Here is an 89,770-nt window from a genome sequence, read left to right as displayed (position 1 = left end):
GAGGATCCTGGCCACGTGCTGACCTTCGTGAACGGACACGCCTGGATCGGTCGCCCCAACTGAAATACGAGCGCCCCCTCGTCGGTCTACGAGGAGGTGGTGGGAGGTGAGCCATGGTGAACCCCCAGATGGAGCGCATTCAGAGCCACCTGAGCCGGATGAAGCTGACGACGACCCGGGACCGCCTGGATGGCCTGCTTCAGGAGGCTGCACGAAAGGAACTGAGCTTCCTGGACTTCCTGGATCTGGTGCTCTCGGAGGAGGCAGCGGCCAAGGACTCAAAGCGAACCCGGATGGGCATCCAGATCGCCCACTTCCCGATCCGGCGGAGCCTGGATGACTACGACTTCGACCTTCAGCCGAGCCTGGATCGCCGCCTGATCCGGGAGCTGGAGACGGGGACCTTCATCGCTCATGCGGAGAACATCCTGCTCCTTGGGCCACCAGGGGTGGGTAAGACCCACTTGGCCATCGGGTTGGGCGGAAGTCCATCGAACGGGGCGCGAGCTGCCTGTTCGTGAGCGCCACGGCCCTGGTGGGTCAACTGGTGCGGGCCGAGGCAGAGGGTCGCCTGGAGGAGCGTCTCCTGCATTTTCTCGAAGCCCAAACTACTGATTGTGGATGAGCTAGGATATCTACCCTTCGAGCGGCGGGCGGCCCACCTCATGTTCCAGCTCGTGAACCGGAGATATGAGCGGGGCAGCCTCATGATCACCAGCAACCAGCCAGTGGGTGCGTGGGGCGAGGTGTTCGGGGATACCATCCTGGCAACCGCCATCCTGGACCGACTGCTGCACCACAGCCACATCATCACCATCAAAGGCGAGAGTTACCGCCTGCGGGAGAAGCGCCGAGCCGGGATCGTCCGGCCCCGTGCCAGCGGCCACCACCTCGAGCCGCACCCACGTGGGGTGTCCTCCGCTTCGGCCTACGGCCTACGCTCCAGACACCCCACGGGCTCATACAACAAGGGGGTCAATATTCGTGTCGCCGGGTGGGTTAATTTTCATGTCGCTTGACAGTCGTCTGGCGATGCGTCAACATCGCGATGACCAAGGAGCCTTCATTTACATGGAATTGCTAGCTTTCTTACTGCGCGGGCCCGCCACACGGCGCCACCCCCGCCGCGGAGCGGCTTCGTTCAACATGCCGTAGCCACCTGCCCCTCCCGGAACCAGGCCTGAGTGTCCTGGTCGACGCATCATGCTTTTCTTGGTGATGCTTGGTGCCCTTGGAGCCTTGGTGGTGGAATTTATTCTTCTGTTTGCGAATGCGTATAAATCGTTATATGGCAGTTGTTTTGTTGATGTGAATTAATTGTTTTATTTCTTATTTTATCCTGCCCATCCTGGCTATCCTGTTTAAAGGCTTTTAACAGGATATGCAGGATGAGCAGGATAAAAGCAGTAGGATAATGAGTTGTCATGGAAATTTCTTCAATATTGCTCTTTGTGCCTGTCATTTCCCTACCGTGAGGTGTTCGCGTGATGCCCTCTTCTACTCCTCGTGTGCGTGGCGGGCCTCGAGGCGCAGGGCCTCGATGTCCTGGATCAGTTCCTCGGGATCGTTGCGCTCATTGAGGCGGTGGCGGAACTTGGCGCCCCCTGGCAGGCCCTTGGTGAACCAGGCGCCGATTTTCTTGATCTTGTGCAGGGCCGCCCGCTCATCCCCCGCTTCCAGGGTGAGTCGGAAGAAGCGCAGGGTGGCGTCGATGCGCATGTCCGGGCTGACCTCCAGATCCGGATCCAGGATCTGCTTGAACAGGAAGGGGTTGTACATGGCGCCCCGACCGATCATCACACCGGCGCAGCCGGTCTCCCGCACCATCTGATGGGCCTCCTCTGGGCGGTTCACGTCGCCGTTGCCGATGATCGGGAAGCTGAGACCCATTTCCACGGCCCGGGCAATGAGGCTCCAGTCGGAGTGCCCGAGGTACTGCTGGACTCGGGTCCTGGGGTGGATGGTGACGGCTTGGACCCCGCAGGCCTCGAACATCCGCAGGAAATCCTGGTATTCCCCGCGCTCTTTCTGGGCGGCATCCCAGCCCACCCGCATCTTGACCGTGACAGGGATCTTCACGGCCTTGACCATGGCCTGGACGCAGCGCTCCGCCAGACGGAAGTCCCGCAGGAGGGCCGAGCCAGCCCCGCCGCTGGTCACATTGCTGGCGGGGCAGCCCATGTTCAGGTCCACGAGGTCCGCTCCAGCCTCCTCGCACATCCGGGTGCACTCCGCCAGGTGTTCGGGGATGTATCCCGCGAGCTGCATGGCGAAGGGACGCTCCCCTTCCGAAGCCATCATCTCCTTGGCCTTACGGGCTTGCCGCCAGAGGGCCTCGGCGCTGATCATCTCGGAAACCGTGAGCCCTAGGCCGCCGATCTCGCGGATCATCCGCCGGAAGGGGAGATCCGTGATTTCATGCAGGGGCGCCAACACCAGCGCAGGCTTGACCTCCACGGGGCCAATGAAGAAGGAATCGAAGGGGAAAGCCAAACCGGAACCTCAAGCAAACCCCTATTCTAAGCCCTCTCTGCGTCCTCCGCCCCTCCGGGTGAGGCCATCTTTCAGTGCCGCTGCTCCCCTTCCACCCAGGACTCGCCGCCCTCGGTGTATCGCTCCCGCTTCCAGATGGGCACCCGCTCCTTGATGATGTCCATGATCCAGACCACGGCTTCGAAGGATTCCTTGCGATGGGCGGAGGCGGTGACCACCACGACGGCAGCCTCACAAAGGGGCACAACCCCGATGCGGTGGTGGATGATGCACTGGGTCAGGCCGAAGCGCTCCATGGCCTCGGTCCGGAGCTTTTCCAGTTCTGTCACTGCCATGGACTCGAAGGCCTCGTAGGCCAGGAGCTCCACATCCTTGTCATCGTGGTGATTCCGGGCACATCCTTCGAAGACGACGACGGAGCCCGCTCTTGGATCATGGGCCTCCGCACGCAGGGCGACGGGATCAAGGGGGCTGTTCATAACGGCGACATAGGGGATCATCATGTATAGACCTCGTTGCATCCAAGAATACAGTGCTGCGGGGATGGAAGGATCGGTATGTCGGATGCATTCGTCGAACACGCGCGCCCCCAGGACGTCTTCGGGATTCTGGGACAGCACATGCTGATGGATGGATTCCATCTGGTCATGGACCTGGACAAGTCCCAAGGCTCCTGGATCGTGGATGCCCGGGATGGCCGACGGATCCTGGATTTCTACTCCTTCTTCGCCACAGCGCCCCTGGGGCACAACCACCCTCGCCTCCGGGAACCCGAGTTCCAGGCCCATCTGGGCCGGATCGCCGTGAACAAGCCCGCCAACAGCGATGTCTACACCACGGCCTACGCGGATTGGGTGGAGACCTTCAGCCGCCACGCTCTCCCCCCCTACCTGAAGTATCTCTTCTGGATTGATGGCGGGGCGCTGGGGGTGGAGAACGCCCTGAAGGCCGCCTTCGACTGGAAGGTCCGCAAGAACCTAGCCCGGGGACGGGGCGAGAAGGGCTCCCAGGTGCTCCACTTCAAGGACGCCTTCCATGGCCGCAGTGGCTATACCCTGAGCCTCACCAACACCGCAGATCCCAGGAAATACCAGTATTTCCCCAAGTTTGACTGGCCCAGGATCCTGAACCCCAGGATCACCTTCCCCCTGGTGGGGGAGAACCTGGCCCGGGTGGAGGCGGCCGAGGCCGAGGCGGTCCGCCAGATCCGGGAGGCCGTCGAGCGGGATCCGGACGATATCGCCTGCCTCATCATCGAGCCCATTCAGGGGGAGGGGGGCGATCATCACTTCCGGGGCGAGTTCCTCCGGAAACTGAGCGAACTTTCCAAGGAGTATGATTTTTTATGCATTTTCGATGAGGTTCAGACCGGTTTTGGCGGCACCGGGCTGTGGTGGGCCCACCAGCACTTCGGCGTGGAACCCGATATCATCGCCTTCGGTAAGAAGACCCAGGTCTGCGGCATGGCGGCGGGCGCCCGGCTCGACGAAGTGGAGAATGTCTTCAAGGTGCCCAGCCGCATCAACAGTACCTGGGGGGGCAACCTGGTGGACATGGTGCGGGCTCAGCGCATCGTGGAAGTGATCGTGGAGGAGGATCTGCTGGCCTTCAGCACCCGGCAGGGCGAACGGCTATTACAGGGGCTGCAGGAGATCCATCAGGATTTTCCGGAGGTGACTTCCAACCCCAGGGGGCGGGGCCTCTTCTGTGCCATCGATCTGCTTACCCCCGAGTTTCGGGCCAAGGTCATCGCGGAAACCCAGCGGATGGGCATGGTCATCATGCCCACGGGGTGCTCTGGGCTGCGCTTCCGGCCTGCTCTGAACCTTCGCACCGAAGACCTGGATCTGGGGGTGGACATGCTCCGGGAAGCCATTCGAAGGGTAGCTGAGCAGAAGGCTTGAAAAATATATTCATGCCGATAAGAAAACTCATGGGGGCATGAATAACTTTGTTGTTATTCGTGGATATGCTTTGCGTTAGCCTTGTTTAAGCTCTTTCATGCTGATGTTTTCGGGGGTGATTCCGCTCATCCACCGACTCAGACTGCCACTCCTCTGCCCCAAGCCGCAGGCGCATTCCGATACTTGGCTCTTCCCTGTTTATGGGGGGGGGCTCTGCCCGGCATTTCCCCTTCTTTCTATTGAAAGGCATCGATATGAGCCAGAACCTCGTCAACGCCATGGCCGATCTCGAAGAGACAGCCCTGGTCAAGGAAGTGAAAGCCCTCCAGGCGCAGGGCACTCCCGCTCTGGAAATCATCCAGAAGCTCCAGGAAGGCATGAACATCGTGGGCAAGCGGTACGAAGAGAAGGAATACTACCTCTCCGAGCTGATCATGTCCGCCGAGATCTTCAAGGAGGCCGCCACTCTTCTGGGCGGGGATCTTTCCGCCGCGGACTCGCATAGCCATGGGACCTTCGTCATGGGAACGATCTACGGAGATATCCACGATATCGGCAAGAATATCGTCACTACCGTGATGAGCTGCAACGGATTCAAGGTCATCGACCTGGGGGTGGATGTCGCCACGGCGGACTACCTCAAGGCCATCCAGGAGCACAAGCCCCAGGTGGTGGGCATCTCCTGTCTGCTGACTACGGCCTTCGATGGCATGAAGGAGTGCATCTCCGCCATCGAGGCCGCCGGGCTGCGCAAGGACCTCAAGATCCTCATCGGGGGCGGTCCCTGTGACCAGACCACGGCGGACTACGTGGGTGCAGATGCCTACTGCAAGACCGCCCAGGATGCGGTCGAGTATTCCAAGAAGCTGCTTGGCATCCAGTGAGGAGTCGTCATGAATCCCGTTGAACTGCGCGCCGCCCGCCTGGGCCGCATGACCCGGGCCGTGGCTCTGGAGCCCACGGACCGGACCCCCGTCATGGCCTGGATCGACGCCTGGGCCGCCACCTACCGCCAGGGCTCCATGGCCCGCCTGTCCACCGACCCGCTCTACGCTAACCAGCTCATCCTGGAGACTGTGGCCGACTTCCCGGAGTTCGACATGATCGAGGTAGCTGCGGCGCTGCCCCGGAGCGTCGCCGCCGCGACCTTGTCCAGGGTCAAGGTGGCCGGGAAGGAGCTGCCCGAGGGCTCCCTCTGGCAGGTGGACGAGCAGGAGCACATCACGGACGAGGACTACGACCGCATCCTCCAGATGGGCTGGACGGCCTGGAAGTTCGAGTATTACGGCCGTGTGCTGGGCTTCACCCCCCAGGATTTCGAGGAGCTGGGCAAGCTCGGGGCCATCATCGGACAGCGCACCTTCGAGGCCGGTATCCCCACCCTCTCCGATGTCTTCCCCAACATCCCCCTGGATCCTCTGGCTGGCGGGCGGAGCATGGCCAAGTTCATGACCGACCTCTACCGGATGCCCGACAAGCTCAAAGAGGTCATGGATGTCATGATCACGGACACCATCGAGGAGATGCGGGGCATGATCCGTATGATCAAGCCCTTCTCCGTGATGATGGCCGTGGCCCGGGGCTCCAGCGCCTTCCTCTCCCCACGGCTATGGAACAAGTTCGTCTGGCCCTACCTGCTCCAGCTGTCCCATGCTGCCGCCGAGGAGGGGGTCTTCGTGAACCTCCACCTGGACGGGGACTGGAACCGGGATATGGAGCGCTTCAGGGAGATGCCCAAGGGCAAGTGCATCTGGGCCTGCGACAACGGCAGCGACATCTTCAAGCTGAAGACGGCCCTGGACGGGCACATGGCCATCAAGGGCGATGTGCCCCCGGCCCTCCTGGCCCTGGGCACGCCGGACGATGTCCACGCCTACTGCACGCGGCTGATCCGGGAGATCGGCCCCACTGGCTTCATCCTGGCCCCGGGCTGCACCATGCCCCAGAACGCCAAGGTGGAGAACGTCCGGGCCATGGTTCAAGCGGCGACTGGCTGCTGAAGAATCGGTTGTTGTTCTGCTTCAACAGGAGCCAAGCCTTTCGGCTTGGCTCCTGTTGGTAATCTTTGATGGATTGTTGAGTTATTTTCATGTGTGTCAATGAATATAAATGTACTTGTGACCCCATTGATTAATTTGATGCATTAATGGCAGGTTGCATACGATAAAGTGTCGTCAACCCACCTTAATATTCTGGCGCCTCGCAAGAGCTAAGGTGTGCTCTCGCTGTGTCTGCGTCTAACTCGTCTGAAAGGATCGGATCCATGAAATCCAACCAGGAGCTCTATCAGGAACGCCTCAACCGCATGACCCAGGCTGTCACCCTGGGCAGGCCGGATCGGGTTCCGGTCATGGCATGGATCGACGCCTGGGCGGCCACTTACCGTAAGGGCTCCATGGCCAAGCTTTCCCAGAGCGCCCTCTATTCCAACAAGCTCATTCTGGAGACCGCCAAGGACTTCCCGCAACTGGACATGATCGAGGTGGGGGCCGCCCTCCCGAGAGCCGTGGCCGCAGCCACCCTTTCCACGGTCAAGGTGGCGGGCAAGGAGTTGCCGGAGGGCTCCCTCTGGCAGGTGGAGGAGCTGGATCACCTCCAGGAAGCCGACTACGACCGCATCCTCAAGATCGGCTGGAAGGCCTACAAGAAGGAATACTACAAGAAGGTCCTGGGCTGGGGGGGCTACGATACCTTCAAGCTCATCCTGGGGGGCATCATCGCTGGCAGGCGCTGCAAGAAGGCTGGCTTCCCAGAACTCTCCGGCGCCTTCCCCAACATTCCCCTGGACCCCCTGGCCGGGGGGCGGGGCATGGCCAAGTTCATGACCGACCTCTACCGGATGCCCGACAAGCTCAAGGAAGTCATGGACATCATGGTCATAGACATCATTGAGGAGAACAAGGGCATCATCAAGCAGGCAAAGCCCTTCTCCGCCTTCCTGGGGGTGGCGCGTGGATCCAGCAACTTCCTTTCGCCCAAGCTCTGGAACAAGTTCGTGTGGCCCTATGTGGTGCAGATCGTGAACGCCATGGTGGAGTCCGGGACCTTCGTGAACCTCCACTTCGATGGCGAGTGGAACCGGGATATCGAGCGCTTCAAGGAACTTCCCAAGGGCAAGTGCATCTGGGCCTCCGACAGCGTGACCTCCGTATACAAGCTCAAGGAAGTCCTGGGCGACCACATGTGCATCAAGGGCGACGTCCCGCCAGCCCTTCTGGCCCTGGGCAAGCCTGAGGATGTCTACAGCTATTGCTCCAAGCTGATCAAGGACATCGGCCCCACGGGCTTCATCCTGGCCCCGGGCTGCACCACGCCCTACAACACCAAGGTCGAGAACTTCAAGGCCATGATCGCCGCTGCCACCGGGCAGTAAACGCTCTTGAACCGAGGCACCCCTCCAAGGGTGCCTCGCCCATCCGTATGCGCTGGTTGAGGGCTATCTCTCGAAAAGGTAGCCTCTATAAATGTACTCATATGCCCATGAGTACATTTGTTGGGCTGTGCCTTGGGGACCTGCGGTAGGCTCTTGGCAACTTCCCCAACCTATCGGCACGACGCAGGGCTGTGATTTCACTGCCCTGCTTTGCGGCCCAGCGCGAAAGGATCGGATCCATGAAGTCCTCGCAGGAGCTCTATCAGGAACGTCTGAACCGCATTACGCAGGCCGTCACCCTGGGCACCCCTGACCGGGTGCCGGTGATGGCCTGGATCGATGCCTGGGCCGCCACCTATACCCAGGGCTCCATGGCCAAGTTCTCCCACAGCGGGCTTCATTCCAACAAGTTGATCCTGCAGACGGTGAAGGACTTCCCTGAGCTGGACATGATCGAGGTCGGGGCCATTGTGCCCAACTGGGTGGCGGCTTCCACCCTTTCCAAGGTCAAGCTGGCCGGGGATGAGTTGCCGGAGGGTTCCCTCTGGCAGGTGGTGGAGGAGGAGAACCTCACGGAAGCCGACTACGATCGCATCCTGAAGGTCGGCTGGAAGCGATTCAAGCAGGACTACTACAAGCAGCGCCTCGGGCTCGGGGGCTACCAGAAGCTCCAGCTCATCCTGGCGGGCATCATCGCAGGCAAGCGCTGCCGGAAGGCGGGCATCCCTGAATACTCAGGGGTATTCCCCAATATTCCCCTCGATCCCCTTGCCGGGGGCCGGGGCATGGCGAAGTTCATGACCGACCTCTACCGGATGCCGGACAAGGTGAAGGAAGTCATGGATGTGATGGTGGCGGACACCATCGAGGAAACCCTGGGGATCATCAAGCAGGCCAAACCCTTCAGCGCCTTCCTGGGGGTGGCGCGGGGCTCCAGCAACTTCCTTTCTCCCAAGCTCTGGAACAAGTTCGTCTGGCCCTATGTGCTCCAGACCGTGAACGCCATCGCTGCCACCGGAACCTTCGTCAATCTTCACTTCGATGGGGACTGGAACCGCGACATCGAGCGATTCAAGGAACTGCCCAGGGGCAGGTGCGTCTTCGCCTCCGATAGCGTGACGGATGTCCGCCTACTCAAGCAGCACCTGGACGGCCACATGTGCATCAAGGGGGATGTGCCGCCAGCGCTCCTGGCCCTGGGCAGGCCCGAGGATGTCTACAACCACTGCACGAAGCTGATCCGGGATATGGGCTCCAGGGGCTTCATCTTGGCGCCGGGCTGCACGACGCCCTACAACACGAAGATCGAGAACTTCAAGGCCATGCTGTCGGCCGTGACCGGGAAGTAGGGCTCCGGTCCGGAAGTCTGGGGAACCGATCGGATGTCCAGGCTGACCGTTCGTGAACGGTGCTTACACGAGCTGCCCCCGGACCCCGATAGTGGATTCCGGAGGCAGCACCCATGTTCAAGCAGTTCATTCTTCCCCTTCTCACCCTTTCCCTTTCCGCCGCCCAGCCCACCACCTGGAACTTCGAGCAGGAGGCCCCCACCCTGGAGCAGGGTTGGGTCGCCATTTCGGATCGCGAGCAGCTGCTCGGCTCCTCCTTCGTCTCCGTGGCGGCCGAGGCGGACGGAGGCAACAACGCCCTGCGCATCATCGGTTCCGTCCAGAGCAACACCCGGGATCCCTTCCGGCAGATCGACCCCTTCGCCGGTGCCATGCACTACTTCAGTGCCACCCCCTTCCGGGCTGCGGACCTGTCCCAGGCCAAGACCCTCAGCTTCCGGGCCAAGGGCAATGGCGCCGTCGAGGTTGCCCTGTTCCAGAATGCCACAGGTGTGCGTCCCTACAGCAAGACCGTCCAGGTGGGCTCCGAGTGGAAGGAATACACCTTTGAACTGGCTTCCTTCGGTGTGGACACCGCCCAGTTGACCGCTGTGGCCTTCGGGCGCAACACCCCCGGAAGCCTGGATGCCATGGTGGACGACATCCGCATCCAGTAGCCCCCCCGGCTTCCTGCCCAGGCCCCGCTTCCGCGGGGCCTTTGCCGTCCGGTAATGTGGGCCCGGACGGCAGTAGAATGGGAACTCCACACAGGAGTTTCCGATGATCCAGGCTTGCTTCCTCAATGCCGAAAAGCTGGACTTCCACCAGGACCTGGATTTCTCGGCCCTCGCCAGCCTCGTGGATTACACCTCCTTCTCCAGCAGCCGTCCGGACCAGATCCTGGAGAGGGCTGCCGGGCAGGAGGTGCTCATCTGCAAGGAGCTTCCCCTGGGCAAAGCCCTGATCGAGGGCCTGTCTGATTCGGTCAAGCTGATCTGCGAAGCGGGCACCGGCTACAACAACATTGATATCGCCGCCGCCCGCCAGAGGGGCATCCTGGTCTGCAATGTGCCGGAATACAGCACGGAGGCGGTGGCCCAGCTGGCCATCACCTTCATCCTCAACCTGAGCATCTCGCTGCCCCGGCAGTTGCAGATGTTGCATGGCCAGAACTTCGATAACTTCACGAAGGCGGTCCAGGTTCCCCTGGCGGAACTCCGGGGCAAGACCTTGGGAGTAATCGGCTTCGGGGCCATCGCCCAGCAGACCGCCAGAATCGCCCAGGTCCTGGGCATGGAGATCCTGGTCCACACGCGCACGCCGAGGCCTGAAGCCCACCCGGGGATAGGCTTCGAGAGCCTGGATAACGTGCTCAGGACCAGCGATTACCTGACCCTGCACTGCCCTCTGAATGGAGACACCAGGCACCTGATCAACCGGGAACGCCTGTTGATGATGAAGCCCACGGCCTTCCTCATCAACACCTCCCGGGGGGGGCTGGTCCTGGAGGCTGACCTGATCGAGGCCCTGCAGAACTGTGTCATCGCCGGGGCAGGGCTGGATGTGCAGGATCCCGAGCCCCCGGAGCCGGACAATCCCCTTTTCCGGATGGAGAATGTCCTTCTCACCCCCCACATCGGCTGGCGCAGGCGCGAAACCCGGCAGCGGTTGGTAGGCAAAGTGGTGGAGACGATCGCGGCCTACCTGCAGGGCGACCCGATCCATGGGGTCAATTGACCGTCCGGGGGGGAGAAGCGCCCAGGCTGATTAGAATGGAGATGGACGGCCCTGGCCGTCGGCAAGAAAGGAACCCGTTTTGAGCACCAAATACAGCGACTTCCGCGTGGCCACCTCCAGTGTGGGACCCAGAAACCTTTCCGTGGCCCAGGGAAAGGGTGCGGTCGCTTCCGTCTCCAAGGATGCTTCGGCTCTGGCCATCGCAGTCCTGGAAGACGGTGGCAACGCCTTTGACGCGGCCTTCGCCATGGCCTTCTCCCTGGCGGTCTTCCATCCCCAGGCCGGCAACATCGGCGGCGGCGGGTACCTCGTCTACAAGGAGAAGGGGAATGCCCCCCGGGTCTACAACTACCGCGAACAGGCTCCCAGGGGAGCCAAGCGGGAGGACTACCTCCAGGCCGATGGCAATCCGGACCCCGATCGCACCGCCTTCGGTCCCGCCTCGGTCTGCGCCCCCGGCACGGTCAAGGCCTTCTTCATGCTCCAGCAGCGCCACGGGCGCCTGAAGGCCTCGGACCTGCTCCTGGCCATCGCCAGGCAGGCCAGGGAAGGGGCCGTGGTCACCCAGTACGAGTGTGAGTGTCTGAACCGCCTGGCTCCCAAGCTGGCGGTATCCCCCGAATCCAAGCGGAACTACGTGAAGGCCGAGCCCTGGAAGGCCGGAGAGCTCATCTACAATCCCAACCTGGCCCAGACCCTGGAGACCCTGGCCCGGGAGGGGGCGGACGCCTTCTATCGGGGGCGCATCGCCGAGCAGATCCTGGAGGATCTCTCCCGCAACGGCGGCCTGCTGGCCTGGGAGGATCTGGCGGGCTACGAGGTCCGGGAGCAGGCCCCCATCAGCCTCGAGGTGGGCGGCCGACAGGTCTGGACCGTGCCCCCTGAGGGCGGCGGTGCCATGGTGCTGGAGATCCTGAACATCCTCGATCAGCCCGGATTCCGGGCCCTGCCCTGGGGCAGCCCCGCCTACCACCATCACGTGGTCCAGGCATGGAAGATGGCCTTCCTCCACCGGGGGGACTACCTGGGGGACATCCCCCTAGCGGACAATGCCGTATACCGCGGCCTTCTGGAACGGGAATCCGGTCATCGCCTCTTCTCCCTCATCAACCCCCGTCGGGACACCCCCAGCGGTGAACTGGCGGCCCTTATGGGGGACGGGACTTCACAGGAGGGCCCCAACGGCAAGAACACCACCCACTTCGCGGTGGTGGATGCCGAAGGGAACGCCGTTTCCAACTCCTACACCATGAACCTGCGCTACGGCTCCAAGTGGAGCGTCGAAGGAGCGGGCTTCCTCCTGAACGGCAGCATCGACTCCTTCTCCTTCGCCGAAGGAAAGGAGAACTACTTCGGTGTCGTGGGCAGCCGTCCCAATCTCTTCGCCCCCGGCAAGCGCCCAGCGAGCAACATGGCCCCCCTCATGGTCACGGTGGGGGATGCCGTGGAGTCGGTCCTGGGCACGCCCGGTGGGCCCACCATCCCCACCACCATGGGGGAGGTCCTGGCGGCCACCCTCCTCCACGGCGTGGATCCTCGGGAGGTCCTGGGCCTGAGCCGCATGCATCACCAGGCCTGGCCGGACAAGCTGTCCCACGAGCCCAACTTCGACCGTCCTGACCTATTGAAGGCCCTGGAAGACCTGGGCTACACCGTGAAGGACAAGAACGAGCTCATCTCCGATGTCCACGGTGTCTACTTGGCTTCCGACGGCTATCTCGCCATCAGCGATTACCGGCGTGAAGGGGTGGCGCTGGCATACTGACGTTCTGGTCTGAGCGCTACTCCAACCACCTTCTGACCACGAACAGCGGAAGTCCTTCTTCCCCGGCGGGCCAAGCATCCGCCGGGCTGCGCTGCGCCATGACCTCGTCCAGGCGCTGTCGTAGGGGTGCCGTCATGACGCCCCCATGGCGGCCGGGAGCCTGACAGGGGAGCCGACTTTCGATCACGGTTTCCCGGTCCAGCACGATGATGACGTGGCCCTTCCAGGCGATCAGGTCGAGCGGTTCCAGGCGGGCGATGATCTGGTCCCGGCCCAGGCCTTGGATGGGTACGGCGCTCCCATAGTGGACGAGTTCGCCCGTGTTCCGGGGCGTGAATCCCCCTGTGGCCTCGTAGAGCAATCCTGAGCAGTCCAGGCCTGCGTAGGCCCCGAGCGTATCACCCAGAGGCACCCCTTGACGCAGGTTTCCTCCCCAGACATAGGGGGTTTGCTGCGCCGTGCAAAGGCTTTGCAGCACCACCTCCCGCCTGGGGCGGGTGCGTGCGCGCTGAGGGGGCTGGGCCGGGATGGGCCGCAAGGCGTCCCGGGACACGTAGAGCCTGAGTTCCGGTGGTGTGGGATAGTCGCTGGTCGTGACCTCCAGCACCTCTGGGGGGTCGGCCTGTCCGACGATAATGAAGGCCGTATCGGGCAGCGCCAGAAACTCCAGGGAGCGAACCTGGCCGCAGGCGTCGGGCTTGAGGGGCACTCTGCTGGCGGCGGCAGCCATGCTGTTGAAGACCGGCAACGCCCGCTTGGCAGTGGCAAAGGTGGGCTGGGCCGCCATGCAGGCTGCCGATACCAAGGGCAGCAGGATGCCTCTCACGGCCTTCCTGTTAGTCCAATTCCAGGTTGTCGTCGGCCAGGGCCTTCTGCTTCTGGGACTCGCGGAAGGTGAGGAGGCGCTCCCGGGTGGCGGGATCGGAGAGGGCGATGATCTGGGTGGCCAGGATGGCTGCGTTGATGGCACCGGCCTTGCCGATGGCCAGGGTGGCGACGGGGATGCCCGCGGGCATCTGGGCCGTGGACAGGAGGGCATCCATGCCTTCGGTGGCCCAGCCCTTCATGGGAACCCCCAGGATGGGCAGGTGGGTCTTGCTGGCGCAGACGCCGGCGAGATGGGCTGCGCCACCGGCGGCGGCGATAATGACCTTGAGGCCCCGGTCCTCGGCACTCTTGCAGTAGTCCAGGACCTTCTCCGGGGTCCGGTGGGCCGATGCCACGTGGGCTTCGAAGGGGATTTCGAGCTGGCGCAGGGTCTTCGCGCACTCCTGCATCGTGGACCAGTCCGATTTGGATCCCATCAGAATGCCGACGAGGGGGTGTTCCGCCATAATATCTCCGTGTCGTGGCTGTGTTGCCAAGGCTATAGCTTAGCTGAATCGGGCTTCTTCCAATCGGGGGCGACGTGGATGTGATCGTGGTGGGGGGAGGGGCTTCCGGCCTGGTGGCCGCCTGGAGGGGCGCCTGCCGGGGGCACAAGGTGCGCCTCCTGGAGGGGAATCCCCGCCTTGGGGTCAAGCTTCTCCTGAGCGGGGGCGGCAAGTGCAACCTGACCCACGAGGGGAGTGTGAGGGAACTCCTGTCCGCCTTCCCACCGGATCAGGCCCGCTTCCTTCGTCCGGCCCTGCACGCTTTCGGCAGCGGGGATGTGCGGGAACTCTTCCGGCGTCAGGGGGTTGAGACCTATGTGCGGGAGAATGGGCGGGTCTTTCCAAAGGACCCGGGCTCGGCGCTCCAGGTGCTGGAAGCCCTGGAGAGCCTGGTCCGGCATTCGGGTGCGGAGATTCGCACCGGGGCTCGGGTGGCCGCCCTGGAGGGGCAGGCCCCGACCCTGAAGCAGGTGGTCCTGGCCTCGGGTGAACTGCTGCGAGCTGACCTTTTCATCCTGGCTACCGGCGGGGCCAGCTACCCCGAAACCGGTACCCGTGGGGAGGCCTTGGGCTGGCTGAAGAGCCTTGGGGTCGGGGGGCGATCCTGGTTCCCGGCCCTGGCCCCCATCCCCCTGATGGTGGCCCGGCCCGAATGGGAAGGCGTGCCTCTCCGTGAGGGGAGTCTGGTTCTCCGGGAGGGAGACGGTGGAAAACGCCTTGCCACTTTCGCCGGAGACGTCCTCTTCACCCGGAAGGGCATCACGGGCCCCGCCGCCCTCGAACTGAGCGAGGCCGTGGAGACGGCTCGCCGCCGGGGGCGCCCCTGGCTGGGATACCTCCTGGGGCGGGGCGATGAAGCGGCTCTGGAGGCTGAGCTCCTTGAACTCCAGCGGGTCAATCCCCACCTGAGCCTGGGGAACTGGGTCAAGCGCCGCCTGCCGGAGCGTCTGGTGGCAAAGGTCTGCGGGCAGGCCGGGGTGGATCCGGACACCCGATTCAAGGGCCTGACGCGACCGGAGCGACGTGCCCTGGTTTCTCTCCTCTGCGAATTCCCCCTCGGGGAGCCGGGTCCCGTGGCCCTGGAGCGCGGCGAAGTCTGTGCCGGCGGGGTGGGGCTTGAAAGGATCGACCCCCGGAACCTGCTGGTCCGGGGGTGGGATAACCTCAAGGTCTGTGGGGAACTGCTGGACCTGAACGGTCCCGTGGGGGGCTACAATCTGCAGGCGGCCTTCAGTACCGGGTACCTGGCAGGAGACATTTCATAGCTGGCGTCGTCGGTTGTTCTTTCTCCGCGCACCCCGCGTCTCCACGTGAACCCTTCAGCCCTGGGCCTTCTTGAACTGGGCGATGATGTCATCCACGGACTCCTTCTTCCCATCGGCCTCAATGGAGGTATCGAAGATCTTGTCCTGGGTGGCGACGGCCCGGTGCTCGAAGACTTCGGGGGACTTCCCCTCTTCGGGCTCATCGATCTTGAAGATGATCAGGAGGCGGTTGAGGCCTTCCCGGAACTGCTTGAGGAGCAGGACCACCTTCTCCACCTTCTGGCGGGTGATGTCCTGGAACTGCAGGGTGTTCAGGATCTCGAAGGATTCGTCGGAGATGATCTGGAGCTGGCCCATCCCCGCCTGGAGATCCACCGGAGGCAGCTTGGTGGTGGTCTGGTGCTCAAAGAGGAAGTCCAGCACCTCCTGGGCCACGACGGTGGGGTTTTCGCCCTGGCTGGCCCGGGTCAGGAACCCGTCGATCTGCTCCTGGAAGCGCTGCTGAGTGTTCTGGGTCTGCTCCAGAGCCTTGGCTGCCTCCCGGAAATCCCGGCTGGCGTCATCGGCGGCGGCCATCAGGGTGTCCAGGCGATTCATGACCTCCTGGGTGGCCGTTTCGGTATCGGCTGTGATGGCGTCGAGCTGAGCGGCCAGCTCCGGCACCTGGGTGCTCTGATGTTTCACCGAGGCGTCGAGCTGCTGGAGGTTGGCCATGGTCTGGTTCAGGCTGGCCACCAGGGTGCCGACTTCGCCCTTGGCCTGGAGATCGATCTGCTGGTAGACCCGGCCGTTGATCATGTCCTGTGCGGCCTGGGCCAGGCGCACCAAGTTGTTCTGGGCGGAGTTCTGAAGCTCCCCGCGGATGGACTGGATGGTTTCCAGGAGGGCATCCAGGCGGCTGTCCAGGGCCTCGCTATGCTCCCGGAACTCCTTGAGGAGGGAATCGGGCTCGATTTCGCTCGAGGGGGCGGGGTTCACGGCTTCCACTGGTTCCAGGTTCTCCATGGTGCTCTCCCAGACGGGCTCAAGGCGCGGGACTGATTTTGACGGAACTGCCTTCGGATATCCCCCAGGCTTGCATGAGATCCTTGGGCACTGCAACTGTCTTGTAGTTGTCGTGGCCGACGAATTGCACAGTCTGGACGGATTCGCCCCCGGGCCAGGCGATCCTTACCCGGTGGATCGGGTTGTGGCGACTTGGTCCCATGGTGGACCAGAAGATCTCCAGATCCGCCGAGAGCTCGACATGGCCAGCTTTCCGGAAGAGGCCGGTCTTGAGAAGGGCAACCCTGAATTCCCGCTCCGGTTCGAATACCTCCAGGCGTCCCGCGTCCCGGAGGGTCATGCAGGTCTGGCAGACAGTCACTTCGTTCTCGCCACTTGTGGCGATGACCTCGCTGAAGCAGCTGTATCCGTCCAGGTACGGGATGACGCGGTGATCCTCCGGGAAGAGTTTGATGCCCTGCGCCAGTTTTGGGCCCTGGAGATGGGCCCAGGGCACTGCCCGCAGGTTGGGGAAGATGCTGCGGAATCGCCGACGTGTATCGCAGGTGCGCGCCCCTTCCATCAGCAGATCCGGAAGGGAGCGGTTGATGGTGGTGGGGCAGTTGAAGGCAGGGGTGGCGAATTCGAAGAGCCCCTTCTCCCATTCCAGGACACCGAAGGCCGCCGCATCCCCGGTGAGTGCCCCCATCTCTGCGTGGATGACCTCTCCGTTGCGCACGAAGAGGATGCCCTTGTCCTGATCCTGGGTGACGAAGAGCTTCCCGGTCTTCCGGTTGACGTGCAGAAGCTGCAGCACATCGGAAAGCGCAATGCTCTGCAGGCTTCCCCGGAGATGGGACATCTATCGCCCCTCCCTCATCACGAGCGCGCCTCGGCAATCGCGTTGATCATCTCCCGGACGGCGGTATCGATTCCGACGAGCACAGCCCTTCCTATGATGCTGTGGCCGATGTTCAATTCCTCGATCTCGGGGATGGCGGCGATGAGGCGCACATTCTGGAGGTTGAGGCCATGTCCTGCCAGGGCCCTCAATCCCAGCTTGCCGGCAAGACGGGAGGCCTTGGCGATCCGCTCCAGTTCGACCTTGGGGTCCGCAGAGCGGGGAAGATCCGAATAGACCCCCGTATTGAACTCCACGGCATCGGCCTCGAGGCGGTTGGCCATGGTGACCTGATCGGCGATGGGGTCGATGAAGAGGCTGACCCGGATATCCGAGGTGCGGAGCTCCCGGATGATGGGCTTCAGGTGGGCCTGGAGGAAAATCGCGTCCAGGCCTCCCTGGGTGGTAAGTTCCTCACGGGTCTCGGGCACCAGGGTCACCCAGTCAGGGCGCATGGGGATGAGGGTCTCCAGCATCTCGGAGGAGGCGGCGCACTCGACGTTGAGGGGGACGGAGAGCACCTCCTTGAGGAGGCGCACATCCCGGTCCTGGATGTGACGGCGGTCACCGCGCAGGTGGACCGTGATGCCATGGGCACCGGCATTCTGGGCCATGAGCGCGGCCGTGACCGGCTCTGGATCCCGGGTGGCCCGTGCCTGACGCACCGTGGCCACATGATCGATGTTCACACCTAGACGGACGCTCAACTGGGATTCTCCGTTGTATTCCTGATTCCATTCAAGGTTAGCAGGCTTTGCCGAGGGTTGGTCCTTTCAGATACCCAGATCCGCGCGAGCTGCTTCTTCCAACCTGTGAATGGCTGATTCCATGCGGGTCGTCTCCCGGGCTTCCACCATCAGGCGCAGCTTGGGTTCGGTGCCGGACCAGCGGACGACGATCCGCAGGGCGTCCCCATGCAGGGTCTCCAGGCTCTTCATCGAATCCATCAAGTGTGGACAGGCTTCCACTGGGCGCCGGGCCTTGGCGGTGAGGTTGACCAGCTTGAGGGGCCAGGGCTGGAAGCGCCAGGACCAGCGCTCGTTCTCGGGGCGGGTCAGGAGGGCGTGGAGGACCGCCAGGGCCGTGGCGAGACCATCTCCAGAGGGGCCAAGGTGCTTCTGGATGATGTGCCCCGATGCCTCGGCGGCCAGATCCCATCCGCATCGCGCCAGTTCTCGAAGCATGTGCTTGTCCCCTACCGGGGTGCGGGTGAAGGGGATCCTGGTTCGACGCAGAGCCTCTTCCAGGCCTCCGTTGCTCATCAGGGTGCCAACCACTCCTGGGATGCGGTGGCCCTGGGCCTGAAGATCCTGGACCAGGAGCCAGAGGATCTGATCCCCATCGACAAGGTGACCCGCTCCATCCAGCAAGAGGCAGCGGTCTCCGTCGCCGTCGAAGGCGATGCCGGCCATGGCGCCCGTCTCCAAGACCTTGGCCCTGAGGGCGTCCAGATGGGTGCTGCCGACGCCCACATTGATCCGATCCCCGTCTTCGGGGGTCCCAATCCAGGTGATGCCTTCTCCCCGGAGCAGGGCCGGGGCCCAGGGGGCAGTGGCACCGTGGGCGCAGTCCACCACCAGGCGGATTTCCCTGGGCAGTGTGAGGGGGCCCAGGTGGGCCAGATACTCCTGAACGGGTTCAGGATCCGGGATCAGGGGGGCAGGCCGGAGAGCTTCGGTGGCCAGGGCCCCGAAAGCGCGCTCCACGGCTTCCTCGTCCTCTTCGGAGAGCTTTTCTCCCTGGTGATCGAAGCCCTTGAGACCGTTGTCCTCCGGGGGGTTGTGGCTGGCGCTGATCATCAGGCCCCACGCAGCAGGGCGACGGGCCGTGATCCAGGCCACTGCGGGGGTGGGCACCATGCCCAGCACCAGGATTTCCAACTGGTCCCCCAGCCCCTGGACGAATGCCTCGGCGAGGGGGGCGGAGCTGTTGCGGGGGTCCCAGCCCAGGACCATCTCGCGGATGCCCCGGCTTCGAGCCACTTCTCCCCAGGCCTTGCCCCATCGGACCACCTCTTCGAGGGAGAGGGGGGAAACCAGGGCCTGCCCCCGGATGCCGTCCGTTCCGAAATAGTGCAATGCCATACGCCAGGGTCTCCTTGCTGAGTCCATTCTTGGGATTGAGTGGAAGTCTATATGATTTCCTAATAACTAGGCGGATGGCAAGGCGTGAGTTCGGAAGACCCGGTAGCCCAGACTCATGGCCGAGCGATGGGCTTGGGCGGTGAGGCCGTCCCGCTGGTTAGGCGGAAGTTCTGGGGTTCCGGCCATCCGGGAAAGGAACCGCTTCCGGGAGATGGCGATGCAGAAAGCCTCCGCAGGCCAATCCAGGCGATCTGGAAGGGTTGGCAGACACTCCCACATGGCAAGGTCCTCCAGATACGAAGTGCCGAAACCGAAGCCCAGGTCCAAGAGGATCCGCTCCCGGGGGATCCCTGCCGCGAGCAGGCGGTCCCGCACTTCCCGGAGCTCTCCGATGGCCGTCTCCGCAGTGCAGGGGCTCGGGTCATCATAGGAGGGCATGACAAATGTCTTGCCCTCCATGCGGTTCCGCATGGCGATCACATCACAGCCGCTCTCCACGGCCAGGGCCAGCATGGCCGGATCCCTGAGGCCGGCAACGTCGTTCATGATGGATACGCCGTTTGCGAGGGCCAGTCTCGCTGTGGAGGCGTGGCGGGTGTCCAGGCTGAGGGGGATCCCGGGAAGCTCTGTCCTGAGACGGGCGAGCACCGGGGCGATGCGCTGCCACTCCGCTTCGGGAGAGACGTAGGCTGCCCCGGGGCGGGTACTTTCCGCTCCCAGGTCCAGGATCGAGGCCCCCGCCTCGACGAGGCGCCTGGCCTGAACCAGCGCGTCCTCCAGGGCAAAGTAACGCCCCCCATCACTGAAGGAATCCGGGGTGAGGTTCAGGATTCCCAGGTAGCGGGGGGCGGGACCGGCATTCCAGACCATGTCAAGCGTTGCCTTCGGCAGCGGGCTCCTCAGGGGAGATGCTCTTGGGGGGCAGGATGCCGCCATCCATGAGGATCGCCACGTCGCCACCGTCCAGGGTCTCCCGCTCAAGCAGGGCCTCGGCGATGCGCACCAGGGCATCCCGGCGTTCCAAAAGGATCCTCTTGGCCCGTTCGTAGTTGCTCATGACGATGTTGTGGACTTCCGAATCGATGAGGCGGGCGGTCTCTTCGCTGAGGTCGCTGCGCTGGGTGAAGTCACGGCCCAGGAAGATCTCCTGACCGCCCCCGCCGTACTTGAGGGGGCCCACCTTGGAGCTCATGCCGTATTCGGTGACCATGGCCTTGGCCATGTCGGTGGCCTGCTGGATATCATTGCTGGCGCCGGTGGAGAGCTGGTTGAAGATGATCTCTTCGGCGATTCGGCCACCCATGCATACGGAGATGCGGCTCTCCATGTAGTCCTTGGTGGTGTTGTAGCGGTCGCGCTCCGGGAGCTGCCAGGTGACGCCCAGGGCCCGGCCCCGGGGGATGATGGTGACCTTGTGGACAGGGTCGCTGTGGGGCACGGCGGCGGCCACGACGGTATGACCCGCTTCGTGGTAGGCCGTGACCTTCTTGTCCTCTTCGGTCATCACGAGGCTGCGACGCTCGCTGCCCATGTAGACCTTGTCCTTGGCGTTCTCGAAGTCGATCATCTCGACCCACTTCTTGTTGCTGCGGGCCGCGTTGAGGGCGGCTTCGTTGCAGAGATTGGCCAGATCGGCGCCAGCGAATCCGGGGGTTCCCCGGGCGATGACTTCCAGTTCGACATCGGGAGCGAGGGGGATCTTCTCGGCGGTGTGGACCTTGAGGATCTCGGTGCGGCCCTTGAGGTCGGGGCGGTCCACCACCACGCGGCGGTCGAAGCGCCCGGGGCGTAGGAGGGCGGGATCCAGGACATCGGGGCGGTTGGTGGCGGCGATGAGGATGACGCCCTCGTTGCCTTCGAATCCATCCATCTCCACCAGGAGCTGGTTGAGGGTCTGTTCGCGCTCGTCGTGGCCTCCGCCAAGACCTGCGCCGCGATGACGGCCCACGGCGTCGATTTCATCGATGAAGATGATGCAGGGGGCGCTCTTCTTGCCTTGCTCGAAGAGGTCGCGCACGCGGCTGGCGCCCACGCCCACGAACATCTCCACGAAGTCAGAACCCGATATGCTGAAGAACTGAACCTTCGCCTCGCCCGCGATGGCCTTGGCCAGGAGGGTCTTGCCAGTGCCCGGAGGGCCCATCAGCAGCAGACCGCGGGGAATCTTGCCACCCAGCTTCACGAACTTGGCGGGATCCTTGAGGAATTCCACGACCTCCTGAAGCTCGGCCTTGGCCTCGTCGCAACCGGCCACATCCGCGAAGGTGATGCGCTTGGCGTTGGTATTGAGTCCCTTGGCCCGGGCCTTCCCGAAGGAGAGGGCCTTGTTGCCGCCCATCTGGGCCTGGCGCATGAAGACGAACCAGAGGATGACGAAGACCAGGAGGGGACCCCAGAACATCAGGATGTAGACGAAGTTGTTCTCGCTGGGCTTGGCGGCCTTGAACTCGCCGAGCTTGCCTTCGGTCTTCCAGTCCAGGATCGCCTGCCCCAGGTTCTGGAGGGGAGGGGCGATGGTCTTGAACTTCTCGATGGTTTCACCGTTGGCCCCCTTCCTGGGGGTCTTGTAGGTGCCTTCGAGGTCCTGGCCCGTCAGGGTGATGCTCTGGTATTGGCCTTCCGTGCCTTCGGCATAGAAGGTGGAGAAGGGAATCTCCACGGTGCGGCCATTCTGGGGGATCTGTTTCAGGGCCAGCAGGACCAGGAGGATGATTCCGATCCAGACCAGCGCACTCTTCATCATGGAATTCAAATGGACCTCCAGCGCAATGGGCCGAAATGACAGTCTATCCTAGCCCGGTTGTCCTGGGATGCAGTATCCACCCAGTCATTTCAGGGGTCAGATTCCAGGAACCCCAGGTTTTGGGCTTGCCGGGACGACGGTTGAGGTGAGGAAGCAGCCAGTCCGCCAGATCCCGCAGGTGGCGGGCTTCCCGGGGCCAACCCAGGTCCCGGAAGGCTGCCTCCAGGACCCAGTGCAGTTCCGAGATGGACCAGGAGCCATTCCAGCGGATGGCGGGCAGGGGGGCCTTCACCAGGGACCAGCGGGGGCCGTGCCAGGAGGCCACCTGGGCGTTCCTGTAGGCCAGGAGTTCCCGGATCTGGGTGTGGGTCTCCCAGAGGTGATGGTCCAATGCCGGGGCTTCCTTCCGGATCTCAGGCAAGAGGGTCCGCCAGCGGTTCCTGGGGGTGAACGGTTCCTGGTTGGATGCGTCCTCCCGCCAGGGGATGTCTTTGAGACGAAGATAGGCTCTCAGATCCTCCCGCCTCACCTCGATGAGGGGTGACCAGCGGAGGTCCTGGCGGGGGGGCAGGGGGGTCAGGGAGCCGAGGCCTCCGCCCCGGGCCAGGCGGATGAGGATGGTCTCGGTGTGGTCGTCCAGGGTGTGGCCCGTGGCAACGATGGAGGCACCGCAGGATTGCGCCTCGGACCTCAGCCAATCCCATCGGAGTTCCCGGGCCGCCATTTCCAGGCCCAGACCCTCCTGGGCAGCGTGCTCCTTCACGTTCAGCTGGACTTCCGCCAGGTCCAGGTCCAGATCGCGGCAGAGCTGACGCACGAGGATGGCGTCCCCTTCGGCTTCCTCGCGAAGGCCGTGATTGGCGTGGGCGACGGCCAGTTCGAGTCCGAGATTGCGCCGGATGCTCCACAGGAAGGTCAGCAGGGCCACGGAGTCGCCGCCCCCCGAGCAGGCCACCAATACGCGGCCATCGGGCAGTTCGTCGCGGCGGGATTGGATCTGTCGGAGCCAGGTGGCTTCTTGGCGGTTCAAGGGAAGTCCGGGAGCAAGGGAATGCAAGTGTGAATGGTGGGGGGTGTCGGATGCAAGCGGGGCTTGGAGAATCCTGGCGCTCACGCTATGCTGGCTGCTCTGCCGGCGTGGCGAAATTGGTAGACGCGCTAGACTCAAAATCTTGTTAGGTAACCCCTAGTGCCGGTTCGAGTCCGGCCGTCGGCACCAGATACTGTCCGGGGGGCGCAAGTCGCAAGGCGACTGGCGCCCCCCCGGAGCCCCCCTGGCTGAGGAACCCGGCGGAGCCGTGCTCCTCAGCCTCGCTACGTTTGGGGTCGCGGAGCCGTGTGCCTCGGACTCAGCACTCTGGGGTGACTGGGCGGAGTGCGATGCATTTCCTCGGGTTCGGGTGGGTGCTCATCGTTATGATGGGAGCGATACCTCTTGTCACGAGTCCGTCTGGGTTCCTGGAACGCGCAGGGGCTTGACTGGTCGAAGGTCCATCCAAACTCCTTTCTGAAAGGCTCTTATGCTGCGCCGAACCATTCAGGTCGACGAACGACTGTCCCTGCCCCAGACCCTGCCCTTGAGTCTCCAGCACCTTTTCGCCATGTTCGGCGCGACGGTGCTGGTGCCCTTCCTCTTCAAGGTCAATCCCGCCACCTGTCTGCTGATGAATGGTGTGGGCACCCTGATCTACCTCTTCATAGCCAAGGGGCGGATTCCTGCCTACCTGGGCTCAAGCTTCGCCTTCATCGCACCGGTCTTCGCCGTGATGGCCAAGCCCGAGTTCGGCGGCTATGCGGCCGCCCAGGGCGGCTTCATCGCCTTCGGCCTCTTCTTTGTGATCGTGAGCCAGGTCGTGCGGGTGGCTGGGACCAAATGGATCGATGTCATCTTCCCTCCGGCTGCGATGGGTGCCATTGTGGCCATCATCGGGCTGGAACTGGCTCCGGTGGCGGCCGATATGGCCGGGCTCACCGGCAAGGTCAGTGGAAGCTTCACGATCAGCTCGGCCATCACCGTCTCCATCGTCACGCTGTTGCTGACCATCCTGTGCTCTGTGCTCCTGCGGGGATTCCTGGCAGTCATCCCGGTGCTGCTCGGCGTGGTGGGCGGCACTGTGCTTGCGCTCATCATGGGCAAGGTTGATCTGGCGGCCATCGCCGCCGCTCCCTGGTTCCAGGTGCCCACCTTCTACAAGCCCACCTTCCATCCCCAGGCCATCATGATGATCATGCCCGCCGCCCTCGTGGTGCTGGCGGAGCACATCGGGCACCTGATGGTGACCGGCAACATCGTGGACCGCGATCTGATGAAGGACCCCGGTCTTCACCGCTCCCTCCTGGGGGATGGCATCTCGAATATCGTCTCGGGCTTCACTGGCGCCACCCCCAACACGACCTACGGCGAGAACATCGGCGTCATGGCCATCACCAAGGTCTACAGCGTGTGGGTCATCAGGGGCGCCGCCATCATCGCCATCGTGGTGAGCTTCTCCGGCAAAATCGCTGCCACCATCCGGGCCATCCCTGTGCCCGTCATGGGGGGCGTCTGCCTCCTGCTCTTCGGCGTCATCGCCGTGGCCGGTATCCGGATGCTGGTGGAAAAGAAGGTCGACTACACCAAGCCCCGGAACATGGTGCTGACCAGCGTGGTCCTGGTCAGCGGCATCAGCGGCGCCGCTATCAAGCTCGGCACCGTGGAACTCAAGGGCATGGCCCTCGGGACGGTTGTCGCCATCATCCTGAGTCTGGCCTTCTGGATCTTCGACAAGGCCGGGATCAGCAACGAGGGGCCCGAGATCGAGGCTGACGTCTAGGAAAAGAAGGACCCACGCGGAGGCGCGGAGAGCGCGGAGAAAGAAAAGTGATCCTGCTTTTCCTCCGCTTCTCCGCGCCTCCGCGTGAGATTGATCTTCAGCCCCCGCAGCCCTCGATGAAGCGCTTCGACTGGGCCAGGGCCTGGAGCTCGAAGAGACGGCTGCCCTCCACCAGGCGGAGGCGTCCCTGGCGCACCCAGGCGCAGAATACGGTCTCCTCCTTGTAGATCCACTCCATCCCCCAGCGGAGGGTTGGCAGGGCCGCTTCAAGGTGTTCGGGGAAGGGGAGGGGATCCTCTGGGTTCATGCCCAGGCTGGTGGCCTGGATGACACCCACGGGTTGGAAGTCCGCCACCTCCTGGGGGGGGATGGGGTTCCGGCGGGAGAGGGTCAGGCAGGGACGGCCCATGGCTTCCACGACCGTCCTTGAGGATCCGGCAACCCCCCCGCTGCCCAGGACCAGTACTGGCCCCTTGGGCAGTTCAAGGAGGCTGTACTCCAGGGCCTCGGAATCGGTGTTGGCGACGGAGAATGGGAAGCCTGGAAAGCGGCGCCAGAGGGTGTTCAGGGGGCCAGGCACTCCCATGAGTGTCGGCAGGCTGTCCTTGAGGGGCATGGTGAGACTGGCTCCCAGGATCTCAAGGGACTCCAGTGCCTCCATGGCCTCTTCTGCCCCATCGCACTCCAGGGGAAGGTAGAGCAGGTCCTTGAATGCCTTCTGGAATCGATCGTTGTGGAAAGCGGGCCCACGGGAGTGGAGGACGGGGGACCCGAAGACGCCGCAGAGTCCAAAGGCCGGGGACAAGCGGTGGCAGCGCCAGCTCCGCATGGTGCCCAGGGGCAGCTGGCCGGGGGCGGCGGGGGGGACATCATCCGGGGCGGCATAGGTGAAGGAACCTCCCCAGGCCCCCTGCATGCAGCGACTGGCAATGCCTTTGGCACCCATGAGGAAGGCGGAAAGGGGAATTTGCCGATCCCGGGCCCAGGCGAGGATGGGTTTGATGCGTGCGTTGTCGGAAAGATGGCCAGCGTGGCCGACCCACTTGAAGGCATCTCCCGTTGGGAGTTGGCCCAGGCGCTCCTCCAGATCGAAGACTCCCGGGCTCACATGGACGCTTCTCAGGATCCGCAGATGGGTTCTGTGCTCCTGGAGCCAATCCGGAACCGCCAGATCCCACTCCCAGTCCATCCAGATCGGTTTGCATTCCGCGGCCGCCTGCATCAGGGCCTGGCGTCCGCTTTCATCCTCGTCGGGCCAGCGTCCCCCGTCCGAAACCCGGCGGCAGGTTACAAGACACCGACGGCGAAGGGTCCGGATGGCCTCTTCCAGGTCCAGGCCAGGGAAGAGATCCAGGCGCAATTCCGGCATGGCTTCCGGTGGCAGGATCCGGGCACAGGCCAGGGCCTCGTCCCAGGACGGGTGACAGAGGGTGACGAGGTAGAAGGGCAGTGCGCTCACAGGGATTCACTCCGTTTGGCGGCCTGCCAGGAAGCCTCCATGCTCTCCAGGTTCTGCGCCTCCCAGCCACCATGGGTCATGGCCATGTCTTCGACCGACTTGAAGCGATTCTTGAAACGTTGCAATTGACGACGCAGGGCCCGGTCCGGGTCCAGCCCCTTCTTTCGGCCCCACTGCACCAAGCTGAAGAGCACGTCTCCGAACTCCTCTTCTACCCGGTTCATCTCACTCTCGGCCTGCAGTTCCCCGATTTCCTCCCGCACCTTGTCCAGGGCGCCATCCAGGTCGGGCCACTCGAAACCTACCTTGGCGCAGCGGTGTCCGATCTCGAAGGCTTCGTCCAGTGGGGAGAGGCTCCGGGCGATTCCATCCAGCAGGCGTTTCTGGGGGGCCTGACCCAGGGCCGCCTTCTCCTCCTGCTTGATGGCTGCCCAGTTGACCAGCACCTCCTCGGCACCGGTTACATCCACGTCCGCGAAGACGTGGGGATGACGCCTCACCAGTTTCTCAACGGCCATGCGCTCCACATCGTGGAGATCCCAGGCGCCCCGCTCCTGGGCCAGCTGGGCGTGGAAGGCAATCTGGAGCCAGACATCCCCCAGCTCTTCGCATAGGTGCCGCTCCCTTTCCGGGTTGCCGATCTCATGGGCCGCCAGGGCATCCAGGGTCTCCGCAACTTCTTCCCTAAGGTGCTCCGCAAGGGTCTGGTGGTCCTGCTTGGCGTCCCAGGGACACCCGGTGATCGGATCCCTCAGGGCAGTCATGATGGAGCGAAGAGTGGTCGGCTTCATAGGCTCCAGTGTACCGGCCGGATCCGGATCCAGTCACCCCCCAAGGGACGTGTCCATGCAGGTTATTCGGCTACGAACCGCAGGGACACGCTCCTTGGGGCGGAGTGCAGGGAAGAATCCCCCAACAACCCAACCTAGATACCTCTCCACACCCCGCCTGCCAATAAGATGCCGACCAAAGGGGAAAAGATTCCCTTCAGCGGCGTTGGATGATGATGACTTCCACCTGGTGAGCCCCGAACACGACGTTGATGCAGTGCTCCTCCGGATGGGGTACAACGTAGCCTCCCGCATCCTGGGCAACCTGGCTGAACATGGCCATGAGCTGGGCGGGAATCGACGGGTCGTTCGGCGCTGTTGGATTGACGAGTCTTCGGGCTTCGCACATGGTGTCTGACCTTTCTGGGGACTCGGGAGTTCCTGTTTCCCTCCCAATGTGGTGCTGTTCCAGCACTCAGGCAAGGCACCGCGGAATGGTTTTCCTTGATGAAGCCGGAAGCTCTCCGGTCTGCATGCGTTCGGGTAGGAGTGGCAGGGCCTCTGTACCTTCTGGACGAGTTCTTCCCGTTCATGAATTAGGTGGGAACCCGCGCTTGCCCCGGGTGGGAATGCACCTACATTACGCGTGAGGACACACCTCACAGCGTATTCTTCCGGCAGCGAGGCGCACCATGTCTAAGAGCATATCCGTAAATAACGCTCCCATTCGAGGCCGCCCAATGCGATCATTTCCCAGGGAGGATGCATGGGAAAGATCAAGGCTTGGGAGGTCTCCGATGCGTTCTGGGAAAAGGCTGCAACCTTGATTCCATCCCCCCAAAGAGACCCAGGGAAAACCTATCAACGGAAAGCTGGAGCTGGGCGCCCCCCGATGGACCCCCGCAAGGTCTTCGAGGCAATCGTCTATGTGCTCCGGACCGGCATCCAGTGGAAGGCCTTGCCAAAAGACATCTATGGAAGCCCAAGCGCCATCCATACCTACTTCCAGAAGTGGCACAGGGCTGGTTTCTTTACCGAGCTTTGGCGAGCAGGGCTGGCTGAATATGACGAGATGGAAGGGATCGCTTGGGAGTGGCTGAGTATTGATGGGAGCCAAGGAAAGGCTCCGCTCGCCCAGGAAGCCGTGGGGCCGAACCCAACGGATCGGGGGAAAAAATGGAAGCAAGGTCAGCCTGCTGGTGGACGGGCGTGGGGCCCCGCTGTCTCTCGTCGTGTGCGGCGCCAACCGGCATGATGTGACCCAGCTTGAGCCCCTTTTGGATGCTCTGGTGGTGCCGGAAATGCGACCCGACCAGGTGATTCACCTCTGTGCTGACAAGGGGTATCGCGGCATGCCGGCCAACGAAGCCATGTGGGATCGGAACTATGCGCCGCACGTGCCGGTGGCCGAGGAAGAGCGGACGATCATCCTGAACGATCCTGACCACCGCCCCCGGCGCTGGGTGGTTGAAGTCGCCCACTCCTGGTTCAAGCGGTTCCGAAAGCTGTTGGTCAGGTTTGAGAAGACCGTTGCCAGCTTTGTCGCCCTCCTGCACTTGGCGGCAGCCGTAATCTGCTGGAGAAAGGCTGGAGTAATTTAAGGATAAGTTCTAAGCCCCTCTCATCCCTTCCCCCGAGCGTCGAGATCCGGTTGGCCGGATGGGCCAGGATCCAAGAGGGCGCTCGGCATCTGCACGAGAAGAGGTTCCGCCCCACCATTACTCTCTCCCGGGAATTCGGGTGCGAGGGCTTTCCTCTGGCCGAGCGCCTCAAGGATCTGCTCGAAAATGCGTCCGGGGAGCCCTGGAACATCCTGGACAAGGCTCTGCTGGAAAGGGTGGCCCAGGATGAAGGGATTTCTCTGCGGCTTCTCCGGAATCTCGGTGACACAACCCGGCTCCTGGAATCCCTGGGGCTGAACGCTGCGGATCACGTCACTCATGACAAGGCCTTCGAAAAGGTCGCCAAGCATCTCGTGGAGATAGCGGCCGTGGGGAACGCCGTCATCGTGGGGCGCGGCGGATCGATCCTCTGCCACTCACTGAAGAACTGCTACCACTTCCGCCTGGAAGCCAGCCTGCAGTGGCGGATCCATTCCATCGCGGCCAGGCTGTGTCTTCCTGAGGAGGAAGCCTGTGAACTGGTGCGAACCAACTCCCGTAACAGGGAGAAATTCATCAGCGAGTCCCTGGGCGCTAATGTGGCGGACCTCACGTACTACGATGGGGTATTCAATAACGAACGCCACACTGTGGAGGCCATTGCGGAAGCCATCCTGGCTTATGTGAAGCAAGCCTGGGCTGATAAATCCTATTTCAAATGAGGGTGCAGAATCCCTAAGATGGATTCATGGCGATGCTCGCTGGTGGATCTGTCTCATGTTTTATTCTTGCCGTATTCCCGCTCTCCTTCTCGTGGCTGTCCTGACTGGTTGCGGGGGAAACAGTGCCCCGGAGGGGTTCTCATCGAACGAGTGGCGGAATGAACAGGGCGGATTGCCGGGCTTGGCCCAGGCCCATCGCTGGATCGGTCAGGATACGGTTCGCCGCAAGCAGCGGGGGTTGGCGGTGGAGGCCTGCTACCGGGCCTTCGCCTTTTCCCATCAGGGTGCCGAGGACATCCTGGAGGATTTTCCCCGACGCAAGCGCTACTACCACCAGATCAATACGACTTGGCTGCCGGAACTGGCCCTGAAGGCTCAGCGGGGCGAGGGAGGCTTCGGGTCCCTCCTGGCTCAGGAACTGGAAAACGAGGCTCAGCGGTGCTGGAATCCGAAATCCGTGGATGCATTGCGGACCGCCGCTCAGCGGATACGGACGCTATAGCACCTTGGGCACCTGGAAATGGCCGTGCTCCTGGGCAGGGGCATTTTCGAGGGCCTCGGTCTGACTGAGCCCCTCTCTGGGTTCATCCCCCCGGCGGGGTAGGGGCAGGTCCTGACCATGGGTGGTGGCCTCAATCCCTTCCAGGTCGAGAGCGTCGAGGCTCTTGGCGTGGCTGAGAAGCTGGGTCATCGCACGGCGCATGGGCTCGATCTCTTCCTCTCCCAGGCTGAGGTGGGTAAGAAGGGCGCAGCGCTGTACATCCTCGCGGGTGACTTCCATGGTCAAACTCCTAGAGCTTCAGGTCCGAATCCGCGTTCGTGGACCAGGGGGATTCGGGCAGCGGGAGAAGGGCACCAGCGGAGGCGATCATGGCACCATTGTCCGTGCAGAGCCGCGGTTCGGGGATGGCCAGGCGCAGGCCCAGACGCTTGGCCACTTTCGCGGCCTGGCTCCGCAATTCCGAGTTGCAGGCGACGCCACCCGAAATGACCAAGCTTCTGGCCCGGTGGGCCTGGGCATAGTCCGGCAAGGGTTTCAGGAGCCAGGATGCCACGGTTTCGTTGAGGCTGCGGCAGAGGCTCTGGACCCGCGGATCCTCCGGCCCTGCCACATCCAACCCGGGATCGCTGGCGATGCGGAGTTTCATGGCTGTCTTCAGCCCGGAAAAGCTCCAGGAGGGCTTCCCGTCCCGGAACTTGGGGGGGGTGAAGAGCTTGGCCGCCGTCTCGGCCCGCTGGGCGCAGCGGTCCACGATGGGGCCGCCGGGATATCCCAGGTTCAGCATGCGGGCGGTCTTGTCGAAGGCCTCCCCGGCTGCATCGTCCCGGGTCTTCTGGAGGAGCTCGAGGTGGGTCCAGCTCTCGGCCCGGTAGAGGTGGGTGTGTCCTCCAGAAACCAGGATCACCAGGGCCGGGAATTCCAGATCTGGTGCGCCGAAGCGGGCGGCGTTGAGGTGTCCCAGGAGGTGGTGGACTCCCACCCATGGAAGGCCCGCTCGCCAGGCCAGGGCCTTGGAGGCACTGAAGGTGGTCAGCAGGGAGCCCACAAGTCCCGGGCCCTGGGTGACCGCCACGCGGTCCAGGTCCTTGAGTTGGACCCCGGCCTGGGCCAGGGCCTCGGCGGTTACGCCCCCCAGGTTCAGGAGGTGGTCCCGGGCGGCGAGTTCCGGTACGACCCCGCCGTAAGGGCCATGAAGTTCATCCTGGCTCCTGCGGATCATGGAACGGAGGAGGGGGCCCGCAGGGGTCTCCTCGACGACTGCGGCGGAGCAGTCGTCACAGGATGATTCAAGACCAAGAAGGAGCATTCAGGCACCTATTGCATTCCGCCCGGGCGGGCCTTCCAGTCTAGCCTCCCGGAGCGGCATTGGCCTCATTCGCAAAGGTGTCGCCAAGGCCATCGATTCCATCGATGGCGGCAATGAGAACATATGATAATGCCAATGTCTTTTTTTGATGACCGGATGTGATAACCTTAGTATCGTGATTTTTATCACGTTTACAAGTGGTTTTTGTTAGCCGCTTTTGCATGGTTTGGGCATCTTGTGGGCGATCTATGGAGATTTAGTCCTCTTTTGGGTTGTTGGGGCTAAGCCGTTTGTCCACTTCGCTATAGGCAAGGATGACCGTGTGTCGCCTTTGTTATTAAATAAATAGATATCAACCAATTGTTCTGGCGATCGCTTGGCTTGGACATGCAAAGGGGTTTGTATGAAAAAAGTGATGACTGCTAAACAGGCTGCAAGGCTCATCCCCGACGGGGCTACCGTCGGTGTGAGCGCCATGGGGCTGGCTGGCTGGGCTGAGGAGGTCGCCCAGGCCATCGAACAGCGCTACCTGGGTGAATCCCATCCCAGGGGGATCACGTTGATCCATGGGTCCGGGGTGGGCGACTGGAAGGCGCGGGGCATCACCCGCTTCGGGAGAGAAGGCCTGGTCAAGCGATGGATAGGGGGCTTTCTCGGGTCCGCGGCCGGGCTCTCCCGCCTGCTGATGGAGAACAAGCTGGAGAGCTACTGTCTGCCCCAGGGAGTGATCATCCAGCTTTGGCGCGAGATTGCCGCCAAGCGCCCCGGCCTCATCACCAAGGTGGGGCTCGGAACCTTTGTGGACCCCAGGGTGGAGGGCGGCAAGATGAACGCCGCCGCTGTCGAGGATCTGGTCAAGGTGGTCCAGTTTGAGGGCGAGGAATACCTCTTCTACAAGTCCTCTCCGGTGAACGTGGCCCTGATCCGGGGCACCTGTGCTGACGAGAACGGCAACATCACCATGGACAAGGAGGGGATGCTGCTGGAGGCCCTGCCTCTGGCCCAGGCGGCCAAGAACTCCGGGGGTATTGTCATCGCCCAGGTCGAGCACCTGGTCAAGAACGGGACCCTCAACCCCAAGGATGTCCGGGTTCCCGGCATCCTTGTGGACCACATTGTCGTGGCCGATTCCCAGGACAACTGCTGGCAGACCGAGGGGCTGTACTACAACCCGGCCTTTGCGGGAGACATCAAGGTCCCCTTGGGGACCCTGCCGGAACTTCCCCTGGACGAGCGCAAGATCATTTCGCGCCGCGCCGCCATGGAACTCTCCGAGGGGGATGTGGTCAACCTCGGGATCGGCATGCCCACGGATATTGCTTCGGTCGCTGCCGAGGAGGGCGTCAGCGACCTGATGACCCTCACCACGGAAGGGGGGGGCATCGGCGGAGTGCCCGCAAGCCAACCCAACTTCGGCCATGCCTACAACGCCGAGGCCATCGTTGAGCACCACGCCCAGTTCGACTTCTACGATGGCGGTGGCCTGGATGTGGCATTCCTGGGCTTTGCCCAGGCAGATCAGGTCGGCAATGTGAACGTCAGCAAGTTCAAGGGGCGTCCCAACGGGTGTGGCGGCTTCATCAACATCACTCAGAATTCCAAGAAGATCGTCTACTGCGGTTCCTTCACGGCTGGTGGGCTCGAGATCGAGGCCAAGAACGGCAGACTCTCCATCCTCCAGGAAGGGAAGAACACCAAGTTCTTCAAGGAGGTGGAGCAGATCACCTTCAGCGGAAGATACGCCTCCCGGATCGGCCAGCCCGTGCTCTACGTGACAGAACGGGCTGTGTTCAGGCTCGAGAAGGGCGAACTGGTCCTCATCGAGATCGCCCCGGGTGTGGATATCGAAAGGGACATTCTGCGGCTGATGGCCTTCAAGCCCCGTATCGCACCCGACCTCAAGCTCATGCCCAGTGAGATCTTTCAGCCCAAGTGGGGTGAGCTGGAGCGCCTCATCAAGAACGGCGTCGAGATGATCGCCTGACCCATTCCCAAAGGTAAACCCTGAAGGCATGTCGAGTGGACATGCTGGTATCTGCTAGGAGAATTTGCTGATGCAATTCGAATTGTCCGAAGAAAACAAGATGATCCAGAAGCTCGCGAGGCAGGTCGCCGAGACCTACATCGCACCCAGCGTCCAGGAGCGGGACGAGGAGGAACGCTTCGATCGCGCCCTCTTCGACAAAGTCGCCAGCTACGGCTTTCAGGGCATCCACTACCAGGACCAGTACGGCGGATCCGGGGGCGACTACCTGAGCTACATCATCGCCACGGAGGAGATCGCCCGGGTGGATGTGTCCCTCTGCATCGCCATCGGCGGTGGCGGGCTGGGAGGCTTCCCCATCCACTCCTATGGCACTGAGGAGCAGAAGCAGAAATACCTGCGCCCCTTGGTGGAGGGCACGGCCCTCGGCGGTTTCGCCCTCACCGAGCCCGGCGCCGGCAGCGATGCCTCCGCCCAGCAGACCACTGCGGTGCTCGAAGGGGACCAGTGGGTGATCAATGGCAGCAAGTGCTTCATCAGCAACTATGCCGACATCTACCTGGTGATCGCGGTGACGGATCGCAGCAAGGGGCTCAAGGGCCTCAGCTGCTTCATCGTGGAGAAAGACACCCCCGGCTTCACCATGGGCAAGAAGGAGCACAAGATGGGCCTTCGTTCCGCCGTCACCACCGAGATCATCCTCCAGGATGTGCGGGTGCCCAAGGCCAACCTTCTGGGCAAGGAGGGAGAGGCCTTCAAATACTGCATGCAGACTCTGGATGTGGGCCGCATTGGGTGCGCTGCCCAGGCCCTGGGCATCGCCCAGGCCGCCCTGGAGCACTCCATCAAGTACGCCAAGGAGCGCTGCCAGTTCGGCAAGCCCATCGCGGCCAACCAGGGCGTCTCTTTTATGCTGGCTGACATGGCCACCAAGGTGGAGGCCGCCCGTCTCCTGACCTACCAGGCCGCCTGGCTCAAGCAGAACGGCAGGCCCTACGGCAAGCAGGCTGCCATGGCCAAGAAATTCACCACCGACATCGCCATGGAGGTCACCACCGACGCCGTGCAGATCTTCGGCGGGTACGGCTACAGTCGCGAGTACCCTGTGGAGAAGCTCATGCGGGACGCCAAGGTCCACCAGATCTTCGAAGGCACCAACCAGATCCAGCGGATCGTGATTGCCGGTAATCTGTTAAAGTAGTTCGTTTAAATACAAGCCAAGACATGCAATCTGGGAGGCATTGGATCAAATGAATATCATTGTGTGCATCAAACAGGTGCCCGACACCACCGAGGTCAAGATCGACCCCGTGACCAACACCCTGATCCGCCAGGGCGTGCCGAGCATCGTGAACCCTTTCGACAAGAACGCCCTGGAGACGGCCCTTCAGCTAAAGGAGCAGCATGGTGGCAAGGTGACGGTGCTTTCCATGGGGCCCGCCCAGGCCAAGGAAGCCCTCAAGGAGTGCCTGTCCATGGGCGCCGATGAGGCTGTCCTGGTCAGTGACCGTGCCTTCGGTGGCGCGGATACCCTGGCCACCAGCTACACCCTGGCCGCCGCCGTCCGCAAGCTCGGGCATTTCGATCTCATCATCTGCGGCAAGCAGGCCATCGACGGCGACACTGCCCAGGTGGGCCCCGAGATGGCCGAGCACCTTGGCATCGCCCAGCTCACCTATGTGTGCAAGCTGGAGGTGAACGGCAGCACCGTCCGCGCCCAACGTGAGCATGAGGAGTGCCACGAGGTCGTCGAGGGTCAGTTCCCGATGGTGGTCACGGTTGTGAAGACCATTAACGAACCCCGCTACAGCTCCTGCAAGGGGGTGCTCCGGGCCCTGCGGTCCAATATCCAGACCTTGACGGCCCAGGACCTGGCCGTGGACGAGACCAAGCTGGGGCTCAAGGGTTCCCCCACCCAGGTTCGGAAGATCTTCTCCCCCTCCAAGCGCACCGATGGCGTGAAGATCCAGAAGGCTACGGCCCGGGAATCCGTTTCCGAGCTGATGCAGAAACTCGCCGACGCGAAAATCGTGTAGAAAAGGGATCCAGATTATGGCTGTGAAGGTAATTGAAGATCAGTGTGTGGGCTGCTCCGCCTGTGTGAGCGCATGCCCTTTTGATGCCATCTCCATGAACATGGACAAGGCTGTGATCGGCGACGCTTGCACCCAGTGCGGCGCCTGCGTGGACACCTGCCCCGTGCAGGCCATCGTCCGTGAGGCCGAAGAGAAGACCGTCGCCATCGACAAGGATGCCTACAAGGATGTCTGGGTCTACCTGGAGATCGCCGAGGGGCAGCCCCGTAATGTCGGCTTGGAGCTCATCGGGGAAGGCCGCAAGCTGGCGGATGCCATGAAGCAGAAGCTGGCCGCCGTCATTATCGGCGACGGTGTGGCGGATCTGGCGAAGGAGGCCTTCGCCTACGGCGTTGATCAGGTCTACCTGGTGGAGGCCCCCGAACTGAAGCACTACAACACCGATGGCTACACCATCACCATGACGGATCTCATCAATACTTACCGTCCTTCGGTGGTCCTGATGGGTGCCACCAACGATGGTCGGGACTTCGGTGCACGGGTGGCCTGCCGCGTCCACACCGGCCTTACGGCCGATTGCACGGACCTTGGCATCGACGAGGCCACCGGCCTCGTGGCCTGGACCCGTCCCGCCTTCGGCGGCAACATCATGGCGACGATCCTCTGCCCCGAGCACCGTCCCCAGATGGGCACCGTCCGCCCCTCCGTGTTCAAGAAGCCCGTTGCGGACTACAGTCGTGCCGGCGAAGTGATCCGGGTGGCCAGCAAGGCCAAGGCTGCCGACATCCGCACTCGGCTGGTGGAAGTCATCAAGCTGGCCGGGGCCGCCTGCAACCTTGAGGAGGCAGAGATCATCGTCTCCGGCGGTCGCGGCATGAAGAAGGCCGAGAACTTCGCCCTGCTGGAGGAGCTTGCCGAGGTCCTGGGCGGTGCCGTGGGCGCCTCCCGCGCCGCCGTGGACGCCGGTTGGCTGCCCTCCATGCACCAGGTGGGCCAGACCGGCAAGACCGTCGGCCCCAAGATCTACTTCGCCGTGGGCATCTCCGGTGCCATCCAGCACGTGGCGGGCATGTCCTCCTCGGACATCATCATCGCCGTCAACAAGGATGCCCATGCGCCGATCTTCGATATCGCCACCTACGGTGTCGTGGGTGATGCCCTGGAAGTCGTGCCTGTGATGATCGAGGAGTTCAGGAAGGTCAAGGCCCAGGCCTGATCTGGACTGAGCTGCGGGAACTGACGGGGTCTTCGGACCCCGTTCTTTTTGTCAACAAACCCGCCCCGCGGCATCTCATTGCATTAGAAGGTTTCACGCCGATGGCCGGGCTGGTAGGCTTCCAGCCAAGGCAGCGCCGCTCTCAAGGGAGAAAAAGCATGGTGGCATCCAGCAAGAAGGTGTTCGTTCTGGACACGAATGTCCTGCTCCATGATCCGATGGCCATCTTCCACTTCCAGGAGCATGACATCGTGATCCCGATCGTCGTGATTGAGGAGATCGACAACTTCAAGAAGGATCAGTCTGAGATCGGTCGCAATGCCCGCTCCGTCTCGCGACAGATTGACAAGCTGCGGGCCCTGGGCACCCTGAGCAAGGGGGTCACCCTGGAGGGCGGTGGCTCTCTCAAGGTGGACGTGACCAACCACGCCCAGGACAACTCGCTCTTCGTCCTGGACAAGCACAAAGCCGACAATCAGATCCTCGGATGCGCCCTGGAGCTCTACAAGTTCCGGAAGGAGAAGGTGGTTCTGGTCACCAAGGACACCAACCTCCGCATCAAGGCGGATGCGGCCGGGATCCTGGCGGAGGACTACTTCACGGATCGGGTGGAGGTGGATGAGCTCTACCCCGGTACGGCCTCCTGGAGTGTGGATGCCTCCCTCATCGAGATGCTCTACGATGGCGGGCTGCTGCCGGAGGAAGGGGATCGCTTCCTGGCCAACCAGTTCGTGACCCTGGTGGACCAGGCCGACGAGAATCACACTGCGCCTGGGCGTTTCATGGCCAGCGATGGCCGCATCCACCCCCTGCGTCGCCTGGATGCGGTGCCCTGGGGGGTGAAGCCCCGCAACCGGGAACAGCAGTTCGCCCTGGACCTCCTCCTCGACGACTCCATCCAGGTGGTGACCCTCCTGGGGAAGGCGGGCACCGGCAAGACCCTCCTGGCCATCGCCGCAGGGCTTCAGCAGGTGGTGGACGACGAGCGCTACAACAAGCTGCTGGTGAGCCGTCCCGTCATGCCCATGGGGCGGGACCTGGGCTTCCTTCCCGGCGATGTGGAGGAGAAGCTGCGGCCCTACATGCAGCCCATCTATGACAACCTCGACTACATCGTGAGCGCCAATACCGAGATGCGCCGCCGCACCAGCATGACCGTAGCCCAGCTGGAGGAGGGGGGCTATTTGGCCGTCGAACCCCTGACCTATATCCGCGGGCGCAGTATCCCCAATCAGTACATCATCGTGGACGAGGCCCAGAACCTCACGCCCCACGAGGTCAAGACCATCCTGACCCGGGCCGGGGTGGGCACCAAGATTGTTCTCACGGGGGATCCCTACCAGATCGACAACCCCTATGTGGATTCCAACACCAATGGCCTCAGCTTCCTGGCAGAGCACTTCAAGCAGGTGGATGTGGCTGGCCACGTGACCCTGCTCAAGGGGGAGCGCAGCCATCTGGCGGAGCTGGCCAGTAACCTGCTCTAGGAGATCCCCATGGCGGATGCGAGTTGGGATAACGGGGGGGTGGTCCCCAAACCCAAGGGCTGGTCCACCTGGACCAAGGTGGGGCTGGGCTGCGGGATTGTGGTCCTGCTCTTCTTCGCCACCTGTGTTGGGGGCGGTTTCCTGATGTTCAAGGCCGGTGGACGGGCCATGGACAAGGCCTGGGTCCAGATGCGCAAGAGCGCGGAGATGGCCCGCACCAAGGAAGGGGCCAGGGCCCTCTATGAGGCCAACCCCGGGCTATCGCAGCGCTATCCCACGGTGGAGGATTTCCTGAAGGCTTCCGAGGCCTGGCGGCCTCGCCTGGGCGAGATCCCAGTGGAGCGGCCTGATCTGAAAACGCTCATGGATCCCAAGAAAGGCGGAGGGCTGAAGATCGAGAGCCAGTCGGAAGCCCACAGCGGGAAGCGCGTGCGCATCGCCTACCGCTTCTCCTCCGGGGGCAGCCTCGTGCTCGAGATGGAGGACAAAAGCCTGACAGACATCCGGGTGGAGTAACCAAGGCTGGATGAACGCCCTCATTTAAGCCAATATGCTTTCATGAGTACCGTTTCGATTCAGGCTTCCCTCGACCTTCTTCTGAAGGGCACCGTCACCTGCCATACCCGGGAGGCGCTCCAGGCCCGGCTCTCCCAGGGACGTCCCCTCCGGGTGAAAGCTGGCTTCGACCCAACGGCTCCTGACCTTCACCTCGGCCATGGCGTTCTGCTTCGCAAGATGGCCCAGTTCCAGAAGCTCGGGCATACCGTCATCTTCCTCATCGGCGACTTCACGGCCATGATCGGCGATCCCACGGGCAAGAAGGCCACCCGGCCTCCCCTTTCCCGGGAGGAGATCCTTGTCAACGCCGAGACTTACAAGGCCCAGGTCTTCAAGATTCTCGACCCCGAAAAGACCGAGGTCCGCTTCAATAGCGAGTGGTCCGACCCCCTTCACGGCCCCGACTGGATCCGTCTGGCTTCCAAGTTCACCGTGGCCCAGATGCTGGAGCGCAATGATTTCCAGAAGCGTTTGGCCGAGAACCAGCCCATCAGCTTTCATGAACTGCTCTATCCCCTGATGCAGGCCTATGACTCCGTCGCCCTTCAGTCCGACGTTGAGCTGGGCGGCAATGACCAGCTGTTCAATCTCATGCGGGGCAGGGATCTCCAGGAGTCCTTGGGTCAGCCAGCCCAGATCGTGCTGACGGTGCCCCTCCTCCTTGGCCTGGACGGTGTGGAGAAGATGTCCAAGTCCCTGGGGAACTACATCGGCTTCTTCGAGGATGCTGACACCCAGTTCGGCAAGGCCATGAGCATCTCTGACACCCTGATGTGGGACTGGTACCTGCTGCTGACGGACAAACTGCCGACTGAGATCGAGGCCATGAAGCTGGGGCATCCCATGGATGCCAAGAAGGCGCTGGCCCGGGAGATCGTGGGCCAGTTCCATGGGCACGAAGCGGCCCAGAAGGCCGAGGAGCAGTGGATTCGCCGCTTCTCTGAGCGCAAGACTGACGATGCCCCTGAGGTGACCTTGGAGCCCACGGAGGGCGAGATGGCCCTCACTCGTCTCCTGGTGGATCGGGGATTGGTGGCCAGCCGCAAGGAGGCCGAGCGGTTGATCACGCAGGGGGCCGTGAGCCTTGACGGAGAGAAGGTCTCGGATCCCCAGTTGCGTCTGGTGCTCAAGTCCGGGGATTCCCGGCTCATCAAGGCAGGCAAGCTCAAACTCGAACGGTGGGTGGTGCGATGACATTGACGGCCCTGCTGGATCTTTTCAGGCATCGGCGCGAGGGGGCGACGGGTGTGTGGAGGCTGGGGCAGGAGCCGTACCGGACCGTCTTTTTTGATGCCGGAGATATCGTCTTCGCCCAGAGCACCTTTCCGGCGGATCGCCTAACCAGTCTCCTGGTGGAGAAGGGCAAGCTCACCCAGGCTCAGCTTGATTACGCGCTTGCCAATCTCAAGCAGGGCATGAGCATCGGCAAGAACCTGATCGAAATGGGCTTCATCACCCAGCGGGATCTGCTGGATATGGCCAGGCTTCAGGTGGAGCGCGTGGTGTACGGGGCCATGGAGACTCCGGATGAGAAGCCTGAGTTCAGGGAGCGGGAACTGGAGAGTTCGGTGGTGCGTCTCCCCATGGACACTTCTCTGCTGCTCCTCAACGGCCTGCTCAACCTCAAGGACCGGGAATCGATCCTCGAGACCCTAGGGCCCCTCAACCAAGTGGTTGTCCTTCATGGACGCCAGCTGGGTCAAGTGACCCTTCCCGCTGATCTGGCCAAGCTCACCCCCTTTCTGGATGGCACCCACACCCTCTTGGAGCTTAGTCGGGAGAGCCTGACCGAGCCCATGCGCCTGGGGGCCTTCGCTCTTTTCCTGCGGGAGATGGGCTTTGCCAAGCTCCATGAGATGCCACCCATGGATAAGCTGGCCCTGGCCGAGGTCCTCTCTGGAGAGCCCGAGCCCCTGTCTGCCGCCTTGCCTCCCGCTGCTCCCTCGGAGCCGCCCATCGATACCGTTCCTTCCCTCTTCTCCACCATTGAGGATGCGGCTCGTCCCACCACCAATCTGGAGCATCTCTCCCGGGCTTTTGATTCCCTTGATGAACGTGAGGCGCTGCCTTCGCCTTCCGATTCCCCCTTGGAGGAGGTCGACGATGCCTCAGGGGATGAGCTGGATGTCGATCCTCAAACCGGATTCACGGCGGAAAGTGGTCAGGCCATTCTGCCCACCCCTCAGTTCGAGCTTCCGGTCATTCCCGAAGAAGAAGAGCCCCGGATAACCCTCGGCCCTGAGACGGTGCCCCCCGTGGAGCTGCCGGAAGCCGTGCGGGGGGAGCTGGAGGAGCCCGAGGACATGGAGACGTCCGAGGTCAAGGTTCGTGGCGGCGTCCTGAAGTGGCTTCTGCTGGCCGCTGCCATCCTCCTGCTGGCAGGAGGTGGGACCTGGGCCCTGCGACGCACCCGACGCCCCTCCTCGGATCTCCAATCCAGTAAACCCACCCCTCTGGTGACCAAGCCGGAAGCGAAGCCCGTGGAGGTTCCTCCCCAGATGGCTGTTCCTCCTCCCCCGACGGCTCCAGAGCCTCAGCCTCTGGATGCCTCCCCCGCCGGTCGTCTGGCGGCCCTCCAGCGGGGGGATATGGTCCTGGCTCTGGCTCAGGGGGCGAAGCTCCTGGAAGAGCGTCCCAAGACGTCCTGGGCTCTGCGCCTGGAACTTGCCTGTCAGCCCGAGACCGTGAAGCGGGCTGTGGAGTTGTTCAAGGGTGAGCAGGCTGATCTCTTCATTCGTCCCATGCTGCTTCGGGACGGTCGGGACTGCTATCAGATCTTCTACGGTGAGTTTCCGAGTGCAGCTGCCGCCGAAAAGCAGGCACCCAGGCTCCCTGCTGCTTTCAGAAACGACGGGAACCGTCCAAGGCCTTACAGGATGGATGCTATTCCTTCCAAGCAGTAACTCAGCCACCTTTTGCAAGCCCCCGGTCGAGACAGTTTGTCTTTTCCGGGGGCTTTTTCGTGGCTACTTGTAAGAGCTGTACCGCTTTTGCAAAATGTCGCTTTTTATGTCGACGTTTCCTTCTTCGCAAGGCTGTATGTCCACCCATTTGGGTGCAAACCTTTACAAAGCGATAAATCGGGCTAAACTGGTTGACTGGGTCTACGGACCCTTGCTGTTTCCGGGAGCCCCATGGATCTACAGACCTTTGTTGGCGAGAACGTGAGCCGTGCCTTTTCGATCTGGATCGAGGGCATTCAGGTCCAGTTCCTGCCCGCAGCGGAGCGTCGGGCGCATACCGGGGGCTTTCTGGCCAGGGTACGGAGCATCACTCGGCTGGCGGCACCTGTGGTGATTCCCTTCTTCTGTCTGCATTGTGCTCGGCCCCAGGTCTCTCTGGCTCAGAGAGAAAGGCAGATTGTTGAACGGGCCCCCTCTCTTCCCAAGCCTGCTCCCGAGTTCATCTACACAGAATCTGGTGTAGCCAGTTGGTACGGCGGGCAGGGGGATGGATTCGGCGGTCAGCGCACTGCCAGTGGGGAAGCCCTGGATCCTGCGGGACTCACCTGTGCCCATCGCACGCTCCCCTTCGATACGCTGATCGAGGTGGAGAATCTGGATTCCGGCAAGCGGGCCATCCTCCGGGTCAACGACCGGGGACCCTTCATTCGCGGGAGGGTTCTGGATGTTTCCCTCCAGGCTGCTCGGGAACTCGGCTTCCTGGCTTACGGGACGGCTCGGGTGCTGTTCCGGGAGGTCCGTGAGACATCTTTCGAGGCGTCGCTCGATTCGGTGGAACCCGATGCCCTGGTGATGCCCTCCAACCTTGGGCTCCTTCAGAAGGCTCTGGAGCTGGTCTTTGGTCCCTCGGCTTACCAGCAGGCTCAGAGCTCCAACGGCCGGGATGTGAAACGACTCAGGGCTGGGGCTTTCCTTTCGCCGGTCGAAGCTGGGAAAATGCCTGATGAGCCCATCAGTCCCTTGCCCCACGTCGATCCTTTCATCTTCCGTCGTTCCTGACGGTGTCCTGCTGCTGATCCCCGCTGGGGGGCGCGGTCTCCGGATGGGGGGCGGCGTTCCCAAGCAGTTCCGGGACTGGGGGGGGGTGCCGCTCCTGAGGGCGACCATCAAGGCCTTCCAGGGGCCGGGAATGCCTCCCCTCAGGGCTGTCTCTCTTGCGGTGCCTCCCGATCGTCTGGAGGAAGTGCAGGGGTGGGACCTCGGGGTTCCGTCCTGGGTGGTGGCGGGGGGGGCAACCCGTCAGGCTTCCGTGATGCAGGCTCTTGGCGCTGCAGCGTTAGCCGAGGATATTCCCGTGCTGATCCATGATGCCGTGCGCCCCTTTCCGCCGCCTGAGCCCATCCGTCAGGCCTTGGCTGCCCTTGACTCGTGGGATGGGGCTGTCCTAGCGGAGCCCTCCACCGACACTCTGAAGCGGGTGGATGCCGAGGGGCGTGTGTTGGCCACGGTACCCAGGGAGGAGATCTACCGGGCCCAGACCCCCCAGGTCGCCAGGCTGGGGGTCTGGAGGCGTGCTTTCGAATGGGCTGCCCAAGTGGGATACGAGGGGACGGATGATGTTTCTCTCCTGGAAGCCCTCGGGCTCCGGGTCAGGATCATTCCATCCCCCTCTTCCAACCTGAAGCTCACCACGCCGGAGGATTGGGGCAGGGCTCCGAGGGGGTGACCACAGTGTGTGGTTTCCATGCCCACAGGTCCGTCTTTCGTGTGTGGGTTTAAGTGTTGAAATAAAAGGTTTTGATATTGGGAATGAATCTTGCTCTTTCTGCGGCGAGGCTTCTATGTCCCCTTTCTTCTCCCAGACTCTCCAGCACTCCATCACCGTCGAAGGCCGCGGACTTCACAGCAACTCTTCCTGCATGGTTACGATCCATCCATCGGATCAGCCTTCCGGGTTGCGCTTCCGTCATGCGGCATCTGGTGTCGAGATCCGGGCTCTGGTTGGGCGGGTGGGGGATCTGAGTCTGGCCACGACCCTGGAGCAGGATGGTATCCGTTTTGCGACCGTGGAGCATCTGCTTTCCGCCTTGTCTGGCCTGGGTGTCGATCATGCCTTGATCGAGGTGGGCGGCGAGGAATTGCCGATTCTGGATGGCAGTGCCGCCCCTTGGGTGGAGGCCATTCTGGAAGCGGGTGTCTGTGAGCTTCCCGGTGCTGTCCGCCGATCCGTCCGGGTGCTCAAGCCTGTCGAGGTCCGGAATGGGGAGAAGTGGATCAAGGTGGAGCCCTATCCTGGGTTGCGTCTGCGCTACACCATCGATTTCGACCACCCGGCCATCGGTCGGCAGTCTCGGGAACTGACCCTCAGCCCTGAGAAATATCGTCGGGAGTTGGCTTCTGCCCGCACCTTCTGCATGGAGCAGGATATCGAGTTCATGCGTTCGCGCGGACTTGCCCTGGGGGGCAGCCTGGAGAATGCTGTGGTATTCGGACCCAAAGGGCCCCTGAACGAAAGCCTCCGCTACCAGGACGAGGCGGTTCGCCACAAGATGCTGGACCTGGTCGGTGATCTGGCCCTTCTGGGGGCGCCGCTGCAGGGTCTGGTTTCCGCCCATGCCGCAGGGCACGCCATGCATGTGGCTCTGGTCAAGGCGCTGCTTGATGACCAGAGTTCATGGACCTGGGCGGCGGTGGAGCCCCTCAAGGCCGCTCGGCACTTCCCTGTCGGGCTTGGACAAGCGATGCCTGCGTAGGCTGGCTGTAGCTGCCCGAGCATGGGCCCCGAAGGCGGTTGAATCCCGCCGCCTTCGGGGTTGGGAAAAAGAAGTCTATACCTCGCTGGTGCAGTGCTTGCACTTCCTGGCGGCCAGGGGAATCTGTTCCAGGCAGTAGGGGCATTCCTTGCTGGTCGGGGCCTCCGCGAGGGTCTCATCCTTCTTCTTGAGGCTGGCCAGGGCGCTCAGTCCCTTCACCAGTACGAGGAATACCACCAGGGCGATGATGAAGAAGTCCACCGCCGCTCCGAGCACCTTGCCGATCTCGAACTTGCCGAGGGTCCACACCTGCCAGTCGCCTTTGGGTAGCACATAGCTCACCATGGGCATGACGATGCCGCTGACAAAGGCGGTGACGATCTTGCCGAAGGCGCCGCCGATGACGACCGCGATGGCCAGATCCACGACGTTACCCTTCATGATGAACGCTTTGAAATCGTCCTTGAGTGACATGGGAACCTCCCGGGAAAATAGGGTGAGAACAGCCTTCAGGGTAATCCGTTCATGGGCTTTCGGAGGACAAAAACGACCGGTGGGCCATAGGCGCACCGGACGACCCTCGCGAGGGGACCCCGTCAGAGGCGGGAGCTCTTTTCTCTCCTTGAGTATTTTTCAAGGATGATGCTGATCTCGCCGGGGGTGACAGGTCCATAGACCTGGTCATCGACCATCACCACGGGAGCCAGCCCGCAGGTTCCGAGGCAGCGCGTGCTGTCCAGGGAGAATACGCCGTCCTTGGTGGTCTCGCCGAACTGGATCCCCAGGTCATCCATCAAGCGCTGGCTGAGTTTATCGGCGCCCTTCACGTAGCAGGCAGTGCCGAGGCAGACATTGATGATGTGCTTGCCTCGGGGCTGGAGCCGGAAGTAGTGGTAGAAGGTGGCCACACCGGTGACCTTGGCGAGGGGCACCTGGGCCAACTGGGCCACGGCATGCATCTTGTCCCGCCCCAGGAATCCGAAGTGGGCCTGGACCATGTGGAGCGTGGCGATCAGCTGGCCTTCGGAATGCTCCAGGTCCTGGTTCTGCTCGATGAAGGCCACGATGTGCTCGGGCAGTATTTCGAGACAGGCGGCCCGGACGGCATCCCAGTTGTCTGTGGTAGATGTCTGATGGTTCACCGAATCCCCCTGGGTGTGCGGGCTTGGTAGTGAGTGTGCAGTAGTTTGTGGGCCAATTCGCTGCTGGGTTCGCCCAGGAACTCCGCGTAGAGGTGCTCGATGGCGGGGTTCTCGTGAGAGCGACGCAGCTGCTTCTGGGCGTCGATGCCGTAAAGGGCCTTGGCGCGTGTTCTTGCGGTTTCAGGATCCAGCGGATCATGGTCGGCCCTGGGATAGGGCTGGCCGCCTCCCATGATGCAGCCTCCGGGGCAGGCCATGATCTCCACCAGGTGATATTCCTTTTCCCCGCTCTTGATGGCGTCCAGGACATGCTTGGCGTTGTTCAATCCATTGGAGACAGCGATGCGGATGTCCTTGTCGCCGACTCGGAGGGTGGCCTCCTTGATGCCCGTGACTCCTCTGATCTCCTCGAAGACCAGGGGACCCAATTCCTCGCCGGTCAGCTTGACTGCGGCGGTGCGCAGGGCTGCCTCCATCACGCCCCCGGTGGCTCCGAAGATATCGGCGGCCCCGGAGGAAATGCCCAGCGGACGATCGAACTCTCCGTCCGGCAGGGCATTGAAGTCGATGCCATAGGACTTGATCATCCATGCCAGTTCCCGGGTCGTCAGGACAGCGTCGGTATAGGGGGTGCCATCGGGCAGGGAGTGCTCGGGCCGGGCGGCCTCGAACTTCTTGGCCACACAGGGCATGATGGCTACGACGTAGATGTCCCTGGGGTCCATCCCCTTCTTTTCCGCGTAGTAGGACTTGATGAGGGTGCTGGTCATCTGCATCGGGGATTTGCAGGTGGAGGTGTAGCGGATCATCTCCGGATAGAACTTCTCCAGGAAGCTCACCCAGCCGGGGCTGCAGGACGTGAGGAGGGGCAGATTCTCGCCCTTGGTCACGCGGTTCAGGAATTCCGTGGCCTCTTCCACGATGGTGAGGTCGGCGCCGAAGTTGGTGTCGAAGACCGTATCGAAGCCCAGGCGGCGCAGGGCGGTGATCAGCTTGCCGGTGACGGGAGTGCCCATGGGGAGGTCGAAGGTCTCACCCAAGGTGGCCCGGATGGCGGGAGCGACCTGTACCACGACGTGCTTGACGTCCCTGGGCATGGAAAGAGCCTGCCACACGCGTTCGGTGTGGTCCTGCTCAAGGAAGGCGGCGGTGGGGCATACGGCCACGCACTGGCCGCACTGGATGCAGACGGAATCGTCCATGTTGCTGAGATTGGCGGGGCCCACCACCGTGTTGAATCCTCGACCGTGCTGGCTGAGATTGCCGACACCCTGCACCTCGGCGCAGACCCGGACGCAGCGCCCACAGAGAATGCACTTGGAGGGATTGCGGATCACGGACTTGCTGCTTTCATCTGTGGGGTATTCCTTGCGTCGGCCCTCGAAGAGGCGCTCACGGACCCCCAGGCGGTAGGCCTGCCGCTGGAGTTCGCAATTGCCGTCCCGATCGCAGGTCTGGCAGTCCTTTGGGTGGTTGTCCAGCAGCAGTTCGACGATGTCGCGCCGGGCCTGGCGGATCTCCGGACTGTTGGTCTGGACCTCCATGCCCTCCCAGACCTCCTGGCTGCAGGCCGTCAGGAAGTGGTTGAAACCCTTGACCTGGACCACGCAGACGCGGCAGGCACCTTCCAGGCTCAGGTTGGGGTGGTAGCAGAGGCGGGGGAGGTGGATGCCGAGGCGCTCGGCCGCCTTCATGACAGTGGTGCCGGCGGGAACCTGTATGGGGGTTCCGTCGATGGTCAGATTGATCATTTTCTTTGTCATCGTGTTGTTTCCTGGGTAGGTCGGCGGTGACGGGGGCTACTTGCGCTCGACGGCGTCGAAGCGGCAGACCTCGTAGCACTGGCCGCACTTCACGCAACGGTTCTGGTCGATGACATGGACCTCCTTGCGGTTTCCGGAGATGGCTTCCGTGGGGCAGTTCCGGGCGCAGACGGTACAGCCGATGCAGAGGTCCGGACTGACCTCGTAGCGGACCAGGGCCACGCACTTCTTGGCCCGACAGACCTTGTCCACGATGTGCTCGGTGTACTCGTCCCGGAAGTGCTTGAGGGAACTCAGGATCGGGTTGGGCGCCGCCCGGCCCAGACCGCAGAGGGAGGTTTGCTGGCAGAGGCGGGCCAGGCGCTCCAGCTTGTCCAGATCCTCCATGACAGCCTTGCCGCTGGTGATCCTCTCCATGATTTCCAGCATGCGGGTCGTGCCCTCGCGGCAGGGGGTGCACTTGCCGCAGCTCTCCTCCTGGGTGAAGGACAGGTAGAACTTGGAGATGTCCACCATGCAATCCTCTTCGGAGAGCACGATCATGCCGCCGGAACCCATGATGGAACCGACCTTGGCCAGGGGACCGAAATCCACGGGCAGGGTGTCCATGGAGGCGGGGATGAAACCGCCCGCTGGACCGCCGGTCTGAATGGCCTTGAGGGCCTTGTCGTCCTGGACACCGCCGCCGATGCCGAAGACCACATCTCTGAGGGGCGTGCCCAGGGGGACTTCCACCAGACCCGTGTGCTTGACCTTGCCGGCCAGGGCGAAGACCTTGGTGCCCCCGCTCTCCTCGGTGCCCACCTGGGCGAACCAGTCGCCGCCGTAGTTGATGATGGCGGTGATATTGGCGAAGGTCTCCACATTGTTGATGCAGGTGGGTTTGCCCCACAGGCCCCGGGTGGTGGGGAAGGGGGGGCGGACCTTGGGCTGCCCCCGTTCGCCCTCGATGGAGCGGATCAGGGCCGTCTCCTCGCCGCAGACGAAGGCGCCGGCACCCAGGCGGATCTCCATATCGAAGTCCCAGCCCGAACCCATGACGCTCTTGCCCAGGAGGCCAGCTGCCCGGCAGAGGTCGATGGCGTTCTGGATCCGCTTGATGGCGAGCGGGTACTCGGCCCGGATGTAGTAGAAGCCCTTGCAGGCGCCGATGGCATAGGCGCCGATGATCATGCCTTCCATGACGCTGAAGGGGTCGGACTCGAGCATGCCCCGGTCCATGAAGGCACCCGGATCTCCCTCGTCGCCGTTGCAGATGATGTAGCGCGTCTTCTCCTCGTTCTGGGTGGCCAGCTTCCACTTCTGGCCCGTCAGGAAGCCGCCGCCGCCTCTGCCCCGCAGCCGGGCCTTCAGGACCTCGTTGATGACCCATTCTGGGTCTCCCTTGGATAGGGCCGTGGCCAGGGCCTTGAAACCGCCCAGGGAGATATACTCTTCCAGGCTCTCTGGGTTGACGATGCCGCTGTTGCGCATGGCAATGCGGTTCTGGGCGCTGAAGAAGCTCACGTCCGCGTAGAGGTCGAAAAAGTCCTGGGAGATGGGTTTGCGGGTGACCCTGAGGGGCTCCACGATCCGGCCGCCCCGGATGTGCTCCCGGAGAATGAGTTCCAGATCTGTCTGATCCTTCACCCGGTATACGACCTTGGATGGGCGCACCAGGACGAAGGCTGCCTGGCCGACGCTCTCCTCGCTGCAGGTGCCAAAGCATCCGTGGGTGCTCACCCGCACTTGGTCCTCGGGGATCTTGTGCTGGCGGAGGAGCTGCTCAAAGCTCTCCTTCAAGCCGCCGAGATGATTGCAGCGGAGACCCTGGCAGAACACGAATTCGAAGGCGTATTGATGGTCCAGGGAGTTGTCCAGGGCGTGTTCTGGGAGGGGGGCGCCCTTCTGGATGTGCTGGGTGAAGATCTTGTGGACGATCTCCCGATTGACCCGTTCGTACTTGACAGGGGGGCGTCCGGGGATCGAGATCCCCACGATGGGTTCCTTGCTGCAGCGACCCGTGCATCCCGTCTTGTGGACGATCACATCATCGCGGCCCGAGGCCTGGATGTGCTTGGTGAACTCCTCCAGGACATCCTGGGAGCCCGCGGCGTGTTCACAGGTGGCAGAGCCTATCTGGATGATGGTCTTCTGGGCATCACCGCGTTCGGCAAGCCTCGTACGGGTTCGGTCTGTCAATGCTTCAAAGAAGTCTGTTACCGGGTTTGGCATATCGGCTCCATCGATTGGGGATAGTATGTCCCCTGCATGGGAAAAGTGATTTTCGGTCTTTTGTATCGATATAAAAGTGTCGATATGCTGTGTTGGCAACCAAAACATCTGTTCTGCTCGCCGAGAAGAGGGGGTTTTGAGTCATTTCGCTCTGGCCAGTCTACACGAAAGTCATTGATGCCAAAGGCTATGTTGAAGCAATGCTGCAGTAGGAGTGGTCCTATCATAAGACTGTCCGGAAGTCCCTTGAGGTCATGGCGTCGGAACCTATAGTGGTGCCATCGTGTGTTGTCTGCCGTCTTTTTTCTCGAAATTTCTGGTCTGGTTGCGGTGTCCGGGTTTCCAAGGAACTGGCTATGGATGAGGTCGTGGACGCATTTCGAAGCTCCCTGGTTGAGGAGGGGGGTCCAGGATGGGAACAGGGCTTCGCCTCCCTGCTGGGGGCTCAGGGGGAGGGGGTGGCCTATGTCAACAGGGCCCTGACGTTCCTCTTCGTGAATCCCGCCGCGGAGGCCCTTTTCGGGGTTCCTTCCGGAGAGCTCATTGGGCGGAACCTACGGGACTTCGTGTTGCCGGAACATTTGGCCGCCCTCTCCCGGCAGGAGCGGCTGCGGGCTTTGGGAGAGACTGGGGGGTTCGATCTTGAGATCCGGAGGCCGGATGGTGCTCGGCGGCATATCCTGGTCAGCGCCTCAACCCACTTCTCAGGGAATGGGGATAGCCAGGGAACGTTTGGCATCTTCCGGGATATCACTGAGTGGAAGCGGGTCGAAGCGGATCTGGGACGGCTCTCCATTGCCATCGAACAGGCCTCGGATTCCATTGTCATCGTCGACACCAAGGGCGTGATCCTGTACGCCAACCTTGCCACCTGTGAGCTGACGGGGGTCGAGGTCAAAGCGCTGGTGGGCTGCCATGTCCGCTGTCTGCGAAGTCCCCGTCATGACCAGCTCTTCTATCTGGATCTGTGGAATCACGTGCTCTCGGGAGAGGTGTGGAGGGGGCGCATCCAGAACCAGCGAGTGGACGGGGCCTTCTGTGAGGTTCTCTCAACCTTCTCTCCCGTCAGGGGCAGTGATGGAAGCATCCTCTACGTGGTCATCGACTCCAGGGATGTGACCCGGGAGGCGGAGCTGGAATCCCAGCTCCGGCATTCCCAGCGGATGGAGGCCATCGGGGTGCTGGCTGGCGGGATCGCCCACGACTTCAACAACATCCTCACCCCGATCCTGGGTTACGCAGAGATGGCCCTGACGCGGGCCTCCGCCGATGACAAGCTGAACGCCTACCTCCAGGAGATTCTCTCTGCCGGACGGAGGGCCGCCGGGCTGGTGGATCAGATCCTGACCTTCAGCCGCCAAGGGGAGCAGGTGAAAAAACCTGTGCTTCTCGGCCCCATCGTGAAGGAGACCTTGAAGCTCATCCGGGCCGCCATCCCCAAGAGCATTGCCATCCATTCGAAGCTGAAGGCACCTGATCGTCCAGTCAAGGCCGATCCCGGCCAGCTCCATCAGGTTGTGATGAATCTCTGCACCAACGCCTTCCAGGCCATGAAGGAAAGGGGGGGGAACCTGGAGGTCTGTCTGGATTCTGCGCTCTTCACGGAACCCGTCACTTTCCAGGGCGTGACCCTGGCGCCGGGTCCCTACCTCCGTCTCCAGGTGAAGGACAGCGGATGCGGTATGGACGGGGAGACCCTGAAGAAGGCCTTCCTTCCCTTTTTCACCACCAGGAAGACCGGTGAGGGGACGGGGCTCGGGCTCTCCATCGTCCACGGCATCGTCCTTGCTCTCGGAGGGGGGATCGGGGTCGAGAGCGAGGTGGGCGTGGGCTCTTCTTTCTCCATCTACCTTCCGGAGGCGGAGGAGACCGCCGTGGAGGCCTCAGCGAATACGGGCAGGCCCGCCCGGGGGCGGGGGCGGATCCTGGTGGTGGACGATGAACCTTCCGTGGGAAACCTGATGAGGGAAATCCTGGTGTCCCTGGGCTACCACGCCTCGGTCCTCGATTCGAGTCCCCTTGCCCTGGAGACGCTCAGCTTGGCTCGGGAGAGTTTCGACCTGATCATCTCCGATATGAGCATGCCCGAAATGACGGGAATGGAACTGCTGACCCGGTTAAGGGTGGGGGGAATCGTTACGCCCATCATCCTGATGACGGGGTTCAGCCAGGATATGGAGGAGCTTGCCGGCATGGAGCAGGGGCCCGTGGCTCTGCTGCACAAGCCTGTGGATATCAAGTCCCTGGCGAATCTCCTCCTGGGGATCCTACCTCAGGGTGAGTAGGGTCGCTCCGGCCCCCCCCTGAGCCTGGGGGGCATCCTCGATGCGGGCGATGGCCGGGTGTCCCTTGAGGGCCGCGCGCACGGCCGCTTTGAGCTTGCCAGTGCCGTGGCCGTGGACGATGCGGATGAACCGCGACCCTGAGGCCAGGGCTTCCTCTACGAAGCGGTGGACCTCGAAATCGATATCGTCGGAGGCTCGACCGATGAGGTTCAGTTCTCCCTCGATGGCCTGGTATTCCGCATGCACCCGCACGCGGCCCTGGCGCTGGGCCGCTTCGAATTCCGCGCGGACCAGCGCCTCCAGTTCTCCGACCCGGGCCTCAAGGCGTCTGCCCTGAGCGGTCTGAAGGGTGACACGGTCCCCCTTCAGGGCGACCACCCGGCCTTCCACCCCCAGGCCCCGGTGCCGGGCCCAGCCATCCAGCCGGAGCTCAACCTTGGGGCCGCTGGGGCGGGAGGGGGCGGGCAGGGCGCCCATCTCAGTCCGGGCGATCTGCTCGATGGTCTTCACCCGTTCCCGGGTTTCCGTTCCCAGGCGATCCGGGTTGAGGGCCGAGGCCTCGCGCTGTTTTTCCTTCAGCTCCTTCACCAGCCGCTTGGATTCGTGGTCCACGAAGTCCAGGACTCGCTGGAGCTTCTCCTTGGAATCCCGCTGGAACTTTTCCTGCTGGCGGCGCAGGGTCTCCTCCCGTTCGGCGAGGATGCGCTGGTCCTTTTCCATGGCTTCGCGCTGTCTGGCCAGGTCATCGGACTCCTCCAGGAGGCGGGTGCGCTCGGCTTCGAGCTGTCGCAGAAAGTCCCGCCAGTCCTGTTCCCGCCGTCCCAGCACCTTTTCAGCGTGGTCCAGGATGAAGCGGGGAAGGCCCAGCTTGGCGGCGATGGTCAGGGCTCGGCTCTGCCCCGGCATGCCCACCAGAAGCCGGTAGGTGGGGGCCAGGCGTTCCTCATCGAACTGCACCGAGGCGTTCTGGAATCGCTCGTGACGAAGGGCCCACTGGCTGATTTCCCCCAGGTGTGTCGAACAGAGGACCCAGCACTGGCGCCGCGAAAGGGCCTGGAGGAGGGCGATGCCCAGGGCTGCGCCCTCCTTGGGGTCTGTCCCGGTGCCCAGCTCGTCCAGTAATACCAATCCCCCGCTCTTGGCCTGACCCAGGATGCGCCGGAGGTGCAGGATGTGGCTGGAGAAGGTGCTGAGGCTGCCGATGAGGGTCTGGTGATCTCCGATATCCGCGTGGAGGGTGGCCAGGGTCGGAAGCTCCGTTCCGGGGCGGGCGGGGATGGCGCATCCGGCCTGGGCGAGGACCGCCAGCAGGCCCACGGTCTTGAGCACTACGGTCTTGCCGCCCGTATTGGAGCCGGAGATGACGAGGCCCGGACGACGCTGGTCCAGCTCCAGGCTCAGGGGAATGGCCTCGTGGCCCAGGGGTTCCAACTCCAGGGAGGCACGCACCTGGGGGAGGAGAAGGGGGTGGCGAGCTTCCAGTAGGCACATCCGGGGGGTATCCAGGGCCGGGAGGGTGCCTTCGCAAAGACGCTGCCAGCGAAGCAGGGCCAGGATCTCGTCCACTTCGCCCTGGAAGGCCAGCCAGGCCGTGAAGTCCTCCCGTCGGCTCCGGAGCCTCTCCAGGAGCTCCCGCAGGAAGGCCTGGACTGCCTGGGCGTAGTCGGCCTCGGCCTCCACGAAGTCATTGTTGGCCTGCACGGCCTCGAAGGGCTCCATGAAAACCGTGGCTCCGCTGGAGGAGCGATCGAGCACCAGGCCGGGAACCGAGCCCCGGCGCTCCGTGCGCACCGGAAGGCAGAAACGGCCGTTCCGCTCCACAATGCTGAGCTCCTGGAATGCTTCCGGGACGTCCCGAAGGATCTTCTGGAGTTTCTGCTGGACCGCCTGGTAGCAGCGTTGGCGCTCCCGGTGGAGTTCGGCCAGGGCCGGTACCCTCAGGGGATCCAGTTGCCCGTCCTCGGTGAAGCTGCGGGCCAGAAGCTCCACGATGGATTCGGGAGCAGGGAGCAGGGCGGCGGTGATCTGGAGGGGGTCGATGCCCAGGTGGGTGCCGGGCTCTGCGGGGCGATCCTCTGGCCAACTCAGGGCGGCGATGCTCCCCAGGAGGGTGGCCATGGAGCCCAGCCCTTCCCGGAGCTGGCGCCAGTGTTCCGGCTGGGGCCAGCCGACTGGATTCAGGACCTCATCGGTCGCCTCGTCGAAGGCGGCAATGGCCAGGGCGCTGGGGTCGCTCTCCCACAGGCCTTCAAGCTCGCGCTGTCGCAGGCGGCGCAGCGGGGCACGCCCGTCCCAGGGATCCATGGTTCCCAGCAGGACCCGCCCGCGCCGGGTTCGGGTTCCCTGGACCACCAAGGCTCGGAGGGTCGGGAATTCGACGGCTTCCAGTTCACTGAGAAGATTGGGATTCATGGGCTAGGTACGGTCTGAACTCAGATGGAAAGTAAATCACACGCATGATCAGCAGCGGGGGCGTGGGGCAACGTCCTGGATTTCAAGAAAAGGCCCGCCGGAAGGCGGGCCTTTTCTCAGGGCTATACGGGATGGGATCAACCCATCACGCGGCGCTCCTGGGCCAAACGCTTGAGGGTCTTCTTGCGGGCAGCCAGCATCTTCCGCTTACGCTTCGCACTGGGCTTTTCAAAGTGCTGCCGCTTCTTGAGCTCGCTCATGATTCCGGACTTTTCGCACTTGCGCTTGAAGCGCCGTAGCGCGTTTTCAAAGGTCTCGTCTTCTTTGACTTTAACCAAAGGCATGTATGTATCCCCCCCTTCATTGTGGCGTCGTCCCGTGCAGGGACCGTCGTCCAGATTAGGCCAGAACCTGGGAAATTGCGAGGAATGATTATCGAGAGACTGATATCATCGAGGTTTCCACACGAGATGCCATGCCCCGCCCCTTTTTGATGGTCCTTGACGGAGGGTTCTTGAGGACCCCGACCCTGGAGCGTGCCTTCGAGTCCGCTGGCTGGGATCTGGCGTGGGTTGACAGCCAGAGGTCCGGCCCCCTGCCTCCTGGCCCCCGGCCCGATGCCGTGCTGGCGGCCTCTCCCGCCAATCCCGCCGCCAGTGCCGTGGTGCGTGCTCTGAGGATGGGCAATCCTGGGTTGGCCTACGTGGTGGTGGGTCCCGGTCTCCTGGCTTCGGATCTGGGGAGCCCCTCCGGTCGCTTGGATCCCGCAGCAACCCCCGAACAATGGACCTCGGCTCTCGCCGGATTGAAGCGGCCCGTTGCGGCCGATGGGGGCAAGTTCACCGCTGAGGATCTCTTCGGGGACATCGTGGCGGATCTGGAGGGCACTCAGGATCCTGAATTCTTGGCGGATTCCCTTCCCGGAGTCGTTCCTGTGGCGTCGCCGACGCCCTTGCCTGGCTCGGGGCTTCCGGACCTCTTCGAGAGTCTCCTGGGGCCGGTGGATGGCACACCCCACAAGTCGGTATCCCTTTCGGATGACTTCACCCTCAGTGGTTTTTCGGGGATCAATGATCCCTTCGCCATGCCCGAGGCCGATCTGGCTGATCGGAAGCCCTCGGTGCCGGAGGCCGCTCCAGCCTCGCCGCCTTCGCTTGTCCCCGTTCCCGCGGGAGCCCCGACACCCGAGGAGTTCGGCAACTACTACCTCCTGGAGAAGATCGCCGTGGGGGGGATGGCGGAGCTCTTCAAGGCCCGGCAACGTGGGGTTCATGACTTCCAGAAGATTGTCGCCATCAAGCGGATCCTGCCCCACCTTTCGGACAACGACGAGTTCGTCCGGATGTTCATCGACGAGGCCAAGCTGGCGGCCCAGCTCACTCATCCCAATATCGTGCAGATCTTTGACTTGGGGCGAGCTGCTGGGTTCTATTACATCGCCATGGAATACGTGGACGGCAAGGATCTGCGCAGCATCCTTCGCAAAGTCCGGGAATACAAGACGCCCCTCCCCGAGTCCGTGGCCGCTTTCGTGGTCATGCGGGTGGCCAATGCCCTGGACTATGCCCATCGGAAGCGGGGCATGGACGACAAGGAACTGCGTCTGGTGCATCGGGATGTGAGCCCCCAGAACATCCTGATCTCTGTCGAAGGGGCTGTGAAACTGGTGGATTTCGGCATTGCCAAGGCCGCCACCAAGAGCACCCAGACCATGGCCGGGGCCCTCAAGGGCAAGCTCCTCTACATGAGCCCGGAGCAGGCCCTGGGGCAGGCTTTGGACAGTCGTTCGGACATCTACAGCCTCGGACTGGTGCTCTTCGAGCTTCTGACCGGAGAGCGCTGCTTCCAGGCCGATAGTGAACTGGGCGTGCTCGAGAAAGTCCGCCTGGGGAAGGTGGCCGATGTCCGGGCCTTCAACGCCTCCATCTCGCACGAAATGGTGGCGATTCTGGAAAAGGCTCTCCAGAAGAACCTCGACTACCGATACCCCACGGCCCGTTCCATGGAAAAGGATCTCAAGGCCCTGATGGTCGCGCAGGGGGGGGAACCCACCGAGCACGAGGTGGCCGAGTTCGTGAACATGCTGCTACGCGGAACTCGTGATCAGCTGGAACTCCACATGGCATCCCGCTTCAAGCGCCGCACTCCGCCGGAGCCTGTGATGATCCGGCGTTCGGATCTGCCCACGGGGAATACGGCCACCCGGATCTCTGAGCCCACGCCCCGCACGGTGCCTCCGCTTCGCCCCCGTCCCCTGCCCAGGTCCGGCGGCACCCCAAAATGGCTCATCGGATTGCTGCTCCTTGGGGGCTTGGTGGTGATTCTCCTCTTCTACTGGGTGCTGGTCTGATTCACCTGCTATCCTGCTTGTAGCCACTGAAAACTTTCATTACGGAGTTCCCCCCATGGACCTCAACAAGGAACAGCAATCGTTCTATCAGCAGGCTAGGGAGCGCTGCCGTCAGGACGTTGACCAGATGAACAATGCCCTCCGGGCCGAGTGGCAGCATCTCAACGAGGAAATCAAACGGGTTCAGGAGCTCATCCAGACCTTCGAGACTCGCAAGCAGACCATCGGGCAGATGTATGCATCCGCCAGTGAGATCCTCGGACTTGAGAACGATCTGGACATCTCTCCTGCCATCAAGGAGGGCGAGGAGAGCGCTGAAGACCTCGGAATGGGCGAAATCGATCTCTGAAAACTCGTTTTTTTCGGGATGAGCCCGGTTTTGGCCGGGCTCATCCCGTGCTAGGGTGGTCCCATGTTGACCGTGCTCTGCTTTGCCCGATACCGCGAACTCCTGGGGTTCGACCGTGCCGAGTTCCCCCTTGGTGCCGAAGGCACCCTGGGTGAGCTGCTTGCGGACCCCCGCTTTGCTTCGCTCCCAAAGGATGCTCTCCTGGCCGTGAACCGGACCTTCGTCGATCGCCAGCAACCCCTCAAGGATGGGGACGAGGTGGCCCTCATGCCCCCCGTCAGCGGTGGCTGAAGCTGGCCTTAAGGTAGGGGCACCGGCATCCGTTCCGCCTTCCAGATCTCCCGGGCATATTCCTCCACTGTCCGATCAATGGAGAACTTGCCCATGCCCGCAACGTTGAGGATGGAGCGGCGGGTCCATTCTGCGGGTTCGGCATAGGTCCGTGAGACCCGTTCCTGGGCTTCGAGGTAGGCTGCGAAATCTGCGCAGTGGAAGTAGTGGTCGGACTCCAGGAGGGCATTGGCCAGACCCGAGAAGCTGCCCCCGTCCAGGCGGTCGATGGTCTCGATGGCTCGCCTAAGGGTGGGGTTGCCCTCAGCCCAACTCCTCGGCCGGTACCCGGTGTCCCGAAGGGCTACGATCTCGTGGGCCTTGTGTCCGAAGATGAAGATGTTCTCAGCGCCCACCTCCTCCATGATCTCGACGTTGGCGCCATCCAGGGTGCCGATGGTAAGGGCGCCATTGAGGGCGGCTTTCATGTTCCCGGTACCCGAGGCCTCCATGCCCGCGGTGGAGATCTGCTCGGACAGCTCGCAGGCCGGGAAGATCCTTTCGGCCAGAGAGACGCAGTAGTTGGGAAGGAAGGTCACCTCAAGCTTTCCCTTGGCGAGGGGGTCCGTCTGAATCGCCCTAGCCAGGGCTCCGGTGAGGCGGATGATCTGCTTGGCCGTCCAGTAGGCCGGGGCGGCCTTGCCACCCAGCATGACGGATCTGGGCACCCCGATCTCTTCGCCATCCCGGAGGCGGTTCCAGAGGGCGGCCACATGCAGGAGGTTGAGGAGCTGCCGTTTGTATTCATGGATGCGCTTCACTTGGATATCGAACAGGAATCCAGCATCAAGGTTGAAGTCGCCGCTGCGCCTTCCTTTTTCCGCCAGCGCCTCCTTGTTGGCCTGTTTCACCCTGCGCCAGCGCTCCTGGAAGGCGGCATCGGTGGCGAAGGGGGCCAGCCTGTGGAGCTCCTCCAGGTGCGTGATCCAGCCCTCCCCGATCGCTTCGCTGATAAGGGCTGCGAGCTTCGGATTGCACTTGAGCAGCCAGCGCCGGGGAGTGATGCCATTGGTCTTGTTGTTGATCCTCCCCGGGAAGAGGGCATTCATCTCGGCGAAGGTGGAGGCCTTCAGGATTCTGGTGTGGAGTTCCGCGACACCATTGACGGAATGGCTGCCCACGATGGCCAGGTGGGCCATGCGAATGCTGTGGCCGTCGTCCACGATGGCTAGGCGATGGAGCTTGGCATCATCGAATGGGTAGTGCTGGCGCACCGTAAGGCGGAAGCGGCGATCGATCTCCTCGACGATTTCCGCGTGCCGGGGAAGAAGGCGTCGCCACAGCTCCATGGGCCAGACCTCAAGGGCTTCTGGGAGGACGGTGTGGTTGGTATAGGCGCAGACTCCCTGGGTAATGGACCAGGCCAGATCCCAGTCCAGCCCTTCCTGATCCACCAGGACCCGCATCAGCTCCGGCACCGCCAGGGCGGGGTGGGTGTCGTTGAGCTGGATGGCCACCTTGTCCGGGAGTTCTTCCCAGGTCCATCGGATCCGTTTCTTGAAGCGGCGGACCACATCCTGCAGCGTGGCGGATACAAAGAAATACTGCTGTTTGAGACGCAGTTCCTTTCCGGCGCTCTGGTCATCCGCCGGGTAGAGCACCTTGGAGATGTTTTCGGAACGGGTCTTGTCCTCGACGGCCCTTGCGTAGTCCCCAGCGTTGAAGTGGCCCAGGTCGAATTCGCGGCTGGATTTGGCAGACCAGAGGCGCAGGGTGTTCACGGTGCCATTGTGGAACCCTGCAATGGGGGTGTCATAGGCCATAGCCCAGACGTCCTCGGTGTCCACCCATTCCACCCGATAGCATCCGTTGCTGTCGTGGTAGCCGTGGGTACGACCGTAGAAATGCACCGGGAAAATGGCGTCCGGGCGGGGGATCTCCCAGGGGTTCCCGTAGCGGAGCCAGGGATCAGGACACTCCATCTGGGCACCGTCGACGATCTTCTGCTGGAAGATTCCGAACTCATAGCGGATGCCATAGCCATAGAAGGGCAGCTCCAGGGTTGCTGCAGCGTCCAGGATGCAGGCCGCGAGCCTGCCCAGGCCACCGTTGCCCAGGCCAGCGTCCCGTTCCTCCTTGGCCAGATCCTCCAGACGGAATCCAAGCTCTTCCATGGCCTGGGAATACGCATCCTGAGCCCCGAGGTTGAGGATGTTGTTCCGCAGGGTTCGCCCCATCAGGAACTCCAGGGACAGGTAATAGACCCGCTTCACGTTCTGGTGGTAATAGGTGTTCTGGGTCTTGAACCAGCGCTCCATGAGGCGGTCCCTCACCGCCAGGGCCAAAGCGTAGTAGGCGTCGAATGGGAGGGCCGTGTACTGGTCCTTGGCGACGGCATACATCACCTGATGGGCAAAGTCCTGGGTGATGGAAGGAACATCCATTCCCCCGGGGGAGGGCTGGGGGAACTTGATGGCGCCTACGACCATGGTGGACCTCGTCAGAAGTTGTAGCCAAGCCTCGCAAAGTACTCCCGGCCCAGATTGGGGAGGGTTTCGTTGACATTGCTGGATTGGGGCGTCGCATAGCCCGGTCGGGCATCTGTCATGTTTCGGGCACCGAAGCTCGCCTTCATGCCAAGCTTCGGCCAGTTCCCGTTGAGCACGAGATTGACCTGGGTGGCGCTGTCCCTGGGCTGGATGCCCTGCCCGCCCTCCATGGTGTAGCGCGGGCCAAGGGACGTGATGCTGGGGCAGAGGTCCCAGGTGGGCGTCAAGCGGAGGGTGGCCAGGAACGTGAGTTTCAGGTTGGCCATACCCACTAGGTAATTGGATTCGTCCGGAACCTGGAACTCCGGGATATCCCGGACGGTGGCTCGGTGGCTCTCCAGGCCCAGGCGGCAATCGCCCCAAGCCCCTTGGAAGCGAAGCTCGGCCTCCACTCCCCGGGTTCCCAAGGCTCCCCCGTTCCGGTGGGTGGCAAAGGGCGGAGTCGGTGTTGGTACGTGGAAGATGAATCCATCAATCCGTGTGTCGAAGGCATTCAGGGTCAGGTAGGCCTGCTCAGAGATCTGGAATCCGTATTCGAGTTCCAGAGTCCGGATACGCTCGGGTTTGATGGCAGGGTTGGTGTCGAGGTTCCAGAACGTGGGGGTCCGGAAGGCCCTTGCTGCGAGGAGCTTGAAGTGCTGCCCATTCCAGGCCCGGGTGACTGCCAGGCGCGGGACGAAGCACCCGCCCGCCTGACTATTGTGGTCGTACCGACCCCCCAGAGTGGCCGTCCAGGTCGATGTGGTCCAGTCCATTTGAAGAAAGATGGCTTGGTTCTGATAGGTGACCCTGGGGGCCTGGGAAAAGCTCCAGGGGCGCAGGACTGGATTGGTGATGCCCGTGTCTTCCCAGTAGTCCATCCCCGCCAGGATGTTCCATTTCTGGGAGGGGGTGTAGTTCGCCTGGAACCCACCCAGGGTGCGTCGGAAGCGCCGACCCGTATTGGGGTTGGAAGGATCGGGCATGTCCCAGGCGCTCTGTTCCTTGTAGGCAAGGCGCGGAGTGATGCCGAGGCCCTCTGTGGGATGCCATGCATAGCCAAGTTCGAGATAGGTCCCATGGGTTTCCATGGGAGACGATGTCACGAGGGTGTCGTGCTCGTAGAGATCCCGAATGAAGCGCAGGGATGCGTCCCTCCAGCGGAGTCCTACGTTGAGGAAACCCTGGTAGAGCCTGCTGTTTTCGCCCATGTTCACCACCACGGGTGTCTGTGTGAGCAGATTCGTGGCGGTCGTGAAGTCCTGCCCTCGGAGGGCCGTACCCCACGAATAGGCCAGGGAGTAGGTCAGATCGCCCCGGGTGCCGCCATAGGCCGCGGAGTAGTCTCGGGTGGTGATCTGGGAGCCGGTCTGGCCCAGGTGTGCAGATGCCGAAATCCCCTGGAGTTCCTCACCGCTCCGGGTGCTCACCTTCACCACGGCCAGTCCCGCAAACCCTCCGTAGATGGCTGATCCCGGTCCCCGGATGATCTCGATCCTGCTGATCTGGTCCACCGGGACGTGGTTGCCCAGGGCGAAGGTCCCCGTCGTGATTTCGTTCATTTCCTGGCCATCCACCAGGATGAGGAACTTGCCATCATCCGAGGCAAGGCCGCGCATCGAGGAGCCGACATGTCCGAAGTTGCTGGCCATGGCCTGGAACCCGGGCACCAATGCCAGGGCTTCCAGAAGATCCCGGGCACCGCTTCCCAGGATCTCTTCCCGGGTCAGCACGGTCACTGCGCCTGGGCTTTCCCGGAGGGATTGGGGTCGCTTGGAAGCCACGTCCACTGGGGTGTTCATCAATTCGAGGAGATCCTGGACCCCCTTGGGCGACAGCTCCCCGGTCTGGTTCGCAGCCCCCAGGCTGGTGACCAGCAGCGCCAGACACCCCAGGATGCCTTTGTGACGGCATTGAAGTAAATTCAATGAACTAATCATTGACGTCTCCGGGCTCATCCCTGGTCCTGTGGAGAAACATAGCCTTGGGGCTCAAAATGACAATGATTCTTTCTCTTTGTATGAACCATGCTTGTGGACCGCCGCCAGGACTGGCGGCAGTGTCGCGGCTCGGCTAGGCTGAATCCGTGCCCCCATGGCGGAATGGCAGACGCCCGCGACTTAAAATCGCTTGCCGGTAACGGCGTCCCGGTTCGAGTCCGGGTGGGGGCACCAGTCGTTTGGTAGACTCAAGGGATGAGCCATGCCGGACACCCCCTTCTGCAGAACCTGAACCCGCCCCAGCAGGAGGCGGTCCAGCACTCCCATGGGCCATTGCTGATTCTCGCCGGTGCCGGTTCCGGCAAGACCACGGTGATCACCCGCCGCATCGCCTGGCTTGTCGAGGAGGTGGGGGCCCATCCCTCCTCCATCCTGGCCGTGACCTTCACCAACAAGGCCGCCGAGGAGATGCGGGAGCGCGTCCAGAAGCTGGTGTCAGTGCCCGTCGAGCAACTCTGGGTCAGCACCTTCCACAGCTTCTGCACCCGCATCCTGCGCCGTGAGGGCGACCGCACCCCCGTGGGGCGGGACTTCGTCATCTTCGATCCCTCGGATCAGCGCAGCCTCGTCAAACAGGTGCTCACGGAACTGAAGCTTCCGGAGAAGCAGTTCCACCCTCGCAAGGTTCTGGAGATGATCTCGGATTTCAAGAACCGCTGCCTCCTCCCGGAGGAGGCCCGAGCCGAAGCCCTGGATCCCTGGACCCGCAAGCTCCTCGACGCCTACGAGCTCTACCAGCGGGGCCTGCGCAACCAGAAGGCCTGCGACTTCGATGACCTCCTGCTCTACACCGAGCGCCTCTTCCGCGACCCGATGATGCAGCAGGTCTATTCGGAACGGTTCAAGTACCTGCTGGTGGACGAATACCAGGACACCAACAAGGCCCAGTACCTCCTGGTGCGGCATCTGGCGGAGAAGCATCACAACCTGTGTGTGGTGGGTGATGAGGATCAGTGCTTGGCGGCTGGAACCCTCGTGGCTCTCGGGGATGGCGCGCTCCGGCCCATCGAGGAAATCCAGAAGGGGGACTCGGTCCTGTCCTGCCACGGCAGTGGCGACTTCCGGTCAGCCCAGGTATCCGAAGTCTACCGGCGCCAGAGCAAGGGGAGGGGCCTCCGCATCAGGACCACCCAGGGCAGGACCCTGGTCAGCACCCCCGAGCACACCCATTTCGCCGGGTATCGTCTCGGCCTTTCCCCTCAGCATCACTTCGTCTATCTCATGCGAAAGGACGGCATGGGTTGTAGGATCGGGACCTCCCAGGTCCATACCCGCGGGCAGGTCAAGCCGGTGGTGGGCTATCTCCAGCGGGCCCGCCAGGAGCACGCCGACGCCCTATGGATCCTTTCGGTTCACGATACGGAAAATGAGGCGCGTACCCAGGAAGCCATCCTTTCCCTGCAGTTCCAGCTGCCGACGCTTCCCTTTGTGCCCCGCAAGGGCAAGGGGCAGCGAGGAATGGTCCACGATGCGGCCCTGATCCAGAAGGTCTTTGCCTCCGTGGACACCGAGGAAAATGGGCGGAAGATACTGGAGCACTTCAGTCTCGACCCTCTGCGGCCCCATCACCTTCCCCAATCCCGGAACAGCCTGCGCCGCAACATTGTTCTTACGCTCTGCGGTGATCGCAGGGGGGCCTCGCCCATGCACCGCATCAGCCTGGTGGGCAACGACGATGAGGGACGGAGGGCGCTTGAGTCCATGGGTTTCAGCATCCGTTCCGCCAAGGCGGGGAGCGGCAGCTGGCGCTTTGAGACCTGTCGCAAAGACTTCGGCGAGGTGGTGCGGCTCGCCAAACAGATCCAGGGAGGGCTGGGGGGACAGCTCCTCATGAATGCCAGGATGGGGAAAGGGGCGGGTGAGTCGAACTCTCTTCCCCTCATCCCCGCCTCCCTCATCCGGCCCGGGATGGCGCTCTTCGATGGTCTGGGCGGCTATGACACGGTGGCTTCCGCTGAGCCCTGGGATCTGGAAGATGTCTTCGACCTCAACGTGGAGCGCACCCACAACTTCGTGGCCAACGGGATCCTGACCCACAACTCGATCTATGGCTGGCGAGGAGCCGACATCCGCAACATCCTGGACTTCAAGCGGGACTTCCCGGAGGCTTCGGAAATCAAGCTGGAGCAGAACTACCGTTCCACCCAGAAGATCCTGGACGCGGCGTGCACCGTCATCGCCAACAACTCTCAGCGCCTGGGCAAGAGCCTCTGGACAGACCTCGGGCACGGTGAACACTTGATCTTCCGCCTGGTGGACGAGGGGCGCCTGGAGGCCGAGTGGGTGGTGCAGCGCATCCTGGAGGAGCGGGCCAAGGCCCCCGGCGCCAAGATGGCCGTCCTCTACCGCGCCAACTGGCAGTCCCGGCAGTTCGAAGAAGCCCTGCGGGCCGTCAACCTCCCCTACAAGCTGGTGGGGGGCACCAAGTTCTACGAACGCCAGGAGGTGAAGGATCTCCTGGCCTACTTGCGCCTGGCCTGCAACCCCTTCGATCTGGTGAGCTTCCGTCGTGCCATTTCCGCCCCCAGTCGCGGGGTGGGACCCACGACCCTGGCCAAGATCGAGGCGGCCATCCCCGAGATGGGCACGGCCCTGGGGGGGGCGGCTGTCCTGCTCAAGAAGGGCGAATTGAAGGGCAGAGCCCAGCGGGAGATGGGACGGTTCCTGGAGCTCTTCCAGCGGGCCGAAGTCGAACTCCATACCCTGAGCCTGGGCTCCTTTGTCCGATGGATGCTGGTGGAGTCGGGGTACGTCCAGATGCTGGAGGACGAAGGCACCCTGGAGGCTGAGGGGCGGGTCCGGAACCTGGAGGAGTTCGTCTCCGCCGCTGTGGAATCCGAAGGGCAGGGGCTGCGGCTGGCGGAGTTCCTGGACCGGGTCTCTCTGGCCTCGGACGCCGACCAGGTGGAGGAGGCCGCCCAACTCTCCCTGATGACCATCCATTGCGCCAAGGGGCTGGAGTTCCCGGTGGTCTTCCTGGTGGGCATGGAGGAGGACGTTTTCCCCAACCGCAACGCTCGGGATACAGATGACGGCCTGGAGGAGGAACGGCGCCTGTTCTACGTGGCCATCACCCGGGCCCAGCGCAAGCTCTACCTCACCGCAGCCCGGCGACGGCGGGTCTTCGGGAGCGAGGTCATGGGCATGCCCAGCCGCTTCCTCCGCGAACTGCCCCAGGAGGTCCTGGAGACCCCCATCCGATGGGGGACCGAGCTTTACCAGTCCGGTCAGGGGGCGACCTCCAGTTCCAGGATGGCCCCCAGGGGCGGTGGCGGGGCCTCGGTGGCCTCCGAACTTCAGCGCATCCGGGGCTTCTTCGACCGGGTGAAGGCCGTGGCCCCTGCAGAGGCGGAACCCGCTGCCCCAGAACCCATCCTTCCGGTGATGGAGGACGCTCCGCCAGTCTCCTCCGGCGCCCTGGCCAGGGGTACCCGGGTCCGCAGCCCCCGCTTTGGTCGGGGGGTGATCACTTCCGTGACCGGGAGCGGCGAGATGCTCACCTACACCATCCGCTTTGCCGAGGCTGGTGAGAAGCGCATTGTGGCCCGCTTCGGGGCGCTGGAAGTGGAAAGCTGATTTGGAAGTTCTGCTTGGGGGATCGTTTATTTCGGGGTAGAGTTTGTGATTCTCAACTAATTGCGTTCATGCCGGGAGTTCCCGGTGGCATGTCCCGGAGACTCCCCCCCATGACGATCTCTTCGCGTTCCGCCATCCTGACGCTCCTGCTGGCTGGGGGGATGGCCCCTGTGGCCTCCGCTTCCGGCTTCCAACTCCGGGAGCAGAGCCCCAGCGCCCAGGGCAACGCCTTCGCCGGTGTCAGCGCCGGGGGCGCGGATATCAGTTCGATGTTCTTCAATCCGGCCACGATGACCAAGTTTGCCACCAGCGAGATCCTCGCTGGCGTGAGTGTGGTCTCGCCCCGCACGAAGCTGACGAATGGCCAGGCCAGTCCCGCCTCCGGCAGCTATCCCGCGGCGCCGACCTCCACGGACAATGCCTGCTCCCCATCCCCCCTGCCCAACCTCTATGCCATGTGGAGCCTGTCGCCGGACCTCAGGCTCGGCTTCTCGGTCAATGCTTCCTTTGGTATGGGCACGGAATACGACTCCGATTTCATCGGTCGCTATCATGCCCTCAAGTCCGATCTCCAGGTCCTCGACTTCGCCCCCAGTGTCGCCTACAGGGTCAATGCCCAGTGGTCCGTGGGCGCTGCCTTTGTGGCTCGTCGCACCCAGGCCGAACTCACCAACGCTGTGGACTTCGGGACGATCCTGGGGGTCGGTGCAGGCCTTCTGGATGGAAAGGCGTCTCTTGAGGGAACCAAGTGGAGTTATGGCTACAGACTGGGGTTGACCTGGCAGCCCACCGAGAACCTGCGGATGGGCCTGGGATACCAGTCCGCCGTCAAGGTGAAGCTCAAGGGGGATGCCAGCTTCGAGCTTCCGGCCCTTTCGAGCGGGACCACCGCCTATCTCCAGGGCGTTGCTGGCTTCCAGGACAACCGCATCGCCGCAGAGGTGGACCTGCCCAGCACCATCTCCCTGGGATTCGATTACAAGCTGGAGAAGGATGTCTCCTTCCAGGCCGAAGTGGCCTACACCGACTGGTCCAGCTTCAAGGAACTGAAGATCGAGTTCCTGGACAACATGGCTGCGGGCCGGACGCTCCAGGATTCGACCACTGAAGAGAAGTGGAACGACACCTGGTTCGTGGCCGTGGGTATCACCTGGAAGGCTCGGGAGGCTTGGACCTTCAAGCTCGGAGGAGCCATGGACCAGGGGGCCACCAACGATAGCTACCGCACCCCCCGGATCCCCGATGCCGACCGCAAGTGGGTCTCTTGCGGTGTGGGCTACGCCTTCTCCAAGCACCTGGGGCTGGATGCGGCCTACACCCATATCTTCGTGGACAAGGGGCAGCTTGCGCTGACGGTTGCTGGGGTGGATAACGGCACCCGAGGCAACCTGAGCGGCACTTTCAACAGCAGCATCGACATCTTCTCGGCTTCGTTGCGCTGCACCTTCTGAGCGCGCATTTCGTGCCTGACCCGGGATCCCGTCCTCAAGTCACATCCCGGATGGTCCAGAAGTCTGCCGCCAGATCATCATCCGTGAGGTAGTCGAAGGGGATGGTGAAGTGCCCCTTCCTGCCCCACTCGGTGCCGTAGGAGTTGCGCACCAGGAAGCGCTTCGTCTTCATCTCGTAGCCCACCGCCAGTACGGCATGGCCCCCCAGGACACGGTCTTCCTCGCCCGGCATGTCCAGTACGCCCTTCTCGTAGACCTGAGGCGTTTCAAAGTTCTCGTAGACCGTGAAGCCGAAGATGAACGGGAAGCCGCTGGCCAGGCAGGTCAGGAGCTCCTCCTGCCGGGCGTTGTTCAGGCGGAAATAGCTGATGGCCTTGTGCTCCAGGGCCGCCTTGTAGGCCTTCCTGGGGGGCCGGGTCGCGAACTTCGTGACGGTGTAGGGCCAGAGCTCCTCCGGTGGTGCCCCCTGGGCAGCCACCACCTTGATGCCATCGCGGATCATGGCGCCCGAATCACTCTGGATGCTGCCTTCAATCTCCCGCTCTGCATAGTAGATGAAGAGGCGGCTCGGCATCAGGTCGCCCAGATCCTGGCGCCGATGCTCGAACTGGAAGGCGGCTCCGATGGCATTGGCTGTACAACTCCCGAGATCGCCCTGGTCGTAGGGGGCAGCCATGGGCGTTGCCGAGAGATCCACCTTCGCGGGGAGCTTCTCCGGGGCCTCCAGCGGCATCCGTTGGAGGGCGTAGCGGAAGTCGCGTTGATCCGGGAGATCGGGGATCCAGCCATACTGGGAGGAAGAGCTGCGTCGAGCGGCCAAGAGAACCTCCTTGAGAAAATAAATATGAATTGATATTAATAATATCCGTTCATTTGGGTTTTCCAAGGGGTATTTATCTTTCCCGATTATCGGCTTGCTTCAGCCAAGACCGAGGGTTGGGAGGGTTTTTGGCAGGCCCCGAAAAGCAGAATCAGCTGGGATAAAAAGGATGAAGCAGGATAAAGCGATCAGCGTACAGCAATGGTCCACCAAGACGCTCTGGCCCGCTCACCCTCCCGGAACCAGGGCCGGAGCGCCGATCATTCAGACCAGAGGCTTTTCAGCCCCTCCATCCCAGCCAGCCTTTGCTTTTCTCTGTGCCCTCTGTGTTTACTCTTTTGAACTTCCTGGCTGAGCAGAGCCGCCAATCTGCTTATCTTTTGTTCGTCATGGTTTGGTGGCCACCCTCGCTGCATCCCCCACAAGGATCCTCCGTATCAGGCCGTCCTCGCCGAACTCCAGCCTGATCGGAAAGAAGGTCGGCAGGATCGCCTCTAGTTCTCCGGCGCTGGGGGCCAGATAGGCGGTGTGCTTGCCCAGCCGTTGCAACATGGCTTCTCCCTCTCGGCGGCTGGTGTCCTCCAGGCTTCCTTCCTGGGCGGACTGGGCCCCGCTGGGGGTGGGAAGGATCCAGGCCCAGCCCTCTGGGGGCGGGGTGGGGAAGTCCGCCAGGGGCGCGATCCAGGCCCCTTTCGGGCCCAACTCGTTGATGGGAAGCTCCTGGCTTTCCAGGGCAGGCAGGCTCCAGACCCTCAGGGGAGGGCAAGGGCCCCCGAGTAGGGGGAAGGTTCGCTGGAACATCCGGAGCACTTCCTCGTACTCCTTCGGGGCCCCCTCCTGGATCTCCTGGAATCGCTGCTGGTCGGCTTCCGCGAGGCTGAAGCACAGGGCGTGGCGGGTCGCGAAGAAGTGGAGAAGGTCCATGGGGCCCCCCATCAACCGATCCTCCCAGGCCTTCCGGAAGCCTGGATCGACTTCGCCCCGGCGCACTTTTCCCTGGCCCCAACGCCACAAGGCCATCCGGGAGCCTTCCAGGGTGAGGGGCAGGCCCTGGAGCGCACCCACGTCGGGGGAGGATGACAGGAACTGCCGCACGGCCTCCGCTTCCTTCCAGGCCCGGCTCTGCCGAGGATAGGGATTCCCTGGCAGGGCTTGGCTGGCCGCTGCTTCGAGCCATTTCCTGTGGGACTGGTCCCGACGGCTCAGGGAGAGTTCCGGCATGGGGCTTCCCGTTTCGTAGGCCTCAAGGATTCGACGGGCGCCCTCCGCCCAGGGGAGCGGTGCGGCAGTAAGGACGAGGGGCATTGCACAGCAAAAGATCCATTTTTTCATGGGATGCTCTCTTTCCATGCAGGATGACAGGGAATGGGCCGCACTTGAACGGGGTATCCTGGGGGGGTGACCCTGATTCCGACCCGCATCGAACTGGCCCGCCCTCTGCCACCCTTGACCTACCTTGCTCCCGAGGGGCTCCCTCCGGGCGTTCGGGTGCGGGTGAAGGTGCGCAACAGTGCTGCCACCGGGATCGTGCTGGGGGCGGATTCTGCTCCTCCGCCCAAGCTCAAGGCCATCGATTCCGTGATGGATCCCTTTCCGCTGCTGCCTCCCCACCTCCGGGAACTCCTGGAGTTCGCGGGGCGCTACTACGGCTGCGGCGTGGCTCATCTCATGGCCCTCTGCCTTCCCCAGGGGGTTCTGGCGGACTGGGAGACCGATCTAGGTGATGGACAGAAGCTGTCTGATTTAAGGGATCTTGGAGCCTGGGAGCGCCTCAGACTCCTGGGGGAGGCCTGGCACCGGGGCGAGACCCGGCTCCCCTCCCTCTTCCATCGCCGGAACATGCGGGGCGCGGGACTCACGGAGGTCCGGCGCACGGATCGGCCCCACCCCCTCAAGGTGAGTGCGCTCCAGGCCAAGGTGCTTGCGGCCCTGGAAGAGGCCGGGGGTGCCATGCTGGAGGCGGATCTGATCCAGGCTGCTACGGTGAGCGCATCGGTGCTGGGTACCCTGGAGCGTCACGGCCTGGTGGAGCGTGTGAAACGCCTCGATCTGCTGGCGCAGCGCCGAGAGGATGTAATCCACAAACGGGTGGAACTGAACGAGGAACAGCTCCATGCGACGGATTCGGTGGTGCTGGGCACCTTCGCCACCTACCTCCTTTATGGCGTGACGGGTTCCGGCAAGACCGAGGTCTACCTGGAGCTTGCGGAGCGGGTTCTGGCGGCGGGGAAACGGGTCCTGTGGCTAGTGCCGGAGATCGGTCTGACCCCGCGCCTGCTGGCCCGCCTGGAGGGCCGCTTCCCGGGCCTGGTGGCGGTGGGGCACGCTGGCCTGAACGCCACGGAGAAGCAGGCGGACGTGATGCGCCTCCTCCAGGACGAATGCCCCATCTTCGTGGGAGTCCGCAACGCTGTCCTGGCGCCCCTGCGGGATGTGGGCCTGATCCTGGTGGACGAGGAGCAGGAGGGCTCCTACAAGAGCGAGGAGCACCCTCGCATCCATGCCCGCGACCTGGCCATCAAGCGGGCCCAGCTCGAAGGCTGCCCCGTGATCCTGGGGAGCGCCACTCCCTCCCTGGAGAGTTGGCACGCTGCCCAGGTCGGGCGTTATCGCCTTTTGCGCCTGCGGGAGCGCCCCGCCGGGAGCTCCCTGCCGAAGGTCGAGGTGGTGGACCTGCGCGACTGCTACAAGACCCAGCGCAAGAAGGTCATCTTTTCCCCCCTGCTGCTCCAGGCCATGGGGCGGACCCTGGAGCGGGGGGAGCAGGCCATGCTCCTGCTCAACCGACGGGGTTTTGAGAACTACTGGATGTGCCGAGCCTGCGGCAAGACGCTTGAATGTCCTCATTGCGATATCAGTCTTACCTATCACAAGGGGGCCTACCGCCTGCGCTGCCACCTATGCGGCTTTGAAACGGCCCCCCCTGAGGCCTGTCCCAGCTGCCAATCGGAGCATCTTCGGGGCGTGGGCGAGGGCACTGAGCAGATCGAGGACCAGCTCCAGGCCCTCTTCCCCCATGCGAGGATCCTGCGTCTGGATCGGGACACCACCAGCCGGAGAGGCGCGCTAGAGGCTGGGCTCCTGGCGGCGGAGCACGGCGAAGTGGACATCCTGGTGGGCACCCAGATGCTGGCCAAGGGGCACACCTTCCCGAAACTCACCCTGGTGGGGATCATCAACGCCGATCAGGGCCTCAAGATCGCGGATTTCCGGGCCGCCGAGCGCACTTTTCACCTCCTGACCCAGGTGGCCGGCCGGGCAGGCCGGGCCGAGCTGGCGGGCACCGTCATCCTCCAGACCTACAGCCCCGACCACCCCGCCATCATCCACGCCGTGGCCCAGAACTTCGAGGGCTTCGCCCAGGAGGAGCTGCCCTACCGGGAGGGGATGCACTACCCACCCTACGCTGCGCTCTCCCTCTATCGCGCCGAAGCCGATAGCCCACTTGAAGCCATGGACGCACTCAAGAAGCTGCGGTCGAGGCTGGAGACCGTGCCCGGGGTGCGCATCCTCGGCCCACTGGAGGCCCCTGTCCCCCGGATCAAGGATCGCTACCGCATGCAGCTCCTCCTCAAGGCCAGCAACCGCGGCCCTCTGAGCCAGGCCATGCAAGCCGCGCCCCTGCCGCCTGGTGGGGCGATCACCCTGGATAGGGATCCGCTGAATTTTGGAGGGTGAGCGCACCTGCCCGGCGTCAGCGTGGGATTGTTGCGTCTTTGATGGTTCGACTCGGTTGGTGTGTGTAAAAATAATACATACACTTCATTCTGCGGCCCGGCGCATTGGAGCGGGTTTTGTAATTGTTGGTATATGATTAATTAAAAAAATAAATTGAACATCGCAGCAAGGCGTGATTTTGTGTGGGTGAGGATCCTATGAATCATCGCTTGTTTCGAGGCTATTCGTTGATAGAGCTTTTGGTGGTGCTTGCCATCGTGGGCATCCTGGCAATGGTGGGTATCACCATGCTCGGCAACCGCCCTTCAGGTGCCGTGCGTTCCGTGATGGATGATCTGGAGGGCACCATTGCCGCCGCCCACAAGCGGGCCGTGGCCACCGGACGGGATGTGAATCTCGTGGCGAACGGCGGGGCTTCCGACTTCACCCTGGCCTACGGCGAAACGACGACCCCTGCAGGCGTGGTGGTGTCCAACGCCACCATCCTGGCCAACGGAGCAACAGCCCCGGAATCCTTCCACTACCGGCCGAACAGTCGGGATCATGCCTACGCCGGTGTGGTGGTTGGCGGAAGTGATTGGTGGAGCAGGGCGAAGGGCGGCAGCGCGGATATCAAGACCATCCTCCCCTTCAGTGATTCGAGCCTGGGTTTCAATACTTCTGGCGTGGATGCCGAGGGAAAGCCCATTTCGCAACCCATCATCTCTGACCCCAGTTCGGATGCCTGCAATCTCTCCAATCTCCAGTCCGTCGGGGTCAGTGGTTACAGCAAGCGCTTCAATGGAACCTTCTACCTGGCGGTGGTTGGGCTGCGCGGTGGTCAACCCATAACGGACGGGCCCATGGGGCTCCTCGTTGTGCAGGGTAATGGGGCAACGGTTTATAAGTTTTACAATCCTGGCAAATCTGGCGGGGATGGCCAGTGGAGGAGGGTTTGATGAGAGAGGCATTTTTAAGCAAGCGGCGCTCCTTGCAAGCCGGATTCAGCATGGTGGAGATGCTCATGGCCGCCTTCGTGCTGGCCATCGGTCTTCTCGGGCTGGCCACCCTTCAGTTGATGTCCCTCAAGGCGAGCCGCGGAGGGAAGAGCTTGAGTACTGCCGTCCAGGTGGCCGAGCGGGTCATGGATCAGATCGAGATGGAAGGACGTTTGAGCTGGTTGAACGTCACTGACAGTGCCTACGCCGCTCCGACGGCCCTTTCGAACCTCAATTACATTGGCAAGAACTTCGTTGCAGAGGGGGATTTCTCCGGAAAGCTCTATCTGACCTTTGATGACCAGGGCAAGGCCGTGGCGGACGCGCCGGTTTCCGGGGATAAACCCTCTGGGCGCTACGTGGCTACCGTCGAAGCCAGTGCGCCGACCAATGGAGGCACGGGACGGGTCTCGGACTTCACGGTGATCATCGAATTTGCGGATCAGGCAGACCAGAACAGCGTCGCCATTGTCCGGACCGTCACTCTCACCAGGAGGATCCTCCATGGATAGCGTGCTGCCTCTCATCCCACTGGGGCAAGTCGCGCCCGCCCTTTGGGCTCGAACGCGTCGCAGGCCCGGGAGGTGCACCGGATCTGCTTGTGGCTTCTCCCTGGTGGAACTCCTGGTGGCCCTGGTGTTCACCATGATGCTCATGGCTGGCATGGCGGCTGTGTTCAAGTCGAGTCTTTCAACCTTCTACACCTCGGGGGAAAAGCTCTCCAGTTCGCGTCGCAACCGGATGTCCATCGATCTGCTCTCGGATGATCTCAACAATGCTGGCATGTACCTGGTCGACCTCTCCACGCCCCCATCCGTCGCCTCCACTAATCCCCCCTTCTGGATCAATCCCTCGAAGGTCACTGATTGGAACGGTACAGGGGTGACCCAGGGGGCGGATCAGCTCCTTTTCTATACGGATGAACCCCTTCCATTCGAAGGGGAACTGGACATGACCGGCTCCACCAGCAAGAGTGCCCCTGAGCTTGTGGTCGAGGAGGCATCCGCTGCCCAAACGGATTTCACCTACAAGGTCGATTGCCGGGAATCCGCCTATGCCAAGCAGGTCAAGGTAGGGGATCTCTTCATCCTCAAGGATTCCTGGGAAGTGGGCTACATCAGTTCTGTGACCGCGACTGGAGCGAGTGTCACCCTGGTGGCCGGGGCTGATCCGAACGTCGGTATTACTGGGCGGGGTGGATCGGGGCTCCCATCCCGGGCCAACCACCTGGACGGCACGAGAGTCGTTTTCGTGCACCCAGGCCAGATGGTGCGGTACAGCATCGAGCGGCTCAAGCTGGACCCCGCCGTTCCTGATGGCATTCCATGCCTTGTCCGGGACCAGGGGGGGTATGCCACCGGCGGCTTCACCGCTAACGGCACTCGTCAGATCATTACGGAAAATGTCTCCGGCTTCCGGGTCTACTTGAGTGCTGATTCCGGGAACACCTGGATCGGCGGGCCTTCCTACGATGACAAGACCTGGGCCGACATGAGATCGGCTTTGGACAGCCAACTCCAGACCGCGGGCCGGACGGACTATAAATCGACCGCATCCAGCGAACACTGGTTCCGTTCTATCCCTGTCCTGGTGCGGGTGGACGTGACGACCCGCACCGCCACCCAGCGCACCGAGTTCTCCGACGCCAGCACACCGACTCTGGCCTACAAGGAACAGACCCAAAGTCTCGTCATGGTTCCCAGGCACTTCGGCCTGACCATGAACTGAGGGGGAGATTCTTCATGTCCCATCGATCCTTCAAGCCCCTCTCCCATCCTCAGGCCGGTGGCATCACCATCCTGGTGGTCCTGATGCTGCTGGTGCTGCTCACTATCGCGGCCATCGGCATGTCCAAGAATGCCTTCCGGGAAATCATCATCTCGGGAACGGCGCGTCAGGGTTCCATGGCGCGCAACGTGGCGGACTCGGGCATCGAGTGGTCCATCTACTGGCTGGACCTCAACAACAGCGCCTCCGCAAGTGCTGCGGCTGAGGCCAAGATCCTGAATTCCCTCAAGCTGGCCCTCCTGGCGGATCCCACCAAGTCTGGCACACCGTGGGATGCCGCCAAGACTGGATTCACAAGCTATAAGCCCGGCGCCAATCCCGCCATCACCCTTCCTGACCAGGCGACCTTGAGCGGGACGTCTCAAGCCTTCACGCTGGGGCTTACCCGGATGGGCAAGCTTCCCGTGACCGATATGGGCCAAGGCCTGGGCTCCGGTGCCTTCACCCCTGCCACCGGCAGTGAATCCAAGCAGGCCCCAGATCTCTGGGCTGTCCGAAGCGATTCCCAGGTTTCCATTGGCGGGGTGGTTTTCTCCCACGCCAAGGAAGCCTGGATCTCCACACCCGTCCAATAGTTGCAGGAGCTTGTCATGATCCGTGTCACCCGAACCCTGCCCGGCCTTCTCGTCATGCTTTTCTTTCTCCTGGGAGCGCCCCTCCAGGCCCAGCTCGATCCCAGGCTCCAGGGCAGCACTACCGATTTCCTGAACCTCTACCAGCAGTCCACCAATACCAAGGTGAAGCCGGAGATCCTGACGGTCTTCGACTTTTCGGGGTCGATGGCGCGCTTGATGTTCCACCCGCTTTTCGTCAATACCGACAAGGTGGATGCCGGTGGCGTGAACATGGAGTTCAGCTACGCGACGGCAACGGATTTCGTCATCAAGGCGAGTCCCTATGCGCGCCGCGTTGCTCAAGATGTCAGCACTTCGGTGACCGTCGCAGTGGGGGGAAGCATGGGCATCCCAGGGTGCACCGATAGCAGCGGCGGGTACCAGATGGCTTTGATGGGAGTGCCCTCGGGGGTCATTGCCTCTGGGACTTCCTATACCTTCACAGCCTCTGTTTCCAGTGGCACGGATAAGCGCGTGGTCTGGACCTGCACGGGAGGCCACTTTACTTCCATCAGTGATACGCAGGCCGTCTGGGTGGCCCCCAGTGTGCCATGCGTGACGGCTACCCTCGCCAGTGGGGATTCCGCCAACAGGACGCTGTACAGCACCCGCTTGATCAAGCCGAATGGAGGCATCGTGACCGAGGCGGACGATGCCAGCAATGTCACGACCAGCGGGCAGCGTGGGGAGAGCTATGGTTCCGGCGACGTGCGCAACTGGGTGCGTGCCGCCAGCCATGTGCGCTTCCAGTTCTGCAGCTTCATTGGCAGTTCCAGCGCCGTTCTTCGGACTGTCGACATTCCCATCCCCTGGAAGATCACCAATGGCGATTCCACCGGGAATCCGCTGAAGTCCCAAACAGTCAAAGATCTGCAGACGGTTACGAAACTGGATGGAACGGTTGTCAAGTACGGTAGCGAAACCGATATCGAGATGGACACGAGCTATGCCGTCAGCGGGGGGAGATATACCTTCAGCGGTGATGCCAACCAGAATTCCTACACCAAATTGAGCCGGGTGGAATACAGGCAGGACTACATCCAATGGTTGTTCAACGGGGTTTATGCAGACGGCAGCAACGCCACTAAATACATCGTTTTTGATGCGCTGAACGCCAATCTGGCCGCAAGTCAGGCAGGTCACCCTGAATGGGGGCAGGGGTACGGATCCGCCTCAAGCTCCGGTTCCATTCAAGTTCCGCAGTACAACCCTGATGGCAGCTATGCCGGGAAAGAAGTCACCCAGGCGGCCTCGAAGAATGTCCTTCCCGCCCTGACCCGGGTGCAGGCCGTGAAGCGGGCCGTGATCACGACCTGGATCAACCACCAGTCTGAAGTCCTTTGGGCTTTCCGGTTCCTCGACTATTCGTCCGAGGCCAGCAATGGCAGCGCTACCGACATCAACAACGACTCCGCCACTTCCACTACGACTGGACTGACGGGCAACTATTCGGGCTGGAAGCTGCTGAATGGCAATTCAGTGACCAATATGGCCCATATCGCCTCCCGGCTGGACGGAGGCAATACGCCCCTGACCTATGCCATGGCGAGGGGCTTGGCGCAGTTCACCGATCCCAACAGCATCTTCAATACGGTTGAAAAGGGCAGTGATGCGCCGTCGCAGTGCATGAACCACTTCCTGATCCTCTTCACGGATGGACTGGACAACAATGGCACGAGCAACACCAACACCAATGGTGATACCCCCTATGTCTCCAAGAATGCAGTAACGAATATCATGTCCTTCGATGCAGCCATCGGTAATAAAGCCATCCTGACGGACAAGACCCGCATCCGCCGTGATGGCGCCAACTGGAACCTGTTCACCTTCGCGGGCATTGCCGCCCACATGGCAAACCCCTATCTGGTGAACAACGCGGTTGCCGGGACGGACTATCTGGCGGCTGTTGATCCGGGAACGGCGACCACCTCAGGCACCCCCGACAAGTTCCTGCCCTTCGCCATCAAGAATCGCAATGGGGTGAACTTCGAACGTGACCACCGCATCACCACCATGACCGTGGGCGTGAGCCTGGGCGGAAAATATACGGAGGATTCAAGCCCCAAGCGTAGCCTCTTCCTGGCCGCAGCAGTGGGTGATCCCCTGATGACCTCTTGGCCGAACCTCAACACCCTGATCCCCTTTGTTCCGAAGGATGGGACAACTGAGAAGCCGAGCGGTTCCATCTACTTCTTTGACGCCATGGATCCGGACACCCTTACCAAGAGCCTGGGGCAGGCCATTCTGTCGGCGATAGGAACCTCCAATCTCAATACGAGCGCCAATCCCAACACCCCATATATTGGAGCCAGCCTGGGGCAGGAGATCTATGTCGGCAAGTTCCAGCCCCCCCAGTCCGGGGGAAGCCTCTGGGACGGCGATCTCCTGATGTTCGGTACCCGGGTGGTGAACAACCAGTTACAGATCATCAACAAGCAGGGCGACCCCACCACGACCCTGGACACGACCACCTCCCAGTGGAATGTGAAGAGTGTCCTGGATTCCAATGCCTGGAGCGGGCGATTGCTATACACCCGTCTCCCGAATGCGAACTCCCTTTCGGCCTTTTCGGATATGGGTACGGACTATGACGCCATCAAGGCCTACATCTGCCAATCCAGCGCCAGCAAGGCCTCCTATGCTCCGGATTCGGATAACCAGAAGCATGCTATCCAGTTCGCCATGGGGGGGGATACGACGGATCTGGGGAGCGATAACCGCCCCAAGAAGAATCGCTCCAATATCATGGGCGATATCATCAACTCCTCTCCGGCAGCCATCGAATACAAGTGGGCGGATTTTGGCACACCCGCAGCAGCGAAGATTCCGCTGAGCGGTGGGAACCGTTTCCGACTCATCCTGGTGGGCACCAACCAGGGTTGGCTCCACGCCTTCGGGGAAGTGACCAGGGACCAGGAAGTGACCAGCGGCGATGGCAAGACCAAATACACCGTCAAGCAGGGGCAGGTCGCTGAACTCTGGGCCTTTATGCCCACGGATTTCCTCGGGTATCTCGATCAGATCACCATTGCCAACAACCCCCACCGCTTCATGGTGGATGGTTCTCCCGCCATCTATCATCTGGATATTCCGCCTTCCACAGGCGGGGCGGCGGATGGCGTCGTGGGGTCCGGTGAGAGGGCTGTCGCGATCGTGGGGCTTGGCAAGGGCGGGCGCAGCTACTACGCCCTCGATATCAGCGATCCCTTTGCCCCCACCCTCAAGTGGTCCGTGGTTCCGGACGAGGCTTCGTCACTCACCGATGGCCAGATCCAGGCAAGCGCCAGCGCGCCGACGCTTGAGAGCGTGAAGTCCGTGGTCGGGAAGATGGGCTATTCCACATGCATACCGGGGGTTGGCCGCATCACCCTGCTTGGTACCGCTGGCAAGGCCATCCTGAGGGACGCGGTCTTCCTGGGGGGGGGATTCAGCCGTCCCGAAATCGAATCCAATTTTTCGACGCCTCTGGGGCGCTCGGTGATGGCTCTGGATGCCTATTCCGGAAAGTTCCTCGCAATCCAGGATCTGACGGATACCGACAGCAACGGCAACCCCACTCGGGGACCCGTATACAAGGGTGTGGTGCCCTTCGAGTTCTTCATCAACTCGGGCATGGCCCAGCGGGCCTATTTCCTCGATTACTGGGGTGGCTTGTGGGCCTGGGGGAGCACGGCGACGGATACTCAATCAGCTTCCTCCACCTATCAATACCGGATTGACACCTCGGAAATCAGCTCCTGGGGGCTACGAAAGGTCGCCCAGGACCAGAACGGCGGCAGGCTCAAGGACAGCAATGGGAACGAAACCGCGCATTACCGGGAGGCCCTGTACACCACCCTGCCTGCGCCTTTCAGGGTGGGCAGCTTCCCGGGCATGGGCAGGACGTCCACAAATCCCGTGCCTGCCGTGGTTGGCATCGCCATGGAAAGCGGAGACCGCAACAATCCCCTGGACCAGGGTTATGCCACCGGTACCGCTCCTGATAACCATCGCCTGACGGTGATCTTTGATCGTCAGGATAGCGCCGCCTGGACCGGAGCAGATCCGATCATCATCCAGGACCAAGTGACCAGGGCAAGCGCCACTGACGGCGGCTCGGGTCGAGTTATGGACGCCTATCCCTTGAGCGGAACCGCTTACACGTCCTTCAAGGCAGAGGATGCTGTCATCAGTCCCGGGAACGACGCCTATTACCTGGCGCCGATGACGGGCACAGGGGGCTCCCGCACCATGGATACCGACAATACCAAGTTCGGCTACTACCGTCATTTCCCGAACAAGGCCGCGACTACGACCTACCTCCCCAAAGGCATCAACACCCCTGCGGTGGTGTCAGGCAGCCTTTTCTACAGCTACTTCACTCCCACGGCCGTCGATATCTGCATTGGAGGGAGCGGGAACACCACCAGCAGCCTGATCTGCGATGTGCTCAATCCCATTGTCGATGACAACCGGCCCGGGCTGTCCTGCGACAGTGGCATCTACTACACCTGGTACGGAACCGCATCCGACTACATCCCCTTCGGAACCAGGGGGGTGATCCAGATCGGGACCAATGCTGCGACGGATAGCCAGACCCTCAAAGTCACCACTTCCCTGGCTACCAAGACCATTCCAGGGCAGAGCAAGGTTCAATACCCCAAGCCTAGGGTTTGGCGCACCGTCCATTAGGCAGAATCGATTCCCTTGTTTCGGGCCCCCTCGGGGGCCCGAAATCGTTGGACGAGTCACGATGTCTGATTCAAGTCTCAGGGCTTATCGCCTCTGGAGGAGATGATGGGGTGGGCGGCGTCAATTAGGAATGCGATGCACAGGGGTAATTGTCGTCGCGCAGATGGGGCCTCTCAAAGATGGATAAAATTCATGGATGGTATGTGTAAAAAGTAGTCTCAGCCTGGGGCTGGTTCGTCACTGTGTATTTATGTGTTTGTGTAAGGTGATGTATTTTAATATTTATAAATTTATGATTTGATTGTTGGCCTCTGGGATCGTAGGCAGGTGAGGCTACCCATGAGACCAACTTCCAAAAGGTGCGGCTACTCGCTGATTGAACTGCTTGTGGTGCTGTTTGTGGTCGGTATCCTGGCTGCGGCCGGGGCGACGACGCTAGGCAATCGGTCCTCTGGTGCGGTTCGGGGTGTTCTGGACGAATTGGAAGGTACACTTTTGAGTGCCCAGAAACGGGCTTCCGCCACTGGACGCGACGTGATGGTTGCCACCCAGGGGAACTGGGGGGGGGCGGCGCCCACTGTGCTCCTGGGGTATGGGGAGGCTACGGACGGATCCGCCCAAATCCTGGGGGATGCTGTTTCCAGTTCCGAGGCATTCAGAGTGGCGGTTGGGCCTGGTGGGGAGCTTCGGCGTGAGCACCTTCACGCGGGGGTTGTGACCCAGCCGAATGCCGACTGGTGGACAACTGCCTGCGGGACGAGCGATGACATCACGGCCCAGCCCCCATTCAATCAAGCCAGCAGTGGTTTTCAGGGGGTGCTCACCACTGCTCCCAATCTCTTCCAGGGGGGGGGAAGTGTCGGGACAGTCCGGATCAGTGGGGCCAACAAGCGATTCAACAGCACCTTTTGGATCCAGGTGGTTGCGATCGCCGGCGGGCACCCGGTCATAGGTGGTGCCATGGGCCTCCTGGTGGTGCAGGGGAACGGGGCGCAGGTATACAAATTCTACAATCCGGGAGTCCGGGACGGCGGGGATGGGAAATGGCGGAAAATCTGATGAAATCCAGAAGACCTTCTCCTGTCCGTGCGGGTGAGGCGGGCTTCAGTCTGGTCGAGATGCTGATGGCCGCGTTCATCATGGCCATCGGGCTCCTTGGTCTGACCATGCTGCAGGTCATGTCAATTCGTGGCGCCCAGGGGGGCAAAAGCCTCAGTATCGCGGTGGGCTTGGCGGAACAGATCATGGACCAGGTGGAAGTGGAAGGGCGGGCCACCTATCTGAACGCGAACTTCACAGACTACTCATCTCCGACGCCACTCAACGGGTTGAAATACATCACTGAAGATACGGTGACGGATTACTACCGGATCGATCCCGCTACGGGGGGAGCCGTGGGCGCCACCGCCGCAGACGCCCAGTTTACGGTGGTTATGAGTCAAACGTATTCAGCTGGAACCACGCTCTCGGATGTCACGGTGGATGTAACTTTCAGCGACGCGTCCAGCGGGGGAGCGCCGATACAGCGCAAGGCCAGTGTCACCCGGAGGATACTCCATGGCTAGGCGAGCTTCTCGCGGTTTCTCTCTGATCGAGCTCCTGGTTGCCTTGGTCTTTACCATGATCCTGATGGCCGGCATGGGTGTCGTCTTCAAGGCCGGCCTATCGACCTTCTACACCTCTGGGGAGAAGATCTCCAGCATGAGGCGCAATCGGGTCACTGCGGATGTGTTATATGACGACCTGAACACCGCAGGGCTTTCGATGGTGGACATCACCTCGGCGCTGAGCGCTTCCGCCGACCATCCCGCCTTCTTCATCATCCCCAATGTCGCTGTGAAGGATTCTGACAATCAGCCCATCACCACTCCGGATCCGGGCGATCCTGTGACGACGGACGAACTCTATCTGGCCTTTGATCAGCCCTTGCCCTTTGACGGCCAGCTGGTTTCTGGCGGAGGGGCGGGAACGACGGGTAGGACGGCGGGCGGAGCTGTGCTTGCTAATGCCTCCTTCGAGGCGGGGACCGATGACCAATATGTGATCGATTGCGGGGATGCCGACTATGCCAAACAGGTGAAAGTCGGCATGTATATGCATATCAAGGATGATCTTAGCCACTCCGCTCTCCGCATCGCCTCGGCGACCCCCAGCGGGGTGAATGTTACGGTGACCGTGGACGCCAGTCCCACCCTGGGGACCCAGGTGACGGGGCGGGGCGACTCCGGTGCCTTGCGTCCCAACCAGCGCATCGACAGTAGTTCGGTTATCTTCATCCGACCTTCCCAGATGATCCGCTACCGGATTGTCATGATGCGCCTGGATCCGGATCCGGCCAAGACGAAGGGGATTCCCTGTTTGGTGCGGGAGCAGGCTACCTATGACCCGACTTCGGGTTTTTCGCCCTCGGACACCCAATTGGTGACCGAGAACGTCGCCGGGTTCAAGGTATATCTGAGTGCGGATTCGGGCCAGAACTGGGCTGGGTGGAACAAAAGCTATACCGAGTTTGCCAATGGTTGGACCAACGGGATCCAGGCTGAACTGGATAGTCAGTTGGTCACCCTGGGGCGCGTCGGGTACACCAGCACGGGCGAGAACACCAGCTGGTACCGGGACATTCCGGTGCTGATGCGGGCGGATATCACGACCCGGACCGCTACTCAGCGTAGCGAGTACGCCTCGACTCCGACCAGCTTGGCTTACAAGACATTTACCCAGAGTCTCGTCCTGGTGCCCCGGCACTTCGGACTGACGATGAAGTGAGGGAGGTTTTTTGATGTCGAATTCTCTTGTGGCTCGTAGGGCCGTCCGCAACCGGGCCGCTGAGGCAGGTGGGGTGACTATCCTGGTGGTCTTGGCCCTGCTCGTGCTGCTGACTGTGGCGGCCATGAGCATGTTCCGGAATTCCTTCCGGGAGATCGTTATGTCTGGGACCGCCCGGCAGGGCGCCATGGCCCGCAACTTGGCTGACTCCGGCATTGAGTTCGGCATCCTATGGCTAAGGCCTCCCAACCAGCTCGCTGCCACCAGCGGGGGATCTGCCGACAAGCTGCAGACCCTGGCGGCCGACTTGCTGAAGCAGGAAAACACTGCCCTCCTCTATGGCCACCCATACAAGCTGGATGAGAGTGACTACACCGGGTTGGATGCCTCGGACCCGGATTCGGACCGTAAGCCCACAGGCGGTAAGGGGGGATTCAATCTTGCCCTTACGGCCATGGGGAAGATGCCGCTGGTTAACCAGAGCCAGACAGCGGGCAGCATCACCGGGGAGGGCCATACACCGGCTTCGGGAAGCCAGACCACCCAGGCTCCGGATCTCTGGGCGCTCCGGTCCGATGGTGTTGTCAATGCCGAAGGAGTCACCTTCACGCACTCCAAAGAGGCGTGGATCTCGACTCCAATGCGCTGAATCCTGCCAACGGAAATCCAATTGGAGTTCACCATGTTCCGCTCGTTGCGACACGTTGCCCGAATTCTGTCTCTCTGCGTTCTGGGGGCAGCTCTGTCCCCGTCGGCCAGGGCACAGCTCGACCCCAGGCTGATGCCCAACTCGGGCGTGGGCACCACCGACTTCCTGGACCTGTTCCAGCAGTCAAGCACCTCGGTCAAGCCTGAGGTGCTTACCATCTTCGACTTCTCCGGCTCCATGCAGAGCCTCATGTACCATCCCTGCTACTACAACACGGATGTCACGGACAACACCAGCACCGCCGGTATTGTCTTCGAGCTCACCGGGGTTGCCGGAAACTATCACATCGCAGTGACCATTGGCGACGCATCGTGGGGCTATACCAGCACCCAGCTCATCCGCCCCGATGGTTCGGTGGTGACCGAAGCGGGGGTGAACAGTATGACCTCCCAGACCCCCCGTCTATGGGGCGACAAGAATGACACTGGGGCTGGCACCTGGGCCTGCGATGTCCGGAACTGGGTGCGGTCGGCTTCCCACGTCCGCGTGGTGAAGGGGAGTCGCACTATTGACATACCAATCCCATGGAAGGTGATGGATGCCAACTCCACGGGCTATCCCCTCTCCTCAATGACGGTCAAGGACGAGTACATCGAGACAGACAAGGCGGGGGTCACCCACACCCACGGCACCGGGCACCAGATTGAGGTTGACACCCGGTACAAGGTGCAGGACTTCCCGTCCCTGACCGCCGCCTCCACCATCACCAACAACCGGGTCCTGTCCGGAGACAAGACCTTGGTGGTCACCCGGACCAAATTCATGGTCCGCCTCCTCAAGGACTACCTGGACTGGTTGTTTACAGGCACCTACCAGAATACCGACAGCACCCGGCCGGACTACACGGCTACCCCCAGTCTGGTCGGCAAGTACATTGTGTTCGATGCCGCCAGTATATCTGGCGTGGGGCGGCAGACCCGCGTGAACCAGGGGCAGGGTTTCGGGACCTTCAACAGCGACGAAAGCGATCTGAAGGCCTTGGCGATCCCGGCAAGGGATCGGGTCCAGGCGGTTAAGGAGGCTGCCATCAAGACCTGGATCACCTACCAGTCCCGGGTGTTCTGGGCGTACCGCTTCCTGGATGATACCGGTGAGGCGGGCAATGACGGGCATAACAATGCTACGGCTACGACAATCAACAACAACTCTTCCACCACGGTGAACGGTACGGATGCCACCACGACTTGGGTGAACGGCAAGGATACCGGATGGACCCGGTTCAACGGGAATTCCGAGGCCGCCATGACCCGCTTGGCTGCCTTGTTCCCCTACACCAATACTCCGCTTTCCTATGCCATGGCCCGGGGACTTGCCCAGCTCAGCAACCCCAACAACCTCTTTACTGATTTGGAGAGCGACCCCTATCCCCTGCCTTGCCAGAAGCGATTCGTCATCCTTTTCACGGATGGCATGCCGACGGTGGACAACTTCAGCGAAAACCACTCCAACAGTCCTTACATCAGCGGTACGACGGGAAACGCCCAGGCCGGCAACGCGGCTCTGATCGCGACCCCAGACAACATCAATCCCGGTAAAGACTGGTGGAACATCTTCACTCTGGCCGGGGCCGCCGCCCACTTGGCCGACAACACCAGGCCGAGCGCCATCACGAGCTACATGGACCCCCCGACGGCCTATCCAACCACTTCGAGCAGCCCCAGCAGCTTCCTGCCATTTTCGGTGGCCAAGCGGGGAAGCGTATCCATCGATCGTGCCCACCAACTGGTGACTACCATGACCGTTGGGGTGAGTCTGGCGGGCGCGATTACGGATGCCAGCAGCCCGAAGCGTCGTCTCTTCCTGGCGGCCGCCGTGGGCGAACCCGCCCGTACGAGTTGGGATCTGAGTGCCCTGAAGTCCTATACCCTGCTGGATAGCAATCATCCAGAGCAGGGCAAGACTGCAGACAGCACCTACTTTTTCGATGCGACCAACCCAGATCTCCTGATCAAGAGCCTTGGTTACGCCATGAGCGAAACAACCAGTGGCGGACAGACCGGAGTGACCAGCAGCCCCAATCTCCCTGTCCTGGGGGCCAGCGCTGGCAAGCAGATCTATATCGCCAAGTTCCTCCCCCCGGTGGGGGGGGGGGCTATGTGGAGTGGCGATCTTCTGATGTTCCCCACCAAAGTGGACTCCAGCAACAACACGGTGATTCTGGACAAGACCGGTGTTCCCACCACGGACATGACCGTGGCCAACGCAGTGTGGGCGGCCTCAGCGAACATACCGCTCTGGGGGAGCCGAAAACTCAGGACCCGGATGCCGAATGCGACTGATCTCAGTGACTTCACCTACACGGGAACGGCATACACCGATTCCAGCACGGGCCTGAATACCATCGTGGGGAGGGATACAAACTATCCAGGGTACGCTGCCCTCTACCCCTCTGGCAGCACGGCCCAGCAGAACCTGATCAAGATGATCATGGGGGCAGACCCCTCGGACACCTCGAAGAACCGGTCAGATATCGTGGGCGATATCGTCAATTCCGCACCAAGCTATCTGGAATACGATCAAGCCTCCCTGCCTGGCTCCTTGGCGGTACCCAGTGGCAGCCGCTTCCGTCTGATCCTGGTGGGTACCAACCAGGGCTGGCTGCACGCCTTCGGAGAGACTTCCCTGGTTTCCAAGAAGGATGACCCCACTAGCACCAGTACGCCAAAGGCCAAGATCGACCTGGTCGACGCCTCGGTCAAGGAGTTGTGGGCCTTCATGCCCACGGACTTCCTGAAGGATCTGGGCTACCTCAACGATTCCACCAAGAGTCACAGGTTCATGGTGGATGGTTCGCCCTCCATCTACTTCCTGGATCTTCCTGGATCTTCCGGGGGGTCGGGCAATGGCAAGCTGGATGGGGCGAAGATCACCATCGATCCCAAGACGGATACCTCCCACGAGCGGGCCATCGCCATCATCGGGCTGCGGAAGGGGGGGCGCAGCTACTACGCCCTGAACCTGCACGACCCCACCAATCCCACCCTGCAGTGGTCCCTCGTGCCCGATGAGGCGGACAGCATCCCTTCCGATCGCAACAAGACGGGACTGACAGACGCCGCCCTGAAGAAGATCGTCAAGAACATGGGTTTCTCCACCTGCACGCCTTCCTTCGCTCGCGTGCTCTTCGGCGGGGTGTACAAGGATGTGGTGTTCTTTGGCGGGGGACTCAGCCTGCCGGAGGTGGAGCAGAACGACCACTTCGCCAATGCACTGCTGGGGCGCTCGGTGATGGCCCTGGATGTCAACACCGGCGATTTCCTGGCCGCAGTGGACCTGAAGGCCAGTTCCATCGCGGGCACGGGCACGATCGGCCCCATCTCGGCTGGCCTGGTGCCTTTCGAATTCTTTCTCGGCTCAGGGATGGCCCAGCGGGCCTACTTCACGGACCTGTGGGGAGGGCTTTGGTGCTGGGGCAGCAAGAATGTTGTGGCGGAGACGCCCTTCACGGGGTACGCGAACTTCCGGAAGGACACGTCGGAGTTGCAGGCTTGGTCCAATGACGGGACCTCCAAGTCGCCATACGCCAACACGGGTATCCGCAAGGTATACCAGGATGCCAATTCCGTCGCGGCCGCGAGCGCTACGCTGAAGACTCCGGACAATGTGGCCTATTTCACGTTCAGTGGACCCAAATACAGCACGCTTCCCTCGCCCCTGCTGCTGGGCAGTTTCCCAGGAAAGGGCAAGACCTACACCAGTGGGACCACGGCAGTGCCCGCCGTTGCGGGGATCGCCATGGAGAGCGGCGATCGCAACGATCCTCTGGACCGGGGCAATCCCACGGATAACACCCGTGTGACGATGGTGTTCGACCGCCAGGACAGCCGGGGCTGGGGTTTTGATACCTCCGCAGGGCCGGACACGGGGGTCACCGATACCGGTCTGCTGGCCGCGGGGAAATGGAGTGCTTCCGGCACGGCGATTGCGGGGGGGTATACCTCGAGTGACGCTGTTGTGATGCCGGGAAGCAGCACCTACTTCCTTGCTCCCACCGTGCCTGGCGACCAGAAATACGGTTATTACGTGACCTTCCCCGATCACAGCGGTTCCTACTATGCCAAGGGGATCAGTTCGCCAGTGGTGGTTTCTGGAACGCTCTACTACTCCTACTTCATGCCCGATGCAGCCAACCTCTGCACCGGCGGGAGCGGCACGACCAACTCCTACAAGCTATGCGATATCCTCCGGCCGATTGCCAAGGAGACTGCGACCGGCTTGACTTGCACGAGCGGATTCGTCAACTCCTGGTTCAACGTAGCCTCGGATTTCACGATGCAGGGCACCTCGGGTGTCCTCCAGGTGGGGACCATTTCGACGACCGGAGCGGACGGCGTGGTGACCATCCAGACCCAGGGCAAGACCTACTCGGGGCAGGCCAAGGATAATTTCCCCCGTGCCCGTGTGTGGCGTACTGTCCGTTAGGGCGACCTTCAACGGCATCTGTTGACTCTGTTTAGGAGTTTCTTATGAAAGAAATGTCTGTAAGTAACCGAGGGTGGGGGAGGTTCCAGGGTGTGCGTCGGCTCATCGGGTTGGGCTGGCTGCTTGGGGGGCTCGTAATTTCCTTGGCCTGTGGAGGTGGAGGGGGCGGGGGAGACACCTCGGCGTCCCCCACGGCCAAGGGGCGCCTGCAGGGCGTAGTCGAGAACGCTGTTACCGGATGCGGCATTGCAGGGGCCACGGTCTCCTGCGACTCCGTCACGACTGAGACGAATGCCGATGGTGCGTTTGCCCTGAACCTGCCCTATGCGGATCGGGTGATGGTTGGCGTGACAGCTCCGGGCTATGCGGAGAACCATCGGATCGCGGCCGTCACCAGTCATGACACCAACAACCCCAACACGCTCACGGTCAAGCTTCTTGCCGCGACCACCGTATCCTTTGACGACCTGGACAGCAGTCGGATCCTGACCCCCCCTAGCGGGGCTGCCCAGGTCAGTCTGCCCGCCAACGCCCTGGTCACGGCCTCGGGGGCTGCTCCGACCTTCCCGGTCACGGCGAGCCTGACCCCCATCGATCCGACCTTCGAGCCCCGACTCATGCCCGGCGACTACACGACCTCGGCTGGCCAGCTGATGCAGAGTTATGGTGCCTTGGATGTGACATTCACCGATAATTCCGGGCGACCCTTGAATCTGGTGCAGGGCCAGTCCGCGACCATCCGGATTCCGATCTCAGCGAAGTACCATACCGAGGCTGCGCCTGAAAGCGTACCGGCCTTCTGGTTCAACACCGCTACCGGCAAATGGGTCGAGGAGGGCACCCTGACCCTGGGCGGAGAGGGTCTTGACCAGTACTACGAAGGAACGGTCTCGCATTTCACCACCTGGAACGCGGATAGTGCGGCGGACACATCAACCATTACGGGGTATGTCGTTCGGGCGGATGGTTCGTACGTGGCTGGAGCGACGGTAAGCGCTGGACCCAGCACCGGGAATGACTGGACATCCACCGTGACCAGCGGCTCTGATGGCAGCTTCACGATCTATGTCAAGGCGAGCACTTCCACGCTCATCAACGCCAGCCTCGGCTATCTCAACAGCGCTGCGCCGGGTGTGTTGGTGACCTCGGGTGCCAGTGGGACTACCAAGCCTCTTGGAAACACTGCGTTAAGCACTCCGACGCGGGCGAATTCGATCCTGATCGACGGCATTCTGAACCTGACGGGGACGCTGCGGGACTTCTCGCCCTCAGCCCCCTATGCCTATGCCCCTGTGAACGCCAACCGGGTGACCAACGGCACCTTCAATACGCCGACAACCCCTTGGGTCGCAGGTACCGGCTGGACCATCGGCAGCAATTCCGCCACCTGTGCCAGTGGGAACAACTCCATCCGCCAGACACTGGGGGCTCTCGCCGACCAGGGTAAGGCAGGACTGGTCTCCGGCTACAAGTTCAAGGTCACCTATACTGTCAGCCGCACCTCCGGCTCCGTGACTCCGGTGCTGGGAGGCACCAACGGCGCGACGAGGAGTGCTAGCGGAACCTACAGCGAGGAGATTTCGTGTGGAAGTACGAATACCGACATCGCTTTCCTGAGCAACAACTTCAAAGGCACGATCAGTAACGTCTCTGTCAAGTATTTTCCAGAAAATATGGTTATCGATTACAACACGTCCTATCCGTTGTACACCTCCCACCCCATCCTGAAATACTGGGACGGCCCCTGGTGGCTGCCGGATTTCGAATCCAGCAACACCTATGCTGACCAGATGACCGGCCTGGTCAAGGTCGATCTCGGAAGCAATAACAAGCCCGTTTTCAACGGTGCCAAAGGCTGGTCCTCCAGCGTGGACAGTGTCATTCACAGCGGCACCACCTTCGACCTCTGGTGGACCGATTTTCCGTCCCCCCATGGGCCCAACGATACCGACCCTTACCAGAAGCAATGGCCCATTCCCCTCAAGGAGGTGCTCCCGGCCACCATCCCCAAGACCTATCAGTACAACAGTGATTCCCAGTTTCCCATTGATGGACTGCTCCAGGGTACCTATGTGCATAACAATCAAGGTAGCTGCAGCAGTACCCGCGGCAATAGCTCCAGCCACAATTTCCACTACACCTACGAACTCCATACGACGTTCACCTATCAGTCTGGCCAGAAGTTCCAATTCACTGGGGACGATGATGTCTGGGTCTTCATCAACAAGAAGCTCGTCATCGACCTCGGGTGCATTCATGGCTCCCTGAACGGAACCATCACGTTGAATGCCACTGCAAAAGATACCTCCGGAGCCTTGCTCAATCTTGTGCCAGGTCAGAGCTACCAGTTTGATTTCTTCTATTGTGAACGCCATACGACGGAATCACACATGAAGATCACGACCTCAATCCCTCTGGATAGCACCGATATTCCCAAGTAGCAGCGTCTCTTGAGGGAGGGGAGAGGCCGGGACCTTAATAAGGCCCGGCCTCTCCTCTTTTGTGGTTCCAAGAAAGGATCGTGGCCAGTTGGCTTTCCCGGGGTTCGCTAATTTAATGCTTATCTGTGCGACTCGTCCAGCTCCCTATGCGAGAAGCCTCAGGAGGAAAATGCAGATAACCCCACCTATCGCTCCCAGGCTGAGTACGACCGGCATGGGGGCGATGGCGTAGAGGCTGACGAGCACGAGGACGCAGCCGACGGCGATGCCGGAGAGGAAGACTGCTCCGGTCCGGGTGGAGATTGGGTGGGGGTTGAACGAAGCCGCTCCGCGGCGGGGGTGGCGCCGTGTGGCGGGCCCGCGCAGTAAGAAAGCTAGCAATTCCATGTAAATGAAGGCTCCTTGGTCATCGCGATGTTGACGCATCGCCAGACGACTGTCAAGCGACATAGAAAATTAACCCACCCGGCGACACGAATATTGA

The 89,770-nt window shown here is 62.2% G+C and carries 69 protein-coding genes, 2 tRNA genes and 2 pseudogenes; 46 read left to right on the top strand and 27 right to left on the bottom strand.

The features are described 5' to 3' along the window. Nucleotides 1-113 precede the first annotated feature (113 nt). Nucleotides 114-1,019: pseudogene (gene istB, locus HOLFODRAFT_RS21825) on the top strand (IS21-like element helper ATPase IstB). A gap of 478 nt (nt 1,020-1,497) precedes the next feature. On the opposite strand, the gene dusB reads toward istB, so the two are convergent. Continuing rightward, nucleotides 1,498-2,493 (bottom strand): tRNA dihydrouridine synthase DusB, encoded by a 996-nt coding sequence (dusB, locus tag HOLFODRAFT_RS21820; protein ID WP_005033899.1) that lies wholly within the window; start codon nt 2,491-2,493, stop codon nt 1,498-1,500. A 71-nt stretch (nt 2,494-2,564) separates the two neighbouring features. Then, nucleotides 2,565-2,996, bottom strand: a complete 432-nt coding sequence (locus HOLFODRAFT_RS0216005; RefSeq protein WP_005033897.1) for a molybdenum cofactor biosynthesis protein MoaE — start codon at nt 2,994-2,996, stop codon at nt 2,565-2,567. Between the two features lie 54 nt (nt 2,997-3,050). Here HOLFODRAFT_RS0216005 and lat point away from each other — a divergent pair, with 54 nt between their 5' ends. From lat to ggt, 8 genes are all read left to right on the top strand, one after another. Beyond that, the gene (gene lat / locus HOLFODRAFT_RS0216000; protein ID WP_005033895.1) at nt 3,051-4,397 is read left to right on the top strand and encodes an L-lysine 6-transaminase; all 1,347 of its coding nucleotides are present in this window, start codon (nt 3,051-3,053) and stop codon (nt 4,395-4,397) included. Nucleotides 4,398-4,651: 254 nt separating this feature from the next. Further along, entirely contained in the window at nt 4,652-5,281 is a 630-nt protein-coding gene (locus HOLFODRAFT_RS0215995; protein WP_005033893.1) for a cobalamin B12-binding domain-containing protein, read from the top strand. A gap of 9 nt (nt 5,282-5,290) precedes the next feature. Beyond that, nucleotides 5,291-6,397 (top strand): uroporphyrinogen decarboxylase family protein, encoded by a 1,107-nt coding sequence (locus tag HOLFODRAFT_RS0215990; RefSeq protein WP_005033891.1) that lies wholly within the window; start codon nt 5,291-5,293, stop codon nt 6,395-6,397. Nucleotides 6,398-6,660: 263 nt separating this feature from the next. Then, entirely contained in the window at nt 6,661-7,770 is a 1,110-nt protein-coding gene (locus HOLFODRAFT_RS0215985) for a uroporphyrinogen decarboxylase family protein (RefSeq protein ID WP_005033889.1), read from the top strand. Nucleotides 7,771-8,009: 239 nt separating this feature from the next. After that, nucleotides 8,010-9,119, top strand: a complete 1,110-nt coding sequence (locus HOLFODRAFT_RS0215980) for a uroporphyrinogen decarboxylase family protein (RefSeq protein ID WP_005033887.1) — start codon at nt 8,010-8,012, stop codon at nt 9,117-9,119. Between the two features lie 113 nt (nt 9,120-9,232). Further along, a complete protein-coding gene (locus tag HOLFODRAFT_RS0215975) occupies nt 9,233-9,775 on the top strand; it encodes a hypothetical protein (protein WP_005033886.1) in 543 nt (180 codons plus the stop codon). 103 nt (nt 9,776-9,878) lie between these two features. After that, nucleotides 9,879-10,835 carry an NAD(P)-dependent oxidoreductase gene (locus HOLFODRAFT_RS0215970; RefSeq protein ID WP_005033884.1) on the top strand — a complete coding sequence of 319 codons (957 nt, stop codon included), beginning with the start codon at nt 9,879-9,881 and terminating at the stop codon, nt 10,833-10,835. Between the two features lie 79 nt (nt 10,836-10,914). Beyond that, nucleotides 10,915-12,600, top strand: a complete 1,686-nt coding sequence (gene ggt / locus HOLFODRAFT_RS0215965; RefSeq protein ID WP_005033882.1) for a gamma-glutamyltransferase — start codon at nt 10,915-10,917, stop codon at nt 12,598-12,600. A 16-nt stretch (nt 12,601-12,616) separates the two neighbouring features. Here the strand turns inward: ggt and HOLFODRAFT_RS0215960 are convergent, their stop codons facing one another. Together HOLFODRAFT_RS0215960 and purE are read right to left on the bottom strand one after the other, a co-directional pair. After that, a complete protein-coding gene (locus HOLFODRAFT_RS0215960) occupies nt 12,617-13,426 on the bottom strand; it encodes an NlpC/P60 family protein (RefSeq protein WP_005033880.1) in 810 nt (269 codons plus the stop codon). A 10-nt stretch (nt 13,427-13,436) separates the two neighbouring features. Continuing rightward, complete coding sequence (gene purE / locus HOLFODRAFT_RS0215955; protein ID WP_005033879.1) at nt 13,437-13,934, bottom strand: 5-(carboxyamino)imidazole ribonucleotide mutase; 498 nt, start codon at nt 13,932-13,934, stop codon at nt 13,437-13,439. Nucleotides 13,935-14,008: 74 nt separating this feature from the next. Here purE and HOLFODRAFT_RS0215950 point away from each other — a divergent pair, with 74 nt between their 5' ends. Further along, complete coding sequence (locus HOLFODRAFT_RS0215950; protein ID WP_005033877.1) at nt 14,009-15,238, top strand: BaiN/RdsA family NAD(P)/FAD-dependent oxidoreductase; 1,230 nt, start codon at nt 14,009-14,011, stop codon at nt 15,236-15,238. A gap of 54 nt (nt 15,239-15,292) precedes the next feature. Here the strand turns inward: HOLFODRAFT_RS0215950 and HOLFODRAFT_RS0215945 are convergent, their stop codons facing one another. From HOLFODRAFT_RS0215945 to tilS, 7 genes are all read right to left on the bottom strand, one after another. Next, on the bottom strand, nt 15,293-16,243 hold the full coding sequence (locus HOLFODRAFT_RS0215945; protein ID WP_005033874.1) for a methyl-accepting chemotaxis protein: 951 nt from the start codon (nt 16,241-16,243) through the stop codon (nt 15,293-15,295). A gap of 19 nt (nt 16,244-16,262) precedes the next feature. Continuing rightward, nucleotides 16,263-17,084, bottom strand: a complete 822-nt coding sequence (locus HOLFODRAFT_RS0215940; RefSeq protein ID WP_005033873.1) for a DUF4388 domain-containing protein — start codon at nt 17,082-17,084, stop codon at nt 16,263-16,265. 17 nt (nt 17,085-17,101) lie between these two features. Continuing rightward, complete coding sequence (locus HOLFODRAFT_RS0215935; protein ID WP_005033871.1) at nt 17,102-17,830, bottom strand: pyridoxine 5'-phosphate synthase; 729 nt, start codon at nt 17,828-17,830, stop codon at nt 17,102-17,104. Between the two features lie 66 nt (nt 17,831-17,896). Beyond that, on the bottom strand, nt 17,897-19,207 hold the full coding sequence (locus HOLFODRAFT_RS0215930; RefSeq protein WP_005033869.1) for a phosphohexomutase domain-containing protein: 1,311 nt from the start codon (nt 19,205-19,207) through the stop codon (nt 17,897-17,899). A gap of 66 nt (nt 19,208-19,273) precedes the next feature. After that, the gene (folP, locus tag HOLFODRAFT_RS21815) at nt 19,274-20,077 is read right to left on the bottom strand and encodes a dihydropteroate synthase (RefSeq protein WP_005033867.1); all 804 of its coding nucleotides are present in this window, start codon (nt 20,075-20,077) and stop codon (nt 19,274-19,276) included. Nucleotide 20,078: 1 nt separating this feature from the next. Next, nucleotides 20,079-21,959, bottom strand: a complete 1,881-nt coding sequence (gene ftsH / locus HOLFODRAFT_RS0215920) for an ATP-dependent zinc metalloprotease FtsH (protein ID WP_005033865.1) — start codon at nt 21,957-21,959, stop codon at nt 20,079-20,081. A gap of 34 nt (nt 21,960-21,993) precedes the next feature. Next, nucleotides 21,994-22,980 (bottom strand): tRNA lysidine(34) synthetase TilS, encoded by a 987-nt coding sequence (gene tilS / locus HOLFODRAFT_RS23495; protein ID WP_005033863.1) that lies wholly within the window; start codon nt 22,978-22,980, stop codon nt 21,994-21,996. 101 nt (nt 22,981-23,081) lie between these two features. Here tilS and HOLFODRAFT_RS0215910 point away from each other — a divergent pair. Together HOLFODRAFT_RS0215910 and uraA are read left to right on the top strand one after the other, a co-directional pair. Then, nucleotides 23,082-23,169, top strand: a tRNA-Leu gene (locus HOLFODRAFT_RS0215910). 301 nt (nt 23,170-23,470) lie between these two features. Further along, a complete protein-coding gene (gene uraA, locus HOLFODRAFT_RS0215905) occupies nt 23,471-24,763 on the top strand; it encodes a uracil permease (protein WP_005033859.1) in 1,293 nt (430 codons plus the stop codon). Nucleotides 24,764-24,860: 97 nt separating this feature from the next. Here uraA and HOLFODRAFT_RS0215900 read toward each other — a convergent pair whose 3' ends face one another. The 3 genes from HOLFODRAFT_RS0215900 to HOLFODRAFT_RS24655 form a co-directional block, all read right to left on the bottom strand. After that, nucleotides 24,861-26,222: a bifunctional type I 3-dehydroquinate dehydratase/shikimate dehydrogenase gene (locus HOLFODRAFT_RS0215900; RefSeq protein WP_005033856.1), complete on the bottom strand. Its 1,362-nt coding sequence runs from the start codon at nt 26,220-26,222 to the stop codon at nt 24,861-24,863. Continuing rightward, a complete protein-coding gene (gene mazG / locus HOLFODRAFT_RS0215895; protein WP_005033854.1) occupies nt 26,219-27,013 on the bottom strand; it encodes a nucleoside triphosphate pyrophosphohydrolase in 795 nt (264 codons plus the stop codon). Before mazG ends, HOLFODRAFT_RS0215900 begins: the two co-directional genes overlap by 4 nt. A gap of 196 nt (nt 27,014-27,209) precedes the next feature. Further along, the gene (locus HOLFODRAFT_RS24655) at nt 27,210-27,401 is read right to left on the bottom strand and encodes a hypothetical protein (RefSeq protein WP_005033853.1); all 192 of its coding nucleotides are present in this window, start codon (nt 27,399-27,401) and stop codon (nt 27,210-27,212) included. A 357-nt stretch (nt 27,402-27,758) separates the two neighbouring features. Between HOLFODRAFT_RS24655 and HOLFODRAFT_RS24130 the strand changes: the two genes are divergently transcribed. From HOLFODRAFT_RS24130 to HOLFODRAFT_RS0215870, 3 genes are all read left to right on the top strand, one after another. Further along, nucleotides 27,759-28,593, top strand: a protein-coding gene (locus HOLFODRAFT_RS24130) for an IS5 family transposase (RefSeq protein WP_148300513.1) whose coding sequence is annotated in 2 segments (ribosomal slippage) — nt 27,759-28,160 and nt 28,162-28,593 — 834 coding nt in all. Because the reading frame shifts where the segments join, the coding sequence is not laid out codon by codon here. Between the two features lie 50 nt (nt 28,594-28,643). Next, nucleotides 28,644-29,315 carry a cytidylate kinase-like family protein gene (locus HOLFODRAFT_RS0215875; protein WP_005033847.1) on the top strand — a complete coding sequence of 224 codons (672 nt, stop codon included), beginning with the start codon at nt 28,644-28,646 and terminating at the stop codon, nt 29,313-29,315. Nucleotides 29,316-29,370: 55 nt separating this feature from the next. After that, nucleotides 29,371-29,817 (top strand): hypothetical protein, encoded by a 447-nt coding sequence (locus HOLFODRAFT_RS0215870; protein WP_005033844.1) that lies wholly within the window; start codon nt 29,371-29,373, stop codon nt 29,815-29,817. Here the strand turns inward: HOLFODRAFT_RS0215870 and gatC are convergent. Further along, on the bottom strand, nt 29,812-30,096 hold the full coding sequence (gene gatC, locus HOLFODRAFT_RS0215865; protein WP_005033842.1) for an Asp-tRNA(Asn)/Glu-tRNA(Gln) amidotransferase subunit GatC: 285 nt from the start codon (nt 30,094-30,096) through the stop codon (nt 29,812-29,814). The genes HOLFODRAFT_RS0215870 and gatC overlap by 6 nt on opposite strands. Nucleotides 30,097-30,106: 10 nt before the next feature. Then, on the bottom strand, nt 30,107-31,123 hold the full coding sequence (gene tsaD / locus HOLFODRAFT_RS21805) for a tRNA (adenosine(37)-N6)-threonylcarbamoyltransferase complex transferase subunit TsaD (protein ID WP_005033841.1): 1,017 nt from the start codon (nt 31,121-31,123) through the stop codon (nt 30,107-30,109). A gap of 403 nt (nt 31,124-31,526) precedes the next feature. Between tsaD and HOLFODRAFT_RS0215855 the strand changes: the two genes are divergently transcribed. From HOLFODRAFT_RS0215855 to lpxC, 11 genes are all read left to right on the top strand, one after another. Continuing rightward, a complete protein-coding gene (locus tag HOLFODRAFT_RS0215855) occupies nt 31,527-33,107 on the top strand; it encodes an acyl CoA:acetate/3-ketoacid CoA transferase (protein ID WP_005033838.1) in 1,581 nt (526 codons plus the stop codon). A gap of 70 nt (nt 33,108-33,177) precedes the next feature. Next, on the top strand, nt 33,178-34,308 hold the full coding sequence (locus HOLFODRAFT_RS0215850; RefSeq protein WP_005033837.1) for an acyl-CoA dehydrogenase: 1,131 nt from the start codon (nt 33,178-33,180) through the stop codon (nt 34,306-34,308). A 49-nt stretch (nt 34,309-34,357) separates the two neighbouring features. After that, nucleotides 34,358-35,143 (top strand): electron transfer flavoprotein subunit beta/FixA family protein, encoded by a 786-nt coding sequence (locus HOLFODRAFT_RS0215845; protein ID WP_005033836.1) that lies wholly within the window; start codon nt 34,358-34,360, stop codon nt 35,141-35,143. Nucleotides 35,144-35,159: 16 nt separating this feature from the next. After that, on the top strand, nt 35,160-36,359 hold the full coding sequence (locus tag HOLFODRAFT_RS0215840) for an electron transfer flavoprotein subunit alpha (protein WP_005033834.1): 1,200 nt from the start codon (nt 35,160-35,162) through the stop codon (nt 36,357-36,359). A 158-nt stretch (nt 36,360-36,517) separates the two neighbouring features. Further along, nucleotides 36,518-37,846 carry a PhoH family protein gene (locus HOLFODRAFT_RS0215835; protein ID WP_005033832.1) on the top strand — a complete coding sequence of 443 codons (1,329 nt, stop codon included), beginning with the start codon at nt 36,518-36,520 and terminating at the stop codon, nt 37,844-37,846. Nucleotides 37,847-37,855: 9 nt separating this feature from the next. Then, entirely contained in the window at nt 37,856-38,362 is a 507-nt protein-coding gene (locus HOLFODRAFT_RS0215830; RefSeq protein WP_005033829.1) for a hypothetical protein, read from the top strand. Nucleotides 38,363-38,404: 42 nt separating this feature from the next. Beyond that, nucleotides 38,405-39,598 (top strand): tyrosine--tRNA ligase, encoded by a 1,194-nt coding sequence (tyrS, locus tag HOLFODRAFT_RS0215825; RefSeq protein ID WP_005033826.1) that lies wholly within the window; start codon nt 38,405-38,407, stop codon nt 39,596-39,598. Further along, nucleotides 39,595-41,307: a cyclic di-GMP-binding domain-containing protein, MshE-related gene (locus HOLFODRAFT_RS0215820; RefSeq protein ID WP_005033824.1), complete on the top strand. Its 1,713-nt coding sequence runs from the start codon at nt 39,595-39,597 to the stop codon at nt 41,305-41,307. Before tyrS ends, HOLFODRAFT_RS0215820 begins: the two co-directional genes overlap by 4 nt. 231 nt (nt 41,308-41,538) lie before the next feature. Then, nucleotides 41,539-42,366 (top strand): septal ring lytic transglycosylase RlpA family protein, encoded by an 828-nt coding sequence (locus HOLFODRAFT_RS23490; RefSeq protein WP_005033822.1) that lies wholly within the window; start codon nt 41,539-41,541, stop codon nt 42,364-42,366. After that, nucleotides 42,311-43,033, top strand: a complete 723-nt coding sequence (locus HOLFODRAFT_RS0215810; RefSeq protein WP_005033820.1) for an IspD/TarI family cytidylyltransferase — start codon at nt 42,311-42,313, stop codon at nt 43,031-43,033. The genes HOLFODRAFT_RS23490 and HOLFODRAFT_RS0215810 overlap by 56 nt, the downstream gene beginning before the upstream one ends. Nucleotides 43,034-43,148: 115 nt before the next feature. Further along, nucleotides 43,149-44,060, top strand: a complete 912-nt coding sequence (lpxC, locus tag HOLFODRAFT_RS0215805; RefSeq protein ID WP_005033817.1) for a UDP-3-O-acyl-N-acetylglucosamine deacetylase — start codon at nt 43,149-43,151, stop codon at nt 44,058-44,060. A 75-nt stretch (nt 44,061-44,135) separates the two neighbouring features. On the opposite strand, the gene mscL is transcribed toward lpxC, so the two are convergent. The 4 genes from mscL to HOLFODRAFT_RS0215785 all read right to left on the bottom strand — a co-directional run bounded on the left by mscL (nt 44,136) and on the right by HOLFODRAFT_RS0215785 (nt 49,179). After that, nucleotides 44,136-44,534: a large conductance mechanosensitive channel protein MscL gene (gene mscL / locus HOLFODRAFT_RS0215800; RefSeq protein WP_005033816.1), complete on the bottom strand. Its 399-nt coding sequence runs from the start codon at nt 44,532-44,534 to the stop codon at nt 44,136-44,138. Between the two features lie 122 nt (nt 44,535-44,656). Further along, entirely contained in the window at nt 44,657-45,202 is a 546-nt protein-coding gene (gene nuoE / locus HOLFODRAFT_RS0215795; protein WP_005033813.1) for an NADH-quinone oxidoreductase subunit NuoE, read from the bottom strand. Next, on the bottom strand, nt 45,199-46,965 hold the full coding sequence (locus HOLFODRAFT_RS0215790; protein ID WP_005033810.1) for an NADH-dependent [FeFe] hydrogenase, group A6: 1,767 nt from the start codon (nt 46,963-46,965) through the stop codon (nt 45,199-45,201). Before HOLFODRAFT_RS0215790 ends, nuoE begins: the two co-directional genes overlap by 4 nt. Before the next feature lie 36 nt (nt 46,966-47,001). After that, the gene (locus tag HOLFODRAFT_RS0215785; protein ID WP_005033808.1) at nt 47,002-49,179 is read right to left on the bottom strand and encodes an NADH-ubiquinone oxidoreductase-F iron-sulfur binding region domain-containing protein; all 2,178 of its coding nucleotides are present in this window, start codon (nt 49,177-49,179) and stop codon (nt 47,002-47,004) included. Between the two features lie 368 nt (nt 49,180-49,547). Here HOLFODRAFT_RS0215785 and HOLFODRAFT_RS21795 point away from each other — a divergent pair, with 368 nt between their 5' ends. Further along, nucleotides 49,548-51,464 (top strand): PAS domain-containing hybrid sensor histidine kinase/response regulator, encoded by a 1,917-nt coding sequence (locus HOLFODRAFT_RS21795; RefSeq protein WP_158412979.1) that lies wholly within the window; start codon nt 49,548-49,550, stop codon nt 51,462-51,464. Here HOLFODRAFT_RS21795 and HOLFODRAFT_RS0215775 read toward each other — a convergent pair. Together HOLFODRAFT_RS0215775 and rpsU are read right to left on the bottom strand one after the other, a co-directional pair. Next, a complete protein-coding gene (locus tag HOLFODRAFT_RS0215775; protein WP_005033804.1) occupies nt 51,447-53,876 on the bottom strand; it encodes an endonuclease MutS2 in 2,430 nt (809 codons plus the stop codon). The genes HOLFODRAFT_RS21795 and HOLFODRAFT_RS0215775 overlap by 18 nt on opposite strands. A gap of 137 nt (nt 53,877-54,013) precedes the next feature. Beyond that, nucleotides 54,014-54,220 carry a 30S ribosomal protein S21 gene (gene rpsU, locus HOLFODRAFT_RS0215770; protein WP_005033802.1) on the bottom strand — a complete coding sequence of 69 codons (207 nt, stop codon included), beginning with the start codon at nt 54,218-54,220 and terminating at the stop codon, nt 54,014-54,016. Nucleotides 54,221-54,390: 170 nt separating this feature from the next. Here rpsU and HOLFODRAFT_RS23485 point away from each other — a divergent pair, with 170 nt between their 5' ends. From HOLFODRAFT_RS23485 to HOLFODRAFT_RS0215755, 3 genes are all read left to right on the top strand, one after another. After that, entirely contained in the window at nt 54,391-56,226 is a 1,836-nt protein-coding gene (locus HOLFODRAFT_RS23485) for a serine/threonine-protein kinase (RefSeq protein WP_158412978.1), read from the top strand. A gap of 55 nt (nt 56,227-56,281) precedes the next feature. Then, complete coding sequence (locus HOLFODRAFT_RS0215760) at nt 56,282-56,575, top strand: hypothetical protein (protein WP_005033797.1); 294 nt, start codon at nt 56,282-56,284, stop codon at nt 56,573-56,575. A 63-nt stretch (nt 56,576-56,638) separates the two neighbouring features. Next, complete coding sequence (locus HOLFODRAFT_RS0215755) at nt 56,639-56,866, top strand: MoaD/ThiS family protein (RefSeq protein WP_005033795.1); 228 nt, start codon at nt 56,639-56,641, stop codon at nt 56,864-56,866. Nucleotides 56,867-56,874: 8 nt separating this feature from the next. On the opposite strand, the gene HOLFODRAFT_RS0215750 is transcribed toward HOLFODRAFT_RS0215755, so the two are convergent. Together HOLFODRAFT_RS0215750 and HOLFODRAFT_RS0215745 are read right to left on the bottom strand one after the other, a co-directional pair. After that, the gene (locus tag HOLFODRAFT_RS0215750; RefSeq protein WP_005033792.1) at nt 56,875-59,334 is read right to left on the bottom strand and encodes a glycogen/starch/alpha-glucan phosphorylase; all 2,460 of its coding nucleotides are present in this window, start codon (nt 59,332-59,334) and stop codon (nt 56,875-56,877) included. Between the two features lie 11 nt (nt 59,335-59,345). Next, nucleotides 59,346-61,313: a TonB-dependent receptor plug domain-containing protein gene (locus tag HOLFODRAFT_RS0215745; RefSeq protein WP_005033790.1), complete on the bottom strand. Its 1,968-nt coding sequence runs from the start codon at nt 61,311-61,313 to the stop codon at nt 59,346-59,348. Between the two features lie 148 nt (nt 61,314-61,461). On the opposite strand from HOLFODRAFT_RS0215745, the gene HOLFODRAFT_RS0215740 reads away from it, so the two are divergent. The 3 genes from HOLFODRAFT_RS0215740 (at nt 61,462) to HOLFODRAFT_RS0215730 (ending at nt 66,400) form a co-directional block, all read left to right on the top strand. Then, a tRNA-Leu gene (locus HOLFODRAFT_RS0215740) sits at nt 61,462-61,547 on the top strand. 21 nt (nt 61,548-61,568) lie between these two features. After that, the gene (locus tag HOLFODRAFT_RS23480; protein WP_005033787.1) at nt 61,569-64,949 is read left to right on the top strand and encodes a UvrD-helicase domain-containing protein; all 3,381 of its coding nucleotides are present in this window, start codon (nt 61,569-61,571) and stop codon (nt 64,947-64,949) included. A gap of 110 nt (nt 64,950-65,059) precedes the next feature. Continuing rightward, on the top strand, nt 65,060-66,400 hold the full coding sequence (locus HOLFODRAFT_RS0215730; RefSeq protein ID WP_005033784.1) for an OmpP1/FadL family transporter: 1,341 nt from the start codon (nt 65,060-65,062) through the stop codon (nt 66,398-66,400). A 34-nt stretch (nt 66,401-66,434) separates the two neighbouring features. Here the strand turns inward: HOLFODRAFT_RS0215730 and HOLFODRAFT_RS0215725 are convergent, their stop codons facing one another. Continuing rightward, the gene (locus HOLFODRAFT_RS0215725; RefSeq protein ID WP_005033783.1) at nt 66,435-67,220 is read right to left on the bottom strand and encodes a C1 family peptidase; all 786 of its coding nucleotides are present in this window, start codon (nt 67,218-67,220) and stop codon (nt 66,435-66,437) included. Between the two features lie 387 nt (nt 67,221-67,607). After that, nucleotides 67,608-68,525, bottom strand: a complete 918-nt coding sequence (locus HOLFODRAFT_RS0215720) for a hypothetical protein (RefSeq protein WP_026939392.1) — start codon at nt 68,523-68,525, stop codon at nt 67,608-67,610. A gap of 93 nt (nt 68,526-68,618) precedes the next feature. Here HOLFODRAFT_RS0215720 and priA point away from each other — a divergent pair, with 93 nt between their 5' ends. The 13 genes and pseudogenes from priA to HOLFODRAFT_RS23465 all read left to right on the top strand — a co-directional run bounded on the left by priA (nt 68,619) and on the right by HOLFODRAFT_RS23465 (nt 89,286). Next, nucleotides 68,619-70,898, top strand: coding sequence for a replication restart helicase PriA (gene priA / locus HOLFODRAFT_RS21775; protein ID WP_005033779.1), 2,280 nt, complete (start codon nt 68,619-68,621; stop codon nt 70,896-70,898). A gap of 197 nt (nt 70,899-71,095) precedes the next feature. Continuing rightward, entirely contained in the window at nt 71,096-71,836 is a 741-nt protein-coding gene (locus HOLFODRAFT_RS0215710; RefSeq protein WP_005033777.1) for a pilus assembly FimT family protein, read from the top strand. Further along, nucleotides 71,836-72,387, top strand: coding sequence for a prepilin-type N-terminal cleavage/methylation domain-containing protein (locus HOLFODRAFT_RS23475; protein ID WP_005033775.1), 552 nt, complete (start codon nt 71,836-71,838; stop codon nt 72,385-72,387). Before HOLFODRAFT_RS0215710 ends, HOLFODRAFT_RS23475 begins: the two co-directional genes overlap by 1 nt. Continuing rightward, nucleotides 72,380-73,603, top strand: a complete 1,224-nt coding sequence (locus tag HOLFODRAFT_RS0215700; protein ID WP_005033773.1) for a PilW family protein — start codon at nt 72,380-72,382, stop codon at nt 73,601-73,603. The genes HOLFODRAFT_RS23475 and HOLFODRAFT_RS0215700 overlap by 8 nt, the downstream gene beginning before the upstream one ends. A gap of 14 nt (nt 73,604-73,617) precedes the next feature. Continuing rightward, a complete protein-coding gene (locus HOLFODRAFT_RS0215695; protein ID WP_005033771.1) occupies nt 73,618-74,238 on the top strand; it encodes a hypothetical protein in 621 nt (206 codons plus the stop codon). Between the two features lie 15 nt (nt 74,239-74,253). Next, nucleotides 74,254-78,948 (top strand): pilus assembly protein, encoded by a 4,695-nt coding sequence (locus HOLFODRAFT_RS0215690; protein ID WP_005033769.1) that lies wholly within the window; start codon nt 74,254-74,256, stop codon nt 78,946-78,948. A gap of 339 nt (nt 78,949-79,287) precedes the next feature. Then, nucleotides 79,288-79,368: pseudogene (locus HOLFODRAFT_RS25410) on the top strand (type II secretion system protein); the annotation flags it as partial. Between the two features lie 75 nt (nt 79,369-79,443). After that, entirely contained in the window at nt 79,444-80,007 is a 564-nt protein-coding gene (locus tag HOLFODRAFT_RS0215685; RefSeq protein WP_244432689.1) for a hypothetical protein, read from the top strand. Beyond that, a complete protein-coding gene (locus HOLFODRAFT_RS23470) occupies nt 80,007-80,513 on the top strand; it encodes a type IV pilus modification PilV family protein (protein ID WP_052572625.1) in 507 nt (168 codons plus the stop codon). Before HOLFODRAFT_RS0215685 ends, HOLFODRAFT_RS23470 begins: the two co-directional genes overlap by 1 nt. Next, complete coding sequence (locus HOLFODRAFT_RS0215675; protein WP_005033763.1) at nt 80,506-81,714, top strand: PilW family protein; 1,209 nt, start codon at nt 80,506-80,508, stop codon at nt 81,712-81,714. The genes HOLFODRAFT_RS23470 and HOLFODRAFT_RS0215675 overlap by 8 nt, the downstream gene beginning before the upstream one ends. Nucleotides 81,715-81,727: 13 nt before the next feature. Then, nucleotides 81,728-82,363 carry a hypothetical protein gene (locus HOLFODRAFT_RS0215670; RefSeq protein ID WP_005033761.1) on the top strand — a complete coding sequence of 212 codons (636 nt, stop codon included), beginning with the start codon at nt 81,728-81,730 and terminating at the stop codon, nt 82,361-82,363. 33 nt (nt 82,364-82,396) lie between these two features. After that, nucleotides 82,397-86,845: a pilus assembly protein gene (locus HOLFODRAFT_RS0215665; RefSeq protein ID WP_005033759.1), complete on the top strand. Its 4,449-nt coding sequence runs from the start codon at nt 82,397-82,399 to the stop codon at nt 86,843-86,845. A gap of 44 nt (nt 86,846-86,889) precedes the next feature. Then, nucleotides 86,890-89,286 (top strand): fibro-slime domain-containing protein, encoded by a 2,397-nt coding sequence (locus HOLFODRAFT_RS23465; protein ID WP_005033757.1) that lies wholly within the window; start codon nt 86,890-86,892, stop codon nt 89,284-89,286. A gap of 144 nt (nt 89,287-89,430) precedes the next feature. On the opposite strand, the gene HOLFODRAFT_RS0215655 is transcribed toward HOLFODRAFT_RS23465, so the two are convergent. Further along, nucleotides 89,431-89,673 carry a hypothetical protein gene (locus HOLFODRAFT_RS0215655; RefSeq protein ID WP_005033755.1) on the bottom strand — a complete coding sequence of 81 codons (243 nt, stop codon included), beginning with the start codon at nt 89,671-89,673 and terminating at the stop codon, nt 89,431-89,433. Nucleotides 89,674-89,770 lie beyond the last annotated feature (97 nt).

It is taken from the genome of Holophaga foetida DSM 6591, from assembly GCF_000242615.2.
GTDB classification, from domain to species: domain Bacteria; phylum Acidobacteriota; class Holophagae; order Holophagales; family Holophagaceae; genus Holophaga; species Holophaga foetida.
The sequence above is the reverse complement of the archived record's forward strand: the minus strand, read 5'-3'. Positions and strand labels throughout refer to the sequence as shown.

Bases quoted from the DNA above. Each gene is read 5' to 3' on its own strand.
- HOLFODRAFT_RS0215830 (WP_005033829.1), top strand. From the start codon at position 37,856: ATGGCGGATGCGAGTTGGGATAACGGGGGGGTGGTCCCCAAACCCAAG.
- HOLFODRAFT_RS0215785 (WP_005033808.1), bottom strand. From the start codon at position 49,179: ATGCCAAACCCGGTAACAGACTTCTTTGAAGCATTGACAGACCGAACC.
- HOLFODRAFT_RS0215720 (WP_026939392.1), bottom strand. From the start codon at position 68,525: ATGCCCCTCGTCCTTACTGCCGCACCGCTCCCCTGGGCGGAGGGCGCC.
- folP (WP_005033867.1), bottom strand. From the start codon at position 20,077: ATGGTCTGGAATGCCGGTCCCGCCCCCCGCTACCTGGGAATCCTGAAC.
- HOLFODRAFT_RS0215655 (WP_005033755.1), bottom strand. From the start codon at position 89,673: ATGGAATTGCTAGCTTTCTTACTGCGCGGGCCCGCCACACGGCGCCAC.
- HOLFODRAFT_RS23470 (WP_052572625.1), top strand. From the start codon at position 80,007: ATGAAATCCAGAAGACCTTCTCCTGTCCGTGCGGGTGAGGCGGGCTTC.
- HOLFODRAFT_RS0215995 (WP_005033893.1), top strand. From the start codon at position 4,652: ATGAGCCAGAACCTCGTCAACGCCATGGCCGATCTCGAAGAGACAGCC.
- HOLFODRAFT_RS0215745 (WP_005033790.1), bottom strand. From the start codon at position 61,313: ATGATTAGTTCATTGAATTTACTTCAATGCCGTCACAAAGGCATCCTG.
- HOLFODRAFT_RS23490 (WP_005033822.1), top strand. From the start codon at position 41,539: ATGGATCTACAGACCTTTGTTGGCGAGAACGTGAGCCGTGCCTTTTCG.
- HOLFODRAFT_RS0215710 (WP_005033777.1), top strand. From the start codon at position 71,096: ATGAATCATCGCTTGTTTCGAGGCTATTCGTTGATAGAGCTTTTGGTG.
- HOLFODRAFT_RS0215980 (WP_005033887.1), top strand. From the start codon at position 8,010: ATGAAGTCCTCGCAGGAGCTCTATCAGGAACGTCTGAACCGCATTACG.
- HOLFODRAFT_RS0215700 (WP_005033773.1), top strand. From the start codon at position 72,380: ATGGATAGCGTGCTGCCTCTCATCCCACTGGGGCAAGTCGCGCCCGCC.
- HOLFODRAFT_RS23475 (WP_005033775.1), top strand. From the start codon at position 71,836: ATGAGAGAGGCATTTTTAAGCAAGCGGCGCTCCTTGCAAGCCGGATTC.
- uraA (WP_005033859.1), top strand. From the start codon at position 23,471: ATGCTGCGCCGAACCATTCAGGTCGACGAACGACTGTCCCTGCCCCAG.
- HOLFODRAFT_RS0215850 (WP_005033837.1), top strand. From the start codon at position 33,178: ATGCAATTCGAATTGTCCGAAGAAAACAAGATGATCCAGAAGCTCGCG.
- rpsU (WP_005033802.1), bottom strand. From the start codon at position 54,220: ATGCCTTTGGTTAAAGTCAAAGAAGACGAGACCTTTGAAAACGCGCTA.
- HOLFODRAFT_RS0215750 (WP_005033792.1), bottom strand. From the start codon at position 59,334: ATGGTCGTAGGCGCCATCAAGTTCCCCCAGCCCTCCCCCGGGGGAATG.
- HOLFODRAFT_RS0215990 (WP_005033891.1), top strand. From the start codon at position 5,291: ATGAATCCCGTTGAACTGCGCGCCGCCCGCCTGGGCCGCATGACCCGG.
- HOLFODRAFT_RS0215760 (WP_005033797.1), top strand. From the start codon at position 56,282: ATGGACCTCAACAAGGAACAGCAATCGTTCTATCAGCAGGCTAGGGAG.
- HOLFODRAFT_RS24655 (WP_005033853.1), bottom strand. From the start codon at position 27,401: ATGTGCGAAGCCCGAAGACTCGTCAATCCAACAGCGCCGAACGACCCG.
- HOLFODRAFT_RS23465 (WP_005033757.1), top strand. From the start codon at position 86,890: ATGAAAGAAATGTCTGTAAGTAACCGAGGGTGGGGGAGGTTCCAGGGT.
- HOLFODRAFT_RS0215970 (WP_005033884.1), top strand. From the start codon at position 9,879: ATGATCCAGGCTTGCTTCCTCAATGCCGAAAAGCTGGACTTCCACCAG.
- HOLFODRAFT_RS0215675 (WP_005033763.1), top strand. From the start codon at position 80,506: ATGGCTAGGCGAGCTTCTCGCGGTTTCTCTCTGATCGAGCTCCTGGTT.
- lpxC (WP_005033817.1), top strand. From the start codon at position 43,149: ATGTCCCCTTTCTTCTCCCAGACTCTCCAGCACTCCATCACCGTCGAA.
- HOLFODRAFT_RS0215975 (WP_005033886.1), top strand. From the start codon at position 9,233: ATGTTCAAGCAGTTCATTCTTCCCCTTCTCACCCTTTCCCTTTCCGCC.
- HOLFODRAFT_RS0215690 (WP_005033769.1), top strand. From the start codon at position 74,254: ATGATCCGTGTCACCCGAACCCTGCCCGGCCTTCTCGTCATGCTTTTC.
- tsaD (WP_005033841.1), bottom strand. From the start codon at position 31,123: ATGCTCCTTCTTGGTCTTGAATCATCCTGTGACGACTGCTCCGCCGCA.
- HOLFODRAFT_RS0215790 (WP_005033810.1), bottom strand. From the start codon at position 46,965: ATGACAAAGAAAATGATCAATCTGACCATCGACGGAACCCCCATACAG.
- HOLFODRAFT_RS0215835 (WP_005033832.1), top strand. From the start codon at position 36,518: ATGGTGGCATCCAGCAAGAAGGTGTTCGTTCTGGACACGAATGTCCTG.
- HOLFODRAFT_RS0215820 (WP_005033824.1), top strand. From the start codon at position 39,595: ATGACATTGACGGCCCTGCTGGATCTTTTCAGGCATCGGCGCGAGGGG.
- HOLFODRAFT_RS0215945 (WP_005033874.1), bottom strand. From the start codon at position 16,243: ATGGAGAACCTGGAACCAGTGGAAGCCGTGAACCCCGCCCCCTCGAGC.
- HOLFODRAFT_RS23480 (WP_005033787.1), top strand. From the start codon at position 61,569: ATGAGCCATGCCGGACACCCCCTTCTGCAGAACCTGAACCCGCCCCAG.
- mscL (WP_005033816.1), bottom strand. From the start codon at position 44,534: ATGTCACTCAAGGACGATTTCAAAGCGTTCATCATGAAGGGTAACGTC.
- HOLFODRAFT_RS0215755 (WP_005033795.1), top strand. From the start codon at position 56,639: ATGTTGACCGTGCTCTGCTTTGCCCGATACCGCGAACTCCTGGGGTTC.
- HOLFODRAFT_RS0215855 (WP_005033838.1), top strand. From the start codon at position 31,527: ATGAAAAAAGTGATGACTGCTAAACAGGCTGCAAGGCTCATCCCCGAC.
- HOLFODRAFT_RS0215730 (WP_005033784.1), top strand. From the start codon at position 65,060: ATGACGATCTCTTCGCGTTCCGCCATCCTGACGCTCCTGCTGGCTGGG.
- HOLFODRAFT_RS0215845 (WP_005033836.1), top strand. From the start codon at position 34,358: ATGAATATCATTGTGTGCATCAAACAGGTGCCCGACACCACCGAGGTC.
- HOLFODRAFT_RS0215665 (WP_005033759.1), top strand. From the start codon at position 82,397: ATGTTCCGCTCGTTGCGACACGTTGCCCGAATTCTGTCTCTCTGCGTT.
- HOLFODRAFT_RS0215775 (WP_005033804.1), bottom strand. From the start codon at position 53,876: ATGAATCCCAATCTTCTCAGTGAACTGGAAGCCGTCGAATTCCCGACC.
- HOLFODRAFT_RS0215930 (WP_005033869.1), bottom strand. From the start codon at position 19,207: ATGGCATTGCACTATTTCGGAACGGACGGCATCCGGGGGCAGGCCCTG.
- mazG (WP_005033854.1), bottom strand. From the start codon at position 27,013: ATGAAGCCGACCACTCTTCGCTCCATCATGACTGCCCTGAGGGATCCG.
- HOLFODRAFT_RS0215670 (WP_005033761.1), top strand. From the start codon at position 81,728: ATGTCGAATTCTCTTGTGGCTCGTAGGGCCGTCCGCAACCGGGCCGCT.
- HOLFODRAFT_RS0215840 (WP_005033834.1), top strand. From the start codon at position 35,160: ATGGCTGTGAAGGTAATTGAAGATCAGTGTGTGGGCTGCTCCGCCTGT.
- tyrS (WP_005033826.1), top strand. From the start codon at position 38,405: ATGAGTACCGTTTCGATTCAGGCTTCCCTCGACCTTCTTCTGAAGGGC.
- HOLFODRAFT_RS0215985 (WP_005033889.1), top strand. From the start codon at position 6,661: ATGAAATCCAACCAGGAGCTCTATCAGGAACGCCTCAACCGCATGACC.
- HOLFODRAFT_RS0215695 (WP_005033771.1), top strand. From the start codon at position 73,618: ATGTCCCATCGATCCTTCAAGCCCCTCTCCCATCCTCAGGCCGGTGGC.
- HOLFODRAFT_RS0216005 (WP_005033897.1), bottom strand. From the start codon at position 2,996: ATGATGATCCCCTATGTCGCCGTTATGAACAGCCCCCTTGATCCCGTC.
- HOLFODRAFT_RS0215940 (WP_005033873.1), bottom strand. From the start codon at position 17,084: ATGTCCCATCTCCGGGGAAGCCTGCAGAGCATTGCGCTTTCCGATGTG.
- lat (WP_005033895.1), top strand. From the start codon at position 3,051: ATGTCGGATGCATTCGTCGAACACGCGCGCCCCCAGGACGTCTTCGGG.
- HOLFODRAFT_RS0215870 (WP_005033844.1), top strand. From the start codon at position 29,371: ATGTTTTATTCTTGCCGTATTCCCGCTCTCCTTCTCGTGGCTGTCCTG.
- HOLFODRAFT_RS0215810 (WP_005033820.1), top strand. From the start codon at position 42,311: ATGAGCCCATCAGTCCCTTGCCCCACGTCGATCCTTTCATCTTCCGTC.
- gatC (WP_005033842.1), bottom strand. From the start codon at position 30,096: ATGGAAGTCACCCGCGAGGATGTACAGCGCTGCGCCCTTCTTACCCAC.
- purE (WP_005033879.1), bottom strand. From the start codon at position 13,934: ATGGCGGAACACCCCCTCGTCGGCATTCTGATGGGATCCAAATCGGAC.